Here is a 115,343-nt window from a genome sequence, read left to right as displayed (position 1 = left end):
TTGGAGACGGAGTATTACTATCAAAAGTATCACCCGCAATTAATACTAAATCTACATTTTCTCTCAAAGCTAGATCAACGATATTAGTTAATGATTGATCTGCCGCTTGATATATTTGATTAAATTCCTTAGATGGCAAAAAAGATAGCCCACGAAATGGACTATCTAAATGCGCATCTGCAAAGTGAATAAACTTCATTGCAAATTCTATTTTCTAAGATCTTCATAAAGATCATTAATTGGCTTAGAGTAGGTCTTTTGGATATCGTTAAGCAATTCGTATAAACTTTGTTCAGTTTGAAGAAGTGAAACGATTTGCTTGTTGTTTTGAACTTGATCGTTTAAGTCCTTGTAAGCTTGTTGATCTTCTTCTGATAAAGGTTGACCGGTTTGTTGAGATTGCATAATCTTAGTTTGTAATTCGTCCATCTTCTTGAATAAAGCTGCACTTTCAGCATCTTCTTGGACAACCTTTACAGCATCTGCCAAAGCCTTGTATTGATCAGTTTGAGTCAAATCTTCTGCTAACTTATTAGCTGAATCATAAATATTAATCATAAAGTCCTCCTAAATTTATCGGCCTAATAGCCCTTTCAGACTATTATACCATTCATTAATTGTCTGTCCCGCAGAACCTATACCATCTTGAATTTTTTGTCCTAATCCACCAGTCCAATCAGAATTTGAACCATTATTCTTTATAATTTGGCTAGGTGCTTTTTCAGTAAATTGCGTTTGTGCAGTATATGGCAAGATTCCTTCCATTTCTGCTTTATACAACCTAGTAATTCCTGTTTCAGAGATACCTTGCATATAATGTTGCCGGTTAGTACGATCAAAGCCGACCCAAGTAGCTAAAACAATATCTGGTGTATACCCGACAATCCATTGATCTTTGGTACCGAAACCATATGAATTAGGTACTTCCGTTGATCCAGTTTTACCAGCTACTTTATAACCATTAGGTTGAGCAGACTGACCTGTACCATTAGTAAACACCCCAAGCATCATCGTAGTCATTTCTTTTGCTGTATTCTCTGAAATAACTCTATGGGTACCTAGATTATTGTTTTCTGCCAAAACATTACCACTTGCATCTGTAATCTTAGTAATAAAGTATGAGTTATTTGGTAAGTTACCCTTATTGGCAAAAGCAGAATAAGCTCGAGCCATTTGCAATGGTGATACACCACTTGAAAGACCACCTAAGGCCAAAGCAAGGTTACGATCACTTTTCGGTACTTTAATACCAAAGTTTTCAACAGATTGAACCCCTTTATTTACACCAATTTTATCTAATAACCAAACTGCTGGCACATTTTTACTTTGAGCCAAGGCTTGGTACATTGGGATTTTATCAGAATAGCCGTTGTCAACGTTATGTGGTTCGTACCCATTCTTACCAAATTTTTGCAATTTATTTGATAGCTCTGAATCATAATGATAGCCATTTTGAAGAGCTGGCGCATATACTGCTATCGGCTTAATTGAAGAACCCGGCTGACGTTTCATTTGTGTTGCACGGTTATAACCACGAAAGACATGTTGACCACGTCCACCAATTACTGCACGAACCGCTCCAGTACCTGGATCCATTGCCACACTAGCACCTTGACATTCAACACCATCGCTTCCCGCTTGTGGAAACAGCCAACTTTGCTCAAAGGTATTTTGTAATTGTCCTTGGTAATTTTGATTAAGAGTAGTGTAAATCTTTAATCCCTTATTCATTACCTGTTCTTCAGTTAAACCATATTTGTTAATTGCCTCATCAACTACAGCATCAAAGAAGTAAGGATAGCGATAGCCATCTTTGTTTTTAAAAGTGTTTCTTAAAGTTAATCCTTCTTTAGAATAAGCTTTAGCTTGAGCAGCAGTTATTTTGCCATTATCAGCCATTAAACTTAAAACTAGGTTTCGACGTGATAATGCATTAGCCATATGGTCAACTGGATTATAATAACTTGGATTACGCAAAATTGCAGCAAGTGTTGCGGCTTCACTGACAGTTACTTCACTAGCATCTTTACCAAAATATCTACGACTAGCGTCTTGAACACCCCATACCCCATTTCCGAAGTAGGCATTGTTCAAATACATTGTCAAAATATCTTTTTTAGAGTAAACATGATTGATTTCAATTGCAAAAAATAGTTCCTCTAATTTCCGCGAAAAAGTTTGCTGCTGCGTAAGAAGCGAATTCTTAGCTAACTGCTGTGTTAACGTCGATCCACCACCGGTAACTTGACCATGATGAATAATTAAACTAATGGCAGCACGGGCCATTCCTTTAACGCTAAAGCCGGGGTTTTTCCAGAAAGTACGATCTTCTGTCGAAATCACGGCATTTTGAATATTTGGCGAAATTTTGTCATATTCAACAAACGATCCCTTTTGTGAATACAAAGAACCAGCTTTTTTACCCTTGTAATCATAAATGGTTGTTGTTGTTGATAATGATGCTTTTAAATTCGAGATATTCGAAGTTTTAACTTTGATTGTATAATATGTACAAGTTAAAAGCATAAGAATAAGCAGGATTAAAATAATCCAGCGTCCGATAAAGAAGCGGTTATCAAATCGATGCCAAGCATCTTTAAAACTACTTCTTCTTGGTTGGTCATTATTCATTAAATACATGCTCCTTTTTAGAAACAAGAAAATTGTATCATAGTTGCTAAAACACATGTTTAGAATTAAAGCAGACTTAGGAAATATTTATGGTTTATAATTTTACACTTTTTTATCCAAAAAATCTTAACCCACTACCAGTTAACGAAGTTTTACGTAAATTACTTATTCCAAGAAAATGGCGTCATTACTTGAGAATTGAGCGCAATGTAACTATTAATGGCACATACCACCATTTTAACGAGCAAGTTTTTCCTGGAGATAGAATTAACATTAAATTAGATCATATTGATTCATTGCAACAAATTTATCCGGCTAGTGGTAATTTGCCTAATATAGTATATGAAGATGATGATGTCCTCGTAATTAATAAAAATAAAGGACAGAAAACTCATCCTAATTTAAATGAAACGGATACTGCATTAAATGATTGCGCTACTTATTTAGGCAGTAGTCCCTATATCGTACACCGACTCGATATGCTTACAGGAGGACTACTTTTAGTAGCAAAAAATCCTGCAGTAGTACCTATTCTTAATCGTGAATTAACTACCAAAATGTTTCACCGCGAATATATTGCAAAAGTTAACAACACTGATAAATTGAAAAATAAAGGCATCATTGATTTTCCTATTGGGCAAGACCCAGATGACCAAAGAAAAAGAATGGTGCGCAGTGATGGCTTAAAAGCGGTAACTCATTACGAGATTTTAAAAACTAATCCGGATAATACTGGTACAGTTAAATTAACGCTGGAAACTGGACGAACTCATCAAATCCGCGTTCATTTAGCTGCTAAGGGCTGTCCTATCATAGGTGATCCACTTTATAATCCTAATTTTCAAGAAGGAGAAGAATTACAACTTACGGCTTATCAAATGTCTTTTATTAAGCCATTTGACTTTAAAACAGTTCAAATTAAGCTTCCAGATTAATAACAGCATATATTTTTAAGCAAAATGTTTGCAATTTGCTAATAAACTATATCTATTTTTTCAAGATGGTGTATAATTTTGTCTTGTATGTATTTTTCACTTATTTTTTCTAGAGGAGTAAAAAGTATCTATTATGGAACATACTTGGATGATGAAATATTTTGCCGAATTCTTCGGTACAATTATTTTAGTTGTATTTGGAAATGGTGCTGTAGCTAACTCAGTTTTAACTAAAACTGGTGGTAATAGCCACGATGGTCAAGCAAACGGTGGTTGGTTATTAATCGCCTTCAGTTTTGGGTTTGGTGTTATGCTACCTGCAATGATGTTTGGTTCAATTTCAGGTAACCACTTGAATCCGGCAGTTACCCTTGCACAAGCTTGTGCAGGTGCCTTTCCATGGAATCAAGTTTTACCTTACATCTTGGTTCAAATGTTGGGAGCTATTGTAGGACAATTACTATTAGTAGCAGTATATTGGCCATTTATCGCAAAAACATCTAGCGATGATGCAGTTTTTGCAAGTTTTTCTACTGGTGATATTGCTGACAGCAAATTAAACGGTTTTATTACTGAATTTGTTGGTACTGCTATTCTTTTATTTGTAGCTGTTGGTTTATACCGTGGCATGTTCTTTAAGCAATCAGAAGATATTGCTAATATCGGTGTTGGTTTCTTGATTACCGCACTTGTTATGGCCGTTGGTGGTCCTACAGGTCCAGCATTGAATCCGGCAAGAGATTTGGGTCCACGTATTGTTTATGCACTTTGTCCATTGCCTCATAAGGGTTCAGCACATTGGGATTACGGTTGGATTCCAGTCGTAGCACCAATTGCTGGTGGTATCTGCGGTGCATTATTATACAAATTAGCATTTGGCTTATAGAATTAAATAATATAAAAAACACCTTCGAAATTTTGCTTTGATTTCGAAGGTGTTTTTTTATATTCATCTATATTATTAAAATTATATTTTAATTAACTATTGTTTTTTAATCTATTAATAATAAAATATTCTATAACAATAGAAAGGACTGCATATAATGAAAAAACAATTATCTCAATATAATTCATCAACCCAAAAATTCATTCGTTCTCGTAGGATTAGCGCAATCCTTCCTTGGTTGGGAATTTTAGGAATGTTATTACTTGTTTTTTCATTAATAGTGTATGGCTTTCTTGTCTTTCTAACTGAATTAGGTTTTGTCATAAATTTTTATTATTTTATTGATAGTTACAATTGGTTAGCCGATCGATTACTATTTGATCCTCAAAAGAAAATTCTTACCCATCGAAGAGACAAGCTCGTTCAATTAATGATGTGGATTTTCATTGTTTTAGCTTTAATAGCAACTATTCTACTTACCTGGCTAAGAAAACAGAATTTCTTATTCTTTATTGCAGGTCTATGTTTTATCAGCATCTGCTATTTTGGTAGTAGAGCAATTGAAAATTGTTTAGTTATTTTCCATATTCAACTAAATAATTGGAAAAAATTTTACACAATAGTAACCGTAGGAACTATTTTATCAATTACAATTGCAATAGTTTTTTTGAACTATAATGTGTTAATCTATTACGTTTTCTTTGGCATAATTGGAACAATTTACTGGCTTACTTACTATATCTTAGTCGAACTTTATCGCCGAGTAGAAAACGATTTAGGTGGCCATAAATATTTCATTGATTTACCTGATAATCGTTTTGCACATAAATTTTTCTAACAAAAAGTCTTGCTATTTTTTCATTCTGGCAAGACCTTTTTTATTTTTCAAAATGAAGTACTGTGGGATCAAATGAATTCATATCCTTAATACCGGTATACAGCATCATTTCGGATAATTGTTCATTCATCTTTTGTAGTTTGTTTTTCGTAGCCTCTGTGCCGTTTTTAAGCACTTCTGGTAAAATACCTCTACCGATCAAAACAGCATCAGCACCAAGCGCTAAAGCCTTATATGCATCATATCCACTCATTAAAGAACCATCCACAAAAATTTGCATCCCACTACCTATCAAAGCCTTCTTAATCTCAGGCAAAATTGACAAAGGTGGAATACCAAACGGAACACGGCCATGGTGATGAGAGACAACAATTGCCTTACAGCCAGCTTGACGAGCCTTCAATGCATCTGCCACTGACAACACACCTTTAGCAATAAATGGTAATTCCGTACTTGCAGCATATTTCTTTAAATCATCCATCCTAATAGAACCCAAAGGAATACCATCAACTACATCATACTTACCATTTTCACCTGCAATATGATCGATATCGATTCCTACTGCTACAGCACCATGATCTTCAGCAAATTTAATTTCACCCATAATCTTCTGAGGATCAGCAAATGGCTTAATAATTCTAATGGTATCTCCACCTTCAGCAACTATTTCACTATATTCTTCATTAGTTTCCATTCCAATCCAGTTAAGTAAATTTAATTCACGTGCAGCAATGGCTTTTTCCTGCATTGGTTTTCTATTTTTATCATCTAATATTTTGTTCAAATGTGACAAAGCAGCAGGCATCAATGGAGAAGCATACTTTTTGCCAAAAATTGTAGTAGTTAAATCAGGTTCTACTGCATCAATAACCCTCATTTCTACTAGCAATCTGTCCAAATAATGCCGATTATGAACATTGGCATCATCTGCATTACCGCTAGTTACAGGGATCATTCCTTGAGGACCAGGCCATGGACTAGTTGTTTTTTTATTTTCTAACATTGAAGCATCAAGAGTTTCAGATGCACCAGTTACTACATCACTTTTATTTTCTTTGCTCATTTTTATACCCTTTCTTGATTCACTTTTTAGTATATTTTAATGCTTAATAAGTTAATGGTCATGACTTATTTTTTCAAAAAAAATAAAGCCCAGCATAAGCTGAGCTTTATTTTAATTAATAATCAAATGATTATTCTTCGTTCAATGATGAACGGTCGAATGAAGCATCCTTAAGTTCGTCATCGATAGTCTTAGTACCTAACCAAGCAATCATTTCCTTCATCTTGTCAGTGATTGCTTCAGTACCTGGCAATAACAACTTACGTGGGTCGTAACCCTTGTTAGCCTTGTCTTCGTCCTTGCCTTCTTCGATGTACTTACGAGTTGCTTCTTGGAATGCTAATTGGAATTCAGTGTTGATGTTAACCTTTGAAATACCAAGTTGGATAGCCTTCTTGATTTGGTCTTCAGGAATACCTGAACCACCGTGAAGTACAAGTGGAGTTTCAGGAACAGCTTCAGCAATTTCCTTCAAACGATCGAAGTTAAGACCCTTCCAGTCTGCTGGGTAAACACCGTGGATGTTACCAATACCACAAGCAAGCTTGTCAACACCAGCTTCAACGAATGCCTTAGCATCTTCAACAGAAGCTAATTCACCGCCGCCTTGGTTTTCACCGATCTTACCAATTTCAGCTTCAACAGAAATACCGCGTTCGTGAGCCAACTTGATAATTTCCTTAGTCTTAGCCAAGTTTTCTTCAGTTGGAAGTGCGTGACCATCAAACATAACTGATGAGTAACCAAGTGCAATACATTCCTTAGCTGATTCAAAGTCACCGTGGTCCAAGTTTAAGATAACTGGAACAGAGATGTTCATTGAGTCCATTTGGTCTTCAACCATGTCCTTAACGAACTTATAGCCACCCATGTACTTAGCAGCACCAGTTGAAACTTGGATCAAAAGTGGAGTTCTAGTTTCTTCTGCAGCACGTAATTCTGCACGAGTCCATTCCAAGTTGTTAGTGTTGTAAGCACCTACAGCGTAGTGGTGTTTACGAGCTTCTCTGAAGATTTCGTTACCATTTACAAAATAAGCCATTAAAAAATACCTCCTAAATATCTTACATGCATATTGTACCTTATTAATTCGATTATGAACAATTTTTCACAAAATGTAAGCGCTATTTTTTACTTTTCATTGAAATCTTTACATTTCCTTAGGAGCATTTACACCTAAAAGTCTAAGTGATTCAGTCAAAACGATTGATGTAGCCTGAACTAAAGCAAGGCGAGCACCAATTTGATCATCCTTAGTTAAGATTTTCACGTTAGCGTAGTACTTGTTAAATTTCTTAGCAAGATCAAGAGCAAATTTAGCAATTACAGATGGTTCAAACTTTTCAGCACTTCTTGCAACAATTCTTGGGAAGTCTGCCAAGTCCTTGGCAACTGCAAATGCCCAATCATCATTAATATTAAAGTCGCCTTCGCTTGGCTTTTCACCCATTGCTGCAGCTTTACGTAATACGCTTTGAGCACGCGCATTAGTGTATTGTACATAAGGACCGGTATCACCTTCAAAGCGAACCACTTCATCAAGGTCAAAGTCAAAGTTATCCAAACGATCATTCTTTAAATCGTGGAATACAACGGCACCTACACCAACATCATGAGCTACTTGATCTTGATCTGCTAAATCTGGGTTCTTTTCTTGGATTTGCTTCTTAGCTAAATTTACAGCATCTCTCAATACTTGATCAAGGAAGACCACATTTCCTTTTCTAGTTGAAAGCTTCTTTCCGCCTTGAGTAATTAATCCAAATGGAACATGGTGAATTTCATCAGCCCAGTCGTAACCCATCTTCTTCAAAACAGTCTTAAGTTCAACAAAGTGTTGTGCTTGCTCGTTACCAACAACGTAAAGCATTTTAACGAAGTTGTATTCCTTCATTCTCCATTCAGCAGCAGCTAAGTCACGAGTTAAGTAAATTGAAGTTCCATCAGACTTAACAATGATGGCAGGATTTTCATCTTCACCCATATCTACAACTTGAGCACCACGTGATTCATGTAAAAGCCCCTTATCCTTCAATTCATCAATAACCGGCTGCATCTTGTCATTAAAGAATGCTTCACCATTATATGAATCAAAAGTTACGCCTAATTCTTTGTAAATACGCTTAAAGTCCTTAAGTGAAACTTCGCGGAACCATTTCCAAAGTTCAACTGCTTCTGGATCACCATCTTCAAGCTTCTTGAACCATTCACGACCTTCATTATCAAGTTCTGGATTATTTTCAGCTTCTTTATGGAATTTTACGTAATAATGGAAAAGACTCATAATTGGGTCTTTTTTAACATCTTCTTCGTTTCCCCAATGCTTGTAAGCAGCAATCAACTTACCAAATTGCGTACCATAGTCACCAAGGTAGTTAATTTTAATTGGTGTATAACCAACCTTCTTCATAGTCTTAGCGATTGAATTACCAATTACTGTAGAACGAAGATGGCCCATTGACATTGGTTTAGCAATGTTAGGAGAAGACATATCAATTGGCACATTACCTTCGCCCAATTTTTGATCACCATAATGTTCTTTTTCAGCTAAAACATCTTTCAAAGTTGAGGCGATCAACTTTTCATGATCAATTGCAAAGTTAACGTAAGGACCAACGGCTTGAATATTTGCAAAATTATCACTATTTAAGTTTTCTGCAATATCTTTTGCAATAATTGCAGGATTTTTGTGCATAGTCTTAGCCAAAATAAATGCTGGAAAAGCATAGTCACCCATTTTAGCATTCTTTGGACGTTCAATTAATGCAGTAATTTTTTCTTTAGGTAAATCAACTTGGCTTGAAACTAAATCAACTACTTCGTTTTTAAAGTCCATATTTTCCTCTTTCTAAAACAAAAAAGTCTCTTTCTACATGTGTAGAAAGAGACGAGTTACTAACCCGCGGTACCACTCAAATTGATACAAAGTATCCGCTTATTAAATCTCATTATTTTAATTAGTTAAACACGCCTTCATTATTTCCTGATATCTATCTTCCATCAACATAGACTCGCTAAAAACAAAAAATAACTACTACTTTTAACTTACTAGCAAAGATGATTATAACAGGAATCGAAATACCTGACCACCAATTTTACCTAAAAGTTTTAACGATCTTTAATAACAACCTTAGTTCCATCGGGGATATTGTCCATAATCCATTTAGAATCTGGTATACTCAAACGAATACAGCCGTGAGAACCTTGTGTTCTGCCCAATTTTGCTGCTTCATTTAAATTATAATTTCCATCCCCTTTAGTAGGCACAGAGTGGAACAAATAAACATTGTCCGGACTCCAGCTGGTCCAGTTATTAGCTCCTTCATTTAGATTGTAATTAAAGAAGCTATCTCCACGACCTGCTTGAATTCTATATGTACCAGTAGGCGTAAGTGATTTTCCCTTTTTATAAATGCCACCAGTTGAAAGCATTGTATAAATTACTTTGCCTTTTCTTAGTAAGTATGTCCGATTTCCTTTTAATGAAACACGCAAAGTTAAATCTGTTTCATTTTGATTAATCTTAGGATGCTTCTTGGTTTCACTCTTTTTAGTCCAAGTACCTTCTTTTCTTAAATCCTTAGGATCTTTATAAGGACGAAATTCTGCACCGGTTGACTTAACTTTTTTATGATCTGTATTTGTTTTCTTGCCGCTAGTTTTTGGTTTATTTTTTACACTTGTAGATACTGCCTCTTGTGCAGTATCAGATTTAGGAGCGCACACTTTAGCTAATCCTATAATTGAACCAAACGCAACGATGATGCAAGTTACTCCTATAACGATATTTTTCTTCATATATGTATTAATCTTCTCTACTTAAGTATTTTTCATATTATCACATTAAAATACATCCCTGGCCAGGGATGCATTACTATGTATAAAATTTTAACATGTTTATTCAAGTTCTGAATACTTTTTCATTAATTTAGGTAATGCTTTAGAAACTTCGGTTGGCTTAACTACATAGTTATCCTTATTAATTAAATCTCCTGCTAAAGAATGAATATAAACAGCAGCCGAAATTGTATCAACACTGGGGCCAAATTGAGCGACAAAGCCACCAATTATCCCAGCCAATGTATCACCCATACCACCAGTAGCCATACCTGGATTACCTATCGGATTAACAAAAGTGCGACCAGTACCGTCATAAATATGAGTATGATTAGACTTTAAGACTAAAACTGCATTACTATCAGGAATTAACTGCTTCAATGCATCAATATTAGCACTATCTGTTTGGAATGGAATACGAATTTGACTAAGTCGTTGCCATTCCATTTGGTGAGGTGTCAAAATCAAATGTCCAGCATTAACTGGTAATAAGCTTTTATCCTCACTAATTAAATCAAGCGCACTAGCATCTAAAATGACGGTTTGCTTTTCTGAAGTACATCTTCTTAAAATTACTAAAATTTGCTTAGCAAAATCTGACATCCCTAGGCCTGATCCACAAACCACTACATCCATATTTTTAATCAAATCTGCTAGTTTAGCATCATGCCAATCAATAAACATGGCTTCCGGTATACGTGAATGAAGAGCTGACAAATTAAGATGATGAGTTGCCACAGCTGTTAAACCTGCACCACTATTAACCGCTGCTTCGGTTGACATGATAATTGCACCACCGTAATTTTCACTGCCACCAATTAAAAGAATGCGGCCATAATTACCTTTATGAGTATTACTAGATCTTTTTTTAATAACTTTTTTTAGTATATCTTCAGTTAGTTCTGTCATTTTTATCTGCCCCCGAAAAGCCAACGCCAAATTCTAACAAAGAAATTAACTTTTCCATTAGCTGATAAAGCTTTAGCTTTTACATTCATTCCATTAGGATTATCCAATGAAACAATTTTTTCACTACCTGATTTTAATTGATAATTACCAACTGTCTGATTCTTTTCAAGAGGCGCATCTATTGTTTTTTTGTTTAAACTAGCAGTCAATGTTTTACCATCTGCTGGATCCCAAATAGTTGTCTTATTCTTTAAACCAATATTAGTTGTAGCGTCTTTACCATCAGTAACTTTAATACTTTTTGCACCATTTATTTGACTTCCAGCAGTCATTGTAACTGGACGGTATTTGTTGAAAATAAAACTCATTAATTTCTTAGTTTGAATAAAACGTGAAGGATCCGTACCATCTTGGTGACGTGCACCCATGACAACAGTAATCAAACGAGCACCATTATGTTCAACTGTACCAATAAAACATGCACCTGCTGCATCAGTGGTACCAGTCTTTAATCCATCAACTGGATATGCTTGATCATATTGAGAAAGTCCTTTAAGCATCCAGTTAAAGTTGGCCATTTTAGTAGTTTTATTACCGTCTTTAAAATCTAAATGAGCTAATTTAGTAGTATCTAAAATTTCTGGGTATTCTTTAAGTAAATGTTGTCCAACAATGGCCATATCCTTAGCTGACATAGTATTTTCAGCATTCTTATTTACACCAGGATAGGCATCTTTACCTACATTACCATTAGGTAAACCACATGCCGTATAAATCTCGGCATCTTCAATCCCCCATTTTTTAACTTGGGCACGCATTTGATCAATAAATTTCTTTTGTGAACCAGCAATAGTTTGGCCCAAAAGCATTGCGGCCCCATTAGCTGATTCAATTAAAGTTGCTTGATAAAGCTGACGAATAGTATAAGAATGCCCCATCTTAAGCGGTACATTTGAATATTCCGCATTATTAGCTACTTTTACAATTGAAGCAGTTGGCTTCACCTTTTGATTCCAAGATAATTTTTTATTTTTAATTGCATTTAAAGTTAAATAAACTGTAATTAACTTTGTCATTGAAGCAATTGGTAAAGTCTTATCAGCATTTTTAGCATACAAAATTTGCCCCGAATTACTATCAATTGCAATTGCAGATTTAACATCTAAATTCACTTCATTATTGCGATAACTACTTGATGTATCTGCACTAACCGGTGTTGTAAATACTGCACCACAAGAAACTAAAGAAACTAAAGCAACAAGACTAATTAATGTCCGTTTTATTTTTTTACTAAAAACCATGTAATTCCGTCCTTTTAAATAATAAAGTATATTTATGCTTACATTTTACCAAATATTTGGTATGATTATTCATGTACTAAAGAAAATTGCCCGCTTGGCGGAATTGGCAGACGCGCAGCGTTCAGGTCGCTGTTCAGGTGACTGAGTGAAGGTTCGAATCCTTTAGCGGGCATTAAATATTTAAAGCCTAGCAGTTTGCTAGGCCTTTTTTGTGCTGTATAATTATGTTATGAAATAGCACATTAGAAAAGAGGCTATTATGATGAAAAATAAAAGACTTACTAAATCACAAAATAAAATTTTATCTGGAGTTTTTGGCGGTATTGCAGAATACTTCGACTTAGATCCAGCATGGGTAAGAATCATTGGCGCAGCTTTAATTCTCTTTACCGGTGTGTTTCCGGGAACATCTCTTTACATTATTGCCTCAATAGTAATGCCTGAGCCTAATGAAGTTGCACCAAAAGCAGAAAAACATGGAACTGATTATCAAACTGGCCGTCCTAATACAATGAACGGTAACTTTACCAAAACTGATACTCCTGACAATGATGAAAAGTCTGACGATAATCAAGATAATAAAAATTAGTTAAAAAAACTACTAAATCAAGGAATGTACCAAGATTTAGTAGTTTTTTCATTAAATAATGTGTTTCTCTATGTATTTATGCAAAATATGATCAGATGCCATTTTCAAAGTAAAATAATTAATATTATTAGAAAAAAGCATAATCATTTTCTTAGTTCTATAGTTAGCTACAAAGCAGGAATTATATCCAGGAATACTCCCTTCTGCACGAATAATATCGCCTTTAAAATAAACACCACCAAAATAAGCAACTTCTTGATGTTGTGCCTGATGATAATATTCATTTATCATTTGATGATTATTTAAAACACCATTATTTACAAATTTCCAATAATCGTTAGGTGAAATAAACAAGTTTCCAGCTCCAAAATCAGATGATGTTGTTACTGTAACTTCATGCCAACTGATCTTTTTATTCATAGGTTGAGGAACTTCTCTTTGATCAACTTCTGAAAAATCTTTAATTTTATGGAGATTAGCAGACTTGACAAAATTATTTTTAATATAAGTATTATAGGTTGTGTTAGTTTGTTTACTAATAATTGCTGCTAATAATTCATAATCTATATCTTGATAGTCCCAAGTATGAATATGATCATATTTTATATGTTTAAGCATATAATTAATCTGTTGTTTTTCATTTCTTAATGGGGATGTTGGACGATCATTATTAATTAATCCACTCGTATGATTCATCAATTCACGAATTGTTATATCTTTACTACCCGGGATTTGAGGAAAATATTTAGCCAAAGAAGTATTCCAATTTATCTGCTTTTTTTGATGTAATTGATAAATTGCAGTCCCTGTCATAATCTTTTGAAGAGAAGCAATCGGAAATAATTGATTTTCATCTACTATTTGGCCTTTATTAGAAGTCTCTCTATTTTCAATTATAATTGGTTTACCTTTTTTATCATTGACCAACATTACACCATTAATATGATGTAATTGCATATAATCATGAAGTTGTTTTGATAAAGCTATATCGCCAACATCCACTCTGTTCACTGATATTAAAATAAACAACAAAAAAATGCATAGTGTTAAAAAGATGGACAGGATAGATTTTTTTAAATGCATAAATATTCCTTTCGCTTATCGTTGAAATCAACTTCAAAATTAACATTACTTATTTTTTAGTCTATCAATACATGAATTGCACAGGCAACGTTATAAATTAAACTAATTAAGGCAATTAAACAAGTAACAGCAATTAAAGTAATACTTAACCATCCCCACGAAATAGTTGATGAATTGAAAGCTCCACCTACACTGATTACTATCAAAAACACTAATGCACAAATAGCTGGAAGTAATTGACTCCAAAATGCCCTTTTAGCATGTTTTTTAACAAAAGGACGATCACTGGCAACAATCCATACAATAAGTGGAAAAATTACTGGTAAAAAGAAATAGCTAATGTAAGATAATGCAGCCATTAATTTTAGAGAAGTACTAGGCTCTGAGTTAATATTATTCATAATCATCTCTTCCTTTGAATATTGTTGTTTAATCTTTTTCCATTATAACAATATCACATTTAGATATTCGTTATTCTAGCAATCGTATCTCGTACTTTAATATTAGTTGTATCAAGGCCTGGCTTTTGACCATGTAAATCAAAGTCGATATTTACTTCTGGCCTAAAGAGTAATACATGAGTAGACCCACCAAAATGGAACATCCCTAATTCATCGCCTTTATTTACATGTTGACCAATTCGGACGGTAATTTCGTTATTTGAAACATCCCCCATACCAACTGCAACAAAACACATCAAACCAATCTTAGGATTATCTGCCTTGATAAAAATTACAGCTCTGGTAGCGGTGGAAGTCAAAAAGGCTTGTGAATTATTAGCTGCTACCAGATCTGGACCATTAGGATTTTCAAAGCCTTGATTCAAAGCCTCGCCATAATATGTACCATTCAAGTTATATGCTTTAACAATAGTACCACTAACTGGACTATTCCAGCGATGATAACTAAGTGCGCTTAAAAAGGCTTGATATAGTGTGCCACCCTCAAATTTTGCAGTCCAAGGGTCATTGTGCAATAAATCAATTAGTGAATACGGTTGGCCTTTAATCCAAAACTTAGCTTTCATAGGTAAATTACGTGCTACTCTATATGGTGCCGATTCACATGCATTAGCTACTACATCATCATTATCCGGCTCAGCGACTGGCCTAATTCCTGGATTAAATTTGCGAGTAAAGAAATCATCCCATGAAACATAGCCAAATTTTTTCTCTGGATCTTTTGAACGAGTTTTGAATAAATCCAAAAAGTTTATACCATCTGCTTCTTTAGCCATTTCTTTTAAAGCGTATGTTGATAACCACCCTTTATCAGAAGTATTTAAAACATAGCTTGAAGCCGGACTTTGCAAATAATGTCCCCAGTAATCCAAAATCCCTTTCATCTTTGCATTGACACGTGGATCGTTGAATAAGACGTACCCTGCACGCGTCCCCATTGGATAATCAAGAACAGCATTAATTGGTGTTCCAACTAACCCAGTCGTATTAAATTCAGGCGCACGTTGAATAATTCGATTAAGTACTAAAAGTAATTCATGATAATCACGTACTTGCGGCGTACCTGCTGGTGTATCTACATCTTTTTGCGGAATCTCATCAAACATCATTTGGAACAAATTCCAAATATAGCGATTAGATTCGATTAATTCTTTCAAAGCCTGAACTGGTGGTAACAAATTTTTATTTTCATCACTTTTTGCTTCTTCATAAATCTTCTTAACCCATTTATTTTCGAATTCTTGATCACTAGGTAACCACTTACCTACATTAAACTTGTGCCTACTCATAATAAAACCTCTGAGATAAAAATAACCAAACTAATTGTCATGCCCTTGGTCTATTTTTTATTAAATACCAGATAAATTTTGCACCTCTTGATGCAAGTCCAAGATACTTTCTGGCACATTATTATTGTGACTTGAGATATAACCTGCTAAAGCTTTATCCAGTGCTAAAGCAACTTCTTGTATTGGCTTACCTGCATCCCTTCTGCCATAAGCTATCCTAAAGATTTCCATCAATTCTGGATTATTATTAACCTTCTCATCATGATTAACAATTTCTTCAATTTTATTTCTGATAATTCTTTCTTCATCTTCAGCCATCTTTATGACCCTCTTTCTAGTTCTATTATAGTATCAATCGTATCCGCTTACATAAATTAATCAATAAAAATGACGTTACAAAGCTTCCTACCTTATAACGTCATTCGCATTACTTATCGTTTTTATTACCGATTAATCCAATTAAACTAATGATAGTTGAAGCAACTCCAAAGGCAATTGCAGCAACATCCTCATTATTATGAAGATCAAGTTTCTTTAATGCATCAAGTCCAATTGAAGTTTGCTGTTCATCACTTATTTTACGCAAACCAATTGTAAACACTTGTGTCATTAAATCATTATTGTCAAATCTTTGAATTGTACCATTATCATCAAAGCCATTAAAGACAACATGATAACCTGCACGCTCGATCGCCTTTAATGGTAATTCTGTACTATACAAATCGTTAATGCTTTCACCTGGCTTACCAGTTAGTGGACCAGATGAGGTCAGTTGTTTACCATCATGGTCAAGATCTATAAAGTTAATTATAGCAACTTGATCATGATCATGATTTTGATCTTGAGTAACAGCAGGTTGAGTTACTGAATTAGTATTTTCCGGTTTAGGGTCAGGTTTAACAACCGGCTTTTCCACTGAAACTGCTTTAGTTTCTGACTTGGGTTTCTTATCACCAACAGAAATTACTAAAACATCAGAATCTTCTGCCTTATACTTAACTTCCATATCTTTTGCTGGATTATACGGTGTAATAGTTGCCAAATTACACTTGTATCCATCAATCTTTGGCACTGGTTCATCAGTAATCACTTGAGTTGGATCATTTGGATCAGTTTGAAAGACTGGATGTGGTGCACCAACAATTTCTTTACCATCAGAATCCACTGGAATAATATGGCCATTAGCAACATAATTTACTGTTCTAATAATATTTTCTCGTGTAACCTCGGCACCTTTGATCATTTTAACATCGGTGTGATATCCATCAACTACTGGAACATCAACATCATCATACTTTTCACGATCCACTTTCCAATCAGTTGTATATTTACCTCCAGGTAAAATTTCACCAGTAACACGATCAACGGTTAAACTACGACTCCAGTGTGATCTTTGAACATTGTTAACAGGAGTAGCAGCATCTGCTCCTTCATAATTAATAGTAAATGCGACATCTTTATCATATTCGTTCTTATTTACTTTACTATCAGGATGTTCACTATCTACTTGACCGATAGTGTGCTTCATTGTCATAACAAAGACAGGCACATAATCGTCATTGTTGCTATAAAATTGTACTTCACCCGCAGGATTATAACCATTATTTACTAAAGCGTATCCTTCGTCACTTTCGAGTCTTTCAATAGTAGCTTTAGGATCATAATCTACCAAGGAATTTGGCATACCAGTTAATATATCTTCAGTAATTTCTTTATTTTCTAGATCTTGATCGACATATTTAACAGCTACTTTTTGATCAGCGACAGATGGTTGATGATTAATATCATATTCAACAACATAATTACGATCACAATCTTCAGGAGTTACCGTTTCACCACCCACAGTAGTTTGAACAGTAGTATATCCCGAAACTTCAGGTGTAGCGATCAATAAAAAGCTTTGCTTTTCAGGCATCCATGTTGAAGTACTAATGATTTTTTTTAGTATTTTATCATAGACTACACTACGTTTAAAAACAACCTGACTCACATTATCTTTTGGTGTTCTAGTAGCAGCACCTTCATAATGGACAGTTTGCGTACCCACTTTTTGTAAATCACTTTCACTAATTCCAAAATCAGAATTAGGTTTATCAACTGCTTCTACATCATGTTTAAATGAAATAGTATAAGTTTGAACATCTTCATTTGAAAAAGTTGGTTTATCACTCGGATCAAAACTATTATTTACAAGAACATAACCTTGCTTTTTTAAAGCATCAATCTGATCTGAACTACTGTAACCAATCTCTTCACCAACATTACCTAACAATTCACCTGATGTAGCGATATTATTTTTATCATTGTCCAAATCTATATAATTAACGATAGCTTTTTTCTTTTTACCAAATAGAGACATTTTTTATTCCCCGTATTCTAACTATTACATGACACTATTATATATTGTATGAACAGTGCTATGCCAATCTTACATACTGCATAATTCCCTAATTTTTACGTAAATGAAACCTAATTGTTTATTAAATTATATATACTTAATGATAGCACATCTATATAACAGTTGTTATGCATAATTTAGCATATTATATAAAATTATTTTAAACTATCGTAGTAGTCTGGATCTACTGGTTCATACCAAGTGGTCTTAGCCTTATCTGTATCAGCCATAACTGAAAGATGGGCAAACCATGAATCCTTTGCTGCACCATGCCAGTGCTTAGTGTTTGGTGCAACAACGTTAACGTCACCTGGAGTCATCTTATGAGCTGGCTTGCCTTCTTCTTGTACCCAACCTTTACCTGCAACACAAATCAAAATTTGTGGAACAGTATGTTCATGCCAATTGTTGATACAACCTGGTTTAAAGTTAACATTTGCGATATTACAGTTAGCTTTATTTGCAAGTGGATTTAAATAGCTTTCACCAGTAAAATACTTTGCAAATGCATCGTTTGACTCACCGAAGCCAAATGGACTATTTTTTACTTCTTCTTCGTTTTTAGCCATATTATTACCTTCTTTTCTTAATTATTTTACTCATTCAATTCACTTATATTCTATAATCTAGAGTTTAGTTTGAAAAATATTTATTATTACTAGCTAGCAATAACTTTTGCTTATGAGTAATGCTATAATGTAGTTCCTTGGCAGGGGCGACAAAGATGATTTTTTAAATCATCTTTTTTCTCTTGTTATTTTGTAAGCGCTTTATTTATTTTGGGATATGTGCTACAGTTAGAGATGTAAAGATAAAGTGTAACAAAGATAAGGGGATGCTCATTATGACGGCTTACATTGGTATGACTTTTTTAGCGCTTGAGTTAATTGGCGTCTTTATTTTAACGGCACTTACACCCAAAGATTAATCTCAGTAAAATATTCTATTTTATCGTTAAGTAGTATAGAAGCCTTCAAATTCTTAATTGAATCTGAAGGCTTTCTTTGTTTTACATTCTAAGCAAAGTTAGTACTAAGATAACAATCAAAAAAGGTTAAGTATATTGAAAATACTTAACCTTTTCATTAATTCAACTTAGATCTAAAAACAATTAATCTTTTCTCTTCTTGGTTCCTGCAAGTGTAATTAAGCCTGCTACACCGGCAACCAATGTACCAAGAATTGTCAAGCCTTCATTAGTATGATGTCCAGTTTGAGGCAAGGTTTCTTGTTTATCAGAAGTTGGAATGTGAGAAATTGGGCGTTCACCAACAGTAATACTATTATTATTTAAATCAGTATTGCCATAGTTTTCTCTACTATTTACCCCTTGGGTGCCCTTTGGAGCAACACTAATTGAATTAATCGTTGCAATTGCTGTATTCTTACTACTTGTTAATTCTTCTGAATTTCTAGCTTGGCTAATACTATTTTTACCACGTGCCAATTCACGATCTACTTGAGCGTTAAGTCTTGCTTTAGCATCAGCAGAAATATTGGTACTATTAATAGCTGCTTTCTTAGCTTCAGCTACTTTAGTAAGCTCATTAATTGCTTGATTCTTTTTATCATCAAGAGACACCGAACTTTTACCAGATTTACTATGCTTTGGATTATCAGTATTCTTGTTAATATCATTATTAGAAGTCTTATTACTATCTTGTGCTTGGCTCTTATTAGCATCGGAATCAGTTTGATCAGTACTAATATTTGAAGTGTCTGAATTTGTACTTGGGGCTGGGACAATAATATTTTCAATATTTTGTACACCCTTTTTACTTGCAGCTATTACTTCGTCATTAGTTGTAGCTAAATCAATATTCTTATTAGCATTTTCTGCAGCAGTCTTAGCTTGATTAACTAAGTCTTGCTTAGTAGATTGATCCAAGTTAACTGCCTTATTGATTTCATTCTGCTTACTTTCTAACGCATCAGCAATTGCTTGCTTTGCATTATTCTTAACTTCATCTAGACTTGGAACTTTGACATCAAGAATATCTTGAATACCTTTATTTTCTGCATTTTTAGCTGTTTGATCATCATTTGCTTCATTGATCGCATTAATAGCTTTATCAGCAATTTGATCAACTTGTTTGTTCAGCTCGTCCTTTTCATTTTGGTTTAAATTAGTTGCCTTATTGATTTCATCCTTCTTAGCATCACGCACTTCATTAAGAGCATTTATACTATCTTGTTTCTTTTCATTAAGGCTCGGAACTTTAATATTAAGGATAGCTTCCACACCATCAGCACTAGCTTTATCTGCATCATCATTGGTTGTAGCTTTATTGATCTCATCAAGTGCCTTATTGTATTCTGCATCAACTTGTTGAGTTAAGTCGGTCTTTTCATTTGCAGTTAGATGAGTTGCTCCATCAATTTGGGCAAGCTTAGTAGATTTAGCTTCATCTAAAGAATTAATTGCATTCTTTTTATGATCTTCTAAGCCAGGAATCTTAGTATCAACAATTGCATCAATACCATCTTTTTCATTCTTAGCAATATCTGCATCAGTAGCAGCATTATTGATCTTATCCTTTGCCTTATCAGCAATATCAGTAATTTGGTTGATAAGATCATTCTTTTCTTGATCAGATAAGTTGGTTTGATCATTAATTTCCTTCGTCTTATCTGCTAAAGCGTTATCTATTGCCTTCGTGGCTTTATCCTTAGCATCTTCAAGACTCGGAACAACAATATTGGCAATCTTTTCTGCGCCCGCATCTCTTTCCGTAGCTACATCGTCATTAGTTGTCGCTTGGTTGATCTTGTCTTTGGCTTCGTCAGCGGCGTTTTGTGCTTGGTCAATGAGGTCTTGCTTCTCTTGATCAGTCAAGTGGGAAGCATTATTGATCTCATCTTCTTTTTGCTTAAGAACGTCGTCAATTAATTGACTAGCATCTTTCTTCGCATCATCAAGACTTGGGACAGTGACATTTGCAATAGCATCTACACCATCTGTAGTAGCTTTGTTGACTGCTTCATTGCTAGTGGCATTCTTAATGTTTTCCTTAGCCTTTGCTGCTTCCTCGTTGGCTTGATCAATCAAGTCTTGCTTTTGCTTATCAGATAAGTTGGTTGCATCATTGATTTCTTTAGTCTTGTTAGCTAAAGCATCATCAATTGTTTGGTTAGCTTGATCCTTGGTTGATGAAGTTGTTGGAACTGCAATATTGTTGATTGCAGCAACTCCGGTATTCTTAGCATCGTCAACCGCTGGAATAGTAGTAGCTGAATCAATTGCCTTCTTAGCGGCCTTTGCTTCTTGGTCAACTAAGTCATTCAAGTCCTTAGCTTCATCGGTGGTTAATGGTGCCTTTGCAATTTCAGCCTTCTTACCAGCAACTGCATTGTCGATGGCGGCATTAGCAACATCTTTATCAATGGCAAGCTGACCATTGTCAACGGCAGTCTTAACCTCATCGTCAGTCTTCGCATTATCGATGGCTTCTTGGGCCTTCTTAGCATCGGAATCGATTTGATCCTTCGCTGCTTGCTTTTCGGCATCAGTCAAGTTGTTATCTTGGTCAATTGCCTTCTTAGCCTCGTCAACGGCATCATTAAGGTCAGTGATTGCTTGGTCCTTAGCTGGTGACTTAGTTGGGATTCCAATACCATTAATAGCTTTAATACCATTGTCTTCTGCTTCGGTTACTGCGGCATTGGTAGTTGCGTTATCAATTGCAGTATTGGCAGCGTTTTGGGCATCAGTAACTTCCTGCTTCAATGCAGTTTTTTCTTCGTCCGTTAAGTTTGAAGAATCGATTGCATTGTTCTTAGCTTCGGCTGCTTCTGCAATAGCTTTCTTAGCTGCTTCTTTAGCTGTTGACTCAGTTGGCACTTCAGTATCATTGATATTCTTAACACCATTGTCTTGCGCAGTGGTTACAGCTTCTGGGGTAGTGGCATTATTGATTGCTTCTTTAGCATCTTGAGCCTTTTGATCGACTTCATTATTTAACGCAGTCTTTTCTTCATCAGTTAATGGTGATTTAGCAATTTCGTCCTTCTTACCAGCAACTGCATTGTCGATGGCGGCATTAGCAATATCTTTATCAATAGCAAGCTTACCATTATCAACGGCACTGTTTACCTCATCATCAGTCTTCGCATTATCGATGGCTTCTTGAGCTTTCTTAGCATCAGAATCAATTTGATCTTTAGCTGCTTGCTTTTGCTCATTGTTCAAGTTGTTATCTTGATCAATTGCCTTCTTAGCTTCGTCAACGGCAGTCTTAAGGTCTGTGGTTGCCTGGTCCTTCGTAGCTGACTTAGTTGGGATTTCAATGTCTTTAATTGCATTGATGCCGTTTTCTTTAGCGGTTGTTACTGCTTCATCAGTTGTTGCACTGGTGATATTTGATACTGCGTTACTGTATTCTGCTTGAACTTTATCTTTCAAGCTGTTCTTTTCATCAGTAGTTAAATCAGTAGCATCATCAATTGCCCTATTCTTAGCATCACGTGCTACATTCAATTCTCCAATAGCTTCTTGTTGCTTCTGAACTAAGGTTGGAATAGTAACTTTATTAATATTATCTAAACCGGCTGTTTCTGCACTCTTGACTGCATCATTAGTTTGAGCGCCCTTAATTTCCTTAGTTGCATCATCGGCAGCTTTATTTGTTTGATCAACCAAAGCCTGCTTTTCTTGATCAGTTAAGTGAGCAGCATTGTTAATGTCATTCAGCTTAGCATTCTTAGCACTTTCAATTGCATTAAGAGCATCTGTCTGCGCACCGTCTAGAGTTGGAATAAATAGATCAGTAATTTGCTTGATTGCTTCATCGCAGGTTGCAGTAACTGCATCATTGGTAGTAGTTGCTGCATCATTAATCTTAGCAATTGCATCGTTAGCAATTTTATCTACTTGATCAGTTAATTCTTTTTGCTCTTCAGCACTTAGGTTAGATGCATTAGAAATTTGCTTATTCTTAGCATCTTGAACTTGCTTAATTGCATTAATTGCATCTTGTTTAACTTGATCTAAGCTTGGAACAGTCACATTAGCAATATCTGCAATACCCTTATTCTGTGCGTCAGTCACAGCATCATTGGTAGTGGCATTGTTGATATTGTCTTTTGCATTTTTAGCTGCTTCACTTGCTTGATTGATTAAGTCTTGCTTTTCTTCAGTACTTAAGTTAGATGCATTATTAATTTCATCTGTCTTAACTTGAAAAGCATTGTCAATTGCAGTGTTTGCTGCATTTTTAGCATCTTCTAGTGAAGTAAAGGTAATACCTTTAATGTTATTAATTCCAGCATTAGCTGCATCGCGAGCAGCATCATTGGTAGTGGCATTTTCAACATTATTCTTTGCAGTAGTTGCTGCATCATTTGCCTGATCAACTAATTTTTGCTTTTCAGTGTCATTCAAGTTAGAAGCATTATTAATCTCATTTACTTTAGAATTCAATGCAGCATCAATAGCTTGGTTAGCGTTCTTCTTAGCATCATCAAGAGTTGGAATAGTAACATTCTCGATATTTTGAACACCAATAGTTGCAGCAGCTTTAGCATCGTCATTTGTTTGAGATTGGTTGACGTTGTTAATTGCTTCAGTTGCGATATTAGTTGCATCATTGATCAAACTTTGCTTTTCATCTTGAGAAAGGTTAGAAGCATTGTTGATTTCGTCTGTCTTGGCATCTAACGCCTTGTTAATGAGATCAATGTTTTCCTTCTTAACATCAGACAAGTTTGGAACTGTTACATCAGCAATTGCTTTTTCACCATTAGTTTGCGCAGTCTTAACATCCGCGTTAGTAGTGGCATTGTTGATATTATCCTTAGCAGTATTGGCTGCTTCAGTTGCTTGCTTAATTAAATCAGTCTTTTCTTGAGTGTTGATGTTAGAGGCATTGTTGATTTCGTCAGACTTCTTTTGAAGAGCATCATTGATAGCAGCAATTGCCTTATCTTTGGCTGAAGAAGTGGTTGGAATTTTGGTATTAGTAATTTCATTTACACCGTTTGTTTGTGCAGTAGTTACTTCTTCAACAGTCGTTGCATTAGCAATATTTTGTTTTGCGTTATTTACCTCAGAATTAATTAAATCTGTGTAAGTTTGTTTCTCTTCACTAGTTAACGGATCTTTGATTTCTTTAAGCTTACCAGCAGCTGCATTATCAATGGCTGCATTAGCAACATCCTTATCAATTGCTAATGTACCAGCAGCAACTGCATTCTTAACATCATCATTAGTCTTTGCATTGTTAATAGCATCTTGAGCAGTCTTAGCATCAGAGTCAATTTGGTCTTTAGCTGCTTGCTTCTCTTCATCAGTTAAGTTGCTATCTTGATCAATTGCTTTCTTAGCATTTTCAACTTCGTTGTTAAGATCAGTGATTGCCTTTCCCTTAGTATCTGATTTATTTGGTACTTCAATACCATTAATTGCCTTAATACCTTTGTCTTTAGCTTCAGTTACGTCTGCGTTTGTAGTTGCATTATCAATTGCAGTATTAGCAGCTGTTTGAGCTTCAGTAACTTCTTGCTTCAATGCCGCTTTTTCTTCAGCTGTTAAGTTTGAAGAATCAATTGCATTAGTCTTTGCTGTTGCTGCTTCGGCTACTGCCTTCTTAGCTGCTTCTTTGACTGCTGATTCAGTCGGAACTTTAATTCCATCAATTGCAGTAACACCATTATTTTGTGCTTCAATTACTGCATCATTAGTTGTTGCATTAGTAATTTTTTCTTTTGCCTTAGCTGCAGCTGTATTGGCTTCTTGTGTTAACGCGGTCTTTTCATCAGTAGTTAAAGCATTAGCTGAATTAATCTCTTCTAATTTCTTAGTTAAAGCATCATCAATTGCTTTATTTGCATCAGATTTCACAGTATCTAAGCTTGTTGGAACAATCTTATTAATTGCATCCACACCATCTTTGCCTGCTTGAGCTGCTTCATTGTTTGTCGTAGCAGTTTCAATACTTTCTTTAGCCTTATTGGCTTCAGTAGTTGCTTGATCAATCAGATCTTTCTTTTCTGCATCACTAAGATTATCAGCTTTATTAATTACTTCAGTTTGAGCAGTAAGAGCATCATCTACTGCTTTAGTTGCTGCCTTCTTGGCATCCTCTAAGCTTGGAACAGTAACATTGTTGATGTTAGTGGTTCCTTCATCTTGTGCAGTCTTAATTGCATCAGCTGTGGTTGCTTTATCAATGGCTTCTTTAGCATTATTAGCTGCATCGGTTGCTTCTTTGATTAATTGATCCTTAGTTGTTTGATCAATATTGTTAGCATCGTTGATTTCCTTAGTCTTAGCGTTAAGGGCATCATCAATAGCATCTTTTGCCGCATTTTGACTATCAGTAACGCTTGGTACCTTTACATTGTTAACTGCATCTACACCATCTTGGCCTGCTTTAGTTGCTTCGTCGTTAGTTGTAGATTTTTCAATAGTATCTTTTGCTGTATTTGCTGCATCAGTTGCTTCTTTAATTAACTGATCTTTAGTTGTTTGATCAATATTTTCAGCATCAGTGATTTCCTTGGTCTTATCAGTTAATGCTTGATCAATTTCTTTGGCTGCCTTAGTTTTAGCATCATCTAAACTTGGAACTGTCACCTTATTGATATTAGCAATTCCTTCAGTTTTAGCAGTATTAACTGCATCGGCATTGGTTGCTTGATTAATAGCAGTATTAGCATCTTCTGCTGCCTTTTTAGCATCCGCAATTAATTGATCCTTAGTAGCTTGATCAATATTAGTAGCGTCAGTGATTTCGGTAGTCTTACTATCTAATGCCTTTTGAATATCTTCAGTAGCAGCATTCTTAGCATTTGTAAGGTTAGTATCCCCATTCAAGCCATTAATTGCATTAGTAATAGCCTTTGCTGCATTGTCTACTTCTGCCTGAGTTGCATTAGTATTCTTTAAAAGATCTTGACCAGCAATAATTGTATTATTAAGAGCTTCTTGTTTTGCTTGATCAGCATTAGTGTAGTTACCAGTGTTCTTAACATTATTAGCATTGGTTAAAGCTGTTTCCAAAGATGTAGTATTAGTAGCTTCACCTTTAAGGTTAGCTTTTGCTGCATTAATTGCATCTAAAGCAGACTTAACGTCATTTGCAGATGGATTTGCCTGATCTAAAACTGCTTGCCCAGCATTAATTGCATTATTATATGTTGTTTGAGCTTCGTTAGTACCGTTGTAGTATGCAGGCGTATTTCTTACATTTGGCGCATCCTTAACGGCAGCTTCTAAGGCAGCCTTGTTTGCAGCTTCAGTCTTAGCATCCCCATTTAGGTTATTATTTGCAGTTTCAAGATCTTGAAGAGCTTGGTTCACTTCTGCTTGAGTTGCATTAGTTTTATCTAAAACTATTTGTGCAGATGTTACTGCACTATCATATGCAGTCTTTTGAGTTTCGTCTGCATTAGTATAGTTGTTGCTGTCTTTTACAGTTTTAGAATTATTAATTGCAGTTTCAAGTGCTGATTTATCGGTAGTTTTACCATCAAAGTCACCCTTAGCAGTATTAATGGCATTTAAAGCATCAGTAATTTGAGTAGCGGTTGCATCTGGATTATTTAAAACTGTTTGACCGGCACTGATTGCCTTATCATAAGCAGCCTTAGCTTCATCAGAACCATTGTAGTATGCCGCATCATCTGATTTTACAGTAGGTGCTTCATCAACTGCTTTTTGAAGAGCTTCCTTACTTGCTGCTTTCTTAACATCCCCATTTAAAGCATCTTTTGCATTATTAATGGTAGTCAATGCCTTATTTACTTCTATTTGAGTAGCATTTTCTTTACTTAAAACTGTTTGACCGGCACTGATTGCATCAGTGTAGGCTTTTTGTAAATTAGGATCAGCATTAGTGTAGTTATTGCTTGATTCTACTGTTGATGCTTGGTCAATAGCATCTTGAAGTTCAGTCTTATTGGTTTCTTTACCAGTTAAAGCCTTCTTAGCATTTTGAATGGCAGTTACGGCATCATCAACGTCAACTTGATCGTAATTATTTGGATTAGCAAGAATAGTTTTACCAGTTGAAATTGCATCCGTATATGCCTTTTGGGCTTCTGCAGTTGCATTGTAGTAGCTTGGCTTTGCTTCTTCTGCTGGAGCAGCATCTACTAATTCTTGAAGAGTAGTAGTATTAAGCGCACGTAATGCTGCCACACTTTCAATTTGAGTTGCTTCAACGAAATCTTTTGTAGCAGTCACTTTAACTTGCGTATCATCAGTCAACTTGCTTGCAAGCTTGGATAAATCAATAGAGAAATTACCACCAGTTGAAGCAGTTTGTGCAGCGTAAGCAATATTGTTTGAAGTTACTGTGCCTTTAGTGTTGGTGTACACAGTATAATTTCCGGCTACTGGCACATTAGTGCTTACCCCACCAACGGTAACAGTTACATAAATTGGATTGTTGCTACCGCTTGAAGCCACAGTACCAGTCAATACATTATTCTTACTTAAATGAAGATTAGATAGAGTAACATCTTCACCAGCCTTAACAAGATCAATCAAGTTCTTATTAGCAAGACCTTCTCCAACTTGTTTAACAGTATTTTCATCTTGTGCCGTAATAATGTAAGAAGTAGCATTACCATTTCTATCATAAGTTACATCAATTTTGCCTAAAGGCTGTGATTCGCTTCCATCAGTAACTGTCTTAACACGGGTGAAATTGATGGCTCCGTTTTTAATTAATGATTTGCCAGTACTGGTATTTGCAGAAAGATCAATAGTAAATGAATCTGGTTGATCGGAAGTGAAAGTACTACCGCTTGAAAGATTAATTGCAGTTACATTTCCAGTACCGTCACCGCTAATCTTGAAACTAGAGTGAGGATCTAACTTAACAGTCCCCTTACCATTAATAGAAATTAGGCTAGAGCTGTAATTTCCAAGATTTGTAGCATCTAATGAGAAGCTACCACCATTTCCAACATTAATCTTTGCACTTCCATTAATATATACTGGAACCCCGTTACTTTTATTTGCACTTGGTGTTCCATTTGAGTTGATAACTAATTTACCATTTACATTAAGGGCAGCCTCAGAATTTAAATATAATGCTCCTGCAACATCTTTATCGCCATCTACCTTTTCAGTATTAATAGTTAAAGTTGAATTTGGATCAATATTAATTGTCATCTTTGCATTGGCAGCAATAGCACGTGCAACGTCCCCAGTTCCAATTCCATTACGATGTTCAGGATTACCTTTAGAATGTGGATTAATTGCTACATTTGCACCGTCTTTTACATCAATTGTTGCGGTGCCGCCGTCAATTTCAAGAGCATTAGCATCTTCTGTTGTTAAGGTTACATTACTGTTTTCATCAAAAATAATTTGATTTGTTCCACCTTCAAATTGAAGAATTTGCTGCCCACCATTTTGTTGAGTATCGCGTGTCTTACCATCAAGTGGTCCTACATATGATGAGACAGAATTTGCAGTAATATTATTCTTAAATGTTAAGGTTGAATTAATCCATGGTTTGGTATAGATAAGTTGTGAGCCCGTAAAGTTAACATTATCAAATGTGTATCCACCAGCATTATAAACAAGACCCCAGTAACTACGAGCATAAATATTCAAGTCTTTAAAGGTTACAGAATTCTGTGTATCCATATCAAATGAATATCCCGAGAAGTCAATTGTACGTTTTTCTTCTGGATTATCTGATTGAATTACAATATTACGTTTATTCTTGATGGTAATTTCTGTATATTCTTTATCTGTTTGTTCTGCTAAATTAAGATCTTTAGCAACATTAATAGTAGTAGCAGTCCCATTTTGAATTGCATTAATAAATCCTTTCGCATCACTAACAGTTACTGCATTAGGATCTTCTACTTCAGCAGCTAATATCATAGTTGTTGAACGCAATTTGTTTTTATTTACATCATTTGCCGCATTACTAGTTACTGTTTTCATTGTATAAACGGCATTAGTCACATTAGCAGATACTGTTTTCTTAGAAATATTTAGAGTGTCAGTTGTTAACTTATTTGAAGGTACTTCAATCGAATCAACATTTTCTGAAACATTAGTTGAATTTGCTTCTGTTTTTTCATTAGTAGCAAAAGTAGTACCCTTATCTACTTCAAAATTATTTGTTTGTTGAGCAGAAGCAACCTCTGTATTTTCATTAGACCCTACATTAATAGCAGTAGAATTTACTTTTTTAGTATCTTCACTCTTAGTTGGATTATCTTCTTTAGTATTTACAGCCTGTTGACTTTCTGTTTTTTCATTTGAAGTTACATTATTTGCCTTATCAACTGAAGATGATTGCATAGTTTTATTAACCTTAGCATTATCATCTTTAACTTCAATATTATCGTTTTTATTTTTTAAAGAACTACTTGCATCAATAGTTATTGAAGGAGCTTTTTCTTCAACACTTGAACTTGGGGTTTTACTGGCTGTAGTTGCACTATTTTCTATATCGTTTGAATTATCCAAAACTGTATTTTCGGACTTTTCATTACCAGTCTCTTCATTGTTTTCTTGAGCAGTGGTTACTTGACTAGCTTCAGTGGTGTCAGCTTGTACAGTTTGACCTCCATATACTGTAAAAGCCAATCCAATTAAAACGGAAGCCGCACCCACACTTAACTTACGAATTGAAAAGCGTTGCTTTTCATCTCTACTTTTCTCTTCAATCATCTTGATATTCTTTTTAGAAACCATGATTATAATCCCCTATTTTCTTATTAATAAAAAAACTTAAGCTTGCATAAATCTAATAGAATTACATTTTTACAAATTCACAAGAAATGCTATTTTCACTTAAGTTTTCATCCTAATAAAGTAATGCTTTATATTAACTGCATTATTATAACATCGCTAATTTTAATTAGCTATATCTATGCTTTATATTTTTAAATGTTTTTATATATAAAATAACTTATATATTATAGATTAATAATAAAATTATGTTATTTAATGCTGTAAAAAAGTCCACTAGAGTATTCATAAACTCTAGTGGACTTTCAATTAATATATATTGTTAAAATTATTCCACATTACCTATTCTTTGAATATTCATATTAGATAATGGAGCTTCACGTAAAAAGACAAGTACACTTTGACGAACATCATAAGGAGAAAGACGATCACTGTAATTAAGCAAAACTCTTACCATACCGATCATACTATGAACAAAGACCTGCACATTAATCATCATCGTCATTTTTTCTTTTTCATTCATTTTAAAACTGCTTATATTTTTCATTTTACTCATTCACTTTAAAAATTCATCGCAACCCGTTTTAAAAATCAAATTATAAAAGCGAATGTCACCATTATCTGACAACAATAATTGAATCTCTCTCTTACGTTCAAAGCAAAATTCAATTGTATTCTTCGTTGAATTCAAAATAGTTTCCAATTGCTCCTCAAACGGAACATTCATATCAATATTTCCCAACGAATCACGATCTTTTTCGACGCTTTTCAAATAATCAGCAATAAAACTATCTTCTGTATCTTTGACTAAACTATTTACATCAGAATAATATTGATAAAAAGTTCTAGTACTTACACCCGCTGCTTGAATAATATCTTTAACCTTTAATTCATGAACGCTCTTTGTTTCTAAGCATGACAAAAGTGCGGCAGTTAAATTATTTTTAGTATTTTGAACCCTAATATCTGTCAAACACGTTCCCCCTATCTACTTTTCATAAACAACAATATATGAAAATGATTAACTTTTCCTTTTATACATGGATATTAAAAGCATTATAACAGAAGTAAAAAAATATTTTACTTTTGTTATAAAAATTTTTACTTTTTCAACCTTCATATACATTCATTGTTTTCAAGATATTCACTTTATATACTTTATTTGAAAAGAAATTGATCAGATAGGACTTAATATATATGTTTAACTTAAATAATAATTATTTTATACGTAAAAAAGATCAAAAATTACTAAAACAATTTGAAACCCATTTACTTAATCAAAATATCTTATATCCTTTTCATCCAATTAGACATATTAACTGCGAATTTATTAATTTTATTAATAGCACAGGAAAAGACCTGTTACTTGATTTTGTCATGCAGCCTCAATTGCGCAAGGCAATATTTAACGAATTAATAATTATCAGTTACAAATATTTAGCTAAGAATAAATATGACATTGACGATTACTTTCTTAGAAGAAATTGGATCAATCTAATAAATCTATCTTATCGTAACAATATTATTACTGATATTCCTTCATTTTTAACTAAAGTAGAAGAAGCCAATAAGTTAAACTTCAATTAAGCATTTTCAAAACTCGTACTAAATTACTTTTAGTACGAGTTTTTTATATACAAAAACACCCTATAATCACTAGATCTAAATCTAATGATTACAAGGTGTCATGATATTTCTTAACAAAACATATTAATCATGGATGCGTAACCTAACCAAAATACTTTCGATTTTACTTCCCATAATCTTTTGAGCTAAATCTGTCTTCAATGCAGCAAAGCCATAGAATATTATGCCAATACTTACTGCTACAATTACTAAAATTAAAGCTGAAATTCTTCGATCAGGACTTAAGAATTTACCTAATCCCATTTCAACCAATTTAACAATTATAAACATTCCAATTGAAAAGGCTGTAATACCTACTAATCTCCGACTAGTTCGATTTAAGTTAAAGTTATACTGAACTTCTAAGTGTTTGAGCGACAACAGAACTATTACCAATAATCCTAAATTAGTTGCTACAAGTGGACCATATATCTTAAACAAGAAGATCATCGGATACTGTAGAATTCCTTTTAAAATTAAACCTAGAACTAAATACTTAATTGCCAGGCCATTTTCTGAAAGTCCCTGCAAAATTGCCATTAATACAGTAAACAACCCTAAACTGATTGCAGTAAAAGCAGACAAGTATAAAACATTACTACCTAATTGATCTGGTCCATAAAAAACTGTATAAATCGGTCGACTAATGGCAGCCATTCCAAATGCCGCTGGAATCATTACGAACAAGAATAAATCCATCGTATTAGCAATCTGACGAGAAATACTCTTGTAGTCACCTCTTGTATGAGCAGCTGACAAAAGTGGAATTGCTGTTACTGCCATTGCACTAGCTAAAGATACGATAATCATAATTAATTTATTAGCATTTAAGCCAAATAGTGCATACCAATCTTCGATCGCATCTGAACTTGCATGAACCAACCCAGCAATCATTGGATGGAAAGTATATTGATCAACCAACGAGAACAATGTAATCCCTGAGTCAATAATGATAAAGGGAATTGCCTGTTCAATAATTTCCGCAAATAATTCTGTAGTGGACACACGTAACCGATTATTGGAATTAGCTACTAGATAATCCAATTGTTTCCTACGTGAAAACAAAAACCAGACTAATAATCCAATCCCAAATGCTGCTCCAACTGCAGCAGCCAAATTTGATTGAATAACTGCATGAACATATGACCCATGCTGGACTTGCATAATTACAAAAGCAGTCAAAAGCATCCAGACGACACGGGCAAATTGTTCTACAAACTGCGACATTGCACTAGGCATCATATCCGCATAACCCTGAAAATATCCACGCATAATACTTAAAATAGGGATAATCAAGATTGCATATGACAAGCTCCGCATAACCGCAATTTGCCTCGGATCACTTTGACTACCATTTGAAGCAAGAAGCGGCGAAGCAAAATACATAATTGCAGCTGAAACCACCCCTAGAATGGCCATCAAAATTAATCCTTTATGGAATAACCTACGCCCAATTCCATATTCATTTAAAGCATTATACTTTGCTACCTGTTTAGCGATCGCACCAGGAATACCTGCAGTCGAAATTAAGATAAAAATAGTATAAATATTATAACTTCGTGCAGTTAAGGCATTGGCGATATTACCATATTGCCCCATCCAGGCATACCACGGAATAATATATAAAGCTCCCAGAATTCTTGAGGCAATTGAGCCAAAAGTCATCCACGCAGAACCTTTTAGAAAGGTATTTTGTGTATCTTTGCTATTTAAGTTATTTTCTTCTTCCATGAATTTTTCCCAACATAAAATATTAACTATTTAATTGTCACGCAATTTGAATAATAAAGTCGAACTTTAACTATTCTTTTAGGAAAAAATTAACTTATTTAGCTACGATATTAACAATCTTATTTGGTACAACGATAACTTTCTTGACGTCCTTACCTTCTAAGAATTTTTGTACGTGTGGAAGTTCCATAGCTTGTTTTTGAACTTCGTCTCTATCAGCATCCTTAGCAGCTTGGAACTTACCACGAAGTTTCCCATTTACTTGAACCATAATTTCAACAGTTGATTCAACTAACTTAGCTGGATCATAAGTTGACCATTCTGCATAGCTAATTGATTCATCATGACCAAACACTTGCCAGATTTCTTCCATCATGTGTGGAGCCACCGGTGCCAAAAGCTTAACAAAGCCTTCTGCATATTCGCGTGGAATTGTTTTAGCCTTTTGAGCTGCATTCATGAAAACCATCATTTGAGAGATAGCAGTGTTGAAGTGAAGAGCATCAAAGTCTTCAGTTACCTTCTTAACAGTTTCTGCATAAACCTTGTCAAGTTCACCATCGTTTTCATCAACAATACGTTCTTGTGGAATTGCTTTAAGATCAAGATCATTAACGAATAAACGCCATACACGATCTAAGAACTTCTTAGTTGAGGCTGGGCCATTATCATCCCAGTCAATTGAGGCATCAAGTGGACCCATGAACATTTCATACATTCTAAGTGAGTCTGCACCATATTCGTCAATAACATCATCAGGGTTAACAACATTCCCCTTTGATTTAGACATCTTCTCATGGTTCTTCAAAATTAAACCTTGATTGTATAAACGTTGGAATGGTTCCTTAGTTGGAACAACACCTAAATCGTAAAGAACCTTGTGCCAGAATCTTGCATAAAGAAGGTGACGAACAGCGTGTTCTGCACCACCAATGTAAAGATCAACTGGAAGCCATTTCTTAAGAAGATCGTAATCAGCTAATTCTTTATCATTATGTGGGTCAACATAACGAAGGTAGTACCAACTTGAGCCTGCCCAGTTAGGCATAGTATTGGTTTCACGCTTACCTTTTCTACCATTTTCATCAACCACATTAACCCAATCGGTCAAGTTAGCTAATGGACTTTCTGGAGTACCTGATGGCTTAATATCAGTTGCATGTGGTAAGCGAAGTGGTAATTGATCTTCAGGAACAAGAGTAGTTTCCCCATCTTCCCAGTGGATAACTGGAATTGGTTCGCCCCAGTAACGTTGACGACTGAAGTCCCAGTCACGAAGCTTATAGTTAACCTTCTTTTCACCGCAGTTATGCTCTTCAAGCCATTCAACCATCTTCTTCTTGGCATCCTTAATGTTCAAGCCATTTAAGAATTCAGAATTAATGTGTGGACCATCTTCAGTGAAAGCTTCCTTAGTAATATCTCCACCTTCAAGTACTGGATTAATTGGCAAACCAAATTTAGTAGCAAAAGCATAGTCACGTTCATCATGAGCAGGAACGGCCATCACTGCACCTGTACCGTAACTTGCCAAAACATAATCTGAAATCCAAATTGGAACTTCCTTGCCGTTTACTGGATTAATTGCGTAAGCACCAGTAAATACACCAGTCTTATCTTTGTTTAAATCGGTTCTTTCAAGATCTGATTTTGATTCAATCTTTTTAATGTAAGCATTAACTTCATCACGCTGTGCATCAGTAGTAATTTCTTGCACTAATTTGTTTTCTGGAGCAAGAACAGTGTATGAACAGCCAAACAAAGTATCTGGACGGGTAGTAAAGATGTCAAAAGTCTTATCGCTATCCTTAATCTTAAAAGTTACTTGTGCACCAAGTGAACGTCCAATCCAGTTTCTTTGCATTTCCTTAACTGGTTCTGGCCAATCTAAATCATCTAAATCTTCAAGCAAACGATCAGCATAAGCAGTCATCTTAAGCATCCATTGACGCATGTTACGACGATATACTGGGTACCCACCACGTTCAGTCTTACCATCCACAATTTCTTCGTTTGCGACAACAGTACCTAAATCTGGAGACCAGTTAACTGGCACTTCTGCTTCATATGCTAAGCCCTTCTTGTACATTTGTTCAAAGACCCATTGAGTCCACTTGTAGTAATTAGGATCTGAAGTAGTAACTTCACGATCCCAATCATATGAGAAGCCTAACTTATTTAATTGACGCTTGAAGTTAGCAATATTATTTTTAGTAACAACTTCAGGATCTTCACCAGTCTTTAAAGCGTATTGTTCAGTTGGTAAACCAAAAGCATCCCAACCCATTGGGTGAAGTACATTGTAACCTTGAGCACGCTTCATTCTAGACACAATATCAGTTGCAGTATATCCCTCTGGGTGACCCACATGAAGTCCTTTACCAGATGGGAACGGAAACATATCTAATGCGTAATAATTCTTCTTATTGGAATCAGTACCTGTCTTAAAGGTATCGTGTTTTGCCCAATAATCTTGCCATTTCTTTTCAACTACTTTGTGGTTATACAAATCATTTTCTCCTTTGCAAATAAAAAAGTCCTATGAACTAAATCATAGGACGAAATAATCGCGGTACCACCTAAGTTTCACAAAAATGTGACACTTAATTTGCTCCTTAACGCGGATGGCAACGATAGGTTCTAGTTCCAGGACGAGTTCGCAATTCTATTCTAAGACTTCGCAGCAACCAGCCTCTCTCTGAAAAAATATCCTTACTAATACTTCCTGACCTTTATTTTCTTATAGATAATGATTATAATTTACCACAAATGCTAAAAATTACAAGAGGGGTGCACTTTTTGATTAATACAAAAAATCCACCAAGAGACACCTTAATTCCTGGTGCAATCTTCGTGGTTATTTATGCTGCATGGGCTCTATTAGTTTCATCTGGCTCACAGTTTATCCATATTTTCGATAATACTATTATCGGAATAGTAAGTAATAATAATCCAGCTAATGTAGCCTTTGCCAAAACTTTTACTAATTTAGGTAATACTAGTGTTATAACTACTGAAACAATTATTTTATTTATTATTCTAATTGTTTTTAAACAATACGCTTACGCGTTTTTCACTGCTGGCGTGATGATCTGTGCTAATGGGTACAATTGGATTATTAAACATGCAGTAGAAAGACAGCGACCTACTGTTCACCACTTAGTCTACGCAGATGGTTATAGTTTTCCTTCTGGTCACTCAGTTGGTAGTGCTGCATTATTTGGAGTTTTAATTATTTTGACTATTTTATTAGTTAAAAGTAAATTCTGGAAAACACTTCTAATTATTATTTGGGCATTATTCCCAATTTTAATTGGTTACACTAGAATTTTTGTTCATGTTCATTATCCATCTGACGTATTTGGTGGATGGATTGAAGGAATTACCTTTGTATTGCTTGGTTATTCTTTCTTATATCATTTCTACATTGAACCAAAAATGAATAATAAACAATCATAAAAAATAAGCATCAGTTGATGCTTATTTTTTTACCTTTTTAGTGATACAAATCAAAACGACCAACAGCAAGTGTTTCTTTAATACCGCCAGTTTCCATTAAAGATTTATCTATAATAATTTTCTTAAGAGCTGAAGCTAAATATCCTCTGTATCCATGGCCTAACGCCTTACCTGCAGCTTTACTTTCACCAATTGCCACAACTACACCCAAATCATGATAAACATATTTTGTAGGACGAGCTTGATGATTAATCCGACTTCTAATATCTTTAGCCGCATAGTTAGCCATTGATAAAGCCATTTGAGCTGTATTAGGCCATGGCCACTTCTTACCAGGAACCATTACACTAGAAACATCCCCTAAGACATAAATATCGTCACTTTCTGGTGCAGTCAGATGATCGCTAACCATAACGCGACCGCGACGGTTATTAAAACCAGATTTTTCAATTACTGGGCTCCCACTAAAGCCCATCATCCAAATTCTGTTTCCTGCACTAATTTCTTGCACATTGTCAGAATCTTTCATTTTGTACAAAATTGAATGATCCGTTACCTTTTGTAAATAAGCAGGCTTAATAATTTCAATTTTATGCGCTTAAATTAATAGCATAATCTAATAGCTTTCCTTGAAACATTGGTAGAAGACGTGGTGAACCATCAATCATCTTAATCGTAATTTTTTCAGGATCAGTTCCTGCTGTTTGAGCAAAACATGGTCGAGCTTGAGCTAATGCACCAGCCAATTCAATTGCCTGAAATCCTGCACCACAGATTACAATTGATAAATGTTGGGAATCGTGATCTTTGACATAAGCCCTCATTTCACTTTCAATATGATCACGAATTGCTTGAGCTTGCTTTACGTTACTCATTGGTAAAGCATTTTCTTGTGCCCCTGCAATTCCCATACTACTTAATACAAAACCTAACCCCACAACACAATAGTCATAACTAATTGGCTTATGCTTTGTTAATTCAACTGTTTTATTCTTTAGATCAATTTTTTCAACTTGATCAACTACCAGTTCATTCATATTTTTATCTAAAACATCAGCTAATTCATACGACATTCTTGTATACGGAGCACTGCCTGATGCCACTTCATACAATCTCATAGTTTCGTAGTGATATGGATTTCGATCAATTAAGATAATTCTTACTTCTTTACGCAACTTCTTTTGTAAAGCAACAACGGTTTTTAAGCCTGCGTAGCCTGCACCTAAAACAACAATTGTTTTCATAATTATCCTCTGCTAGCCCAGCTCCACGTGAATGTTTGGTAAGAATTTAAATATACACTTAATAGGGCAATCATAAATCCCATTGTGAAACCAGATGCTAGTTCTCCCAAGGGCAAACTAGAAATAGGACGTGGGCCTGAAGAATAGCTATAACCTATAAAGAAACAGAAAATTCCTGTAACTACTCCCACTGCAAAGCTTAAGAGAAATATATTCCCCCAGAACTTTGTCATTTTTTTATATTCAGACTTGCCAGTATGAACGTACATCGATTCCATAATTGCTACAACAAACACTGTACCAATCGAAAATGGTACAAAGAAAAAGTGAAAGATAGTTGTCATTGCAAATTGGAATCTCGCTAAACTAACAATATTCATTTTTAGCGCCTCCATAATCATCAATCACAATACAAGTCTCTGTCTAAAATAACTGTCATTATTAAATAACTATTATTATTTTATGCATCTTAAGTGTACTTCCCCTGTTTTATACTTTCAAATAAAAATATAATACGCTTTCAATACTTTTTGCTTATTTTTCTGTTAGCAACAACTTTTAGCACTATCTTTTTCTAATTATTAATTTTTCGATCTTTATATATCCTATTTAAAACAAGAGAAATAATAATTACAATTAACGAAACTACATAAACCGCCTTTAATCCGCTTAAAAGTATCTGTCTCAATTGCGGTATTGCCTCTACTGATAAAGTTTTCGCTTTTTCAGCTGATACGATTTTGTTCATCATTGATTGATTTAATTGCGGATGCTTATTTAACCCTTGAACGACCATAGTATTAAATGCAATTCCATAAATTGAAACCATCATTGTTTGGCCTAAATATTTCATTAAAGTATTAAATGAAGTTGCTACACCAATATCCTCTTTAGGCACTAGTACTTGGGAACGAACTTGTGAAGCAGTAGTTATTGCACCAAAAGCTATTCCATTAAAAGCAGCAATTACACAAAATACCCAAAAAGATGTATAAATTGGAACTAAAATTAGAGCTAAATCAGCCAGTACTAAAACTAGCAGCATGTAATCATATGTTTTTTTAATCCCCCAACGACCAAGCATTCCGCCAATTAAGAAGGAACCTACAATCCACATTAATGAACTAGGCGTTACAGCAAACCCAGCAATTGAGGCACTTGTCCCATTAATTCCTTGCATCCAAGTTGGAATATAGAATTCAAACCCTATTACCACACCAGAAATCAGTAATGTAATTAAATTTAAAGCCAAGAACTCTCTATCTTTTAACATTGATAACGGCATTATTGGATCTTCTGCGCGTTTTTCTGATCTAAAGAACATAATTACTGAGACTATCACTAAAGCAGCTAAGATAGCCATTATTACGAAATTAGTTACTTCACCTAAATCCTGCAAGAAGAACATTAAGGCTAGAAGTAAAATTACTAACCAAATTGTACCCTGTAAATCTAATTTTGACTTGGCATTGTGTTTAGGTTCTTTTAAGCAAAATACAACTAGCAAAAAGGCAATAATTCCAATTGGGACATTAATATAGAATACCCAATGCCATGATAAATGCTGAACAATAAAGCCTCCCAAAAGCGGAGCAATAACTGAGGCTACTCCCCAAAAACCCGAATTAAGTCCTAACATTTTGGCACGTTTTTGCAAAGTATATAAATCTGCAATAATTGTAATTGCTACTGGTTGAACAGCACCAGAGCCTAATCCTTGAATTACTCTAAATAAAATGAGTTCAACCATATTTTGCGCTAGCCCACATAATGACGATCCAATGACAAATAATGTAATTCCAAATAAAAAAACTGGCTTTCGCCCAATGCTATCCGCCAGTTTTCCATATAAAGGAGTTGAGACAGCTGTCATCAAAAGAAAAATCGATACAACCCAATTCATAATTTCTAATCCATCTAGATCGGAAACAATTGTTGGCATCGCTGTAGAAACGATTGTACCTTCAATAGCTGTCATAAAAGTTGTCATAAAAATCGCAAGCGTGACTATTGGCACGTTTGTTTTTTTCATTTATTCTTACTCCTGTTTATTTTTATTGATTATTTTTGATGTAATCAAGCAAAGCTTGAGTTTTATCGGTCTTTTCCCATGGTAAATCAACGTCTGTTCTACCGAAGTGACCATATGCAGCAGTTTGCTCATAAATAGGACGACGCAAGTCTAGCATCTTAATAATGCCAGCTGGACGAAGATCAAATACATTACGAACTGCTTCAGTTAAAAGTTCATCATCAACTGTACCAGTACCTGCTGTGTCAATCATAATCGATACAGGGTGAGCAACACCAATGGCATATGCTAATTGAACTTCACAACGATACGCTAAACCTGCAGCTACAATATTCTTTGCTACATATCTTGCAGCATAACTAGCACTACGGTCAACCTTTGTAGGATCTTTACCTGAAAATGCACCACCACCATGGCGTGCGTATCCACCATAAGTATCAACAATAATCTTACGACCCGTTAAACCAGAATCACCCTTTGGTCCACCGATAACGAAACGACCAGATGGGTTGATCAAGAACTTAGTATTTTCGTCCAAATACTTAGCTGGAATAACTTCTTTAATTACTAGGTCGATCATTGCACGACAGATTTCTTCATTTGATACTTCTGCATCAGTTTGAGTAGAGATAACCACAGTATCAACACAAAGTGGTTTACCATTTTCGTCGTATTCTACAGTAACTTGAGCTTTAGCATCTGGACGAAGCCATTCTAAAGTATGGTCTTTTCTAAGTGAAGCCACACGCCTCATTAAACGATGCGAAAGTGAAATTGGTAGCGGCATAAGTTCTGGAGTTTCCTTAATAGCAAATCCAAACATTAAACCTTGGTCACCTGCACCAATTTGGTCCAATTCATCGTTATCAGACTTATTTTCTCTAGTTTCAAGTGAGTGATCAACACCATCAGCGATATCAGGTGATTGTTCATCAATATCCACCATTACAGCACAGTTATTACCATCGAAACCTAACTCTGGACGATCATAGCCTATTTTTAAAATGGTTTTTCGTACTACATCTTGAATATCAACATATGCACTTGTTGAAATTTCACCAAATACAAAAACCATTCCTGTAGTTACAATCGTTTCACAAGCTACGTGTGAATTAGGATCTTTTTTCAACATCGCATCTAAAATTGCATCTGAAATTTGGTCAGCAACTTTATCTGGATGTCCTTCAGAAACTGATTCTGAAGTAAATAAACGTTTTTCCATATTAGTCCCCCTATATAGACATCGGCTATTCGGTTACAAGGCATCTTCACTAATTATTTAATGAATCCTTTCAGGACTTGAACCGATAAAATTATTACTTCGTTCGTACTTTTTTGCATAAAAAAAGACTACCGCAGAGGCGGTAGTCCCGAACGATGGAGGATACAGGGCTCGAACCTGTGACCTCCTGCTTGTAAGGCAGATGCTCTCCCAGCTGAGCTAATCCTCCATAAGTGACCCGTACGGGATTTGAACCCATGTTACGGCCGTGAAAGGGCCGTGTCTTAACCACTTGACCAACGGGTCATATCTCTTAATCAAGAGCACTTTATTATAATAACTAAATTAGTTTTAAAAGTCAAGTACTTTTTCAACTTTTTTAAAAATGTTTTTCAAACTTAGTTATCTCAGTGACATCTCAATCACAACGTTTATTATAATACTAGATAACCTAATAATATGCAATACTTATTTTGAAAAAAATCAAATAATTTTTGATAATTACTTTTTATTCATAAATAATAACTAAATCTATTAGACGTAGTCTCTGCTATGTTAGAAAATATTGGATAAATATACCCACTTTCTTATATTTAAGGAGAGGTATTTTATTTTGCTTTGCTAAATAGACCATGTTGTTTACAGTACTACTTGTAGCTTTAGTGTTATTAACAAAAAAGCTATTTTTCTTTGTTCTATCATAGTTTGCATTTCATGAACCACTGGTGCACTGAGATCCGTTTCATTTTATTACCATTAATTTTAGAGGTATTTTTTTAATTGAATCAATTTTAGCAAGATATTTTTTAGTATTTTGCTTAAAGTAATCTGCATCGTTAGAATCAATTTCACTTGCACGTTTAACTATATAGCTGGCATACTTAAATCGTACCAAATATGTAGATCATCGTCTTGTTTTAATCCCATTAGCTGTTTCCCTACTTCAGTTACTTTAATGTCGTTAGAATTGGCTAAATTAGCCATCCAGGAATCATATTCCAAGCCATTGGTGATAGTTATAATTGCTTGAACTTTACCATGCTTCCTATTACATTTTTAGTAAAATAAGCACTACCAAAAATAATAATAGAAATATCTTTTTATATTTCATACATAACCCTTGATTTTACTTAATCATGTTCAATAACAACTTTTTTCTGTCGTAAAAATAAAAAAAGCTTGTAGGTAATCACCTACAAGCTTTCTATATACGGAGTGTGAGGGATTTGAACCCTCGATACAGGTATAAGCCCGTATACATGATTTCCAATCATGCTCCTTAAGCCGCTCGGACAACACTCCATATCACTTTACTCCGGCTGTCAGACTCGAACTGACGACATCTTGATTAACAGTCAAGCGCTCTACCAACTGAGCTAAGCCGGAATATTAAAAAAGAGCACGGCAGCTTCCTATCCTCGCAGGCAGTTGCCCACCAACTACTTTCGGCGTTAAGAAGCTTAACTTCTGTGTTCGGCATGGGAACAGGTGTATCCTTCTTGCTTTCGCCACCGTACTCTTTTGAGCTACTACGCTCAAAACTAAACATAATCTCTCGCAAAAAACCTTACAGTTTGCTTCGCTTTTGGTCAAGTCCTCGACTGATTAGTACTGGTCCGCTCCATTCTTCACAGAACTTCCACTCCCAGCCTATCTACCTCATCGTCTTTGAGGTGTCTTACTGCTATTGCAAAGGAAATCTCATCTTGAGGGGGGCTTCGCACTTAGATGCTTTCAGCGCTTATCCCTTCCGCACATAGCTACCCAGCGATGCTCCTGGCGGAACAACTGGTACACCAGCGGTGCGTCCATCCCGGTCCTCTCGTACTAAGGACAGCTCCTCTCAAATTTCCTACGCCCACGACGGATAGGGACCGAACTGTCTCACGACGTTCTGAACCCAGCTCGCGTGCCGCTTTAATGGGCGAACAGCCCAACCCTTGGGACCGACTTCAGCCCCAGGATGCGACGAGCCGACATCGAGGTGCCAAACCTCCCCGTCGATGTGAACTCTTGGGGGAGATAAGCCTGTTATCCCCAGGGTAGCTTTTATCCGTTGAGTGATGGCCCTTCCATACGGTACCACCAGATCACTAAGTCCGACTTTCGTCCCTGCTCGAGCTGTTTCTCTCGCAGTCAAGCTCCCTTATACCTTTACACTCTGCGAATGATTTCCAACCATTCTGAGGGAACCTTTGAGCGCCTCCGTTACACTTTAGGAGGCGACCGCCCCAGTCAAACTGCCCACCTGACACTGTCCCTGACCTGGCTTACAGGTCGAGGTTAGAGCATCCTTCAAACAAGGGTAGTATCCCAACATTGCCTCCAGCAAAACTAGCGTCCTGCCTTCCTTGGCTCCTACCTATCCTGTACATGTTTAAAAGATACTCAATATCAAGCTACAGTGAAGCTCCATGGGGTCTTTCCGTCCTGTCGCGGGTAACCCGCATCTTCACGGGTATTATAATTTCACCGAGTCTCTCGTTGAGACAGTGCCCAAATCATTACACCTTTCGTGCAGGTCGGAACTTACCCGACAAGGAATTTCGCTACCTTAGGACCGTTATAGTTACGGCCGCCGTTTACTGGGGCTTCAATTCGAACCTTCGCTTTCGCTAAGCTCTCCTCTTAACCTTCCAGCACCGGGCAGGTGTCAGCCTCTATACGTCATCTTACGATTTTGCAGAGACCTGTGTTTTTGATAAACAGTTGTTTGGGCCTATTCACTGCGGCTAACCACTCTCGTGGCCAGCACCCCTTCTTCCGAAGTTACGGGGTCATTTTGCCGAGTTCCTTAACGAGAGTTCTCTCGCTCACCTTAGTGTTCTCCACTCGACTACCTGTGTCGGTTTGCGGTACGGGTGTGTCCTCTCTGGCTAGAAGCTTTTCTTGGCAGTGTGATTACATCACCTTCGCTACTATTACTTCGCTACTCATCACAACTCGTGTTGCTGGTTAGAAGCATTTGACTCTTAACCGCACTTGTTGCTTGAACATCGATCCAGCTCGATGCGTGTTTCACCTCCTGCGTCCCTCCATCGCTCATAACGATTAAACACAGTACAGGAATTTCTACCTGTTATCCATCGACTACGCCTCTCGGCCTTGCCTTAGGTCCCGACTTACCCTGGGCGGACGAGCCTGCCCCAGGAAACCTTAGTCTTTCGGCGGACAGGATTCTCACCTGTCTTTCGCTACTCATACCGGCATTCTCACTTCTAAGCGCTCCAATTATCCTCTCGGTTAACCTTCGCCGCACTTAGAACGCTCTCCTACCACGCATCTTTCGATGCATCCACAGTTTCGGTACTATGCTTAGCCCCGGTAAATTTTCGGCGCAGCGCCACTCGACTAGTGAGCTATTACGCACTCTTTGAATGATGGCTGCTTCTGAGCCAACGTCCTAGTTGTCTACGCAACTCCACATCCTTTTCCACTTAGCATAGATTTGGGGACCTTAACTGGTGATCTGGGCTGTTTCCCTTTCGACTACGGATCTTATCACTCGCAGTCTGACTCCCGTGTATGGATATATGGAATTCGCAGTTTATCTGGATTCAGTAACCCCTGACGGGCCCCTAGTCCAAACAGAGCTCTACCTCCATTATCCTCTCCACGAGGCTAGCCCTAAAGCTATTTCGGAGAGAACCAGCTATCTCCAAGTTCGTTTGGAATTTCACCGCTACCCACAGCTCATCCCCGCAATTTTTAACTTACGTGGGTTCGGCCCTCCAGTGCGTTTTACCACACCTTCAGCCTGGCCATGGGTAGGTCACTTGGTTTCGGGTCTACGTCACCTAACTCTTCGCCCTATTCAGACTCGCTTTCGCTCCGGCTCCGTCTTTTCTGACTTAACCTCGCTAGATAACGTAACTCGCCGGTTCATTCTACAAAAGGCACGCCATCGCACTTTAATGTGCTTTGACTACTTGTAGACACACGGTTTCAGGTTCTCTTTCACTCCCCTTCCGGGGTTCTTTTCACCTTTCCCTCACGGTACTGGTTCACTATCGGTCACTAACTAGTATTTAGCCTTGCGAGATGGTCCTCGCGGCTTCAACCGGGATTCCTCGTGTCCCGGCCTACTCAGGATTCTGCTAGGCGCGCTCGCAATTTCGCTTACGGGGCTCTCACCCTCTCTGGCTTACCTTCCCAGATAATTCAACTATCGCTTACGCTACCACTTTGCAGTCCTACAACCCCAAATGATAAATCACTTGGTTTGGGCTCTTTCCTCTTCGCTCGCCGCTACTAAGGAAATCGATTTTTCTTTCTCTTCCTGCAGCTACTTAGATGTTTCAGTTCACTGCGTCTTCCTTTGATTGACTATCTATTCATCAACCAATAATGCATCGCTGCATTGGGTTCCCCCATTCGGACATCTCCGGATCACTGCGTACTTACCGCTCCCCGAAGCTTTTCGTAGTTCGTCACGTCCTTCATCGGCTGTTAGTGCCTAGGCATTCACCGTGCGCCCTTTTCTACTTGACCTTACCCAAGAATTCTCTTCTCGGTCGCTCTACAATCTGTTCTCTTTGATTGTCTCGGTTTTTTGCTTGGATTATATTCAGTTTTCAATGTACTAACTCTTTTGAGGTACTACCCTCAAAACTAAACAAAGTTTCTTAGTGTGCTTCCGCTTGCTCTGGATACTTCTCTTAGTATTTCTACTCTCCATATCCTTCGCTTCCTTAGAAAGGAGGTGATCCAGCCGCAGGTTCTCCTACGGCTACCTTGTTACGACTTCACCCCAGTCATCTGCCCTGCCTTAGACGGCTCCTTCCCGAAGGTTAGGCCACCGGCTTTGGGCATTGCAGACTCCCATGGTGTGACGGGCGGTGTGTACAAGGCCCGGGAACGTATTCACCGCGGCGTGCTGATCCGCGATTACTAGCGATTCCAGCTTCGTGCAGTCGAGTTGCAGACTGCAGTCCGAACTGAGAACAGCTTTAAGAGATTCGCTTGCCTTCGCAGGCTTGCTCCTCGTTGTACTGTCCATTGTAGCACGTGTGTAGCCCAGGTCATAAGGGGCATGATGACTTGACGTCATCCCCACCTTCCTCCGGTTTGTCACCGGCAGTCTCATTAGAGTGCCCAACTTAATGCTGGCAACTAATGACAAGGGTTGCGCTCGTTGCGGGACTTAACCCAACATCTCACGACACGAGCTGACGACAGCCATGCACCACCTGTCTTAGTGTCCCCGAAGGGAACTCCGTATCTCTACGGATTGCACTAGATGTCAAGACCTGGTAAGGTTCTTCGCGTTGCTTCGAATTAAACCACATGCTCCACCGCTTGTGCGGGCCCCCGTCAATTCCTTTGAGTTTCAACCTTGCGGTCGTACTCCCCAGGCGGAGTGCTTAATGCGTTAGCTGCAGCACTGAGAGGCGGAAACCTCCCAACACTTAGCACTCATCGTTTACGGCATGGACTACCAGGGTATCTAATCCTGTTCGCTACCCATGCTTTCGAGCCTCAGCGTCAGTTGCAGACCAGAGAGCCGCCTTCGCCACTGGTGTTCTTCCATATATCTACGCATTCCACCGCTACACATGGAGTTCCACTCTCCTCTTCTGCACTCAAGAAAAACAGTTTCCGATGCAGTTCCTCGGTTAAGCCGAGGGCTTTCACATCAGACTTATTCTTCCGCCTGCGCTCGCTTTACGCCCAATAAATCCGGACAACGCTTGCCACCTACGTATTACCGCGGCTGCTGGCACGTAGTTAGCCGTGACTTTCTGGTTGATTACCGTCAAATAAAGGCCAGTTACTACCTCTATCCTTCTTCACCAACAACAGAGCTTTACGATCCGAAAACCTTCTTCACTCACGCGGCGTTGCTCCATCAGACTTTCGTCCATTGTGGAAGATTCCCTACTGCTGCCTCCCGTAGGAGTTTGGGCCGTGTCTCAGTCCCAATGTGGCCGATCAGTCTCTCAACTCGGCTATGCATCATTGCCTTGGTAGGCCGTTACCCTACCAACTAGCTAATGCACCGCGGGGCCATCCCATAGCGACAGCTTACGCCGCCTTTTATAAGCTGATCATGCGATCTGCTTTCTTATCCGGTATTAGCACCTGTTTCCAAGTGGTATCCCAGACTATGGGGCAGGTTCCCCACGTGTTACTCACCCATCCGCCGCTCGCGTTCCCAACGTCATCACCGAAGTGAATCTGTTGGTTCAGCTCGCTCGACTTGCATGTATTAGGCACGCCGCCAGCGTTCGTCCTGAGCCAGGATCAAACTCTCGTTTTTAAAAAGTTTGAATGATTGCTCATTCGATTATTTAAGATCTTTGTCTCAAATTTATTGCTTGCGAATTGACTTCGCTTCTTGTTTGGGTTTTTACACCCGCACACTTTTAGCGAAACTTTGTTCAGTTTTCAAAGTACTACCTCTGTCCGGTTAAACCAGACAGCTTTTATATTTTATCAAACCCTCAAGCTCTTGTCAAGAACTTTTTCGAATTTGTTTTTTGTCGCTTTCGCTTTCGCTTGACGACATTTAAATATGTTACCAGCTTTTCTTTCGCTTTGCAAGTACTTTTTTTATTTTTTCTTTGCTTGGCTTTTTATTCTGCTGTCTTCGTCTCTTCTCTCGAAGCGACTTTATTAATTTACCTTATTTTCTTCCTTTTGGCAAATCTTTGTTTTCGTTCGCTTCATTTATGAAACGCTTGGTTTAGTTGTAATTGTTTCTTCTCCTCTCTTCTCTTTTTGTTAACTATATTCTTTACATTCTGTTCTTTCTGCTTTTTACTCGTTCGTGATTTGCCCCTTTTTTGCCTTTTTTTGCCTAGATTTTTTTTGAAAAAATTTGCTTTTTTTATTCGAAAAGATAAAAAAGCACTCGCTTTTACGCGAATGCTTTCTTAAATATCATTATAAATAAAACTAAATCAAACCAGATTCCTTAGTAATCTTCTTCATACCATTCATGTAAGGTACAAGAACATCCGGAACAGTTACTGAGCCATCTTCATTTTGGTAGTTTTCCAAAATTGCAGCTACACAACGGCCTACTGCTAAACCTGAACCGTTCAAAGTATGTGCTAAGTGAAGTTTACCATCTTCATCACGGTAACGAATTTGTGCACGACGAGCTTGGAAGTCGGTACAGTTTGAACAACTTGAGATTTCACGGTACTTGTCTTGTGCTGGCATCCAAACTTCAAGGTCGTATGTCTTAGCACTAGTGAAACTTGCATCCCCAGTTGACAAAGCAACTACGTGATATGGTAAACCAAGCTTTTGCAATAAATGTTCTGCATTATGAGTTAACTTTTCAAGTTCATCCCATGATTCATCAGGTTTACAAATCTTAACCATTTCTACCTTACGAAATTCGTGCATTCTAATTAAACCACGAGTATCACGACCAGCAGAACCTGCTTCACTTCTGAATGCTGGTGACATAGCAGTTACATTAATTGGTAATTTGTTTTCGTGAATAATTTCATTTCTAAAGTAGTTTACCAAAGGAACTTCAGCAGTTGGAATTAAAGTCAAATCACGAGGCTTATCTGGATCATCGTTATCTACAATAGTATAAACGTCTTCATGGAACTTAGGGAATTGACCAGTTCCTTGCATTGAAGCATCATTTACCAAATATGGTGGAATAATTTCTGTATAACCATCCTTAGTGTTTTCATCAAGGAAGAAGTTAAATACAGCACGTTCCAAAAGGGCACCTGCACCAATGTAGTAAACAAAACGTGCACCTGAAACTTTAGAAGCACGATCCCAGTCTAAGATACCAAGATCAGTACCAAGATCCCAGTGAGCCTTTGGCTTGAAGTCAAACTTAGTTGGTTCTTCCCACTTACGAACTTCTTCATTGTAGCTGTCATCTGGACCAATTGGATCTGAATCTGCTGGGAAGTTAGGCAATCTAAGCAAAATGTAATTTTGCTTTTCAGTTAATTCGTCAACTTCTTTATCCAATTTCTTAATTTCTTTACCTACTTCACGCATTTCAGCAATTGCATCGCTTGCGTCTTCTTTATTACGCTTTTTTTCAGCAATTTGCTTAGAAACATCGTTACGCTTAGCCTTCAATTGTTCACTCATAGTCAAATCTTTACGACGTTTAGTATCAATTTCAACTAATTCGTCCAATTCTTCTGGCTTAATGCCACGTGTAGCTAACTTTTTCTTTGACCAATCAAGATTCTCGCGAATCACTTTAATATCAAGCATATAAAAACCTCCATGCATAAAAAAGAGCCGATTATCCCTATTACTGGGACGAATCGGCTCTTACACAGTTTCGCGGTACCACCCATTTTCAGTCTAAATTAGACTGCACCTCTTTAATAGACGAGTAACGACGCCAAACCGTGCAACTATTAATTGCCCACTTTAAATAAAATCTGGAAACGACTATGCATTCACTCGCACCAACCGTGAACTCTCTGAAGCAGTCTTAGGATTTTGTGTTTGCGTCTATTTTAAGCCATTCTTCTTTTCTGAGCAAATAATATTTTTCTTTATATGAAAAAATTTGACTAATTTGGGCATAGTCAACTGTATAAACATAATGAAAACCCATCTTTTCTAGCAATTTTTGAGATTTTTCATTATTAGAAAAAGTTCCTGCCCAGACTTCTAATTGACGTTTCTTTTTAAACGCATAGTTTAAAATCAAATGCAGCGCTTTAGTCATATAACCATGACCTTCAAAATTTTGATCTAATAAAAAGCCCACTTCTTTTGTCTTTAATAAGCCGCTTTTTTCGTCCATTCCACGCTCATAAAGCTCAATTAATCCGATAACTTCATTATTATCGCGTAAACAGATAACGTAACTTTCTGGGCGAGCCATATATTGATGTACACCATTAAGTGCATCATCCATATTTTGATATTGTTCAAAACCTGCCATATCGTGGTAGCGCTTATTAGTGCCCCACTTCAATAATTGTGCAGCATCTTTTTCTTCAAAACGTCTTAAATATATTCTCTTCGATTCAAGCATTAGTTACCCATCAACTTCAAGAGCCATTGTGCACCATATTGCAAACCAAAACTATAAGCTGCAATTGTCCATGGCTTACATAAAATAATAATCCAGAAATAAGTTGAAAACTTCATTTTAGTCAACCCGGCCAATAAACATAGCACATCATCTGGAGCAGCTGGCGCCAAAATACATAGTGCAAAGAACCAGTTAAATTTTTTCTGATTCTCTGTCCACTTCATATACTTATCCAATGTTTCTTCAGAAACAATATGCAAAATAAACGGACGCCCATAATGTCTGGCTAAGAAGAAGTTGATAATCGATCCAATACAAATACCAACATAGTTATAAATAAATCCAGCAATCGGTCCAAAGAAGACTACGCCCCCTAATAGCGATACACCACCAGGAATTATCGGAATAACTACTTGCACAATTTGAATCAATACGAAAATAATTGGTCCAATAATTCGTTTATTTGCCAAATATGCTCGCATTTTTGCCTGATCAGTAAAAATACCTAATCGATACCAATAGATAACTAATAAAATAATAATTAATCCACAGACAACTGTAGCAATATTAATTAATCTTCGACTAGCCTTCGGTGATAAATGATGCATTTTCTCGCCTTCTTTCAGAGTTATTTAGTATGTATAATTTTATCAAAAATTTTGCTAGCAGACCTAAAGATTAGAAATCTAAAGAAAGCTTTATAATATTATATATTCACTTAATTAATATATAATAAAGTTAATAAATAAAATCAGAAAGGATGCTTCCTATGGTTGTAATTAAACGTAATATTGTTTATGACGAAAACAAAGACTTAAGTTCTGATATCTACTATCCAAATGATACAACTTCTAATACTAAAATTTTAATTTTTTGGCATGGCGGAGGTTGGTTCCGCGGTAACAAAGAAAGTGCTAAAGAAATAGGTGTTGCCCTAGCCAACGCCGGTTTTATGACTTTCATCCCCGATTATAGCTTAGCCCCTAAAAATATTTTTCCAGCTGCTCATGATGATGCGCTGCACTTTATTGATTGGCTATTAAAATCTGAATACACTGACCAAGATGATCTTAAAAATATTGTTCAAATTGGGGCAAGTGTTGGTGGAACCTTAGCTTTATATGTTGCTGGGAAATATGGTTTTCCAACTGTTACTTGGTCAGCTCCAGTTGAATTTTCTAACTGGATTAGAAATCATCAAACTACAAAAGCATCTAAAGATGCTAAAAATGAACTTGGAATTAGTGACCCTCAGCAAATTAGAGAAGCCTTTTATAAATACTTTACTCTCACTTATACTGGCACTGACAATGAAAAAATCTTACAACAACTAGATGCATGTTCCTATGATCTTTCTAAATTAGGAAAACTCATGATGATGAACTCCGCTGATGAATTAACTCCAATTGCATCAGTTTTAAGTTTCATTCGCTTTTTAGCTAATAAAAACTTAGGTGTTGAATTGCTAGTCATTCCAGGCCATGGACATGCAATGGACTACGGTAGTGATTATATCGATGAATCACTAGACTTTTTATATCAAACGATTAAAAGACAGAAATAATTATGGTTAATATCGAAAAATTTATTAAAATTCGAAAAAGGCAAAAACTATCTCAAACTATGCTTTGCCAAGGTATTTGCACCCAATCTACTTTAAGCAAATTTGAAAATAATGGTCAAGTTCCTTCATATAAAATTTTGAAACAGCTTTGCGATAGAATGAATATTGAAGTAGGCGACATTATGACAAATAGCGATAGTCAAGAAATTGCTCATTCTCTTTTTGAAGCTGATTTTTCATTCATTAATTTTGACTACGATAGAATCCTAAAGCTACTATCTCAAATTAATCCCAATAATTTAAAACGCCAAGAGGATCAAGTTCATTATTGCTTTTTGCGTGGACAATATGCTCTAAAAAATGAACGAAATCAGATGAGCGCCTTATTTTATTTCAATGATATCTTGACTATTCCAGATCTACCCCAAAATAATATTTACCGACTCTTAGCATTGAACGGCTGCAGTCAAATATATGCAGAACAAGGTGAAGATGAAAAAGCAGAACATTATTATAGCCAAATATTGAAGACAATCATGCAAGTTGATATCAATGATATGCTAACTGCTATGCATGCTTTAGCCATTTTATGTGATGCGGGCGAATTTTATGGGGAACGTAAAAAATATAAAGAATCTAATGCCCTACTTCGCTATGGTTATCGCATTGGAGTTGAACACCACACTATTTTTTACATTGCTCGAATCTTACTTCAACAAAGTCTCAACGATATTCAACAAGGGAAGAAAAAAGACATCATTAGACAACATCTAAATGATGCTTGTGCATTTGCTAGAATTAACCGCAATCGCCTTACTTTGAACAAAGCCAAAAAATTATTAAAAAAATTAGATGAATAAAAAAATTGCTATGGTTAATTCCATAGCAATTTTTTTATTAGAATACTTTGTAATCAACTACTGGATTAGCAGGAGTAGCATTAAAGTCATAAGTAGCTAACTTTTCTAGCTCTGTATTACCATCGATGATCGTGGTTACACCTTGAGCTATCATCAAGTTCATTTTCTTTTCTTTATTAGGATCATTAGTAAAAGGTACCAAAATTACTGGTTTATGAAATGCTCGCATAAAGCCAATTTCAAAGGCACTTCCATCATCAATATTATCCATATCATATAAAAACACACCACAAGTAGCATTAATAATACCACTTAAGTCATTATTATATGTAGCAAGACGCCAAGTCATACTGCGTAAACCATCAGCTTCCGGATCTTTTTCTTCAGGATCAACAAAATTTTGATCAAATGGAAAATGAACTCTAACTACTGTTGGATTTTGTTCAAGTAGTGCTCTAGCCTTTTTAACTCGGGCACGTTGATCGTCATTATAAAATGGGGTTCCTAAATAAATTTTGGCGGTTGAAATTTGTTGTGTCATATTGTTCTCCTCATATTATTTGGAATGATTTTTTTCATTTTATCATGACTTTTTAGCAACTAAAAGCAAAATAAAGACAAAAGTGTCTCTAATTGCTTTAATTTGTAAACGCTTTATAATTAATACATGTATTAGTTCTGTATAAAATTTATTAAATGGAGGCATTCAATGTCTAAATATCAATCAGTTAATCCTTATACAAATGAAGCATTTGCCAGTTATGACAATCCTACTTCTAAGCAAATTGATGAGGCAATTAACTTAGCACATGCACTTTATAAAAAGTGGCGTCATGAAGAACCAGCTAGCCGTGCTGAGATTTTACACGATATTGCTAATGCATTAAAAGAACACGAAGATGAATTGGCAAAAATGATGACATTAGAAATGGGGAAACTTTTAAGCGAATCTAAAGAAGAAGTAGAGTTATGCGTTTCTATTTGTAATTATTACGCTGACCATGGCCCAGAAATGCTTAAACCTACTAAACTTAATTCAGATTTAGGCAATGCATACTACTTAAAACAATCAACCGGTGTAATCATGGCCTGTGAACCATGGAACTTCCCACTTTATCAAGTAATTCGTGTTTTCGCACCTAACTTTATTGTGGGTAATCCAATTTTGCTAAAACATGCTCATAACGTTCCTGGGTCTGCTGCACTTACCGCTAAAATTATTAAACGTGCTGGTGCTCCAGAAGGCAGTTTAATCAACCTATATCCAAGTTATGATCAATTAGCAGATATTATTGCAGATCCTAGAATTCAAGGCGTAGCTTTAACCGGTTCTGAACGTGGCGGTTCTGCTGTAGCTGAAGCTGCTGGCAAGAATTTAAAGAAATCAACAATGGAACTTGGTGGTAATGATGCATTTATCGTTTTAGATGATGCAGATCCACAAGTTCTGCGTAATGTTCTTAACGATGCCAGAACTTATAACGATGGCCAAGTATGTACTTCTTCTAAGAGAATTATTGTCGAAAAATCCCGCTATGATGAAGTGCTCCATGAATTAAAGAACGTCTTTTCAAACTTAAAAGCTGGTGATCCACTTGAAGCTGACACTACTTTACCACCGATGAATTCTGAAAAAGCTAAGGAAAAGCTCGAAGCCCAAGTTAAGGAGGCAATTGATGCAGGTGCTAAAGTATTTTATCAATATCCTGAAATTGACTCTAAAGGAGCATTCTTTAGACCAACTATTTTAACTGATATTGCTAAAGATAATCCCGTCTTTGACAAAGAAGTGTTTGGACCAATTGCTGAAGTCTTTGTTGTAGAAGACGATAATGCAGCCATTCAATTAGCCAACGATTCAAGCTATGGCTTGGGCTCATCAGTTATTGGTAGCGATATTGATCGTGCAAAAAAGGTGTCTGCTCAAATCGAAACTGGGATGACTGTTATTAACGGTCGCTGGATTACTTCTGGTGAATTACCATTTGGCGGCATAAAGAAATCCGGGTATGGTCGTGAGTTAAGTGGCCTCGGATTAATGGCCTTCGTCAATGAACATTTAGTCATCGATGTTACTAAGAATAATCAATAATTAAATATTAATATATTTATATAGTAGAAAGTTTTATACTTTCTACTTTTTTATACACAAAAACAGGTATCTACCCTAATAGATACCTGTTCACAAAATTGATCTAAAGGCAATTTATTTTTTTATTATGTTTTATTCATCCTTTCTACGTTTCTTACCGTGGCCTAAACCAAATAGACTACCTACTGCTGCAATAATCATACCCCATACTCCAACGTTGCGGTCTGTTTCGCCTGTTTGTGGAAGAGTATTCATATCTGCAGTATTGTCGTTTACCGTTGTGTATTGGTCAGTAGTTACATCACTAGCATGAATTTCGGTATTACTACTTGCATTCGCACCACTAGAAGTATTGCCTGTCGCACCACTTTGACTAGAGTCAGTATTGGTGGATTTATGAGTACCACCTGTATTATCAGTATTTTCATCTTTTGGAGTGGTATCTGTCGAATCAGAAGCTGTATCCGTTGGTGGTGTATCAGCTGGCGTTTCACCTTTTGAAGTAGTGTCAGTGTCACTACCTGAAGTATCGGTAGGTGGCGTCGTTGATGTATCTGTTGTGCCACTTTCAGAAGGAGTAACATGTAACGTTACAGAGACTTCGTCTGTTGATCCATCTGGGTAGGTTACTACAATTGTGCCTGTCTTGTCACCCGGAGTAGTTGTATCAACTGGATCTTTCCATGCATACCTAGTACCTGGTGGTAATGTATCCTTATTGCCGATGCCTTCCGCTGGATCTGGGGTTTGGCCTTGAACTACTGTTACATCTTTAGCTTCAGGAGTATGCTTGTCAGCATCTGTTGGACCTGGTGTCGTTGGTTCTGCAACCTTTACTGTTACTTGAATCTCGTCTGTTGATCCATCTGGGTAACTTACTACAATTGTGCCTGTCTTGTCACCCGGAGTAGTTGTATCAACTGGATCTTTCCACTCATACTTAGTACCTGATGGTAATGTGTCCTTATTACCGATGCCTTCTGCTGGATCTGGGGTTTGGCCTAGGGTAACGGTAATATCCTTTGCCTCCGGCGTGTACTTATCGGCATCTGTTTGACCCGGCGTCGTTGGGTCCGTAACCTTTACTGTTACTTGAATCTCGTCTGTTGATCCATCTGGGTAACTTACTACAATTGTGCCTGTCTTGTCACCCGGAGTAGTTGTATCAACTGGATCTTTCCACTCATACTTAGTACCTGATGGTAATGTGTCCTTATTACCGATGCCTTCTGCTGGATCTGGAGTTGGGCCTGGAGTAACGGTAATATCCTTTGCCTCTGGCGTGTACTTATCGGCATCTGTTTGACCCGGTGTCGTTGGGTCGCTTACTTTTACCGTTACCGGTACTTCATCCGTTGAACCGTCTGGGTACGTTACCTTTACTTTAATTTCATGTCCACCCGATGGCGTGCCTTCCGGTGGCGCTACAGTCAATTCACCGGTATTCGGATCTACCTCTACCCAACTTGGAGCATCCGGATCTTTCTCAAACTTAGTTCCGTCTGGGATATTCGCTGGATTGCCATCTTTATCGGTATTGGTTGGAGTTACCTTATTCGTCTCACCTGGTTTAACATCGACATCTTCATATTTTGGATTATGATCATCAGCCGTTTGACCTGGTGTCGTTGGTTCACTTACTTTTACCGTTACCGGTACTTCATCTGTTGAACCGTCTGGGTACGTTACCTTTACTTTAATTTCATGTTCACCCGATGGCGTGCCTTCCGGTGGCGCTACAGTCAATTCACCGGTATTCGGATCTACCTCTACCCAACTTGGAGCATCCGGATCTTTCTCAAACTTAGTTCCGTCTGGGATATTCGCTAGATTGCCATCTTTATCGGTATTGGTTGGAGTTACCTTATTCGTCTCACCTGGTTTAACATCGACATCTTCATATTTTGGATTATGATCATCAGCTGTTTGACCTGGTGTCGTTGGTTCTGTAACTTTAACTGTTGCATTCACTACCTCACTTGAACCGTCTTGGTATGTTACTTTAACCGGAATTACAACATCTCCAGTGGTTCCTTCTGGTACAGTACCAGTTAATGCACCGGTGTTCGGATCTACTTTAACCCAATCTGGAGCTCCTTCACCTTTTTCAAAGACAGTAACTGGTGGAGTAGTAACCTTGTTTCCGTCTTCATCTGTAAATGTTGGACTATCTACGTTGAAGTCTTTACCAGCTTCTCCAACGCCTTCACTATAAACAGGTGTGTATTTATTACTGTCTTCTTTAGTTTCTGTTGGTGTTACAGTTACTTTTGCCAAAACTGTATCGGTTGTTCCATCTTGGTAAGTTACTGTCACCGGAATTTCATAATCTTTAGCTTCTACATCTACCGGTGGCTTAGCAATTAATTGACCTGTTGTTGGATCAATTTCTACCCAAGTTGGAGTATCAGCGGTAGGAGCGAATGTAGTTCCTTCTGGAATGGTATCTAATGTGTCACCATTCTTATCAGTAAATGTCGGATTTGCAGGTTGTGCACTATTGTCTTTTCCTTGTTCCACACTCACATCTTCATATGCTGGCGTGTAATTATCCTTCATTGGATCAGTAACTACATTCAACGGAATCTTAACGAAATCAATTGAATCATCTTTGTAAGTTACCTTAGCCCAAGCAAATTTTTCATCCGGTGCTAAATCTCCTAATTTACCGGTCGGATTCGTTGGAACTTTCTCATTGCTCATTAATTTCTTCCAGTTCTCCGCATCAGTACTTGAATCTAGCCAAGTCACACCTTGGATATAACTCAATCCATTTTCAACCGGGTTACCATTGCTATCAGTTAACCCCGTAATACCTTCTAATGGATCGACGTCTTTGAGGACATCATTAGCACCTGCAGTAATTTCTTTTACTTCAGGTTTATATTCTTGGGCATTGGTAGCTACATCCTTTAACATGCTACCCATAGCGATTCTCTGTGGAGTCCACCAGTTAAAGTTATTTAAGAACTGGTTTAGGTACATAGTTTGATCAGATGATTCGGTTATAGTCCCATCGTTATAACTTGATGCTGTAGAACCTGATTGATTAGGAGCTAGTTCAACACTACCGTTGGAATTAAGGAATTTAGCTTCACCATCTTTATTAACTGGTTTAGTTTCACCCTTTTGAGTAAACCCATTTGCATTTGTTCCCCAATTATTCTGATTAGTTTCATTCAAAATATACCAGTAGTATGATGGTTCATTACCAGTATTGCCTACATCCCATTGTGCAACAGGAGTTACAGCATTACCATCGCCATTAATAGAAACACTATTAGTAGTACCTTCCAACCGTAACATTGAACCTGGTTGACTGCCAGTACGTTGGAAGTTCACATACTTAGGATCATTAATTTTAACAATGTTTGTACCACTAGTACCCCACATTGTAATTAATCCTGCTAAAGGCGTACCAGTATTAGGTTCCCATTCATTAGGGTTCTGTGCATTATCTTGTAAATCAAGCGTACCGCCTGGTTTAACATCAATAGTAAAAGTTTTACCGTTTGAAGTAGTGATATCCCCATATGAAATTAACGGTTGTGTAGATTTATTGCCGTTTTCATTATCTACCGAACGAACAATTTTCAAAGTACCACCATCAGCAATTCTTATACCTGCATAGTTATCACTACCAGCTAATCCACCTGTAATTACACCAAAGTGAGTACCATTATGTTCTACTTCTAAAGTACCAGTATTACCATTATTACCATCTTGAGCCGTTTCAATATTAACATTTCCAACGTTTTGAACATCAACATATGACCCAAGAATGGCAGTAGAACCGCCTGATCCCATATTCATATTCAAGTTACCTAATACCTGAACCACACTAGTCGCAGCTGTATCTATATCTGCATTTTGTGCCCAGCCTTTAAAACGGATACCCATCGTACCATAGGAATTCGAGCCGTCCATTCCTTCCACAGTTACTTTATTATCCGCATTAATATTTAAAGTAGCACCTTTAGCAACCGTAACATTTCCAGAATTTTTATTATCAGGAATCACAATTACTGCTCGATCATAGCCAGAATTGGCAGGTGATTCATCAATTACATTAAATGTAGTAGTGCTACCTTCTTCTGCTTTGACGCTGTAAGCGTAAATTGCAGCAGTATCCCCCTTAAGAGTACTGTTAATTACATTATTTCCTTTAAAGACTACATTAGCTGTCGAACTATAAATGGCACCACTCTTATACCACATAATTTCACGTGAATCTGCTGTGGTGTTAACCCCATTAAAGGTAATGGTATTGCCAGCAGCTTGCTTAGCAGTATTATCAAACCAGAAGGGACCATAGCCACTGGTAGTTTGTAGGGTTAAATCTTTTAATTCAATATCCCAATTTTTACCATCAGTCTTTTGATTCCTACTAGTAAATTGAATGTAACGGTCACTCATAATTAATTTATTACCGTTACCATTAATCGTCACTGCACGAGCAATATCTTCATCAGTTGATTCATTCAAAATCACATTTTTGTAATTAATAAGTCCACGTTTAAATAACGCATCACTGAAATCAATATCATTTGCAAAATCAATAGTGCTTACATCTTTATTGCGTAAAGCATCTAAAAATGTCTGATAATCTGTTACCGAAACAGTCTGTCCTTCTGCTGCAGCGGCCAAAGCTTTGGCCTTAGTTGCACCAACAGTTAACTTATCTACGGCTTCTTTAGTCTGATCATTTTCATCAGATTTTTCTTCAGTTGTCTTAACCACAGTCATTGTGCTTGTGTCTGCAGCATTAACTGAATCATCCGCATTTGTTGTAGTACTTGCAGCTGTATTAGTCGTTTCAGCTGCTACGTTATCAGTAGTAGACGTATTAGTTTCAACTTCCGAAGTATCGGCAGTTGAATGGTTTGTATCATTAACTGCTGAATTATCCGGTTCTGTTGTTATAGTATCTTCAACAGGAGACTGTGTTTCCATTGTCGGATCCACTACCGTTAAACTATCCGAAGACGGACCATTCACTTCTTCGGTTGAAGTGTCTGTAGCTGGATTACTTACTTCTTCGGTTGAAGTATCCGTAGTATCTATTTTCACTTCATCCGATAATGCTTCATCTTCATCTGTTTGCGTAATCATGTCATCTTGCACAGAATCGGCCTTAACAGATTTACTTTGACCCGTTCCCATAAAGCGGTCTATTTTTAATTATTTTTTCATTATAGTTTTTCTTAGATAACATTTTTGTGTCCTCCTATCTACAACGATTAATTTTAGTTTATTATCTTATAAACATTTTTCAACGAATTTAACTACCACAAAAAAGCCATACTATCACTGTAATATCTGCGCTTTCACTAACCTTTCATAGCATTTTTAGCTCTGAAACATTTTTATAATACTTTATAAAACATTAAATAATATAGTCTTTTTTTAAATTGTTATAGTACTTTTTCACAAAATACTGTGGTTCATTTTTTTATCATTTTTGCAAGAACAGCAATCTATACGTAATTAACGCACCGATAGAATATATATGTGTATATCTCATCTCCATACTAAAATGTGCGTAAAAAAGAGCAGAAAGCTATCAACTTTCTGCTCTTTCTATATAAGATTATAGGGATTATTAATTATTCATCTTCCTTACGTTTTTTACCAAAGGCAAGTCCAAACAAACTGCCTACAGTTGCGATAGCTAAACCAAAGATACCAGCTTTATTATCATTTGATCCAGTTTGTGGAAGTGAATTTTTATGAGATACTTGTGCACCTGTTTGTGCCTTTACGTTAGTGCCATTAGTAGCACTATTGATTGAAGGCACGGTCATATCTTGAGCTTGTGGTGCATTATTTTGCTTGGCAACATCATCATGAACATTAGTATTACTGTTATTATTAGCACTATTTTCAGCCATAACATTTATGTTGATTGTTACCTCATCTTGTGAACCATCTGGGTAAGTTACAACTATTGTTGCAGTTCTTCTACCTGGAGTTGAAGTATCCGGAGTATTCTTCCAAGTATACTTGGTACCACTTGGTAAATCACCTTTGTTCTTAATGCCGTCGGCTGGATTTGGTGTTTCACCTTGTTTTACAGTAATGTCTTTACCCTTTGGAGTATTCTTATCAGCATCACTCTTTTTAGGAGTATTGTTGTCATCCTTAGATGATGGTTGATTTGGAGTATTGTCAATCACGTGAATTGTAATTGGAACTTCATCTTTTGAGCCGTCTGGGTAAGTTACAACAACTGTTACTGGCTTGTCACCTGGAGTAGTTACATCTGGGGTAGCTTTCCAAGTATAAGTTGTACCATTTGGTAAGTCACCCTTGTTCTTGATGCCTTCTGCTGGATCTGGTACAACGCCGGTCTTGGTGTTCACATCTTGACCTTCTGGAGTATACTTATCGGCATCAGTTGGAGTAGTTGGAGTAGTTGGAGTGGTTGGTGTTGTTGGGTTCGTTACGTGGATAGTTACTGAGACTTCATCCTTTGAGCCGTCTGGGTAAGTTACAACAACTGTTACTGGCTTGTCACCTGAAGTAGTTACATCTGGGGTGTCTTGCCAAGTGTACTTAGTACCGTCTGGTAAATCGCCTTTGTTCTTGATACCTTCTGCTGGATCTGGTACAACGCCGGTCTTGGTGTTCACATCTTGGCCTTCTGGAGTATACTTGTCTGCATCGGTTGGTGTTGTTGGGTTCGTTACGTGGATAGTTACTGGAACTTCGTCCTTTGAATCATCTGGATAAGTTACTACAACTGTGGCCGGCTTGTTACCTGAAGTAGTTACATCTGGGGTGTCTTTCCAAGTATACTTAGTGCCCTCTGGTAAGTCACTCTTGTTCTTGATACCTTCTGCTGGATCTGGTACAACGCCGGTCTTGGTGTTCACATCTTGGCCTTCTGGAGTATACTTGTCTGCATCGGTTGGTGTTTCTGAACCAGACTTCTTGTAGCTAATAGTGTAATTGTAGTATGGATAAGATAATTCTGGCTTTGGTAACTTCAATGTCCACTTGCCATCAACTCCCTTTTCAAGAGTAGCCATTGGTGTACCTTCAGCACTAGGTGTAGTCAAACTTACTTCTGGAGTATAACCGTCAAAGCTTGGAATAGCTACATTCTTAAATTCAACATTTACATCTGCATCAGTTGGAATACCCAGATAAGTAAAACTTATGTGCTGCCTTGGCTCAGTTGTTGATGTGCCATCTGGGTTATCGATAGTAACCGTTGAGTAGAAGTCATAAGTCATTGTTACTTGACTACTCTTATTCACGGTTACCGGAATAGTTACAGTTTCCTTAGTACCATCTGGATATGTAACAGTCGCAGTGCCAGTAGTTGTACCTGACTTTGAAGTATCTGGTTTAGTAGTCCAAGTTGCACTTGTTGGATAACCATCAACTGGAGTATTACCACCATTATTCAAGTTAGCAATACCTTCAGTAGCAACTGGATCTCCACCAACAGTTGTAGTAATCGTCTTAATCTCTGGCTTAGCATCAACAATTACATTAGTTGAAACTGTATCTTTTGAGCCATCTGGATAAGTTACGACAACAACTGCTGGTTTCTTACCTGGTTTAGTGGTATCTGGAGTGTCTTGCCAAGTGTACTTAGTTTCATCTGGTAAGTCGCTCTTGTTCCTGATGCCTTCTGCTGGATCTGGAACTTCGCCGACCTTAGTTGAAACGTTTTGACCTTGTGGGGTATTGGTTTCTGCATCAGTAGTTACCTTGATTGAACTTGCTGGAATATTAATGTTCAAGTAAGTTGGATTACCATTAGCATCCTTATCAGTAAAGGTAATCTTGATTACTCCGCCTTGACCTTTTTCATTAGGCATGGTTGCCCAAGTGGTAGATGCAATCTCATCAATTGGGATGTTGTTATCTACTAATTGATCAAATTGTTCACTATTTAAATCTGAGCCAAGTTTAATATCAACTGGAGCAGTTACAGCCTTAGCACCAGCACCTTTAGCATCAATGGTAAATGGATTAGTAGTTACAACACCATTCTTTGAGCCTAGGCTATTCTTAGCTGCATCATTGTTAGTGAAGTCAATCTTAATAGTGCTGTTTTCAATTTTCTTACCAGTTGCAGTTGCGGTATCAACGTTAGTATCTGGCGTTGTAGTCCAACTTACAGTTGATGGGTCAATCGTAATTGGAGTAGCTGTAGTTGAAAGTTTACCATCTGTTAATTCGTAACCTTCTGCAGTTACAACGCCACCAGCAGAAAGAACTTGTGAATTTTCAGTAGTTTCATGAGCGTTAAGTTTAGAAGTATCAACGCTAGTTACAACTGCACCCTTATCACCCCAAGTTACTGTTTGGCCAGCCTTAGTGACAATTACTGGAACAGTAGTCTCATCAGTACTCTTGTCTGGGTAAGTTACAGTTACTGGAACATTGTAAGCACCTACAGTTACATTGGCACCTGGTTTAACAGTTACAGTACCAGTTGATGAATTAATGGTTGCCCAATCTGGCGTATCAGTACCTGTAGTAAATGTAGTTCCAGTTGGAGCAGTAGCATCCTTACCAGCTTGATCAGTAAATGCTGGATCATCAGTAGCAGATTGGCCTTGTTCAACAGTTACTGGCTTATATGATGGAGTGTAAAGATTTGCTGTTGGTTCAGTAATATTCAATGGGATATTTGCAAAGTCAATCGATCCATCTTGATAAGTTACTTTTGCCCAAGCTGATTTATCAGTGGTCTTTAAATCACCAGTTGGATTAGTTGGCTCTGTTTCATCTCCCATTAAGCTCTTCCAACCAGTGGCATCAGTAGCTGTATCATACCAGCTTACGCTCTTAACAGAAGAAAGATCAGTTGTCTCGGTACCATCACTAGAAAGCAAGCCTTTAATACCATCTTTAGCAGTTAAGTCCTTTAAAGTTTGTTTAGTATTACCATTAATAGTTTTAACTTCTGGTTGATACTTTTCAGCATCAGTTGGTTTTACTACATCCTCTAAGCCGCTTCCCATGGCAATTCTTTGTGGTGCCCACCAACTAAAGTGATTCAAGAATTGATTCAAATATGGAGCTTGATAATTTATAGCTTCATTTAGAGTTTGGGCAACTTCTCCATTGCTAAACTTGGATGAATTAGTTCCTGCCTGGTTAGGAGCCATCTGTACACTACCGCTTGAATGCATAAATGTAGTAACTCCGGCATTTGCAGCGGGCTGAGGATTCTTTCCACTTTGTACAAAGCGATTTGCATAATTACCCCAGTTATTCTGGTTAGCTTCATTCTCAATATACCAGTAGTATGAAGGATTATTCTTTGCACCTTCATCCCATTGAGCTAATGGGGTAATAACATTATTAATATCGCCATTAATTGAAACATTATTTGTAGTACCTTCAAGGCGCATTAATGATCCAGTTTGGTTGCCGGTACGTTGCAAATTAATATACTTAGGATTATTAATTTTAATAGTATTTGTACCACTGGTTCCCCACATAGTAATCAAACCAGCCCATGGCATATTAGTATTACCCGTGCTACTAGTATTACTAAAGCTCCAAGTTTGTGGATCAGTAGCACCATCTTGTAAATCAAGAGTACCACCATTTTCAACATTTACTGTAAATGTTTTACCACCAGAAGAACCTGCATCACCATATGAAATTAAGGGCTGAGTAGAGTTTACATCGGTTGGACGAACAATCTTTAAACTACCACCATTAGCGATTCTCAAGCCAGCATAATCATCACTAACTTCGATACCCCCAGCAATTACACCAAAGTGAGTACCTCTATGACCTAGAGCCAAGTCACCAGCAACAGTGCTAGTACCATTTTGTTGCGTGTTAATAGTAACATTACCGTCTGGTTGTACATCGACATAAGAACCTAAAATAGCGGTTGAACCACCTTTACCCATATTCAAGTTTAAATTACCGTTAACTTGAACAACACTGGTCTTAGCTTTATCGATATCTGTTTTAGCCCAGTTTTGGAAACGAATTCCCATCGTACCATAAGAATCAGCACTATTCATTTTCGGAACATTAACTTGATTATCTCCATTAATAGTTAATGTAGCACCTTTATCAACGATGACTTTACCCGCATGAGCTGCATCAATTGAAATCAAAATTGCTGATCTATTAGCACCTGCATTATCTGGTGAGCTATCAATTACGTTAAAGGTTGTATTTCCATTTACTGCTTCAACACTATAAGCATAGATGGCTGCAGTATTACCATTAAGCGTACTGTTGATAGTATTATTGCCTTCGAATTTAACATGAGTAGTTGAGGCACCACCGCCGTTATACCACATAATTTCATGTGAATCAGTAGTAGTAGTTACCCCGTTAAAAGTAATAGTATTTTTAGCCGCTTCATCTGCTGTATTATCAAACCAGAATGGTCCATATCCACTGGTAGTTTGTAAGGTAAGATCCTTTAATTGAATATCCCAATTACTATTAGTATTTTTTGATTAGCACTGGTAAATTCAATGTAACGGTCTCCCATCTTTAGCTCGTGGCCGTTACCATTAATAGTTATAGCACGTGCAATTCCAGTATTATTAAGGCGTTCATACTTTCCAGATAATCCATTATTAGGACCATGCTTTAAATTTGCATTACTAAAGTCAATATCATTTTGTAAATTAATAGTGCCAGTATTAGCATTACGCAAAGCATTAAGAAACGTTGAGTAGTCTGTTACTGTTTCAGTTTGAGTAGCAGGATTTGACTCTTGAACCAATGATAGCATTGCAGCTTTAGGTTGTGTACTACTCTTAACTTCTACTTTTGCTTTATTCTCAGAAACTAGACCTTTATTAGGAGAGGTAACTGACTCACTACCTGATTTAGCTTGAGTTTCTGATGCTTTATTAACATTTAATGTATTAGTCGTTTGACTAGCTGAAGCATTCTTAGCAGTCTCATTATTCTCAACTTCTCTTGAGGGCTTAGAAGTTTCGGGTTGAATTGCTTGATTGTTTTGCTTTACTTCACTTGTAGAATCTGATGCATTCTTTGAGTCTGAATTAACATTATCCTTTGATAAATCTTGAGCAGAAGATTGAGTAAGTTTGCTATCAGTAGCATTTTGATTACTTGGTGTAGTTGCATTTGCCTTAGCTGATTTATTATTTTGAGCATTACCTGCATCTGCACTTGATTGTTCTTCAGCACTTTGAGTACCATCAGTCTTTGATTGTTGCTCAGTATTTTTAGTCGCTACTACAGGCTCCTCTTCAGTAGCAGCTTGAACTTTTTGATTTCCAGCCATGCTCATAAAGCTGAAGCCAATCAAAACTGAAGCTGCTCCAATAGAAAACTTACGAATGGAAAACCGTTCTTTTCTCGGTTCCATCTTTCTTAATCTTTCTTTGAAATTATTCTTGGATAACATATCCGTCTCCTCCTAACTGTCATCATATGTAATACTAGTTATGGCCAGATAATTTTCAATCCTTAAAATAACATACTGCTTTGGCTAGTAGCCTACTGGCCATATGCTTAGGAGGCTTTTTATAACGTAAAAAATATTTTGTATACTTTTAAAAATTTAAAATAACAAGTATTTTTTTACAAAAGTGCTTGTTCCTTTATTTAATATTCTATATATTTTTGATTATTCATATGTGGTTAGAATACTAGCGGCTTATATTCACACAAGTTTTACTTTTCTTACCGTTTTTGGTCGTCTTTTTTAATTAGACTACAAAAAAGCACAACTATGGTAATAATCATACTTGTGCTAAAGACGAAATATAGTACTATTTTTATTTTAATTGTTCTGATTTTGCTTATGCTTAAAAATATTAAATCCTGAAAGACCAGTCGTTAAAATACTTGCTAACATTAAGAAATATGCAGATGCTCCAATAGAAACAGCATATGTAATTAATTGACTAGTTATTTGTGCTAAAACCCCTGTTGACGCACGCATTGTGCTGGACATCTTATAAACAATATAAATTAGAAAAACAGTTTCCAACAATGACAAAATGAACGCCAAAACTTGGCTACTTTTCGTATTTTTCAAAATATTGTAAATAATGAATATTGGGAACAAGAATAGTAATAACCAAACAATGTATAAAACAAGTGCTTCAAAAGAATTCATTCCAGATGAGAGAAGTCTACCTGCTAAACTAAAAATTACATTAGAAATTGACATCTTTTGAGTGTAACTAACGGCTGAAACTGCCGCACCAGAATCTGTAAATAAGACAATCAGACTGATTAAAGCAGTCAAAATTACAGATAATTGAATATAACTATAGCGATGTTGTCTTTGTCTTCGGATTTCTCTTACTTGAGTTTCTACACGCGGATGCTTTTGGACGAATTCTCTTCCTCGCGTTTTTACTTTATCTTCATGTTCATCAACTCGATTGAATATATTTGAACCAACTTGATTCAGCTTTTGGGTTAATCGTTTATCAGCAGTATATTGTTCAATCTTTTCTTTTCGATCACAAACAATAAATAGCCAAACCATTAAGATCAAGAAGCAAATCCAACCCACTGCTCTAGAAAAACTCATAAGAATCAGTAAAAAGACTCCCAGCAAAAATACAATTGTTGCATTTTTTCTAACCCAGGCAATCATTCTTTGAACAGTGGAGTTCTGCTTTTCTGGAGAAAACTCTTCACGATATGCTGCACGACTAGCAATTTTTTCAACTTCATCGGGTTCTTCATATTTTGCCTTTTGATGCTTATCCGTGAAAAAATCATCACGATATTTTTTAAGATTAAAACCACAATTTGGACAGATGTCATCTGTATCACTAATTTTGTGGCCACAATTTGGACATGTAGTCATAAAAACGACTCCTTATTTCTTAAACTAATGTAATTATAACATGCTTCAAAAAGCAAATATTGCTGATTGATATATGAAAAAAGAAGCCCTACTACCGTAGGACTTCTTTTTTAACTATTTGGAACTGCTTCTCTTAAAGAGCTTACTGAAGTCGACCCCTTCATAAGTTAACTTAACTGCTGCTGATAAAGTAATTGGTAAGATAAATACCAAGATTAACAAACCAACATCAACAGTCAAAGCAACTTCAATCAAGGTTGGAATACCTGATGGAATCAAGGCTGCAAAAGTACCACCTAAGATAACTGCTGCTGAGATAACAACAGTACCAATGATAGAACATGCCTTCAAGATTCTTGAACTTGGAGTTGCGTAACCTTCAGTTTCAAGCTCACGATAACGAGTCATAAGGAAGATACTGTAATCAACACCCAATGCAATCAACATGATGAAACTGAAGAATGGAGTGTTCCAAGTAAGCATGCTCTTGCCAAGAACTGCCTTAACAATCCATTGGTTGATTGAAAGTGAGCAGAGGTAGGCAATAAGCAAAGTACCAAGAATGTAAATTGGTTGAAGAAGTGAACGAGTTACAAACATCAATGCAATACCGATACCGATTAACATGATTGCAGCGGTTCTGACGAAGTCACCACCAGCAACAGTCTTAGTATCCTTGATCTTTGAACTTTGACCACCCATAGCTACTTTAGCATTCTTAAGTGCAGTACCTTGGAATGACTTCTTAGCCATTGCACTCAATTCTTGTGATTCATCAGTAGCTTCAGTTGCACTTGGATTTGAGTTGAATACAACAATGATTTGAGCTGACTTCTTGTCTGGGCTGAGATATACATCCATTGACTTCTTGAACATTTCGTTCTTCAAGAATTCTTTTGGAATGTAGAAAGTATCTGCAGCTGCAGATGAACCTAAACCTCTGAGGTAAGTCTCACCTTGACCTAAACCACTGTTTACAGTGTCAATACCAGTAGTAAGTTGTGGAACTTTAGAAGCTAACTTACCTGCACCGTTTGCAAGTTGACCAGCACCACTGTTCAATTGGCCGATGCCTGAGATAAGTTGTGGAGCTTGGCTAGCTAATTGACCAACACCACTGTTAAGTTGACCAGCACCATTGGCAAGAGTACCAAGACCGTTGTTCAAAGTACCTGCACCGTTTGCAAGAGTACCAAGGCCATTGTTCAAAGTGCCTGCACCGCTTGCAAGAGTACCAAGACCGCTTTGAAGTTGACTAGCGCCACTATCAAGTTGACCGGCACCTGAACTTAAACGACCAGCACCAGCACTTAAGCTGCCAAGACCTGAGTTAAGTCGGCCTGCACCGCTGTTAAGAGCTGCAGCACCTGAGTTAAGTCTTTGTGCACCAGCAACACCTTGGCTAGCAGCCGATTGAACTTGGCTTAAACCTGAGCTTAATTGACTCAAAGCAGTTGCGGCACCTGGAAGTGCTTGATTTGAAGCTTGAGCTAACTGAGTTACTGATTGTTTTAATTCAGATACTCGACCAGCTAATGAAGTTAATGGTGAAGTATCAATATTTATTGAAGCGGTATTACCACCAGCTGCACCTGATGCTTTACTTGAAGCAGCTGCTTTAGCAGCACTTTCAGCCTGAGCCATTTGCTCATTGGAAATCTCAACACCTTGTTGCTTCAAACTACCCAGCGCAGCTGAAACTGCGGCAGTAGAAGCATCACTTACAGCACTAGCTGCTGAACTTTGGGCTTGTTTTTGTGCTTCACTTAATTGTGATTGAAGGCCTGACAATTGTTGAGTCAAACCCGAAACATCGATACCACTAACTTCTTGATTCAATTGTTGAATACCATTATTAATTTGTGGTAAAGCAGTTTGCAAAGTTGCAAGTTGTTGTCTGTTAGAACCACTTAATTGAGTTGAAAGTTGTGAACTCAATTGTTGTAATTGGTTCACCATTTGTTGAGTACCGTTTTGAAGACTTTGAGTACCACTTTGTAAACTTTGAGCTCCGCTTTGAAGACGGTTTGCACCACTTTGTAAGCTATTAGCACCAGTTACTAAAGCGTGAGTACCACTGCTCAAACGACCTGCACCAGTTTGTAGACGAACGGCACCGCTTTGAAGTTGGCTTGAACCACTTTGAAGACGGTTCGCACCGCTTACCAATTGGCTTGAACCATTTTGTAAACGAACGGCACCATTTTGAAGGCTTTGCGCACCGTTTTGAAGACGACTTGCACCACCAACTAATTGTTCAGCACCGCTTTGAAGACGACCAGTACCATCTTGAAGTTGATCTGCACCATCTTTCAAGCTATTAGCACCATTAGCGACTTTATTGGCACCTTTACTTAATTTACCCAAGCCTGAACGCGCTTGGTCAACCCCTTGGTTAACAGTATTCAATTGATTGTTTACATAAAGCATATCAATTGGTTCACCATAAGGCTCCGTTACAGATGTAACAAACGCTACATCTTTTGAACCTTGAAGTTGTCTAGTTAATTGGTCAATCAACTTCAAGTTTTCTTCATTATCTAATCTATGTTTACTTTGAATGTACAAGTATGATGGTTCAGCCATACCCTTTGAGAAGTGCTTTTGAACCACTAATAAACCTTGCTTTGATGGAACTGAATCAGCAATTTCATCAGTATCATCATAGTTTAAATGTCCTGAGTACATTAACATGAATGGAACAGTAACAACTGCCAAAACAACCAAGTAAATAATTGGGTGTTTTAAAGTTGAAGCTGAAATACCATGCCAAAGCTTATCATCACTTTCACCAGTGAATTTCTTAGAAGGCCAGAACATGCGCTTACCAAGAACAGCCATAAAGAATGGGTTTAATGTCAAAAGTACTACCAAAAGTACGGCAACACCTACAGCAACACCTACAGCTGATTGGTAAACTGAAAATCTAGCTAAACTTAATGCAGTAAACCCAATTAAGATAGATGAACCTGAGTAAAGAATAGTCTTACCAGCATTACGAAGCGCATCATGCATCGCTTCATATTTGTCCATTCCCTTCCCCAGATCCTCTTTAAATTTGTCATATAGCAGGATGTTGTAATCAGTACCGATACCAAACAGTACGATAACCATAAATACCTGTGTAAAGTTTGAGAATGGGAAGTTGGCATGTTCAACCAAATTAGTAACAATTGAGAAGGAAGTAAGGAATGATACACCAACTGTTAATAATGAAATTAATGGAACAATTGGTGACTTAAACACAATGACTAAAACAATGAAAATAAATACAATAGTAATTGCTTCAGTCTTCTTGATTCCTTCTTGAATCGAAGCTGAAAAGTCATGTTGCAAAACATCAGCACCAGTTACATAGGTGCGAATACCCTGCGTCTTAACAGCTTTATTCATTTGATCATAAACTTCTCCAATAGTACCGTGACTCTTAGCAATATTAAATTGCGCTACCCAAGTCGTACCATCTTTTGATTGAAGTTTCTTTCTAGTAGCAATATTAGAATCAGGAAGTAATGAATCCTTAATTCCATATTTACTTTTATCATTAGTGAACTTGTCAAGCGTATTGTTGATAGCCTGCTTATCAGCCTCTGTTAGCTTGCCATGTTCTTTATTAAAAACGAGTGCTACTTCATACGTGTTCTTCTTTTTCGCACCCCAATTATTTTGAATTGATTGAGCCACATTACTTTGCACATTGCTTGGTAATGTAATATCTGAGTGAGCATTAGTCAACTCAGTAATATTTGGCAAAGCAACAAGGGAAATTATCAATATCAAAATCCATGCAATCAGAGAAAAAACATGATTTTTCAGAAATTTCTGCACTTTCTTTTTTCCTCCCTATTTTTGTAAATCAGGTACTGGTTCTACAAGACGCAAAATCATCTCGTGATAATGACGATTAGATTCCTCTTCTGTCTCATCATTAAATGATAATGATTTATCCAAAAAGACATATCCCAATACAGCGCCAATTAAAGCATGAAATGAAATGACACTTTCTTTTCTAAAATTAAGCCTTTCACCTAATTGAATTAAAGCCAAGATCTCTTGATTAATTGCTGCATCACTTGGATATTCATTCAAGTGATATAAGATACTCGACAATGCAGGATCTTCTAATAAAAAATTCCGCACAATATCTGCAAACTTAAGCAACGCATCCCTACCGGACATCCCAATTAAGCTCTCCATTAACTTGTGACGTAAAATTTTGATTCGACTAGCACCAACAAGTGAGAGTAATTGCTTCCGACCAGAAACGTAATGATATAAGGATTGTGATCTAACATTCAAAGACTTAGCTAAAGTCGGTAATGTTGTCTCACTGAGTCCCTTATCACTTATCAACTTAGTTGCTTGATCGATAATCTTATTCAAATCAAGATTTCTTCTCTGTGCCATTCTCATCCCTCCTTCTCCTAGCATAGTAAATAATATATCACTACATAATGAAGAATACAATCTACAATGTGTAAATATTTTATTTTTTAGAAAAAAATACGACAAGGATTAATCCTTGTCGCATCTATGAATAATGTTGTTTATTTTCTCTTAGTAAACCAATTATTAACTTGTGTACCTAACTTATTGAAGTTCTTATTACTGCTGCTCCAAGCAGAAATACAATAAGCATTGCCTCTTCCTTGAACAATTGCTACAGCAAAATCATTGTCACCAATCGCATAAACACCACCACTGATTCCGTTAACTAAGCTTGGACGTGGCTTGGAACTAGCTAGCGTACTCAAGACCCTACTTGCATGCTGACGATTAAGTACACGACCTTGATACAAACCAATCATTGTTTTAGCTAAATCATTAGCTGTTGTCTTACCATAGGAACTACCATTAAAGTTCTTAGCAATTGTGGTTTGCGTAGCTCCCATTCTTTTAGCAACTGAATCTACATTGTTAACACCAATTTTTCTAATTAAAGCATTTGAAGCAGTCTTATTTCCTTTTAGCATTGCTTCACGCAAATAAGCTACACCATAAGCCATATTAACCTGAAACATGCGATCTCCACTGGCTTTATCAGATTTCTTAATCTTAATCGCTGTCTTAGAACCCATCTTACCTTGTTGCTCATTTTCATAAAGTGCGATCAGCAAAAATAGTTTCATTGCTTTATTAGCATCGTGCGATTTATTGGTATTAGAAACCACTGCAAAACGATTAGAATTATTCAAATCCTGGACTACTATTTGATAACTATTATCAAGTCCCATTACTTTTTTAATAATTTTAGTTAATTTCTTATTGCTACCCGATTTAGCAGTAACATGATTTGAATATTCAATTGAATTGACTTTTGGTTCCTTAAGTTTCTTTACACTTGGTTCTTTTGCTTTTTTCTTGTTCTTATCCTTTACCACCTTACTACTTTGAGGTGCGACAACTTTTAACTTAGCATTCTCAACTCTTCTCGTATTTGCTGAATACAGAATAAAAGCGAGCAGTGTTGAAATAAGTGCTCCTACAAATACTTTATGCTTCATTGATTTTCCTCATCTTTTAAAAGAAATGATGTTTCTTCATTAATATGACTAGCCATACCATTAATACTACCATCAAAAGGATAATTAATACCCAGTCAAAAGAATTCTTCAAAATTGGTAGACTAACATTCATTCCATAAAATCCAGTCAAAATAGTTGGAATAGTTAAAACTAAGGACCACACAGTTAAGAACTGCATAGTATCGTTCAAGTTATTGTTCATCATATTATTGGAAGTTGCTGATAAAGTTTTAGTAACTTGCTGGGAAATCTGAACCATTTCCGCAGATTGACTTGATTCAATAAGAACGTCGTCTAATCGTTCTCTTGCCTCTTTGGTAAAGAGTAACTTACTATGATCCAAACTGTGGAGCATCATTAAATCAGTTTGGATGGAACTGGATAAATAAACTAAACTTTTTTCAATATTAGATAGTTCAACTAAATCCTTATTATTAATATCATCAGACAATTTTTGATCCAAACTGTTCCGTTCAACATCTAACTGAGTAACGGCGCGTTGAAAATATTGCGATGAGTATAAGAAGAACATCATCAATAATTCTGTTACGTCTTTAGCTTCAGATAGTCGTTCACGCATATGTTCATCATTGAATTCATCAAAGACATAGCTGGTTGACTCAGTATGAAACGTAAAGACATTTTCTCCCACAACCAAAAAAGTAATTGGGTGCGAGGTAAAGTGTTTAATTGTATTAGTTGGCCAAATTGGCACGTCATAAACTAACAAATGACTTCGTGTATGCACATCATAGTCGTAGTGTGGACGTTCGTGACGGTCAGAAATATATGAGATAATATCCGGAGTAAAATTAAAATCACTCTGCAACTTATCACTATCTTCCTCACTCAAGTTGTTGATATCATACCATTTGTAATTTGTTTTCACGGGGAAATTTTGTTGTCTAATCAACCAGCTCACCTCTACTTTTATTTGCTTATTAAATGGTAACATTTTTCCTTAGTAGTTAGGAACTAGATTGCAGAAAAAAAGCAGGCCATATGGTCTGCTTTTAGTTATTGCTATTCAGTTTTATTGCTTCCAAGCAGCATCAAATTTTTGTTTACCATTATCAATTTGACTGTTAATATTTTGACCCTTTTGTGCTGCAGCAAGAATATTTTGCATAATACTGTTCAATTGTTGGAATGCAGCATTTGAGTTCTTAGAAACTGGAACACTGTATAAATTCTTCATTGAATCTTCAAGCTTAGCAGGAAGCTTAGTATTCTTGCCGTTCTTGTATGCACTTGAAGTTACAACGCCGTCGTTAACTGGAATGTAACCAGTTGCGTTAGCCCACTTAAGTTGGCTTGACTTAGAAGTTAAGAACTTAATGTACTTAAATGCTGCAGCCTTTTGATCAGCACTTGCGTGGTTGAACATGTAAATATCAGTACCTTGTTGCAAAGTGTACTTACCAGGACGAGGAGCAACATCATAAGTAAACTTGTTACCTACACCTTGCTTAACGAAACCTTCACCTGCTGAAGTACCGATAAACATAGCAACTTTTTCGTTAGCAAATGGACCTGAAAGGTAGTGGTCTGACCCAGCCATTCTGAAGTACCCCTTCTTAACACCATCTGCGTAGTAGTTAATAACTTTCTTTGAAGTTGAACCATTAAAGTTAATCTTGTCTGAGAAGTTTACGCCTTCATCCTTCATACCAAGAGTGTAGTAGTTAGAAAGTGAATCAAAACCTGCACCTACAACTTTATGGTTACTCTTCTTGTAAATAGTTTCTGAAACTTGCTTAAGTTCTTCCATAGTAGTTGGAACTTTCTTAATGCCATATTTCTTAAACATATCTGCATTGTAAGTCAAAGTTTCAATTGACTTGTTAAATGGGATACCGTATTGAGTACCCTTGATCTTAGCACCATCAAGAAGTTCTGTTCTAATACCTGAAGCCTTAGCACTGCCCCAACCAACATTCTTGTTATTGATGTATGGAGTCAAGTTAACAAGCATCTTGTTTTGTGCGGCATTCCAAAGCCAGCCTGGATATGCTTGAGTAATAGTTGGTAAGTTGTTTGGTGATTGCAAAGTTGAGTTAATCTTTGCTTGTAAATCATTGTAAGCACCTTGGTTTTCCAACTTAATAGTGATCTTAGGGTTCTTCTTTTCAAATTCATTGGTCAATTGCTTCAAAGTTGAACCTTGAACGCCTGGCATAGCATTCCAGAAAACAACAGTAGTCTTCTTGTTAATCTTTGATGGAATCTTCTCTGAACTAGATGAAGAGTTACTACCTCCATTTGAACAAGCAGCAGTACTAACTAAGGCCAAAGTAGCAACGGCAGCCATAGCAAGTTTCTTACTAAACTTCATTGGATAAATCCTCCTAAAAAATAAAACTAAACAACAATATATTTTTTGATTCACTAAAGCGTGACAGTTTGGCCACGTTTAGGTAAAATCCGTTCTCCAAATGGATTCTCTTCCAGCTCCGGATGCAGTGTGTGCACCGGTACCAAAACAGCTGGCTGAATCCCGCCAATAATTTCTTTGAGTTCTCCTTCATCAGCATGACCTGAACAGCGAAGCGCCTTGAACTCAATATTATTTTTAGCAAACTGCTCTACAAATGGCTTGTATGCAGGGTCAAAATCACCTAATGGTTCTGCATTTGAGTGGATATAAAGTCCACCCTTTTGAAGCTTATCATAGTCGCTTACTGCTTGCCATAAGTATTTTGATTTATCTGCTAAAAGTTGGTCGTAATCCACTTCAAGTTCAGGATTTAAATCTTCATACCTTTGATCATCTGGCAAGTAATAATAAGGATAGTCTTCTTTGAGGCTTTCCTTAATTAGATGGGCACGCTTAGCATGTAAAACCACTTTTCTTGGTGAATCAGAGATAATTCTCAAGATTCTTTCTACATTAGTTGGATAAGTATTAAAAGTGATCTGACGTTCAGGGTTAGCATTTTGCAAGCGGACTATCTCTTCAGTAAGTTCCACTTCATTTTTAGGACCAGTGAATTCCTCACTATTTTCATCATGCTTTTCTTCTGGCCAAGAAACACCGGTTCCTTCAATGATTAACATATCGCTACCCTTAGACGCCTTCATAAAGTCACGTACCCAATCCGGATGGTAGCCATGAAGGCGAATATCACCCGTATAAGCAATCTGCTTATCAGGAGTTTTAATAATCAAGCCTGTAGCACCATAAGCATCGTGATCGCTTGGATATATTTCCAGGGTAATATCCCCCACATTAATTGGCTTTTTATACTCAGCCGCAATAATTGGACGAGTATAGTTCTTATCATGCCCAGCAGCCGGTAAAAGGAAGTCACCATTTTCATTTAATGCAGGAAGTAAATGAGCAGTGATTGGACCTGCATAAAGTGGAATTTCTGGAGCCAATAAGTTTAGCGCCTTGCTATGATCCAGGTGTAAGTGTGAAATATAAGCTGCAGAATGTTCCCAGCGCTCAGTATCAATTGGCTTTCCCGTAATTTGTGGATCATAAAAGTTAGGTACATCCCCAATTAATTCATTTTTAATCAATGTCTGATAACTTTCATCAGGCAAATTCAATTCAGGACGATATACTTCGCCTAGATCAAATAAAACATGTGATTTATTATAAGCTACCTCAATCATCGGTCCGCCAATTGTGGTCAAACCATTATAAAAAGTAACAGTTGTCTTATCCTTTAAGGTCATTACGTACTACTCCTCGAATAATTTGTTTTCTAAAGATGAAGTATAAAATCAAAATCGGTAAAACAGTTAACGTTGCAGCTGCTAATTGCAATTGTGTTTCACTTCCGGCATCTGAAGCAAATGAAGTCAAACCGTTGTTTAACAATCTCATGCTATCTTCATTAGTTACCAATAATGGCCATAAGAATGAATTCCAACCTGAAATAAAGCTCAAAAGTGCAACAGTAAACAGGCCACCTTTAGACATTGGCACTAAAATTTTCCAAATATATTCCCAATCACTTGCTCCATTAATCATCGCAGCCTTGTAAATGGTTGGAGAAATTGAGCCAAAGTAACTTTGTAAGTAATACATGTAGAAAATGGAAGTCAAGAATGGCAATACCAAACCAATGTAAGTATTAAGCAGACCCATTCTAGCAATAGTGTTGTAGTTAGTGAAGATGATTGCTTCACCAGGTACCATCAAAAGTGATAGTAAAACAACTTGAACTACACCCTTACCTTTAAACTTTAAGTTAACCATTGCAAATGCACCCAAAAGGGCGTTAAACAAACTTACGATAGTAGTTACACTAGCCGTAATAAAGGTGTTTAAGAAGTAACGACCAAATGGAGCTTGAGAGAAGACTTTAGCATAGTTTGACCATTCAAAGTGCTTGGGGATAAGAGTCGGCGGAATTGTTGTAGTTTCTCTAAAACTCATCAATCCACCTAAAATCATGTAGACAAATGGAAAGACAGTGATAATAGCAAAAAGTGCCAAAATGATATAGGCAACTAAAGTACCCCAACGAATTTTTTTCATTTTTTACTGTCCCCCAATCTTTTTCATCATCTTACGTTGTAAGAATGTTACAAACATAATAATCAAGAATAAAATCACTGTGGCAGCCATTGCTACACCTGGTGTTCCGACAATTTGGAACTTGTTATAGATGTAGAACACTGCAGTTGTTGCGGAATTACCAACCCCGGCTTGTCCATTGAACAAAGCATATACAGAAGTATAAATCTTAAATGCAGCAATAATGTTCATTGTGAGCAAGAAAGCAATAGTTGGTACAAGTTGGGGGATCGTAATACGCCAGAATTTCTCTGTACCACTTGCTCCATACATATCTGCGATTGTGTAGTAATTAGGATCAATATTACGAAGTGCACCCATCAAGATAACAATATTAAATGCAAGTGAGGTCCACACACCAAAGATAATAATGGTAGTAAGAGACATCGCAGGATCATCAATCCAGTTAGGGGTTGGTAAATGTAATGCTTTAAGAACGAAGTTAAGCATCCCGTATTCGCCATTAAAGATATAGCGGAATACAATACCAATCGCAATAGTTGAAGTAACATAAGGCATAAAGAAAGTCGTTTCAAAAAATGACTTATGCTTTACACGACTGAAAATAAACCAAGCTAACATGATTGAAATTGCAAGTGCAACAGGCACTGAAATTAATGCATAAAGCAAGGTGTTTTTTATAGCGCGCCAAAATTCTGGATCGCTAAAAATATATTGATAGTTACTAAAACCAGCCCAATTCAAATTAATTAAAGAGCCACTTTGAAAACTCATTACAAAAGCTCTTAGAATTGGATAAATACTAAAGAAAGTAACAAAAATAATTGTTGGCGCTAAAAAGAGCCAAGCTTTCTTTTGATTGCTCTTCATTAGTAGACACGCTCTCCTTCCTTATCAAATATGAATAATCGGTCGAGTCGCATCTTAAGTTTAATGCTATCTCCAGCTTTAATTGGAGTTTCAAGGTTAACTAATGAACGAGCTTGAACACCATCGTGAGTGAATTTCAAAATACGTTCACGACCAATTAATTCAACATCGTCAATATTAGCTGAAACTGCACCATCTTCAGCTGGCAAAATATTTTCAGGACGAATAGACAAAGTATATTCGCCATCTGTTAAGTCACGTTTAAAACGACTTTTATCTAAATCATTAACATTAAGTTCAAAGTCTGAACCGCTAATCTTGTCTCCAGCAACAGTAACCTTAAAATTATCAATTACAGGATTACCAACAAAGTTAGCTACAAAGTAATTATTAGGTTCAAGATAGAAGTTTTGACCTAAATCATCTTGTTGGATTACTCCATTATTAAAGAGAATAATCTTATCTCCAATTGATAAAGCTTCTTCTTGATCGTGAGTAACAAATAAGGTAGTAATACCCACTTTTTTAACTAAACTACGGATTTCTTCACGAATCTTTAAACGAAGACGCGCATCAAGGTTACTTAAAGGTTCGTCCATCAAAAGAATCTTAGGTTGTTGAACTAAAGCACGAGCAATAGCAACACGCTGCTGTTGACCACCTGATAAGTTACCTGGCTTTTGATCAGCTAATTCGGTAATTTGAGTAGTTTCCATGTACTTTTCTGCGATTTCCTTTGCTTTATCTTTAGGCATCTTATGTTTACCTACAGTTAAAGGGAACATAACATTTTGAAGTACTGTCATGTGTGGATATAAAGCATAATTCTGGAAAACGTAGCCAATCTGACGATCTTTTGGAGCTACGTTAACAACAGACTTACTATCAAAAAGGATATCACCGCTTGTTGGATTAAGAAGACCGGCAAGCATATTTAAAATAGTTGTTTTACCACAACCAGATGGTCCAAGTAAACAAACTAGATCACCCTTTTTTACTGAAAAGCTGACATCTTTAATTGCTTCATGACCGTTGTCATAAACCTTCTTGAGGTTCTTTACCTCCACGAATCTATCATCATTCATAAGTTTCACACACCACTATATATTGATTTATTTTTATAAAATTCCTTATTAATTCTAAGCTATATGGACAAAAATCACAAATATTTCATGTAAAAAATTCGTAGTTATCCCTTATTGATGAAATATTTTTCACTTAGCATTCGTATCTGGTTCGTATTTTATAAATCAAAAACTACTTTTTTGTCTTTTTGTTCGTATTTACTAAATATTGTGGTACGTACCAAAAAAAGATCATGAAATAATCACGATCTTTAAAAAAATTATAAATTATCACCACGTTCAAATTGATATTTTGAACTATTTAAAGCTTGTCTTACTAAATTACTCATTAAAGTCTTAGTCTTTTTAGTAATTACACCAGCAGTAGCATCATTAGCATTAGTTAAATAATTAATTAATTCAGTACCTTCTAAGTCTTTGGCTTTTTCGTCGATTTCATCAATACGACCAATACCATAACTTTGACAATCATCACGGTAAGCATTTACTTCATAAATGTATTGGTGATAACGTGGTTCAACAATTACTTGCAAAGTCTTGTAAAGCCAGTAAGCACTGCTATCTGGATCAACTGTATGTTCTGCCACTTTGTAGTTAAGTGGAGTATCTTCAATGTTCGTGTAGAAAGGAACATATGGAGAATATGCATAAAAGCCAAAGTTTACCCATTGAACACCAGCAATCTTAGCAGGAACATCATTTCTAATTTGCAAGATACTGGATTCTTGGTTTCTATCCAACGCAATTGAACGGAACATCTTTTGTTCTTTTTCGCTGCCGGATGAGAAAGTATCCATTGGATCATATGGCGTACCGTTATAGTGACTAGTTAAAAACTTTTGTACATCTTCAACGCCAATCTTCTTTTCAGGAACGCGAGTAAATGGCATTTCTTGACTGGTTGGGTCTTGTTCAATACTTGGGTTGAACAACTTTTGACCATACCAAGTTCTTGGTGTGTTGTAAAAAGCATCAGCTTCATCCTTGGTGCCAAAAATATCTCTAAATGAAAAACTACCATCTGTACTATTATTTAAGTGATTCTTTTCGACAAATTCCTGGATACCTTCACTCCACATAAAGTTATCAGGATCAGAAAAATCAACATCTTGAATTACCATAATGTTAGGGCAAATAGCATAAGAATTATCAGGAATACGTGCAGCTACCCATTGGTGACCCGCACCAGTTTCAAGATACCAAACTTCTTTATTATCGGAAAAGGCAATCCCATTACTTTCACCAGTACCATACTTTTCAATCAAGCGGCCTAAACGCTTAACCCCTTCACGAGCAGTTTTAACAAAAGGCAAGGTAATGTAAACCATGGAGTCTTCGTTAATTCCATCTGCCACTAGTGGATCATGGCCTAAGCAACGCGCATTAGTTGCTTCAGTTTCCGTAGCAGACATAGCCACGTTATATTCGTTGATACCTTGTTCATCCCAGCGACCTTCTGAATCATCTGCCGTTGGAGCAGCAGTCCACTTGCAGCCATCTCCTTCAAGGTGCATCTTAAAGCCGTTGTATTTTGAAACATAGTCTTCATCGTAGTGACGAGCCTTATTTACGACAAAAAGCTTTTCGTTGATGCCGCCGTACCCATCTTCATCACGAGCAATCATGGTTGAACCATCAATTGAAGCGTCTTTACCTACTAGGATTGCAGTACAATTATCTTTTTTCATTTGTGTTCTTCTTTCTTATTTTCAAAAAACTATAGCCTTATTTTACTCTTCATTCACCTGCATTTGGCGATTAACTTTAGCTCGACCATTATTATAATCAAATTCGTAACCTGGTTGAACGTTATACAAATAGACATTGAAATCCAAAGTACCATCTGTAGAAACGGCTTGTAAATTTACACCGCGCGCCATCAATTCATTGCCTCTAAAGATCGCAGTCGCTTGATAAATCACGCGCTTATTTTGGCGTAAAGCTTTACGAACTTTCGCTTCAAAAATTGTTTGAATTTTTTGATTAGAAAAAGCCGATTGAGTAAATAAGTTTTTAGGATTGTTCTGATCTCCCGACTGATTTCCCGGGTTATAATTACCATCTTGATCAATACCGGCAGAGACAGAATATGCAATTAAATGTCCACGATTATAGATCTGTGTGCCGTTTCGACGGTTATAATGCCACCCAGTAGGTTCAACAAATTGGCGTACACGTAGACTATCATTTGCAACATTTCGTTTTTCTAAAAATCCTGTATTGGGGCGTGAAGTTCTATTTAAAGAATCAAGACTTGAGTAAATTACTCGATTAACTTTCCATGAGCTTTTAACCAAAGTTGAACGGTTTTGGTTTACTTCTGTATAAGCACGATCACCACTCTTAAAATTCAAATTGGCTAACTTATCATAATCTGTTTGAGATAAGCCGCCATAATACTTATTGCTCTTAGAAGCATCCTTGATCGTATTGCTTACATGCTCACTGCTATTGCCGGTTACTTCTTTGATAAACTGGGTACCATTTGGATCGCTACCAGCCTTAGTAAAGATTCCCCAGACAATTGCAATAATTACAATAGCTGAAGATAAAACAGTACTTTGTTTTTTCCGCTTTCTTTTCGCCATGTTTTTTCTCTAACTCCGTGCCCAATCATCAAGCATCCCCAAAAAGAAACTTTCTGATAAACGCTTAATTTTGCTACCATTTTTGATAAAATCTCTGGCAGTATTTAGATCTTCATTATCTTTTCTAAAGAAATCATGATCACCCATAATTAAATAATTAGTCATTGGATCAACCTTATCCACATTTTTACCGCCCATATTTTCGATCATCTTGCCAGCATCTTCATTATCCATGTGAATATGTCCAGATAAAACAATCTTTTTATTTTGCACAGGATTACGATAACCAAGTTGATAATAATCAACCTCATCACCAGTTAAATCCACATTTTTAATTTTATTTCGGGCATTTTCAAGAAGTTCATCTGTAAAATGCTCACTAAAGTCGTTATACACCTTGATCGTATCCAATGAATCAGCTAACCCATGATGCTGCTCTACTTTAGCAATTCCTGCACGTTGCATACAGTCAATTAAGCGATTATGACGTTCACGAGGATAATATGCACGAGCCAATCTCAAAACATCAACATAATCATTATTTAAAATTGGCAACTTAAACTTCTGACTTAAGTCATATAAGAAATTCAAGTCAAAGTTAATGTTATAACCTGCGATTACATCATCACCGATAAACTCTCGAAACTCTGTAATTGCTTGTTCCGCAGGAATTCCTTCATTAATAATCTGCTCTTCCGTAATTCCATTTAATTTAGTAATAAAAGCCGGAACCTTATTATTCTTAGGGAATTTCACTAAATTTGTGTATTGATCAACGATCTGACCATTTCTTACCTTAACAGCCCCGAGTTCCGTAATTCGATCACGATATGGACTGAGACCTGTTGTTTCAATATCAAGCATGGTGTAATTGGACAAAAAATCTGGTCTTTCTTGTCCCTTCTGGCGCAATTTATCTTGCGCACCAGAAACATGCAAAATTCCGTTCTTTACGTATATACTCATCTTTCACCTATTTAGTTAAATTCATTAATGTTTCATGCGTATCAGAACCAAAACCAATTGCTCGCTTTTTAAGATCATCAGGCAAATTATCATTAGCTAAATCAGCAGCAATATAGTGCCAGTTAGAAAATTGCTGTACTAAGTTCACCATTGGATCAAGCAATTGGGGACTGGTTGCATCAACGCCGAGCTCTAATACCACAACATTCTTCTCCTCATTACCTGTTAAGAACCAACGAAAACGTGTATTAGCATCAGTATCAGGGAAGAAATGAGCATTGAGCGGCATATGTAACTCCATTGGACTGCCACAATCTTCGCACTTTGGCAATTCACCTTTTCCTTGTAAAAATTGCTTTACTACTTCACGGTTATCTTTTTGACCATGATTAATTCCACTAGAGCATTGCATTTTAGTCCAGTCACCAAAAGCATCAAAAATACGATTTTCATTAAAACCAGCATTTTCAAAGAAATGAGCAAAAGTACTGGTAGCAATAAAGTATTCTTTATCTTCAAGTAACTTTTCTAATGCTTTCATATTTTCGCTTTTTTCATATTGGAGAGAGTATTCATTGATAAGCTTACTCCAAAAAGTCCATTTCTCTTCCCAGCTATCAAATTCTTTATCTAAAGCGTCGCCAATTGTATGAACATCATACTTCTCCGCAATTTCACCAAATTGATTATCGAAGTTCTCTTCACTTAAGATGTCGAGTCCTTCTTCCTTAGCCATACCATTACCTGCAGTAACAATTACAGCATCAGCATCTTTTAACCATTCGTTTGCTTTAGTCAAATCTGTCATTTTTATCTCTTTTCCTAATTAATTTGTATAACCTGTAAAATGTAGTTTTCCATCGATATATTCGCCTAAAAAGATATCATTGATACTATTATAACCTGCTTTTTTAACTTCTTGCTCGAGCCAAGTCTCGTCTTTATGAATCAATTCCAGTACATCGATGTTCGCTTGTCCATCGCTGATAATTGGGAAACGGATATTATCTTCATCATTTTCAATAATTGTGAGTTGACCGTTTTGTTCAAAAATACAATTCTTTATCTTTTCTACAGAATAGATGCCGCGACTTCTCAGTTTAAACATCAATTCATTAGCAGAAATCCCTGCCTTCATACAATTTCCTACCAAAACTTTACCATTTTTAATTACTTGAACAGGCTTTCCATCAACAATACCACGAACCCAATTATTATGATCTCGACTAAATTTTAAGATGAAAACAACTAAAGTCCAAAGTATTAAGACTAAAAGAAACTGTAAAATGCTAATGCTAGGATTATAGATCAAGCCACCGATAATTCCACCTAGTACGTAGTTCTGTAATTGATCCAAAGCTGTTGTTGGAGCCAGATTACTTTTACCAAAAACATTAATTTGAATAATTAACGTTAAGATACCAAGGGCAAATTTAATAAAAAGCTGCGTGTAGTCTAATTGCATAATTAATTTCTCACATCCACTCTATGATCAATTACATGGGCCTGCACCAACGTATAAGTATTACGATCTTCATTAAGATTCAATTGATAATCTATATTTTTTGAATCAATTCTTACTATCATGCCATTAACTAAGGTAGTTGAACTGACCAAAACATCTGTTGTCTTAACATTTTCGTCCCGAGCAACAGATTTAATAAAAGGGATAATCTGAGTTGCTTGTGACTTCTGCGTGTTAATTTGTGTGTATTTCTCATATTGTGTCCCCACAAATAGTAATAAAAACAGCAATGCGATAATGCCTAAATCACGATATCTGGTAGCAAAACGATCCCGTAAATAAAGAATCGTAAAAATAATTATTGCTCCAGCAGCAATAAGCATCAAGATATAGAATATTGCACGATCTGTATTCTGATTATTTTGAATATAATTAATGGTGTAAAAGGTCATATGATACTCCTTCCTAGTTTTGACTTATTTTAGCACATCAAAAAAGCAGTGCTTTCGCACTACTTTTCAAATTTATTTACCGTTCTTTTTATCTTTCTTGCTGCGTTTTGCAGTAGCTTTGCGTCTCTTAGAAGTTACAGCTAATCCTGTAATTCCTAATGCAGCTGCTAACCCACTCATCACTTTAGCAAAATCATCTTTTTCTTCACCAGTTGCTGGTAAAGTCTTTTCATTTGTTGAGTTAACAGTAGTTTGTTTTTCATCAGTTTTATCCGTTGCTTCAGTTGAAACATTTTCTGGAGTTACTGAATCATCACTTCCTGCATTTTCAAGAGAAATTACTCTAGCATTGTTTTTGTTGGTTCCTGATCTTGTTTCTTTTCCTGTAGCATGTGGAGCTGTGCGCTCTTCTTCATCATCTTCGTCTGATTGAGATGGGTAATTACCAATTTCATCCTCTGGAAGAGGTGGCGTGGCAATTTCTTCATCATCGCCTGGAGTTGGATCAGGGGTTGGAGTGTCTGGAGTTGGATTATCTGGATCTGGATTATCCGGAGTTGGATTATCTGGATCTGGGTTATCCGGAACATTAGTATTTGCTCTATAAATTACAGTATCCTCTTTATCTAATTTATCGTTGTAGTTTTCATTCGTTACAGTAATATCATATGGGCCTACTTCTTCGCGATCTGCAGTGTAGCCTTCAATCTCCGGACTCTTCACTACGACAAAGGTCTGTGTCTTAGTCCATTCACCATTCCAATTCGTAGTATTAGTAGCCAAGTTCTTTACTCCTGTTTGGGTGAAGACAAGTTTTACACTCACATGGTCTGGTCTAGCTGTACTACCATCTTCGTAAATATAGTGAATGACTTGGTTAACTACCTTATCACGTGTAACTTCTTCGATTCTAGCTCTGTAGATTACAATGTCGTCTTTATCTAAGTTAGTCTTGTAATTTTCATCAGTCACAGTGATTTCATATGGACCAACTTCTAGTCTATCCGCAATGTAATTTTGAATATCAGGACTCTTTACCACTACGAATGTCTGTGTCTTAGTCCATTCACCCCAAGTTTCTTCTCCAGTTTCTAAGTCTTTGATACCTTTTTTCTCAAAGAGTAGAGTCAATGCATGATAATCATCATGAGCTTTCGTACCATTTTCGTAAATGTAATGGATGACTTGGTTAACTTCTTTCTTGAGGTTAAGCTCTTGAGTAGCATTAGCTACGTATCTTACCGTGTATTCTACATCAAGATTATTTTGGTAATTTTTCTCCGTTACTTCAATCGTGTATGGACCAACTACATCGTCATTTTTATCCTTGAGATGATAACCTTCAATTGACGGACTCTTCACACCTGCAAAGTCTTGTGCAAGTGTCCAATTGCCCCAAATAATATTGCCGTTCACAACATCTTTTTGTCCACTCTTAATGAAGTGAAGCGTAACTGCGTGATAGTCCTTATAAGCCGTTTCACCAGTTGCATCATATACATAATGAATGACTTGATTTACATCTTTCTTTTCATTCTCTTCATCCGTTGTCGGAATAAATTTATGCTTCAAGTAAACATAATGGTGTTGATCGTCTTTAATAACCGTACCATTTTGCACACCATCTTTGATTTCTTCTGCCAAAATATATCCGGCATCTTCGAAATTCCATAAGTCGTGGTTATAACCGGTACCGATTAATAAATCTAATTGATGATCAACATGATCATCAAGCTCTATACCATCATCAGGAACAAAGCTATCATTTTTACCAGCCTGTGCAGTATCATGAACATCAACATAGTGAATATGGACGTTAGATTTGGATAATTCAATATGACCTGGCGTGTAAGTAAGATCTAACTTAGGTGGCTCAGGTACAGTAGGTTCCTTTGGCTTTTCTTCACGGAATGCCATACCTGGGATTGAAGTAGAATATGTTGCCCAAGCTGAACCGATGCCGTTACTAAATCTAATCTTGATCTTATTACCATAGACCATAAATGCACCTGCGCCAAAGATTGCCTTTGAGCGATCGGTAGAGCTATCCCAGTTAATGAACTTATCGATAATTTCTTGCTTCCATCCAGCCTCAAGAGCTAATTTCTTCTGCTCTTCAATTGCATCTTCTAAAGTTTGATCTTTACCTGGATATACGGCTAAAACTTCGATATTTTGGTCCGCATATAGAACATCCCCACCATAAGTACCATCATGACGTCTTATGAATGAATCCTGGAATGTAACAGCACTACCGCCATATTCGCTACTATTGTTAAATATTTCAGCTTTTTCAATATAGTCATTACCTGTACCCTGACTGTTCAAGGAACCAGCAGTAATATATGCGGAATTTTTATCTAGGTTAATGGTTTTACCATTTTCAAACAAAATCATTTCCATGGTTACGCCATCGCTGTTTACGTAGAAAAAACCGTCAGTTAATTTGTCACTGAAATAAATACCTGAAGTTCTCTTATCAGCATTTTTCCCCTTATAGTTAGGATTCCAACCACTAAAGATAATCTGAATACTATCGATATTCTTACCCATATAAGTTATGTTCTCTAAGTTAGTATATTGCAGCTTCAAGAACTCGCCGTCGAATTTTTCATCAATGGTGTAGAAATGATTCAATAAGCCATTTAAGATACTGCCGGTTCCTTCATCTACGACACTTCCCTTATTTAGAACTTCAACTTTAGAGTTTTTCTCTTCTCCTAAAATTAAACTCTGTGAAATATCACTTGGATCAATATCGCCTGGCTTATAAAGACCCCATTCTTCTAATTTTTTAACATAAGCATCCTTAGCTGTTTGATAATTCTTCAATTCAGCTTCGTATCTTACTTGATCAGCCTTGTACGCTTCTAGTTCTTCTTTATATTTAGCTAATTTAGTTTCAATATCAGTAATTTGATCAGCAGTAAATTGATTAAGATCTTCAATTATCTTATCGATATTAGTTGCATCAGCCTTATATACTTTGTCACCATCTTGAGTTACTGTATGACCATTATCCTCAGCCTTATTTATTTCCGCATCTAACTTATCTTTGTTTTCTTTATTGGCTTCATCAGCTGCATTTTTTACTTCATCAGTTGTCTTAGTAGTTGTAACTTCTGTAGCTGAATCTTCTGGTGATTCCACACTAGGAGGATCACTTAAAACCGGCTCTTGATTATCCACTGAAGGATTTTGTTGCGTTTCTGTAGTCTCTTCTTGTGTTGTATCTTCTACAGTTGATTCAACCTGTGTTGTATTGTTTGCAGCTTGAGCTTCAGTATTAATTGTTTCATCTATAGGTACAGAAACTTCCGTATTTGTATTATCCACATTACCTTCTGTTTCTACAGTTTCAGTAGTATCTGTTCTTTGCTCTACATCTGCTTTTTCAGTTTCACTACTAATCACATTAATAGTATCTACCTCAGTAATTTCATCTTCGCGTGAGCTTGTAGCTTTGACAGGACGAGCATTTGCTCCTACCACAATTCCAGCTCCAAGTAATACGGAAGCGGCCCCCGTGGTTATCTTTTTACCCTTGTGGGTTATCTTCTTATGATTTTTTCTCATCTTCTTTTTTTCATGTACCATGTTTTATTCTCCATCAAAAAATACATATATACATATAAGAATTTATACATCTTTATGCTTATAATTATATTTGAAAGCATTTTCTTTTTATAGTGACATAATGTCTCTTAAAATTTTCTTAACAATTTTATTTTTAAGTCTTTATAAGTTTTCTTATTTATATATATTCTTAACTTTTTACAGATTTCTCGATATAAATTTTACAGTGGAAGTTTTCATTTCATAAGAGACATAGTGTCACTTTGATTTTTAATTAACTATTTTTAGATATTACTTATGGTTTTGTATGCAAAAAGAGCTACCGAAATATCGATAGCTCTTTAATTAATATATTATTCGATTTTACTTACTAATTTCTTTAAGCCCGGCTCTACGACGTCCCATGTTAAACCAAGGTGAAACAGTAAATGCCAAAACATCATTAATTACATAAATCAAAGAATTAATAGCCATAGCCAAGTTGGCATCTCCTTGTGCATAAGTAATACCCCAAAGAATAAGTTGGAAGATACCACTTGCTGTCCACCAGAAGTATTGGTTGTTATAACGCATAAAGCACATAATTCCGGCAGTAAGTGAAATAGCAAAACTAATTGCATCTACCCATGGACGTGGATCATTAGTAAATTTACCAATTAAGTAACCTGATACTAGATAAACCAAAAATGTACCAACAATGGCGATGACCCATTCTTTAGCACCGAACTTTCTCAAGTGGTTCTTAGTATCATCATTCCATGATCTAACTGAGATAATAACAGGTAAATCCAAAGTTGCAATGTAAGCAATTTGTTCAAAAATGGAAAGATAATTCTTGGCTGACCAACCAGCATAAATGAAACATGCTGCTGAAACCAATCCTAACCATCCATTAATTGCTTTAGTTGCATTAATTGCAAGAACACAAAGTGTTCCCAAAAGAGTCCCGATGAAAGTGATTAAAGTTACACTCGTAACTTTGGCTTGAATAAGTAAGGCTAATTGAAAACCGAATGCAAAAAACCATAAACAATAGTTCTGTACTGGCCACCCCTTTAATTGATTAAACAGCCAAACAAAATAATTCTCATGTCTTTCCATTATACAAACTACTCCCTTTTTATTTTAGGTTCACAATATACTATATATTGTGCCTTATCCGCTCTTTTATTTAAAAAGCATCGTTATCTAGTATAGTAGACTCAAAATTAAATACAAGGATTGACATTTTTTTGATTTGCGTTAATACCATAATTTTATATTTGTTAAGTTTTTTTTAAAACGCTTTTATTTTTATTTTTATATATGACACCGTGTCATATAATGTATACAAGGAAGGAAAAGGATATATTATTATGTACTACGGAGGTACTAAAATGGTTAAGACAAAGAAGACGCAATTTGCTATTCGCAAATTGGCTAAGGGTGCTGTTGCAGTGTTATTAAGTTTCGGCATACTAGCTGGTCCTAGTGCGCCAATTGTCTCAGCAGCCTCTGAAGCAATTCAAAATGAAATGACAGATGATACAACTTCAGTAGTAGAAGAAAGTGTCCCTGTAGAAAATAATACAGCAGACACTTTAACTACTGATAATACTGGAGTTTCAGCTAATTACTCTGAAAATACTGATGATAGTACTACAACTACTGTGCAAACTGATACAGATGTATCTACTCAAGAAAAAACAGATCCAGTAACATCTGTTAATACTGAGCAACCAGTTCAAACAGAAGAAGCTGAAAGTACTACTCCAGTTGAAGATGTAAATTCAAAATCTGAAGAAAATGTATCTCAAAATAATAATATTAATACTTCTACCGAAGATACAAATTCGACTAATACTGAAGCAGAAGTGAACAAAAATACTACTTCTAAAGAAGATACAAATAAAAAAGATAAACCAAATATTAATGAAATGACCAAGGAAGAATTGGCAAATCATATTAAAGATTTGGCAAATAAACATCCTTTAGGTATCGCTGGTATCTTCCATATTTTCGGTAATGAAGTGACTCAAAATGGTCGTATTGCAGGTAATATTGCTACAGATAAACTTTCTGGTACAAATTTTGGTACCAATTCAAATGCAACCAATAATTTAACCAACGGTGATATCCACTATGTTGGCAATCTCAATGGACTTAACAAAATCGACGGTGACAACAAAGTAGTCATCTTTGGACCAGACATTGAATACCGTTCATTTGAGAATGATGGAGCAATTGAAGTTAACTATGGAACTGCTGAAAAACCTGACTGGAGAAAAGTAGATATTCCTTATAACCACATTGTTCAAGCTGATCAAAAAATTAATATTCAAGGCGAACTAGATAAATTAAGTCAAAAGTCAGATAACTGGGCTAGTCAAGCACAGACTGAAGGAGTTAAAGCCGATTTTAGTACTGACAATAGTTGGATCGATGTTTCTGAAGCTATAAAGAATGCTGGCGACAATAAGGAACCTATTTACGTAACAATTGATGCCGCACACCTTTCAGGCGACAAACGTAATATTACGATCAAAGGTATTCCTGCTGGTGCTGAAGCTCCAATGATTATTTTAAATGTAACTAATATTCAAGGTGGAGATTTAACAGTTCAAACTCACCTCGTACTGGAATATGCTGATGGTAATAATATTGGTGGTTCTTCTGAAACTCCAACTCAATTTAATAAATTGCTCTGGAACTTCGGTACAGATGTTAATAAATTACATTTTGCTAGAGACTACCATTTGGGAAGTGTTCTAGCAACCAACGCTCATATTACAAATGCTGTTAATATTGACGGTAATATTATTGGTAACAAAGTTACTGTTAGTGGTGAAACACACCGTTGGGACTTAACACCGCCATTCGTAGAAATTGAAGAACCTGAAAAGCCTAAGCCTGAGCCTAAACCAGATCCCGAACCGAAGCCGAAGCCTAAGCCTGACCCTGAGCCAGAGCCAGAGCCTGAAAATCCAACTCCAGATACTCCTGCTCCACAACCTAAACCAGAGGAAACTCCTGACAATACAGAAGATTTTACTCCTCCATTAACTGTAGATGTACTGGATCCAGATGGTACAGATGAAAATGAAACACCAGCTGGAGAAGAATCAACAGAAGAAGAAGCTATTGCTCCACTTCCTGAAAATGTAATCGAAAAAAATCAAAAAGAAGTAACTTCTTCCAAGTCTACGGTAACTCCTACTCCTGTAACCGAGAAATCTGGTGAAACAACAACTAAACCGAAAGCAGAAGTAAAAAATGAAACTGTAACTGCAACTGAAACCACAAAAGAAGTTGGACTTCCAGAAACCGGTGAAGATAAAACTAACCTCATTACTATAGGCATTTGTTTTAGCAAGTATTGCTGCAACAATCACGGCATTAGGCTCATTCATCAACAAGAAAAAGAAAAATTAACTAAAAATAAGCATCTAAAATAAAGATGCTTATTTTTAAAGTAACCTATATAAAAATTACTGTTACTATAGATTTAAATGTAACCGCATTAATAAAGTGGAGGCTTTAATATGCTAAAAAGCGAACAAAATTCTTCTATTACTAAAAATATTAATTCAGCTAACTGTTTAGAGATTAATTATTACGATCCCTATGGTAATAAAGTTGGTGTATATTATTCTGCACCAGCTAATACTACAATATTTATTAGCAACAAAAGATTAAAAGAAATTATCGATTCAAATATTCCTGAAAATTATCAAATAGTTCCTTACTTTGCATATCCACAGCACGACATCACTAGCGATAACATTACTGAAGAAATAATGATTGCAGTAAAAGAAATCAATCCTATTAATTAACAAAAAACTCATCAATGATTCTAAAATTGAGTCAATTGATGAGTTTTTCTATTGATAAATATTAATGTTGTGAAGCACCTGTTGTAGTATCTGGTTCTTCTATTTTTTTAGTTTTTTCTACCTTTTCAGCCTTAGTTGAAGCACCACTTACAGCATCAGGATCTGAATTTCTACGATAAGTTGCACCAGTTGTGGCATCATCATCTACTACCAACTTTTGACCAGTAGTTTCACAGAAATACTTAACAAGTGGATACAAATCTTGAACCCATTCGTAAATACCTGCGTAATCTCCATTATCATCTTCAACACGCTTATAGTAGTGCAAAACAAGTTTCTTCAAATTACCAGTTGGAACAGGCATATAGACATCATCATGTCCATCTTGCTTAGTACGTAAAGCATGAACTACTTTTTTAGCATTAGGAATAACATCACGCACATCAGGGTGAATTGCCTTCATAGTATCACCGACTTGATCTGGTGTACGTTTAGCAAGCATCTTATAGTTGGGATCAGTTGGACGATTGTACCATAGGAATTCATTATTATCGTCAACAAAAGTCATTTCCCCAATTGTATTTCTAAGCATCCAATTAAGTTGGTTAACAGTAAGTAACCCAGCATCCAGCTTCACATAATCGTCACCTTCTGCAGCATGGACCTTCTTAGCTGCCTTATCCAGCCATTCAGGATCATTTTTATCGATTCCTTCAACTGTATATTTAGATTTACCCTTAGCTTCAAAATCTTCTTTTAAGTATTCATCAGGATTCATATCCTTAAGCCATTTAGGTTCTGCCATAATTTTTTCCTCCTACTAATAAAGAATCTTCTTAATTCTAATTATAATTTGTAAGCGGTTTTAATTCAATTGGATTAATATAAATTTAGCAATAATTCTCCAAACTCTATTATATAAAATTTTATATATTTTATTTTTCAAAAAAAGTACCACTTACAAAGCAGTACTTTTCCCATTAATTTCACTAAATCTTTGTTTCAACAGTATGCTTGTCCAAATGAATAATCACATCAAACATTGCTTTTTCCTCAGGTGAAATCTTATGGGCTACTTCTATTACCGCAACATTAGGATTCTCAAGTAATGTTTTATGAATATCTAGTGACAATTTAGGATCAAGCGCACTCGTTGCCTCATCAGCTAACAAGATTGGTCTGCCCGATAATAAAGCACGAGCAATTTCTACTCTTTGAATCTGCCCACCAGACAATTCACTACCATTTTCACCCACTTGCTTATCTAGCCCTTGGCTCTTAACCAAATTATCAAGTCCAGCTTCATGGATTACTTGCTTCAGCTTTTCATCGCTCACCTTCCGGCTAAGCGTAATGTTAAAACGCAACGTATCGTCAAACATGAACGGCTTTTGGTTAACATAGGAGAAATAATTATGCGCTGCATCCCAATTACCAGTTACATCTTTGCCATTAAGCAAAATCTTCCCATCTTTAGGTCTTTTCGATCCCAAAAGAAGGCGCAATAACGTTGTTTTCCCCCCAGCCACTTGGTGCCATAAGCAATACTTTTTCACCAGGTTTAACTTCGATATTAACTCCATCAAAAATTCGCTTATGATCAGAACTTGTTACATAAGACAAATCATCAATTTTCATTCCTTCAAAATGATCAATCTTTTGCTTGTCATCTTTCATCACATGTTTCAAAGCTTCTTGAGTCTTTTCCCACATCGGCACGGTTGACTTAACTTGGTTAAATTCGTTAAACAGTGTAACAACTGGCGTGATAAAATTCATTGCCAAGTCAACCATCATTACCAATGTACCTACTTGCAAATTACCCTGCATCATCATAATTCCACCGATTGTACATGGAACGATGAAACAAAATAACTCAGCAGCCGAGTAAATTAATTCAAGTGCCCAAGCTTGTGTTAAAGTCATGTTACGTAAGGCATTTTCCATATTTTGGGCTGCATTAGCTGCACGCGTTACGATATTCGTTCTAACGTTATAAAGCTTAGTAGCTTGCGCACCGTTTAACGAATCAGATACGTTTTGCGTGTAATTAGCATTAGTCTTAGCCCAAACCTTAGATCTCTTAGTAATAATTGGGCTCGTCACCATCTGTACAATGGCAGGAGCAATAGTTGCTATTAAGAACACAATAGTCATTTGCCAAGAACTATAGAAGGCAAAACTGATTGCACCTAAAAACGATAATCCTTGGAAAATCATATCAAGCTGAGCTGTAATTCGATTAGTTTCAATCTGCTTCAAGTCGTTAGTCATCAGTGACAACCCACTTTTAACATCTGGATCACCTTGATCAACTAAATAACGTAAATTAGCTTTCTTCAAGGTCATATTTACGTCACGGATGATTCCCATTTTAACCGTTTCATAAACAAAATTGCTGGCCATAAAGCATAATTGACCCAATCCCGTTAAAATTGCCAATCTAATCAAATGCATGTAGTCATGCGACCCCGAAGAAGCAACATTCAACATAATCTGAATCATGTAGGCTACAAAAACAATATTGCAGGCCTTAATTGCTGCCAAGATCGTAAAACAGACTAATTGGCTTTTTTTAGCATATTTAAGACTCATAAACTCTCCTTTTTTATATACTTGAATCATTATACCCGCATACTTGTCTTTTTCTCAATCTGATACGATAATTAATGTAATACATTCTATTTTTAATAAAGACTGAAAGGAAATTCTATGAAAACTGGTACTAAAATTATCACTTTAGACAACGGTTACCACTTATGGACTAATACTCAAGGTGAAGGCGACATTCACTTATTAGCTCTTCACGGTGGTCCTGGCGGCAACCACGAATATTGGGAAGACACTGCAGAACAACTAAAAAAACAAGGCTTAGACGTCCAAGTTACCATGTACGATCAACTTGGCTCACTCTACTCAGATCAACCTGACTATTCTAATCCTGAAATTGCTAAAAAGTATTTAACTTATGAATACTTCTTAGATGAAGTTGATGAAGTTCGTGAAAAGCTCGGTTTAGACAATATTTACTTAATCGGTCAAAGTTGGGGTGGGTTATTAGTTCAAGAATACGCCGTTAAATATGGTCAGCACTTAAAGGGTGCGATCATTTCATCAATGGTTGATGAAATCGACGAATATGTTGCATCAGTTAATCGTAGACGTCAAGAAGTTCTACCACAGACTGAAATTGATTTTATGCATGAATGTGAAAAGAACAATGATTACGACAACAAACGTTACCAAGATGACGTTCAAATCTTGAACATTAACTTTGTTGATCGTAAGCAACCTTCAAAGCTTTACCATCTAAAGGACCTTGGTGGTTCTGCTGTTTACAACGCCTTCCAAGGTGATAATGAGTTTGTTATCACCGGTAAGTTAAAGGACTGGCACTTCAGAGATCAATTACACAAGATCAATGTTCCAACTTTGCTTACTTTTGGTGAAAACGAAACTATGCCTATTTCAACTGCTAAGATTATGCAAAAGGAAATTCCTAACTCACGTTTAGTTACTACTCCAGATGGTGGACACCACCACATGGTTGATAATCCTACAGTTTACTATAAACACTTGGCTGACTTCATTCGTGAAGTAGAAAACGGCACCTTTAAAGGCCAAAATTAATTAATCAACAAAACGGTTGGAATTAATTTTCCAGCCGTTTTTTTCTAGAGGTGAAAATATGGATGAAAAAGATGTCAAAATTCTCTTAGTAGAAGATGAAGAAGCCGTAGCCAGCTTCGTTAAAACTGAACTAGAATTTGAAGGTTACCAAGTAATTTGGGCTCAAGATGGCAAAGAAGCTTTAGAACTCTTTCAAAAAGAAAAACCCACTTTAATCCTGCTCGACTGGATGCTTCCTGTATATGATGGGATCACTGTTTTAAGACGGATTCGTAAAAAAAGCGAGGTCCCTATTATTATGCTTACTGCTAAAAATTCCACTTCTGACATTAGCTCAGCCCTTGATCAAGGATTAGATGACTATATTACTAAGCCATTTGAAATTGAAGAACTTTTTGCTAGAATTCGAGTAATTTTGCGTCGCTTAGAAAAAAGTAACAAACAAAAAGAAAACTCGACAATTTCATTTAACTTTGGACCTTTTAAAATTGATTTGGTTAAACACGAATTCTTCTCTAATGATGAAAAAATCTATTTGACTCCAAAGGAATTTGCTCTAATGACTGAATTAATGCGTGACCCGGAAAAAGTCAAAAGCCGCGATGAATTGCTTGATGTAGTCTGGGGATATGACTTTGTGGGGCAAACTAACACAGTTGATGTCTATATCAGAACCATCCGGAATAAAATAGGTGATCCTAATAAAAAGTTAATTCAGACTGTCCGTGGATTAGGGTATTGTTTAAGAAAAGCCGAATAAAATGAAAAAAAACACTACTTCTGCTCAATTAACTCGCCTTTTTGTGGGATTATTTGTAGCGATTTTGCTGTTAGTTAATATTGCTTTCTTGATTATTTCTTCAAGTTATATTTATTACCATGCTAAAAGTCAAAGTGAACAAGTTATTCAAGCCGTAGAAGAAAATTTAGAACCCAAATACGATTGGTCTTCTCTACTTGATGCTTTTTTAGCCAAACAAGATGATGATGCAATTATTCTAACTACGCCTACAGGAAGAACCTACTACTCTGAGGATGCACATGAAACTTTTAAAGTAATTGGTCAAAAACGGCACTACCAAAATTTTGTTTTTGCCAAAAAACATGTCTATTTTTTAAATCAAGAACGACACCGTGCATATCAAATTCACGTGGCGATAAATGTAGATGAATTGCTTAACTTAATTACCTGGTTATTATTCACGATGCTTGGCATTAATATTGCTGCTATGCTTATCAGTATCCCTTTAATTCGTAGATTGTCATATAGGTGGAGTCGTCCGATTCAAAATATGAATATGGAAATTAAAGATATTCGAAAAAATGGTAAGAAAGATCAAATTACCGTTCCTACTCAACCTCTAGAAATAAAGAACCTAGCTAAATCGTTTAATAACTTATTAGCTTTTCAAAAGAAAGCATTGGAACGTGAACAACAATTTGTTAGTGATGCTTCACATGAATTAAAAACGCCAATTGCCGCTATCCGCGGTCATGTCAATTTAATTAAACGCCGTGGAAAAAGCAATCCAGAAATTATTCCTACTTCATTAAATTATATTGACGTTGAATCAAAGAAATTAGAAACACTAGTAAATGAGCTTCTTACTTTAGGTAGAATAGATCATTATACTAATAATGACCAAAATACAGATTTAGTAAAAATTGTTCAAGAAGTAATTAGTGAAGTACAAACAGTATATCCTCATACTATTCAAGCCAAATTACCCAACCAATTAATTTATTCTATTTCAACAACTGATTTTTATAATATCGCACATAATCTGATCGAAAATGCTGCTAAATATTCCCCAGAAAATAGCGACATTGACATTACACTGGTAGAAAAAGACAAACATATTATCTTTAAAGTAGCTGATCATGGCATTGGTATTAACTCAGAAAATAAAGATAAGATTTTTGAACGTTTTTATCGTGAAGACAATTCACATTCAAGCAAAATTTCTGGCTCCGGTTTAGGGCTTGCAATTGTACAAACTGAGGTCAACAAATATCATGGTAAAATCGTATTAAAGGATAATACTCCTCAAGGTAGTATATTCATAGTAAGCTTGCCCAAAAATGAAGAAATCTTCACCTATTTTCTATTAAAATTTAGTTTTTTACTATTCTTTCTCCTGTAAGATATATGTATCAAATAAAGTTAAACGTGATCAAAATAATTTATTCAAGGAGAGATATTATGAAAGCTATCAACTTAAAGAAAATTATAATTGCTAGTGCAGCATTAATCGGCCTAGGCGCTGCTGCTATCACTACTATTAATCAAGCAGAACCTACTACTGTTCAAGCAGCTACCGGCAAAATTAAAGTTTCTCAAAGTTCTGCAGTAAAGAAATTCCAAGCTAAATATAACGCTAAAATCAAATCTATTAATTTAGAAAAAGAAAATGGTCGCTATGTTTATGAAATTGAAGGATTTAGCTCAACTAGAGAATACGAAATGAAAATCAATGCTTCTAGTGGCAAGACTATTTCTTCTCATTCTGAAAAATTAGAAGCCGGTTATAAAAAAGCAGCTTTGAATTTAAATAAGACTATTTCTCGTTCAACTGCCACAAAAATTGCTCAGAAACGTGTTTCTGGTAGCAAAGCTATCGAATGGAACCTTGAACGTGAAAACTCTAGAAGCGTATGGGAAGTAACCGTTACTAAAAATGGTAAAAAGAGCGACGTGAAAATCAATGCTTTAACTAAAAAGATTATTAGCGTCGAACGTGACTAATAAGAAAGCAGGATCAAAATGAAACTGAAATTAGCTAGTTTAACCTTATTATCCGTAGCATTAATTGCTACTGCTTGTTCTAATAACGATAACAGTACAACACAAAGTAGTCGGACTATTGAAAATTCTAAAAAAAGTACAGTTACTGAAAAAAGAAGTTCTGTTGCTTCAAACCAAGTACAATCAAGCGTTAATAAAATTAAGCTAAGCCAACAAGAAGCTATCGATAAATTTCATAACCAATTTAACAATAAAAAAATCCATAGTATTGATTTAAAACTTGAAGGCAGCCAATACATCTACGAAATTGAAGGTTTCGACACTACCCATAAATATTCTGCCGAGATTAATGCCGAAACTGGTCATGCCAGCAGTGTTCATTCAGAGAAATTAGAACATGATGATCAAGATGATCAACAAGAATTAAATCTTAACGGTGTAATCAGCCGTGATGAAGCTAGTACTATTGCTGAAGAGCACGCTAAAGGTACAAGTCGTGAATGGAATCTTGAACAAGAACATGGTAAAACTTACTGGAATGTAGAAGTAGGTGAAAGATACCATAGTTCTGAAGTTAAAATTGATGCTCATAGTAAAAAAGTAATTTCAGTTGAAAATGATGACTAAAAAGCGAGAAATATCTCGCTTTTTTATTTTTCATGTTTTTGTTGCAAATGCAACAAAAATATTTTATTATAAATCAAGGTGAACAAATGAAAGAAGATATTTTACGTCAAATCGGTACTATCGCTAGAGCCCTTGATTCGATCGCCAATATTGAATTCAAGGACATGCAACTCAGTCGTGGACAATATTTATATTTAGTCCGTATTCTAGAAAATCCAGGAATTATTTCAGATCATTTAGCCAATATGTTAAATGTTGATCGTACAACTACCGCTCGCAGTATTAAGAAGCTGGAACAAAACGGTTTAATTACCAAGAAGCAAGATTCTAATAATAAGAAAGTCAAACACTTATTTATTACACAAGAAGGACAAAAATTAGCTAAAAAGATCGAAAAAGAAAATACATACTCTAATGAATTAGTGCTAACTGGATTAAACGAAAATCAACGAAAGGAATTAGCCGCCCTACTTCAACAAGTTGAAGATAATGCCAGTGAAAATTGGCGCTTCGTCAAAAATGGCGGTAAAAGGAATTACTAATGGATTACACAATTAAGCCGATCACAACAGATGATGCGAAAAAACTACAAAAAATTGCTCGTATAACATTTAAAGATACTTTTGATCCATACACTGCACCAGATGATATGGAAAAATTTTTAGATGAAGATTATAAGATTAGTACATTAATTAGCGAAATTGAAAATCCTGATAGTCGCTTTTTCTTCTTAATGAAAGACGATGAAGTTGCTGGATATCTGAAGATTAATGTTGGAAAAGCACAAACTGAACACCTTAAACCTAATTCACTTGAAATAGAGCGAATTTACCTGCTTCCTAGTTTTCAACATCAAGGTTTAGGTAGCGTGCTATTTGATTATGCAGAAGAAATTGCTCGCAAAGAAAATAAAGATTACCTTTGGCTAGGTGTTTACGAAAAAAATATTAATGCACAACATTTTTATAAAAAACGTGGTCTTAAAAAAGTTAGCCAACATACTTTCCAAGTGGGCAGTGATCCGCAAACTGATTGGCTATTGCTTAAAAAATTATAATTAAAAAAGCTGATAATCTTCGTTTAAAACGTTGAATATCAGCTTTTTAATTATAAATATTTTCTACTTCACATAAGCATACTTGTATGACCATTGCGTACCAGCAGTATTGTGAATAATGCCATGAACACGTGGCTTTTGCAAGTAAGCTGTAGTTTGTTGATAAATTGGAGTAATTGCCTGATTGCGGTTCACGATTTTAGCTGCAGAAACTAAATCATTCCAACGGGTTGCCGGATCGTTAGCATCTTGATTACCAGCTTTCTTTACCAAGTTATCATATTCTGCGTTAGACCATTTACCATAATTGTATGAAGTACCAGTCATTGGAATTTGCATAAAAGTCATTGGATCGTTAAAGTCTCCGCCCCAATGTGACAAGTAAATATCGAAGTCACCTTCTTGTGCACGACTTGTAGTTGACTTATCTGGAATATTAGTAATATTAACCTTTAAGCCTTTTAAATCCTTTGTCCATTGTGATTGCAAGTATTGCGTCAATTGATCACTATCTGATTCATCATTAGAAGATAAAACATTGAAAGTTAAATTCTTTTCACCGATTTCCTTCAAGCCTTTTTTCCAGTACTTCTTAGCTAAAGTGGGGTTGTAATCAACTGTATTCTTTACAGCTTGATCTTTAGCAAAATCAGTTCCATTAGTAGGACTCTTAGCTAAATCTGTAGCTACAAACCCTGTAGGAAGAGTTGAGCCATTACCCAAAACCTTCTTTGTAACAATATCACGGTCGATTGAAAGTGATAATGCTAAGCGAATATTTTTATTGTTTAAAGCCTTACGGTTAGTAGCATTCTTATCCTTGAAATTGTAAAGCAAGAATCTAACTAATGAATATGGATATTGTGTGAAATCTTTGTTAGTTCTTAAATTCTTAACTTGTTCACTTGAAAGTGGAGTCAAATCAAGCTTATCTTGTTGATACATTTGGTAACCAGTATTATTTGACTTCACCACTTGATAGTTAACTTTATCTAATTTAACTACCTTTTTGTCCCAATATTTATTATTTTTCACAAATGACCAAGTATCATTGGTACCGTTCCAGCCCTTAATCTTGAAGGGACCAGAATAAACTTGATATTGAGCCTTAGTAGCGAACTTTTTCCCATATTTATTAACCACTTTTTCATTTTGTGGTCCAAATAATGGATAAGCCATTAAGACTTTAAAGTAAGCAATTGGCTTGTCCAATTTAACTACAACGGTATTCTTGTTTGGGGCGGAAATTCCTACAGCACTTGGCTTCATCTTACCTTGTGCTACTGCGTCCGCATTCTTCACACCACTGAAGAGGTATGAATATGGGGATGCAGTCTTAGGGTTTAAACTTCTACGCCATGAGTAGACAAAGTCTTGAGCAGTAATTGGATCACCATTTGACCACTTAGCATCCCTCAATTTAAATGTCCATACTTTTCCATCCTTAGAAACAGTTCCGCTCTTTGCTAATCCAGCAGTTGGCTTACCATTTTTACCTAAACGATAGAAACTTTCAAAAACATTACCAGTTTGTCCAAAACCTGTAGACTTACTAATATCAATTGTATCTAGAGGAGCTGTAGTACTTAAATTCAAAGCATTATCAGCTGCTGGTTTTGCACTATTGTTGTTGCCGCAAGCTGCAAGTAATAATCCCATTGAAACCGTGATAATACCTGCCATAACTCCCTTAAACTTCGACATAATTTTTCCTTTCTCTAACAAAACAAAAATGGGATGTACTCCAACGCGGAATACATCCCATTCATAAGAACCACAACTTCTTAACTAGTTAATAAGTAATAGCCTAATAGATGAATTACACATTCGAGCACGACAAATAGATGTTGCTGTAACAACAACATTCATTAGCTTGTAATTGTGCTTGACGTGCTAACATGTAATTCATCCTCCCTCTTACTTTTGATAAGGTTATTCTATCTAGTAAGTTTACATATGTCAATATTTTTACAGAGAAATTTTTTCATGTAATAATATTCTAAGAAAAAGAAAGGGGATATTTATGCAAACTATTGGAATTATCTTAACTTTTATCGTAGGAATCGAGCATATTGGAATTTGTTTTTTAGAAATTTTTGGTAAACCTGCGACCCAAGCTAAAGCTTTTGATATGGATATCAATTTTGTAAAACAACGTGCAGCTAAAATTTCAATGGCCAACCAAGGTATCTACAACGGCATGCTTGGTCTTCTTTTAATTTTAGTTTATTTTGTTTTCAAAGCTCCAGTAGTATTCACAGTTTGGGAATTGTTACTGGCTTTAATTGTCGTTGTAGCTATTTTTGGGGGATTTACTGCAACTAAAAAGATCTTCGTAGTCCAAATGTTGCCAGCTCTTTTGGCATTAATATTTCTTTTAAGTTAAAAATTACAAAAATAAAACAAAAGACGTAAGAAATTATAAAGCATATACTGACATAGTGTCACCGACTCATTTATAGATTATAATTTTATATATAATATAATCAATACATAAATAAGAGGTGTATATGAAAAGATTTCTGACATTCATTTTAAGTATTTTTGCCGGTATTGCTATTGGAATTGCTATTTCTCATGCAAATCAAGAGACCCGAAAGACAAGCAACGTTACTGTTCATGTCGGAGATTTTTTAAATAAAACACAGGCAGTTAGTTATTCAACTGATAAATTGCCAACGATTAGAGTTAATCAAGCTAGTGCAATTCGCAAATTTAAATCGTTATACTCTAACGCAGTGATAAAATCTATTTCATTAACTTTAAATAAAGATATATATGTCTATAACATCATAGGCTTTGATGATCGAAAAGACTGTATGATTCAAGTCGATGCAACTAATAATAAAATCATAGGTCAATCAACTCAAGTCTTGAACTATGATTTTGATAAAGAATCCTATTTAAATTTGAATAAAACAATTTCACGTAGTGAAGCTTCAGAAATTGCTACTAAAGAATTTAATAATGAAACTCCTATTTCTTGGAAATTAGAAGATGTTAATGATCAAGCTATTTGGAAAATTGTTTTAATCCGTAATGAACAAAAACGTGAAATAAAAATTAATGCCGAAACAAAAGAATTATTATAATAAATCTATACAAAAATGCACTACTTAGATGAGTAGTGCATTTTCTTTGTACTATTTAATTATCTTGGTTGGCTATTTGCACGTGACTTGTAATCACCATTTTCAGTACCGATAACGAGCTTTTCGCCTTCATTAATGAAATCAGGGACTTGTACAACTAAGCCAGTTTCCATAGTTGCAGGCTTACCACCACCAGCAACAGTTGCACCCTTAATACCAGGTTGAGTTTCCTTAACAGTCATTTCAACAGTTGATGGTAATTCAATACCGATAATCTTATTATCATCAGTAAAGTCCATATCAACTACAATGTTAGGCATTAAGAATTTAATATCATCACCTAATTGATCAGCTGATACTTCATATTGGTCATAAGTATCAGTGTCCATAAATGTGTAGTTATCGCCTTCATTGTATAAATATTGTGCACTCTTTTTAGTTACTTCAACCAAGTCAACTTTTTCGGTTGGGCGCATAGTCTTGTGAACAACGGCACCACTCTTAACGTCACGCAAATCCATTTGCATAACAGTGTTACCCTTACCAGGCTTGTGGTGGTTAGCCTTCAAAACCTTGATAAGTTTACCGTCTTGACTAAAAATCATACCTTTTTTTAAGTTAATTGCTTGTACCATTATTTAATTCCCCCGTGATTATTTTTTATTTATTGCTTGTTTTCTTTATTAACACGCTGGGGGCAATGCAAATTTTTTAATTAATAACAAATAAATCATATTCATAAGTTCTAGTATACCAAATTAAATATGTCTTAGGTAAATACGATCGATTAAATGTCCATCTGTTTTATGCAAAATTAGACTTGCTCTTTCTTTAGTTGGCGCAATATATTCACGCAAATTAACTAGATTAACCATTTGCCAAGTCTCTTCAGCAAGCTGCAATGCATCTTCAAGTGGTCCATTAGCCATTTTATAATAGAAATTATCGGGTTTATCTTTATTTAATTTCAGTACTTTCTTAAAGCGCTGCATATACCACTTTTCAATTAATTCTTCTTTAGCATCAATATAAATTGAGAAATCAAAAAAGTCGCTAGTTACTACTTGCCCACTTTCAGGCAACTGCAAGGTATTTATTCCCTCAATTATTAAAACATCCGGATTTTTCACATGCCCATATTGTCCTGGTACAATATCACTCAATTCCTGTGAATACAGTGGATAAACGATATCCTCTTTCCCACTTAGAACATCCTTTAAAAAATCACTGAGCAAAGCCATATTATAACTTTCAGGAAATCCTTTACGGGGCATCAGATTACGACGATTTAATTCTTCATTTGGATAAATAAAACCATCAGTAGTCATCAAATGTACTTTTAAGTTCGGATATGTTCTTTTAAGCATTAGTTGCAAAAGACGAGCCGTTGTTGATTTTCCTACGGCAACTGAACCGGAAATTCCAATAATAAATGGTGCCGATTTAAATGCTTTATGCAAAAATTCAATCTGAGCTTTTTGTGCATCCCTTTTTTGTTGGTAAACTAAGTGTAAGTAGCTGATTAAACTAGTATAAATCTCATGAACATCAGTCAAATCTACTACATCACCAAGTGATTTAATATCAGCTAATTCTTCTTTAGTAATATCAACTTTGTTTTTGGGTGCAAGTTTTGCCCATTCATTTCTTTCAAAACTTGTATAATTTTTCATATTCAATAATTCCTTCTAAATACACTTTATTTATTATAATTGAAAGGTGACAATTTATGAAAAAAATTATTTTATTTGGCGACTCAATCTTCAATGCCTATCGTAACGGTCATAATACTAATTTAGTTAGCAATTTGTTTCAAAAGCAACTAAAAGATTATGCACAAGTGGAAAACATTTCTAAAAGCGGTGCAACTACCGTTGAAGGACTGGATTATCTAGTTCAAATTCCTAATGATCATGACTTAGTAGTCGTAGAATACGGCAATAACGATGCAGCGACAGCTTGGGGTATCAGTATTAAGAACTATGAGAATAATTTAAATGAAATTCTCAACAGAGTAGGCAAAAGCGTAGTTATTGGCTTATGCTATCCTGATCCAACTAATCGTGAAATTAATCAATTCTATGGTGACCAGCGCTTAGATCTTTATAATCAAGTAGCTCAAAAAGTGGCTATTAAGCATAATGCGCCCTTTGTGGATATTCTTTCTGCAATGAGAAAATTAAAACACATTTCGACATATTACCAGCCAGATGGTCAACACTTAACCGATAAAGGCAATGAATTTTTAGTTAATCAAATAGTGCCCACATTAAAAAAAGAACTTGATTAGCTCAAATCCTTTTTCATCATTACGTGTTCTACTCCGCCTTCATCAAATGGTTTACCTATGGCTTGGTAACCTAATCTATCGTAAAACGGCTTAACTCGCATTTGGGCGTGACAGTATAACGCAGTAACAGTAATTTCTTTTAAATACGTTTGTGCTGCTTCAACCATTTTGCTACCAAGATGCATTCCTCTTGCATCTTTTGAAACCGCAACTCGGCCTAGCATCCATTTACCATCTTCTTCAAAGATTCGGCAAGTAGATAAAGCATTCGTTTTATCCGCATTTAAGCGATAAATTTGAATAGCATTTAAATCCTGATCATCAAGTTCAGGCAATGTAATCTTTTGTTCGGCAACAAAAACATCATTGCGTAATCTTTCGACGCAGAAAAATTCCCGTCCGGTCATTTCATCAACTGTTTTAAAAGTAAAATCATTAATTTGTTTCATAATTATTTTCCTAAATATGAACTATTTTTGTTAAACCATTTTTCATTTAGTTGCTTCAGTTTACCATTTTTCTGCAATTTTTCTAAACCTTGGTTTACCTTTTTACGCAAAGTTTTATCGCCTTTACGCATTCCCACGGCAAATAAATCCATCGGTACCGCATCATTTTGAATTACTTTATAATTCTTACTCTTAGCCATATGAGCAATATAATAATTTGCATAGACTTCATCAAGCAAAATCCCTTGAATTCTGCCTGCATTTAAATCTAAAAATGAATTTGAGATTGTGTCATAAAGCACAGTCTTTTTTGCATGCAAAATATTTTGTTTAGTTTCATACCACTGCTCAGCCGTTGAACCAGTTTGCATCCCTAACTCATATTTTTTCATCTGACTAAAAGAAGAAATACCGCTATTCTTTTTTACAACTAAAACTTGGCGGTTGCGCAAATATGGTCTACTAAATGCCACTTTCTTTTCTCTTTGCTTAGTAATACTATAACCGTTCCAAAGCAAATCAATTGTACCGTTACGAAGTTCCGTTACGTTCATTGACCAATCGATTGTTTGAAAACTGACATTGATCCCATATAATTTAAAAACTTCTTTAGCTAAATCTACATCATAACCGGTAAGTTGACCATTCTTTTTTTCAAAGCCCATAGGAACAAAACTATCATCTAGTCCAATTACTACTTGCTTTTTTTGTGCAATTTTATTCCATGTATTCTGCGTATTCGCCCTTTTTTGTACACTTTCACATCCTGTTAAAACCAGCATTAAAGTGGCTAACAAAACAAAAATCCATTTTTTCTTCATATGCTATGCCTCACTTAACGGCTGTACCTTAAGCATTTGATCTGCAACATTTTTGGCAAAAGTTAAATCGTGAGTGATGATTAGTTGAGTTAACCCAGATTTTTTTAAATTTAAAATCATTTTTTCTACTTCTTTACGCAAATTAGGGTCTAGCTCAGAAGTGGGCTCATCATAACACAAAATTCGCGGTTTCATAGCTAATGCACGTGCAATAGCTACTCGCTGCTTTTGTCCACCAGATAGTTCATATGGATATTGCTTTTCTCTACCTTTCATCTGTAACTTATCTAGCAACTCTTGGGCATTTTTTTCAGCTTCTGCTTTTGATTCTTTTAATACCATGGTCGGGGCTAAAGTAATATTTTGTAAGACATTTAAGTTAGGAAAAAGATTATAATCCTGGAAAACCACACCGACTTTGCCTGAATCGTAAGGTTTGCCATCAATTAATATTTCACCACTATCCTTTGTTTCAAGCCCAGCAATAATTCGCAAAAGTGTAGTCTTACCTGCACCAGATGGACCAACAATAGTCATAATTTCGCCATCTTTTAATGTGAACGAAATATCTCTTAAAATTGGTCGATTATTAAATTCTTTACATAAATTTTTTACTTCTAACATTTAATTCACCATCCTACTTGTAATAAGAAAAGTGCTTTTCAAGTTTTTTCATTACAAATGCACAAATACTGATTAGCAATAAATAAATTATCCCAACTAAAACAAGCGGTACTAGAGTTACATCTCTGGCCATAGCCACATTACCTGCTCTAAGAAGATCACCTAAACCGATCACATAAACTAAAGATGAATCCTTAATCAAGTTAATTACTTCGTTACCAATTGATGGCAAAACAATCTTAATTACCTGGGGAATAATAATCTTAGTCATTGTTTGGAAACGAGTTAAGCGCAAGACTTTAGCTGCCTCAAATTGTCCTTCATCAATTGATTGAAAACCACCACGAAAAATTTCAGCGAAATATGCTGCATAATTCAAAACAAAAGCAAACAATGCTGCTTGATATCTAGGAAAAACAATATGAATAATTGGTAAACCATAAAACACAAAAATTAATTGTAAAAGTAACGGCGTACCTCTCATAATCCAAACATAAAAATTAACTAACCACTTAAGCGGCTTGATTTTGCTCATTTCTCCGAGTGATACCAATATTCCTAATGGTGTTGCTAAGATTATTGTCAAAAAGAAAATACTCAAAGTCATACCAGCACCGCTAAATAAAGCCGGCAAAATTTCATTGATATAAGTTAAAGACATATTTCCACCTACATTTTCTTAATAAAAAAGCCCTCTTAGACTAGCTCTAAGAGGACGAACGGATCGTGTTTCCACCTCGTGTTTGTGCTTTGCTCACGCAACAGCACCTCACTAGGTTGATTATCTAAAAGAAAAAGCCCTCATAGTCAAACGACTACGAGGGCGAATGAAATCGCGATTCCACCTCATGTTTACAAGTTACTCACGTAACTTGCCTCAATAAGTTAATAATCAACCTTTAGCTATAACGGGCTAAGCCCGGGTTCTCCTACTTAATTCAGAGAATCAACTCACAGATGTGAATTCATATCGATGCATGTTTCATTTCCACCATCAGAAACTCTCTATTACTACAATCAATATTACTGCTTCTGTTCTAAGTTGTTTTTAATGTTGTTTAAAATCTTAAATGATAAAAACACTTTTGTCAATTATTTTTCTACGTAAGTAGCCGGATCAACATCGAGAAGTGGGCTCTTTTCACCGACATAAATTATATCTAACTTGTACATTGCACGAGATGTAACAGTGTAAACTAATTGCGTTTCATCAATCTGATGATAATTTTCTTTAGAAGCATCCCACATAACCACAGCGTCAAATTCTAATCCTTTTGCCAAGTATGATGGAATTATCAAAGTACCATCGACAAGACGTTGATTTGCAGTAGCAATTAACGTAGTTTTTTCGCCCTTTTTAGCAAGCTCTTTATGAACTTTTTTAGCGCTAGCTAAATCCTTGGTAATCACCGCAGTAGTTAATTTGTGTTCTTCGTTATCTTCTAAAACTTTCTTTAACACATTAATTGCTTTTTCTTCGCTATCTCTACCCCAAATAACAGGCTTTGGTCCTTTACGATTAAATGATTCAATCTTCTCGCCTTGACGCAAAATTTGCTTAGTAAAATCGGTCAATTCTTTGGTAGAACGATATGACTTAGTAAGTTGCACCACATCAGTTTTTTCTGGATCAAATAAGCCAGAAATCTGCTTAAGTAAACTACGACTTTCATCCTTAGTGAAAATAGCTTGGTTCAAATCCCCTAACATCGTAAATTTAGCTCTTGGGAAATTATACTTAAGGTAGGCTAATTGGAACGGGGTATAATCTTGAATTTCATCGACAAAGGCATAGCGCATTTCATAATTAGTTCTACGACCAGTTACCATGTCATAAAGATATAGATATGCAGAAACATCACTCATTGAAATACTGTGCTTTTTAAAATTATTCTTCACGTCTTCAACATGAGCAAGCCACTCGTCTACATCAATTCCCCACTTAGATAGATCAATCATCTTAGGTACAGCACGCAAAAAGCTAAGATATTGTGCACGCATATTAATAAAATTATTGTGCAAAATTCGCTTGTGAACGCCTTTCAATGATTGAAGTACAATCTTTCTACCCAAGAATGCTTCTTCTTTTGCTTCAGATTCAAATTCTTGGTCTGGACGATCATACAGTTCATTTAATTGTTCTTGGCTCATACCCTCAATCGTTCGTGATACCCAAGCTTTTTTAGTTTCTGGTGTCACCTTCCGGTTAAGCATCTTGATTAATTCTTCGCGTGTTGCTTCAATTCGATTAGCTAAAGTGTAGTTTGAATTAAATGAATAATAAATTTCCTTGATCTTTTCTTTATCAAAATAAGGTTTCTTTTTATCACGGAAGTAAATATTCTTGAAAACTACCCCACGCTGATTCAAATGCTTAGCATAACGTGTTAACAAGTTAAAGAAATTAACTGAATCCTTAAACTTGCTAATATTGGTGTCAGCTCTGTTATCTTCAAATTGATCGAATAAATTCTCGACAGTCATTCCAGGCAGTCTACGTGAAACAAATTGCCAGTAAGTCATCTGGACCATATTTTGTTCACCCATTTCAGGCAGAACATTTTTAATATAATCATTAAATAATTGGTTAGGGCTGAACATAATTACATCACTAGAAGTTAAATTACCACGATAGCGATATAGCAAGAACGCAATTCTTTGCAAAATTGCACTAGTCTTACCAGAACCAGCTGCACCTTGAACAAATAATAAATCAGCACTAGTATTTCTAATAATCTTGTTTTGTTCTTGTTGGATCGTTGTAACGATCGACTTCATTTGTGTACTAGATTTTTCTGATAAAACCTCTAATAACATTTGATCACCAATGGATTCATTAGTATCAAACATATTAACGATTTCACCGTTTTCGATCATAAATTGGCGTTTCTTGGTCATATCAACCGTAATTTCACCTTCGGGTGAATTATAAGAAACTTTACCTAATTTACCATCATAATAAATTGATGAAATTGGAGCACGCCAGTCATAAATTAAGAAATGATCATCTTTATCAGCAAAAGATCCTAAACCAATATAAATTGTTTCTGGCTTTTTTTCGCCTTGTTCTTGAAAATCGATTCGTGCAAAATAAGGCTTTTTTTCTAATCTTTCTACTGTGTCTAACTGCTTAGCAGAGTGTTGCCAAGCATGTTCACGTTCGCTTAATAATTGTTGCTGTTGGTGAATTGACAGCGCGGTTTCCATTGAAGTAGAGTAGCCATCATAATCAAGCTTAACATCGTCAAAGAAGTGTGAATTAAGCTCTCTTGCTTCACCTTCAGCTGATTTAATTGACTGTTTCAAATTTTTTTCTTGCTTCTTGATTTGTCCCATCACATTATCAAGGTACTTTTGTTCAAATTCTTTTTCTTTACTTTCGGTTTTGGCTGTAGCCATCTAAAATCACCTTTTCCATAAAAACTTGCATACTATTTTATCATAAATAGCGCTTTCATAATAGCGACGTGCTTATAGGCAAGATATAAGAAAAAATAGATGAAAATTTAACTTTTGAAAATTATAATTCTTTCAGTAATGGAGTTGAAAAAATATGAGAACATTTTTTAAATTCTGTAGAAACATTCTCTTGCTCACATTAATTGCTTTTGGTATTTGGAGCTATCAAAATGATCCTAATATTCAAATCGCTACGCAAGATTCTCTTTCTACACTGAATTACCGTATCAATCAATTATTAAAAAACGGCACGGTAACTTCATCTAGTAAAAAAAATCCAGAAGTAAAGACAGATACTGATAAAACCGCCAACGACTCTACTTCAGATTCTCGCGTTTGGTCAAAACCAGAAGCGAATGTCTACATAGATATTCATGATAATATGCAATTACGCTCCGCAACAATTGATGCCATGAATGCTTGGAATAGAACAGGTGCATTCACATTTAAGCAAATTGATAATAAAAAGAATGCCCAAATTATTGTTAACGTCGTTGATGATAGCGGGACAGACGCTGCAGGCGAAACTGCAACTACTTATAATCCTGCAACAGGCCATTTGTTAAAAGCTACCGTTCACTTAAATCGCTATTATTTACAAAATGAATGGTATGGCTACAGCAACAATAGAATTATCAATACCGCAGAACATGAACTAGGTCACGCAATTGGTTTAAATCACACTAACTCAGTTTCTGTTATGTATCCTAAGGGTTCAATCTACACGATTCAGCCACAAGATATTAAAAACTTGAAAAAGATTTATCACGAGAATTAACTTAAAACCTTACCTTTTTTCTTATAGAATAGAGGTAAGGTTTTTTGATGAGGTGAAAATTAATGAAACGAATTTACATTGTTCGTCATGGACAAACTTATATTAACCGTTATAACAAAATGCAAGGTTGGTGCGATACACCGTTAACTGAACCTGGAATTGAAGGAGCTGAACAAGCCGGAGAAGCTCTAAAAGAGGTTCCTTTTGATATTGCTTTATCTAGTGATTTAAAGCGTGCCAGTGATACCTGTGAAATCATTATGAAGCATAATGTTAATAAGGATGAGCTTCAACATATTGCCAGTCCATTTTTCAGAGAACAGTTTTATGGCTACTTCGAAGGATTAGATTCTGAAATGGCTTGGCGTATGATTGGTGGCAGCCACGGCTATGCAACTAGACAGGAATTATTTGCTCACGAAAGTATTGATACAATCAAGGATTGGATTAAAGAAGCTGATCCTTACCATGATGCTGAAAACGCAGAAGAATACTGGAACAGAATGGACCAAGGATTAAAGATGATTAGCGAACTTGATGGCGCAGAAAATATCTTGTTAGTTACTCACGGTTTTACAATTAGAAGTCTATGGTACCGCTATGGTGATAATATTCCTCTTGTACCAGGACCACAAAATGCATCTATTACTATCATGACAATGAGTGATAAAGGTGAAATCAAGATTCCTACTTGGAACAAAATGCATCTATAAGAAAAAAGCTTTCCGATCGGAAAGCTTTTTTTCTATTTATTTAAAACAATATTTTCGTAAAGTTTTACAGTCACAATATAGTAAATAAAGTAAAGGACAATGAAGATTAAGAATGGTAACCAAAAGCCCATATATGGATGTGGTAACAATGCTGTAAATAAGCGAAGACCAAATAATACATCCACTACTCCTAAAATACCAGGGATAAGGAATAATACACCAATTTCATTTCTAATTGACTTCTTAAGCACTGTTCTTCTAGTGCCAATCTTATAAAGCATCTCGTAACGCAGCTTGTCGCTGGCGGCGCCGCTTAATACTTTGAACATCAATGTTGAAGCGAGCATGGTGAGAAAGGCGATTCCGAGGAAAAAGCCCATAAATTCGAACCCACTGACAAATCCAAGTATCATTTGGTAGGAGAATGGTTTGGTCGATTGTAATGATTCTGCCATTTCTGGAGCAACCTTGAGTTGATTCTTCTCGATCTTCATCAAAGTCGGATAATCTTTGACAAAATTTTTTACGGTAATAAAAGTAATAAATTTCTTTTGCCCTTGAATACTATTTAATTTATCTGAAGAAACCAGCTTGATTGTCTTTTTGGCAGTATTAGTTTGCATCCCTAAAATCATAGCAGCATAGCTGTCTTTTTTAGTTAAATCGCTAACCTTAAGAGTAATTGGCTTGTATGTAGGGAAGTTATTGCCATTTTGCTTAAACTTAATGTCTTTTAATGGAGCTTTTTCAAATTCACTTCTATCAAAGTAAACGTCTTTTTTAGTTTCAACATAGTGATAAGTTGATTTAGTTTTAAGATCTAATTTAGCTACATTCTTCATAGTATCTGCAGTGTTTTTAACAATTGTAGCATCATAGTAAGTGCTATTTATTGCCTGCTCTTTTAATGAATTAAAGTTAAGACCAACAGTAATTGCACCAAGTGCCAATGCGAAAAGTAGTGAGATAACTGAAAGAATACGCGTGTAATCCCAGATTCTGAACTTTAATTGACCTAAAGTAAAGACGCGAATGCCGCAATATGCATAGTTCTTTCTTTTAAGTAAGAAATTAATAATGAGAGTGAATAATGAATTGAATGTGAAATATGTACCTGCCACAATAGTAATTAAAGCAGCTGGAATAATGAAGAAAATAGCACTTGCTGGCATACCCATAATGTAATAACCAGCAGCTAACAACGCAATACCTAAAATAGCCTCAGCTATTTTTAAACCATTTTTACGACTAATTTTAATTGGTTTTTGATTTTCGTGAAGAAGGTCAATCACCTTACTGCGGACAAGCTTATGAACATTTCTTAATGCTGCTAAGAAAAAGACAGCAATAAAGAAAATTAACGTCCAAATAATTGCAGCTGGTAAAATTACTTGAAAATGAGTAATTTTAAGACCAAGATTACTAATCAACAATTTTGAAATAAGGGCAGTTAAGCCAAAACCAATAAAAATTCCAAGTATTGTAGCAATAAGTCCAGTAAGTAGAGTTTCACAGAAGATTAATAAGCCTATTCTGGAACTTTTTGCTCCTAGCATCATGAACATTCCATAATCATGTTGCCGCATACTCAATAAAAATGAATTTGCATAAACCAAATAAATAAATGTAATAATTGCTAATAAGACGATCCCAAAGCCAAAGATAAAACTCAGGTATTGACCTGGTGCGTTAACATCCTTACTCATAAAACCTGGATTAATAGCTAAAGACAAGAACATGTAAAAAATCATGCTAGCTACAACCAATCCTGAAAATAGGACGGTATAGTCTTTTAGCCGGCTTTTAATCCCGGTTAAAGATAATTTCCAAATCATGATCTTCCTCCTATTCTTCAGTACCTAAGTGAGCAATTAATTCATGATAAAAGTCCGTTCTAGATTTATCCCCTTTAACCATTTGTTCACCAATTTTACCGTCTTTAATAAATAAAATTCGATTAGCAAAACTAGCGGAAAATGGATCGTGAGTAACCATCAAAGTAGTTACACCATCTCGCTTATTTAAGTTTTCCATTGTATTTAATAATTCTCTAGCACTCTTAGAATCAAGTGCACCAGTTGGTTCATCGGCCAAAAGCATTGCTGGCTCATGTACCAATGCACGAGCTGATGCAACACGCTGTTTTTGACCACCTGAAATTTCTGCTGGATACTTGCTTAGTATTTCTGCAATACTTAATTTTTCAGCAATCTTATCCACAAGTGGATTAATTCGATTAGTCGAAATACCGCGCAAACTAAGTGGTAAAGCAATGTTTTCACGATTGGTCAAATTTTCTAGTAAATTAAAATCTTGGAAAATAAAACCTATTTCTTTACTACGAAAATCTGCCATTTGATTAGCATTTAAATTACTAATATCTTTACCGTTAATACAGACTTGACCGGTTGTAGGCTTATCTAACGTTGAAAGAATGTTAAGCAATGTAGTTTTACCTGAACCAGATGCACCCATAATTGCGACAAATTCACCAGAAGCTACTTTAAAGTTAACGCCTTTCAAAGCTTGGTATTGTTTTTCACCTTTTTTACCGTAAGTTTTAGTGATGTTATCCACCATAAGAATTTCATTCATCGTTTGTTCCTCTTTCTGTCATCACGTTTTGTTTTACTGTATTATTTAATTAATACACTAATATGATAGGTTGTTTTTGTCAATCTGTTTTTAATAAAAAAAGGTTTTCCACTTTTTTAACAAGTGAAAAACCG

General features: G+C 36.0%; 80 protein-coding genes, 5 tRNA genes, 3 rRNA genes, 5 pseudogenes, 1 riboswitch and 2 other annotated features (1 of these 96 cut by a window edge). Of the genes and pseudogenes, 24 read left to right on the top strand and 69 right to left on the bottom strand.

What is annotated here, in order from left to right; genetic code table 11:
• The 3 genes in view from SO785_RS01005 to SO785_RS00995 are tightly spaced (at most 15 nt apart) and all read right to left on the bottom strand, a layout consistent with a single transcriptional unit that may run on beyond the window.
• Positions 1–199: the 5' end (the start) of a metallophosphoesterase family protein gene (locus SO785_RS01005; protein WP_003548436.1), read on the bottom strand. The gene continues 1,013 nt to the left of window position 1, outside the view; only the first 199 of its 1,212 coding nucleotides appear in the window; it begins with the start codon at positions 197–199; its stop codon lies beyond the left edge, outside the window.
• An 8-nt stretch (positions 200–207) separates the two neighbouring features.
• Positions 208–558 (bottom strand): YlbF family regulator, encoded by a 351-nt coding sequence (locus SO785_RS01000; RefSeq protein ID WP_003548438.1) that lies wholly within the window; start codon positions 556–558, stop codon positions 208–210.
• Positions 559–573: 15 nt separating this feature from the next.
• The gene (locus tag SO785_RS00995) at positions 574–2,631 is read right to left on the bottom strand and encodes a PBP1A family penicillin-binding protein (RefSeq protein WP_003548440.1); all 2,058 of its coding nucleotides are present in this window, start codon (positions 2,629–2,631) and stop codon (positions 574–576) included.
• 89 nt (positions 2,632–2,720) lie between these two features.
• Between SO785_RS00995 and SO785_RS00990 the strand changes: the two genes are divergently transcribed.
• The 3 genes from SO785_RS00990 to SO785_RS00980 all read left to right on the top strand — a co-directional run bounded on the left by SO785_RS00990 (position 2,721) and on the right by SO785_RS00980 (position 5,290).
• Positions 2,721–3,566 (top strand): RluA family pseudouridine synthase, encoded by an 846-nt coding sequence (locus SO785_RS00990; protein WP_003548442.1) that lies wholly within the window; start codon positions 2,721–2,723, stop codon positions 3,564–3,566.
• A gap of 133 nt (positions 3,567–3,699) precedes the next feature.
• Positions 3,700–4,452 carry an MIP/aquaporin family protein gene (locus tag SO785_RS00985; RefSeq protein ID WP_011254508.1) on the top strand — a complete coding sequence of 251 codons (753 nt, stop codon included), beginning with the start codon at positions 3,700–3,702 and terminating at the stop codon, positions 4,450–4,452.
• 157 nt (positions 4,453–4,609) lie between these two features.
• Positions 4,610–5,290 (top strand): hypothetical protein, encoded by a 681-nt coding sequence (locus SO785_RS00980; RefSeq protein ID WP_003548446.1) that lies wholly within the window; start codon positions 4,610–4,612, stop codon positions 5,288–5,290.
• A gap of 40 nt (positions 5,291–5,330) precedes the next feature.
• Here the strand turns inward: SO785_RS00980 and SO785_RS00975 are convergent, their stop codons facing one another.
• The 6 genes from SO785_RS00975 to SO785_RS00950 all read right to left on the bottom strand — a co-directional run bounded on the left by SO785_RS00975 (position 5,331) and on the right by SO785_RS00950 (position 12,400).
• Positions 5,331–6,353 carry an FMN-dependent dehydrogenase gene (locus SO785_RS00975; protein ID WP_011254509.1) on the bottom strand — a complete coding sequence of 341 codons (1,023 nt, stop codon included), beginning with the start codon at positions 6,351–6,353 and terminating at the stop codon, positions 5,331–5,333.
• Between the two features lie 130 nt (positions 6,354–6,483).
• Positions 6,484–7,395: a class II fructose-1,6-bisphosphate aldolase gene (gene fba / locus SO785_RS00970; protein WP_021721569.1), complete on the bottom strand. Its 912-nt coding sequence runs from the start codon at positions 7,393–7,395 to the stop codon at positions 6,484–6,486.
• A 108-nt stretch (positions 7,396–7,503) separates the two neighbouring features.
• A complete protein-coding gene (gene argS / locus SO785_RS00965) occupies positions 7,504–9,189 on the bottom strand; it encodes an arginine--tRNA ligase (RefSeq protein ID WP_003548463.1) in 1,686 nt (561 codons plus the stop codon).
• A 272-nt stretch (positions 9,190–9,461) separates the two neighbouring features.
• Positions 9,462–10,151: a L,D-transpeptidase gene (locus SO785_RS00960; protein ID WP_003548465.1), complete on the bottom strand. Its 690-nt coding sequence runs from the start codon at positions 10,149–10,151 to the stop codon at positions 9,462–9,464.
• 99 nt (positions 10,152–10,250) lie between these two features.
• Positions 10,251–11,099: an NAD(P)H-hydrate dehydratase gene (locus SO785_RS00955; RefSeq protein WP_021874139.1), complete on the bottom strand. Its 849-nt coding sequence runs from the start codon at positions 11,097–11,099 to the stop codon at positions 10,251–10,253.
• A gap of 2 nt (positions 11,100–11,101) precedes the next feature.
• A complete protein-coding gene (locus tag SO785_RS00950; RefSeq protein WP_011254512.1) occupies positions 11,102–12,400 on the bottom strand; it encodes a serine hydrolase in 1,299 nt (432 codons plus the stop codon).
• An 88-nt stretch (positions 12,401–12,488) separates the two neighbouring features.
• On the opposite strand from SO785_RS00950, the gene SO785_RS00945 reads away from it, so the two are divergent.
• Both SO785_RS00945 and SO785_RS00940 read left to right on the top strand, forming a co-directional pair.
• Positions 12,489–12,572: transfer RNA gene (locus SO785_RS00945), tRNA-Leu, on the top strand.
• A gap of 87 nt (positions 12,573–12,659) precedes the next feature.
• A complete protein-coding gene (locus SO785_RS00940) occupies positions 12,660–12,989 on the top strand; it encodes a PspC domain-containing protein (protein WP_003548471.1) in 330 nt (109 codons plus the stop codon).
• A 51-nt stretch (positions 12,990–13,040) separates the two neighbouring features.
• Here the strand turns inward: SO785_RS00940 and SO785_RS00935 are convergent, their stop codons facing one another.
• From SO785_RS00935 to SO785_RS00895, 9 genes are all read right to left on the bottom strand, one after another.
• Positions 13,041–14,072 (bottom strand): serine hydrolase domain-containing protein, encoded by a 1,032-nt coding sequence (locus tag SO785_RS00935; protein WP_011254513.1) that lies wholly within the window; start codon positions 14,070–14,072, stop codon positions 13,041–13,043.
• 56 nt (positions 14,073–14,128) lie between these two features.
• The gene (locus SO785_RS00930) at positions 14,129–14,473 is read right to left on the bottom strand and encodes a DUF4870 domain-containing protein (protein ID WP_015613402.1); all 345 of its coding nucleotides are present in this window, start codon (positions 14,471–14,473) and stop codon (positions 14,129–14,131) included.
• Between the two features lie 59 nt (positions 14,474–14,532).
• The gene (locus tag SO785_RS00925) at positions 14,533–15,822 is read right to left on the bottom strand and encodes a phosphatidylserine decarboxylase family protein (protein ID WP_003548475.1); all 1,290 of its coding nucleotides are present in this window, start codon (positions 15,820–15,822) and stop codon (positions 14,533–14,535) included.
• A gap of 60 nt (positions 15,823–15,882) precedes the next feature.
• Positions 15,883–16,140 carry a bacteriocin immunity protein gene (locus SO785_RS00920; protein ID WP_003548482.1) on the bottom strand — a complete coding sequence of 86 codons (258 nt, stop codon included), beginning with the start codon at positions 16,138–16,140 and terminating at the stop codon, positions 15,883–15,885.
• Between the two features lie 109 nt (positions 16,141–16,249).
• Positions 16,250–18,181, bottom strand: a complete 1,932-nt coding sequence (locus SO785_RS00915; RefSeq protein WP_003548485.1) for a mucin-binding protein — start codon at positions 18,179–18,181, stop codon at positions 16,250–16,252.
• Positions 18,182–18,375: 194 nt separating this feature from the next.
• Positions 18,376–18,789, bottom strand: a complete 414-nt coding sequence (locus tag SO785_RS00910; RefSeq protein WP_003548490.1) for a cupin domain-containing protein — start codon at positions 18,787–18,789, stop codon at positions 18,376–18,378.
• Positions 18,790–19,331: 542 nt separating this feature from the next.
• Positions 19,332–29,885, bottom strand: coding sequence for a DUF1542 domain-containing protein (locus SO785_RS00905; protein WP_003548492.1), 10,554 nt, complete (start codon positions 29,883–29,885; stop codon positions 19,332–19,334).
• Between the two features lie 325 nt (positions 29,886–30,210).
• Positions 30,211–30,405: a hypothetical protein gene (locus tag SO785_RS00900; protein ID WP_015613403.1), complete on the bottom strand. Its 195-nt coding sequence runs from the start codon at positions 30,403–30,405 to the stop codon at positions 30,211–30,213.
• Between the two features lie 33 nt (positions 30,406–30,438).
• Positions 30,439–30,855, bottom strand: a complete 417-nt coding sequence (locus SO785_RS00895) for a TetR/AcrR family transcriptional regulator (protein ID WP_003548496.1) — start codon at positions 30,853–30,855, stop codon at positions 30,439–30,441.
• Positions 30,856–31,271: 416 nt separating this feature from the next.
• Between SO785_RS00895 and SO785_RS00890 the strand changes: the two genes are divergently transcribed.
• On the top strand, positions 31,272–31,469 hold the full coding sequence (locus tag SO785_RS00890; RefSeq protein ID WP_229266065.1) for a hypothetical protein: 198 nt from the start codon (positions 31,272–31,274) through the stop codon (positions 31,467–31,469).
• Between the two features lie 123 nt (positions 31,470–31,592).
• Here SO785_RS00890 and SO785_RS00885 read toward each other — a convergent pair whose 3' ends face one another.
• Together SO785_RS00885 and leuS are read right to left on the bottom strand one after the other, a co-directional pair.
• A complete protein-coding gene (locus tag SO785_RS00885; RefSeq protein WP_003548498.1) occupies positions 31,593–33,239 on the bottom strand; it encodes a putative polysaccharide biosynthesis protein in 1,647 nt (548 codons plus the stop codon).
• Between the two features lie 94 nt (positions 33,240–33,333).
• Entirely contained in the window at positions 33,334–35,748 is a 2,415-nt protein-coding gene (gene leuS / locus SO785_RS00880; protein WP_003548508.1) for a leucine--tRNA ligase, read from the bottom strand.
• 42 nt (positions 35,749–35,790) lie between these two features.
• Positions 35,791–35,975, bottom strand: a binding site (T-box leader).
• A 63-nt stretch (positions 35,976–36,038) separates the two neighbouring features.
• On the opposite strand from leuS, the gene SO785_RS00875 reads away from it, so the two are divergent.
• Entirely contained in the window at positions 36,039–36,698 is a 660-nt protein-coding gene (locus SO785_RS00875; protein ID WP_011254516.1) for a phosphatase PAP2 family protein, read from the top strand.
• Between the two features lie 37 nt (positions 36,699–36,735).
• Here the strand turns inward: SO785_RS00875 and SO785_RS00870 are convergent.
• The 15 genes and pseudogenes from SO785_RS00870 to SO785_RS00800 all read right to left on the bottom strand — a co-directional run bounded on the left by SO785_RS00870 (position 36,736) and on the right by SO785_RS00800 (position 50,787).
• Positions 36,736–37,942: pseudogene (locus tag SO785_RS00870) on the bottom strand (NAD(P)/FAD-dependent oxidoreductase).
• 128 nt (positions 37,943–38,070) lie between these two features.
• A pseudogene (locus tag SO785_RS09590) lies at positions 38,071–38,322 on the bottom strand (cytochrome ubiquinol oxidase subunit I); the annotation flags it as partial.
• A 194-nt stretch (positions 38,323–38,516) separates the two neighbouring features.
• Entirely contained in the window at positions 38,517–39,974 is a 1,458-nt protein-coding gene (locus SO785_RS00860; RefSeq protein WP_003548513.1) for an MDR family MFS transporter, read from the bottom strand.
• Positions 39,975–39,996: 22 nt separating this feature from the next.
• Entirely contained in the window at positions 39,997–41,196 is a 1,200-nt protein-coding gene (gene metK / locus SO785_RS00855; RefSeq protein WP_003548514.1) for a methionine adenosyltransferase, read from the bottom strand.
• Positions 41,194–41,284: riboswitch (SMK box riboswitch) on the bottom strand. Its footprint overlaps the gene before it by 3 nt.
• A gap of 68 nt (positions 41,285–41,352) precedes the next feature.
• Positions 41,353–41,425, bottom strand: a tRNA-Val gene (locus SO785_RS00850).
• Positions 41,426–41,430: 5 nt separating this feature from the next.
• Positions 41,431–41,502: transfer RNA gene (locus tag SO785_RS00845), tRNA-Glu, on the bottom strand.
• Between the two features lie 206 nt (positions 41,503–41,708).
• Positions 41,709–42,222: pseudogene (locus tag SO785_RS09585) on the bottom strand (metal ABC transporter solute-binding protein, Zn/Mn family); the annotation flags it as partial.
• Between the two features lie 185 nt (positions 42,223–42,407).
• Positions 42,408–42,498: transfer RNA gene (locus tag SO785_RS00835), tRNA-Ser, on the bottom strand.
• 11 nt (positions 42,499–42,509) lie between these two features.
• Positions 42,510–42,582, bottom strand: a tRNA-Asn gene (locus tag SO785_RS00830).
• A 13-nt stretch (positions 42,583–42,595) separates the two neighbouring features.
• Positions 42,596–42,712: ribosomal RNA gene (rrf, locus tag SO785_RS00825) — 5S ribosomal RNA — on the bottom strand.
• Positions 42,713–42,781: 69 nt separating this feature from the next.
• A 23S ribosomal RNA gene (locus tag SO785_RS00820) occupies positions 42,782–45,687 on the bottom strand.
• Positions 45,688–45,891: 204 nt separating this feature from the next.
• A 16S ribosomal RNA gene (locus SO785_RS00815) occupies positions 45,892–47,455 on the bottom strand.
• Together the 16S, 23S and 5S rRNA genes with 2 tRNA genes alongside form the textbook arrangement of a ribosomal RNA operon.
• 638 nt (positions 47,456–48,093) lie before the next feature.
• A complete protein-coding gene (serS, locus tag SO785_RS00810; protein ID WP_011254519.1) occupies positions 48,094–49,401 on the bottom strand; it encodes a serine--tRNA ligase in 1,308 nt (435 codons plus the stop codon).
• A 226-nt stretch (positions 49,402–49,627) separates the two neighbouring features.
• Complete coding sequence (locus SO785_RS00805; protein ID WP_003550097.1) at positions 49,628–50,179, bottom strand: GNAT family N-acetyltransferase; 552 nt, start codon at positions 50,177–50,179, stop codon at positions 49,628–49,630.
• A complete protein-coding gene (locus SO785_RS00800) occupies positions 50,179–50,787 on the bottom strand; it encodes a TVP38/TMEM64 family protein (RefSeq protein ID WP_003550094.1) in 609 nt (202 codons plus the stop codon). The genes SO785_RS00805 and SO785_RS00800 overlap by 1 nt, the downstream gene beginning before the upstream one ends.
• Before the next feature lie 161 nt (positions 50,788–50,948).
• On the opposite strand from SO785_RS00800, the gene SO785_RS00795 reads away from it, so the two are divergent.
• Both SO785_RS00795 and SO785_RS00790 read left to right on the top strand, forming a co-directional pair.
• Complete coding sequence (locus SO785_RS00795) at positions 50,949–51,743, top strand: alpha/beta hydrolase (protein ID WP_011254520.1); 795 nt, start codon at positions 50,949–50,951, stop codon at positions 51,741–51,743.
• 2 nt (positions 51,744–51,745) lie between these two features.
• Positions 51,746–52,603 (top strand): helix-turn-helix domain-containing protein, encoded by an 858-nt coding sequence (locus SO785_RS00790; protein WP_003550089.1) that lies wholly within the window; start codon positions 51,746–51,748, stop codon positions 52,601–52,603.
• A 37-nt stretch (positions 52,604–52,640) separates the two neighbouring features.
• On the opposite strand, the gene SO785_RS00785 is transcribed toward SO785_RS00790, so the two are convergent.
• Positions 52,641–53,144: a nucleoside 2-deoxyribosyltransferase gene (locus SO785_RS00785; protein ID WP_011254521.1), complete on the bottom strand. Its 504-nt coding sequence runs from the start codon at positions 53,142–53,144 to the stop codon at positions 52,641–52,643.
• Positions 53,145–53,312: 168 nt separating this feature from the next.
• Between SO785_RS00785 and SO785_RS00780 the strand changes: the two genes are divergently transcribed.
• Positions 53,313–54,695, top strand: coding sequence for an NAD-dependent succinate-semialdehyde dehydrogenase (locus tag SO785_RS00780; protein WP_011254522.1), 1,383 nt, complete (start codon positions 53,313–53,315; stop codon positions 54,693–54,695).
• 132 nt (positions 54,696–54,827) lie between these two features.
• Here the strand turns inward: SO785_RS00780 and SO785_RS00775 are convergent, their stop codons facing one another.
• The 21 genes and pseudogenes from SO785_RS00775 to pnuC all read right to left on the bottom strand — a co-directional run bounded on the left by SO785_RS00775 (position 54,828) and on the right by pnuC (position 89,617).
• Complete coding sequence (locus SO785_RS00775; RefSeq protein WP_061777603.1) at positions 54,828–59,858, bottom strand: Rib/alpha-like domain-containing protein; 5,031 nt, start codon at positions 59,856–59,858, stop codon at positions 54,828–54,830.
• Between the two features lie 443 nt (positions 59,859–60,301).
• Positions 60,302–64,072 carry a Rib/alpha-like domain-containing protein gene (locus SO785_RS00770; protein ID WP_456077502.1) on the bottom strand — a complete coding sequence of 1,257 codons (3,771 nt, stop codon included), beginning with the start codon at positions 64,070–64,072 and terminating at the stop codon, positions 60,302–60,304.
• Between the two features lie 981 nt (positions 64,073–65,053).
• Positions 65,054–66,036, bottom strand: a pseudogene (locus tag SO785_RS09615) (pectate lyase-like adhesive domain-containing protein); the annotation flags it as partial.
• Between the two features lie 417 nt (positions 66,037–66,453).
• On the bottom strand, positions 66,454–67,497 hold the full coding sequence (locus SO785_RS00760) for a zinc ribbon domain-containing protein (protein WP_003550081.1): 1,044 nt from the start codon (positions 67,495–67,497) through the stop codon (positions 66,454–66,456).
• Between the two features lie 114 nt (positions 67,498–67,611).
• On the bottom strand, positions 67,612–71,325 hold the full coding sequence (locus tag SO785_RS00755) for an MMPL family transporter (RefSeq protein WP_011254525.1): 3,714 nt from the start codon (positions 71,323–71,325) through the stop codon (positions 67,612–67,614).
• Between the two features lie 15 nt (positions 71,326–71,340).
• Positions 71,341–71,904, bottom strand: coding sequence for a TetR/AcrR family transcriptional regulator (locus SO785_RS00750; RefSeq protein WP_011254526.1), 564 nt, complete (start codon positions 71,902–71,904; stop codon positions 71,341–71,343).
• A gap of 140 nt (positions 71,905–72,044) precedes the next feature.
• Positions 72,045–73,001 carry a serine hydrolase gene (locus tag SO785_RS00745; protein WP_011254527.1) on the bottom strand — a complete coding sequence of 319 codons (957 nt, stop codon included), beginning with the start codon at positions 72,999–73,001 and terminating at the stop codon, positions 72,045–72,047.
• A gap of 16 nt (positions 73,002–73,017) precedes the next feature.
• Positions 73,018–73,935, bottom strand: a complete 918-nt coding sequence (locus SO785_RS00740) for a magnesium transporter CorA family protein (protein ID WP_021721382.1) — start codon at positions 73,933–73,935, stop codon at positions 73,018–73,020.
• Between the two features lie 120 nt (positions 73,936–74,055).
• The gene (locus tag SO785_RS00735; protein ID WP_003550069.1) at positions 74,056–75,357 is read right to left on the bottom strand and encodes an extracellular solute-binding protein; all 1,302 of its coding nucleotides are present in this window, start codon (positions 75,355–75,357) and stop codon (positions 74,056–74,058) included.
• Between the two features lie 53 nt (positions 75,358–75,410).
• Entirely contained in the window at positions 75,411–76,706 is a 1,296-nt protein-coding gene (locus SO785_RS00730) for an MBL fold metallo-hydrolase (protein WP_003550067.1), read from the bottom strand.
• Positions 76,690–77,514 (bottom strand): carbohydrate ABC transporter permease, encoded by an 825-nt coding sequence (locus SO785_RS00725; RefSeq protein WP_011254529.1) that lies wholly within the window; start codon positions 77,512–77,514, stop codon positions 76,690–76,692. Before SO785_RS00725 ends, SO785_RS00730 begins: the two co-directional genes overlap by 17 nt.
• 3 nt (positions 77,515–77,517) lie before the next feature.
• The gene (locus SO785_RS00720; protein WP_003550063.1) at positions 77,518–78,384 is read right to left on the bottom strand and encodes a carbohydrate ABC transporter permease; all 867 of its coding nucleotides are present in this window, start codon (positions 78,382–78,384) and stop codon (positions 77,518–77,520) included.
• The gene (locus SO785_RS00715; RefSeq protein WP_011254531.1) at positions 78,384–79,469 is read right to left on the bottom strand and encodes an ABC transporter ATP-binding protein; all 1,086 of its coding nucleotides are present in this window, start codon (positions 79,467–79,469) and stop codon (positions 78,384–78,386) included. The genes SO785_RS00720 and SO785_RS00715 overlap by 1 nt, the downstream gene beginning before the upstream one ends.
• A gap of 260 nt (positions 79,470–79,729) precedes the next feature.
• Positions 79,730–81,157 (bottom strand): C69 family dipeptidase, encoded by a 1,428-nt coding sequence (locus tag SO785_RS00710; protein WP_003550057.1) that lies wholly within the window; start codon positions 81,155–81,157, stop codon positions 79,730–79,732.
• A 42-nt stretch (positions 81,158–81,199) separates the two neighbouring features.
• Positions 81,200–82,057 carry a DNA/RNA non-specific endonuclease gene (locus tag SO785_RS00705; RefSeq protein WP_003550055.1) on the bottom strand — a complete coding sequence of 286 codons (858 nt, stop codon included), beginning with the start codon at positions 82,055–82,057 and terminating at the stop codon, positions 81,200–81,202.
• A gap of 9 nt (positions 82,058–82,066) precedes the next feature.
• Positions 82,067–83,023, bottom strand: coding sequence for an exonuclease domain-containing protein (locus SO785_RS00700; RefSeq protein ID WP_003550053.1), 957 nt, complete (start codon positions 83,021–83,023; stop codon positions 82,067–82,069).
• 7 nt (positions 83,024–83,030) lie between these two features.
• Positions 83,031–83,831: an SIR2 family NAD-dependent protein deacylase gene (locus SO785_RS00695; protein WP_003550052.1), complete on the bottom strand. Its 801-nt coding sequence runs from the start codon at positions 83,829–83,831 to the stop codon at positions 83,031–83,033.
• An 18-nt stretch (positions 83,832–83,849) separates the two neighbouring features.
• Complete coding sequence (locus SO785_RS00690; RefSeq protein ID WP_003550051.1) at positions 83,850–84,488, bottom strand: DUF421 domain-containing protein; 639 nt, start codon at positions 84,486–84,488, stop codon at positions 83,850–83,852.
• A gap of 2 nt (positions 84,489–84,490) precedes the next feature.
• On the bottom strand, positions 84,491–84,940 hold the full coding sequence (locus SO785_RS00685; RefSeq protein WP_003550049.1) for a DUF3290 domain-containing protein: 450 nt from the start codon (positions 84,938–84,940) through the stop codon (positions 84,491–84,493).
• 72 nt (positions 84,941–85,012) lie between these two features.
• Entirely contained in the window at positions 85,013–88,537 is a 3,525-nt protein-coding gene (locus SO785_RS00680; protein WP_003550047.1) for a mucin-binding protein, read from the bottom strand.
• Positions 88,538–88,879: 342 nt separating this feature from the next.
• Positions 88,880–89,617 carry a nicotinamide riboside transporter PnuC gene (pnuC, locus tag SO785_RS00675; RefSeq protein WP_003550046.1) on the bottom strand — a complete coding sequence of 246 codons (738 nt, stop codon included), beginning with the start codon at positions 89,615–89,617 and terminating at the stop codon, positions 88,880–88,882.
• A gap of 275 nt (positions 89,618–89,892) precedes the next feature.
• Here pnuC and SO785_RS00670 point away from each other — a divergent pair, with 275 nt between their 5' ends.
• Together SO785_RS00670 and SO785_RS00665 are read left to right on the top strand one after the other, a co-directional pair.
• Positions 89,893–91,950, top strand: coding sequence for a collagen-binding domain-containing protein (locus tag SO785_RS00670; RefSeq protein ID WP_011254532.1), 2,058 nt, complete (start codon positions 89,893–89,895; stop codon positions 91,948–91,950).
• 87 nt (positions 91,951–92,037) lie between these two features.
• Positions 92,038–92,328 (top strand): hypothetical protein, encoded by a 291-nt coding sequence (locus SO785_RS00665; protein WP_003550042.1) that lies wholly within the window; start codon positions 92,038–92,040, stop codon positions 92,326–92,328.
• A gap of 61 nt (positions 92,329–92,389) precedes the next feature.
• On the opposite strand, the gene SO785_RS00660 is transcribed toward SO785_RS00665, so the two are convergent.
• Positions 92,390–93,133 carry a PAS domain-containing protein gene (locus tag SO785_RS00660; RefSeq protein WP_011254533.1) on the bottom strand — a complete coding sequence of 248 codons (744 nt, stop codon included), beginning with the start codon at positions 93,131–93,133 and terminating at the stop codon, positions 92,390–92,392.
• A gap of 184 nt (positions 93,134–93,317) precedes the next feature.
• Positions 93,318–94,923: pseudogene (locus tag SO785_RS00655) on the bottom strand (ATP-binding cassette domain-containing protein).
• Positions 94,924–95,040: 117 nt separating this feature from the next.
• Between SO785_RS00655 and SO785_RS00650 the strand changes: the two are divergent.
• The 7 genes from SO785_RS00650 (at position 95,041) to SO785_RS00620 (ending at position 100,388) form a co-directional block, all read left to right on the top strand.
• Entirely contained in the window at positions 95,041–95,958 is a 918-nt protein-coding gene (locus SO785_RS00650; protein ID WP_003550037.1) for a prolyl aminopeptidase, read from the top strand.
• 58 nt (positions 95,959–96,016) lie between these two features.
• Positions 96,017–96,718: a response regulator transcription factor gene (locus SO785_RS00645; RefSeq protein WP_003550031.1), complete on the top strand. Its 702-nt coding sequence runs from the start codon at positions 96,017–96,019 to the stop codon at positions 96,716–96,718.
• A gap of 1 nt (position 96,719) precedes the next feature.
• Positions 96,720–98,102 carry a sensor histidine kinase gene (locus SO785_RS00640; protein ID WP_021873966.1) on the top strand — a complete coding sequence of 461 codons (1,383 nt, stop codon included), beginning with the start codon at positions 96,720–96,722 and terminating at the stop codon, positions 98,100–98,102.
• A 59-nt stretch (positions 98,103–98,161) separates the two neighbouring features.
• Positions 98,162–98,704 (top strand): PepSY domain-containing protein, encoded by a 543-nt coding sequence (locus tag SO785_RS00635; RefSeq protein WP_011254536.1) that lies wholly within the window; start codon positions 98,162–98,164, stop codon positions 98,702–98,704.
• A gap of 18 nt (positions 98,705–98,722) precedes the next feature.
• Entirely contained in the window at positions 98,723–99,331 is a 609-nt protein-coding gene (locus tag SO785_RS00630; protein ID WP_003550024.1) for a PepSY domain-containing protein, read from the top strand.
• An 86-nt stretch (positions 99,332–99,417) separates the two neighbouring features.
• Complete coding sequence (locus SO785_RS00625) at positions 99,418–99,873, top strand: MarR family winged helix-turn-helix transcriptional regulator (protein WP_011254537.1); 456 nt, start codon at positions 99,418–99,420, stop codon at positions 99,871–99,873.
• Positions 99,873–100,388, top strand: a complete 516-nt coding sequence (locus SO785_RS00620; RefSeq protein WP_003550021.1) for a GNAT family N-acetyltransferase — start codon at positions 99,873–99,875, stop codon at positions 100,386–100,388. The genes SO785_RS00625 and SO785_RS00620 overlap by 1 nt, the downstream gene beginning before the upstream one ends.
• 63 nt (positions 100,389–100,451) lie before the next feature.
• Here SO785_RS00620 and SO785_RS00615 read toward each other — a convergent pair whose 3' ends face one another.
• Entirely contained in the window at positions 100,452–102,092 is a 1,641-nt protein-coding gene (locus SO785_RS00615) for a peptide ABC transporter substrate-binding protein (RefSeq protein ID WP_003550020.1), read from the bottom strand.
• A 319-nt stretch (positions 102,093–102,411) separates the two neighbouring features.
• Between SO785_RS00615 and SO785_RS00610 the strand changes: the two genes are divergently transcribed.
• Both SO785_RS00610 and SO785_RS00605 read left to right on the top strand, forming a co-directional pair.
• A complete protein-coding gene (locus tag SO785_RS00610) occupies positions 102,412–102,774 on the top strand; it encodes a DUF1304 domain-containing protein (RefSeq protein WP_003550019.1) in 363 nt (120 codons plus the stop codon).
• Between the two features lie 124 nt (positions 102,775–102,898).
• The gene (locus SO785_RS00605) at positions 102,899–103,480 is read left to right on the top strand and encodes a PepSY domain-containing protein (RefSeq protein ID WP_003550018.1); all 582 of its coding nucleotides are present in this window, start codon (positions 102,899–102,901) and stop codon (positions 103,478–103,480) included.
• 59 nt (positions 103,481–103,539) lie between these two features.
• Here the strand turns inward: SO785_RS00605 and efp are convergent, their stop codons facing one another.
• Complete coding sequence (gene efp, locus SO785_RS00600) at positions 103,540–104,115, bottom strand: elongation factor P (RefSeq protein ID WP_003550017.1); 576 nt, start codon at positions 104,113–104,115, stop codon at positions 103,540–103,542.
• 123 nt (positions 104,116–104,238) lie between these two features.
• Entirely contained in the window at positions 104,239–105,153 is a 915-nt protein-coding gene (gene coaA, locus SO785_RS00595; RefSeq protein WP_003550009.1) for a type I pantothenate kinase, read from the bottom strand.
• 56 nt (positions 105,154–105,209) lie between these two features.
• Between coaA and SO785_RS00590 the strand changes: the two genes are divergently transcribed.
• Positions 105,210–105,770: an SGNH/GDSL hydrolase family protein gene (locus SO785_RS00590; protein WP_003550008.1), complete on the top strand. Its 561-nt coding sequence runs from the start codon at positions 105,210–105,212 to the stop codon at positions 105,768–105,770.
• On the opposite strand, the gene SO785_RS00585 is transcribed toward SO785_RS00590, so the two are convergent.
• From SO785_RS00585 to helD, 5 genes are all read right to left on the bottom strand, one after another.
• On the bottom strand, positions 105,767–106,219 hold the full coding sequence (locus SO785_RS00585; protein ID WP_003550006.1) for a GNAT family N-acetyltransferase: 453 nt from the start codon (positions 106,217–106,219) through the stop codon (positions 105,767–105,769). The genes SO785_RS00590 and SO785_RS00585 overlap by 4 nt on opposite strands.
• A gap of 2 nt (positions 106,220–106,221) precedes the next feature.
• Positions 106,222–107,040, bottom strand: coding sequence for an amino acid ABC transporter substrate-binding protein (locus SO785_RS00580; RefSeq protein ID WP_003550005.1), 819 nt, complete (start codon positions 107,038–107,040; stop codon positions 106,222–106,224).
• Positions 107,041–107,043: 3 nt separating this feature from the next.
• Positions 107,044–107,664, bottom strand: a complete 621-nt coding sequence (locus SO785_RS00575; protein WP_011254538.1) for an amino acid ABC transporter ATP-binding protein — start codon at positions 107,662–107,664, stop codon at positions 107,044–107,046.
• A gap of 13 nt (positions 107,665–107,677) precedes the next feature.
• Positions 107,678–108,325: an amino acid ABC transporter permease gene (locus SO785_RS00570; protein ID WP_003549992.1), complete on the bottom strand. Its 648-nt coding sequence runs from the start codon at positions 108,323–108,325 to the stop codon at positions 107,678–107,680.
• A gap of 155 nt (positions 108,326–108,480) precedes the next feature.
• Positions 108,481–108,713: a binding site (T-box leader), on the bottom strand.
• A 43-nt stretch (positions 108,714–108,756) separates the two neighbouring features.
• Complete coding sequence (helD, locus tag SO785_RS00565; RefSeq protein ID WP_021873967.1) at positions 108,757–111,063, bottom strand: RNA polymerase recycling motor HelD; 2,307 nt, start codon at positions 111,061–111,063, stop codon at positions 108,757–108,759.
• A gap of 154 nt (positions 111,064–111,217) precedes the next feature.
• Between helD and SO785_RS00560 the strand changes: the two genes are divergently transcribed.
• Together SO785_RS00560 and SO785_RS00555 are read left to right on the top strand one after the other, a co-directional pair.
• Complete coding sequence (locus SO785_RS00560) at positions 111,218–111,901, top strand: matrixin family metalloprotease (RefSeq protein ID WP_003549990.1); 684 nt, start codon at positions 111,218–111,220, stop codon at positions 111,899–111,901.
• Positions 111,902–111,963: 62 nt separating this feature from the next.
• Positions 111,964–112,614, top strand: a complete 651-nt coding sequence (locus SO785_RS00555) for a histidine phosphatase family protein (RefSeq protein WP_003549989.1) — start codon at positions 111,964–111,966, stop codon at positions 112,612–112,614.
• A 32-nt stretch (positions 112,615–112,646) separates the two neighbouring features.
• On the opposite strand, the gene SO785_RS00550 is transcribed toward SO785_RS00555, so the two are convergent.
• On the bottom strand, positions 112,647–114,449 hold the full coding sequence (locus SO785_RS00550; RefSeq protein WP_003549988.1) for an FtsX-like permease family protein: 1,803 nt from the start codon (positions 114,447–114,449) through the stop codon (positions 112,647–112,649).
• Positions 114,450–114,459: 10 nt separating this feature from the next.
• Positions 114,460–115,209, bottom strand: coding sequence for an ABC transporter ATP-binding protein (locus SO785_RS00545; protein WP_003549987.1), 750 nt, complete (start codon positions 115,207–115,209; stop codon positions 114,460–114,462).
• Positions 115,210–115,343 lie beyond the last annotated feature (134 nt).

Source organism: Lactobacillus acidophilus, assembly GCF_034298135.1.
Lineage (GTDB): Bacteria > Bacillota > Bacilli > Lactobacillales > Lactobacillaceae > Lactobacillus > Lactobacillus acidophilus.
Note: the sequence above shows the minus strand (reverse complement) of the source record. Positions and strands in the feature narration are given on the sequence as shown.

Coding starts and splice junctions, on each gene's coding strand:
- SO785_RS01000 (WP_003548438.1), bottom strand. CDS start 558: ATGATTAATATTTATGATTCAGCTAATAAGTTAGCAGAAGATTTGACT.
- SO785_RS00995 (WP_003548440.1), bottom strand. CDS start 2,631: ATGAATAATGACCAACCAAGAAGAAGTAGTTTTAAAGATGCTTGGCAT.
- SO785_RS00990 (WP_003548442.1), top strand. CDS start 2,721: ATGGTTTATAATTTTACACTTTTTTATCCAAAAAATCTTAACCCACTA.
- SO785_RS00985 (WP_011254508.1), top strand. CDS start 3,700: ATGGAACATACTTGGATGATGAAATATTTTGCCGAATTCTTCGGTACA.
- SO785_RS00980 (WP_003548446.1), top strand. CDS start 4,610: ATGAAAAAACAATTATCTCAATATAATTCATCAACCCAAAAATTCATT.
- SO785_RS00975 (WP_011254509.1), bottom strand. CDS start 6,353: ATGAGCAAAGAAAATAAAAGTGATGTAGTAACTGGTGCATCTGAAACT.
- fba (WP_021721569.1), bottom strand. CDS start 7,395: ATGGCTTATTTTGTAAATGGTAACGAAATCTTCAGAGAAGCTCGTAAA.
- argS (WP_003548463.1), bottom strand. CDS start 9,189: ATGGACTTTAAAAACGAAGTAGTTGATTTAGTTTCAAGCCAAGTTGAT.
- SO785_RS00960 (WP_003548465.1), bottom strand. CDS start 10,151: ATGAAGAAAAATATCGTTATAGGAGTAACTTGCATCATCGTTGCGTTT.
- SO785_RS00955 (WP_021874139.1), bottom strand. CDS start 11,099: ATGACAGAACTAACTGAAGATATACTAAAAAAAGTTATTAAAAAAAGA.
- SO785_RS00950 (WP_011254512.1), bottom strand. CDS start 12,400: ATGGTTTTTAGTAAAAAAATAAAACGGACATTAATTAGTCTTGTTGCT.
- SO785_RS00940 (WP_003548471.1), top strand. CDS start 12,660: ATGATGAAAAATAAAAGACTTACTAAATCACAAAATAAAATTTTATCT.
- SO785_RS00935 (WP_011254513.1), bottom strand. CDS start 14,072: ATGCATTTAAAAAAATCTATCCTGTCCATCTTTTTAACACTATGCATT.
- SO785_RS00930 (WP_015613402.1), bottom strand. CDS start 14,473: ATGAATAATATTAACTCAGAGCCTAGTACTTCTCTAAAATTAATGGCT.
- SO785_RS00925 (WP_003548475.1), bottom strand. CDS start 15,822: ATGAGTAGGCACAAGTTTAATGTAGGTAAGTGGTTACCTAGTGATCAA.
- SO785_RS00920 (WP_003548482.1), bottom strand. CDS start 16,140: ATGGCTGAAGATGAAGAAAGAATTATCAGAAATAAAATTGAAGAAATT.
- SO785_RS00915 (WP_003548485.1), bottom strand. CDS start 18,181: ATGTCTCTATTTGGTAAAAAGAAAAAAGCTATCGTTAATTATATAGAT.
- SO785_RS00910 (WP_003548490.1), bottom strand. CDS start 18,789: ATGGCTAAAAACGAAGAAGAAGTAAAAAATAGTCCATTTGGCTTCGGT.
- SO785_RS00905 (WP_003548492.1), bottom strand. CDS start 29,885: ATGGTTTCTAAAAAGAATATCAAGATGATTGAAGAGAAAAGTAGAGAT.
- SO785_RS00900 (WP_015613403.1), bottom strand. CDS start 30,405: ATGAATGAAAAAGAAAAAATGACGATGATGATTAATGTGCAGGTCTTT.
- SO785_RS00885 (WP_003548498.1), bottom strand. CDS start 33,239: ATGGAAGAAGAAAATAACTTAAATAGCAAAGATACACAAAATACCTTT.
- SO785_RS00860 (WP_003548513.1), bottom strand. CDS start 39,974: ATGAAAAAAACAAACGTGCCAATAGTCACGCTTGCGATTTTTATGACA.
- metK (WP_003548514.1), bottom strand. CDS start 41,196: ATGGAAAAACGTTTATTTACTTCAGAATCAGTTTCTGAAGGACATCCA.
- serS (WP_011254519.1), bottom strand. CDS start 49,401: ATGCTTGATATTAAAGTGATTCGCGAGAATCTTGATTGGTCAAAGAAA.
- SO785_RS00805 (WP_003550097.1), bottom strand. CDS start 50,179: ATGCTTGAATCGAAGAGAATATATTTAAGACGTTTTGAAGAAAAAGAT.
- SO785_RS00800 (WP_003550094.1), bottom strand. CDS start 50,787: ATGCATCATTTATCACCGAAGGCTAGTCGAAGATTAATTAATATTGCT.
- SO785_RS00795 (WP_011254520.1), top strand. CDS start 50,949: ATGGTTGTAATTAAACGTAATATTGTTTATGACGAAAACAAAGACTTA.
- SO785_RS00790 (WP_003550089.1), top strand. CDS start 51,746: ATGGTTAATATCGAAAAATTTATTAAAATTCGAAAAAGGCAAAAACTA.
- SO785_RS00785 (WP_011254521.1), bottom strand. CDS start 53,144: ATGACACAACAAATTTCAACCGCCAAAATTTATTTAGGAACCCCATTT.
- SO785_RS00780 (WP_011254522.1), top strand. CDS start 53,313: ATGTCTAAATATCAATCAGTTAATCCTTATACAAATGAAGCATTTGCC.
- SO785_RS00775 (WP_061777603.1), bottom strand. CDS start 59,858: ATGGGAACGGGTCAAAGTAAATCTGTTAAGGCCGATTCTGTGCAAGAT.
- SO785_RS00770 (WP_456077502.1), bottom strand. CDS start 64,072: ATGCGCCTTGAAGGTACTACAAATAATGTTTCAATTAATGGCGATATT.
- SO785_RS00760 (WP_003550081.1), bottom strand. CDS start 67,497: ATGACTACATGTCCAAATTGTGGCCACAAAATTAGTGATACAGATGAC.
- SO785_RS00750 (WP_011254526.1), bottom strand. CDS start 71,904: ATGGCACAGAGAAGAAATCTTGATTTGAATAAGATTATCGATCAAGCA.
- SO785_RS00745 (WP_011254527.1), bottom strand. CDS start 73,001: ATGAAGCATAAAGTATTTGTAGGAGCACTTATTTCAACACTGCTCGCT.
- SO785_RS00735 (WP_003550069.1), bottom strand. CDS start 75,357: ATGAAGTTTAGTAAGAAACTTGCTATGGCTGCCGTTGCTACTTTGGCC.
- SO785_RS00730 (WP_003550067.1), bottom strand. CDS start 76,706: ATGACCTTAAAGGATAAGACAACTGTTACTTTTTATAATGGTTTGACC.
- SO785_RS00725 (WP_011254529.1), bottom strand. CDS start 77,514: ATGAAAAAAATTCGTTGGGGTACTTTAGTTGCCTATATCATTTTGGCA.
- SO785_RS00720 (WP_003550063.1), bottom strand. CDS start 78,384: ATGAAGAGCAATCAAAAGAAAGCTTGGCTCTTTTTAGCGCCAACAATT.
- SO785_RS00715 (WP_011254531.1), bottom strand. CDS start 79,469: ATGAATGATGATAGATTCGTGGAGGTAAAGAACCTCAAGAAGGTTTAT.
- SO785_RS00710 (WP_003550057.1), bottom strand. CDS start 81,157: ATGAAAAAAGATAATTGTACTGCAATCCTAGTAGGTAAAGACGCTTCA.
- SO785_RS00705 (WP_003550055.1), bottom strand. CDS start 82,057: ATGGCGAAAAGAAAGCGGAAAAAACAAAGTACTGTTTTATCTTCAGCT.
- SO785_RS00700 (WP_003550053.1), bottom strand. CDS start 83,023: ATGAGTATATACGTAAAGAACGGAATTTTGCATGTTTCTGGTGCGCAA.
- SO785_RS00695 (WP_003550052.1), bottom strand. CDS start 83,831: ATGACAGATTTGACTAAAGCAAACGAATGGTTAAAAGATGCTGATGCT.
- SO785_RS00690 (WP_003550051.1), bottom strand. CDS start 84,488: ATGCAATTAGACTACACGCAGCTTTTTATTAAATTTGCCCTTGGTATC.
- SO785_RS00685 (WP_003550049.1), bottom strand. CDS start 84,940: ATGACCTTTTACACCATTAATTATATTCAAAATAATCAGAATACAGAT.
- SO785_RS00680 (WP_003550047.1), bottom strand. CDS start 88,537: ATGGTACATGAAAAAAAGAAGATGAGAAAAAATCATAAGAAGATAACC.
- pnuC (WP_003550046.1), bottom strand. CDS start 89,617: ATGGAAAGACATGAGAATTATTTTGTTTGGCTGTTTAATCAATTAAAG.
- SO785_RS00670 (WP_011254532.1), top strand. CDS start 89,893: ATGGTTAAGACAAAGAAGACGCAATTTGCTATTCGCAAATTGGCTAAG.
- SO785_RS00665 (WP_003550042.1), top strand. CDS start 92,038: ATGCTAAAAAGCGAACAAAATTCTTCTATTACTAAAAATATTAATTCA.
- SO785_RS00660 (WP_011254533.1), bottom strand. CDS start 93,133: ATGGCAGAACCTAAATGGCTTAAGGATATGAATCCTGATGAATACTTA.
- SO785_RS00650 (WP_003550037.1), top strand. CDS start 95,041: ATGAAAACTGGTACTAAAATTATCACTTTAGACAACGGTTACCACTTA.
- SO785_RS00645 (WP_003550031.1), top strand. CDS start 96,017: ATGGATGAAAAAGATGTCAAAATTCTCTTAGTAGAAGATGAAGAAGCC.
- SO785_RS00640 (WP_021873966.1), top strand. CDS start 96,720: ATGAAAAAAAACACTACTTCTGCTCAATTAACTCGCCTTTTTGTGGGA.
- SO785_RS00635 (WP_011254536.1), top strand. CDS start 98,162: ATGAAAGCTATCAACTTAAAGAAAATTATAATTGCTAGTGCAGCATTA.
- SO785_RS00630 (WP_003550024.1), top strand. CDS start 98,723: ATGAAACTGAAATTAGCTAGTTTAACCTTATTATCCGTAGCATTAATT.
- SO785_RS00625 (WP_011254537.1), top strand. CDS start 99,418: ATGAAAGAAGATATTTTACGTCAAATCGGTACTATCGCTAGAGCCCTT.
- SO785_RS00620 (WP_003550021.1), top strand. CDS start 99,873: ATGGATTACACAATTAAGCCGATCACAACAGATGATGCGAAAAAACTA.
- SO785_RS00615 (WP_003550020.1), bottom strand. CDS start 102,092: ATGTCGAAGTTTAAGGGAGTTATGGCAGGTATTATCACGGTTTCAATG.
- SO785_RS00610 (WP_003550019.1), top strand. CDS start 102,412: ATGCAAACTATTGGAATTATCTTAACTTTTATCGTAGGAATCGAGCAT.
- SO785_RS00605 (WP_003550018.1), top strand. CDS start 102,899: ATGAAAAGATTTCTGACATTCATTTTAAGTATTTTTGCCGGTATTGCT.
- efp (WP_003550017.1), bottom strand. CDS start 104,115: ATGGTACAAGCAATTAACTTAAAAAAAGGTATGATTTTTAGTCAAGAC.
- coaA (WP_003550009.1), bottom strand. CDS start 105,153: ATGAAAAATTATACAAGTTTTGAAAGAAATGAATGGGCAAAACTTGCA.
- SO785_RS00590 (WP_003550008.1), top strand. CDS start 105,210: ATGAAAAAAATTATTTTATTTGGCGACTCAATCTTCAATGCCTATCGT.
- SO785_RS00585 (WP_003550006.1), bottom strand. CDS start 106,219: ATGAAACAAATTAATGATTTTACTTTTAAAACAGTTGATGAAATGACC.
- SO785_RS00580 (WP_003550005.1), bottom strand. CDS start 107,040: ATGAAGAAAAAATGGATTTTTGTTTTGTTAGCCACTTTAATGCTGGTT.
- SO785_RS00575 (WP_011254538.1), bottom strand. CDS start 107,664: ATGTTAGAAGTAAAAAATTTATGTAAAGAATTTAATAATCGACCAATT.
- SO785_RS00570 (WP_003549992.1), bottom strand. CDS start 108,325: ATGTCTTTAACTTATATCAATGAAATTTTGCCGGCTTTATTTAGCGGT.
- helD (WP_021873967.1), bottom strand. CDS start 111,063: ATGGCTACAGCCAAAACCGAAAGTAAAGAAAAAGAATTTGAACAAAAG.
- SO785_RS00560 (WP_003549990.1), top strand. CDS start 111,218: ATGAGAACATTTTTTAAATTCTGTAGAAACATTCTCTTGCTCACATTA.
- SO785_RS00555 (WP_003549989.1), top strand. CDS start 111,964: ATGAAACGAATTTACATTGTTCGTCATGGACAAACTTATATTAACCGT.
- SO785_RS00550 (WP_003549988.1), bottom strand. CDS start 114,449: ATGATTTGGAAATTATCTTTAACCGGGATTAAAAGCCGGCTAAAAGAC.
- SO785_RS00545 (WP_003549987.1), bottom strand. CDS start 115,209: ATGAATGAAATTCTTATGGTGGATAACATCACTAAAACTTACGGTAAA.